The following is a 113409-nucleotide window of genomic DNA, read 5'->3' as shown; positions in this document are numbered from 1 at the left end:
GCGTTGGAAATCCACGTCCTCGACCACCACGGCGGGCAGTTCGGTCAGCAGCGCGTGCAGGAAGCGCCGCAGCTGCGGGTAGTTGCCGCGCACGGGCAGCAGGATCTGGTAACGGGCCAGTTGGGTCTTGGGGTCGATGCCCAGCGCATATTCGCCGCGGGCCAGGTTGATCTTTTCCTTGCTGGCCATCGCGTAGATGCGGTCGATGACCGTGGTCGCATCCAGTTGGGTCGGTAGGGCCTTGTGGAACTCGTCCAGTTGCTGGGAGGGCACGACCGGCAAGGTGGCCGTACCATTGGCGACCTTCTCCAGAAACTCGTTGGCCTTGTGGCTGTTCTGGCGCAGGGTGTCCAGGGACTGCCAGTCCGGCAGCAGGCCGAACACCCCGTAACCCAGCACCAGCGCCAGCAGCGCCGCGCCTCCCAGGCCAGGCCACCCGGCCCGTTGAACGTGTTCGCGCAGAATCAGGCTAGGGACGGACATCGCTCACCTCCCAGGTGGCCAGCAGGTTGAACAGGATCGGTTTCTGCGGCGAGTTGGCGACGATCTCGTGGTTGACCAGCGACACGTCACGCAGCTCGGGGCTGTCTTGCAGTTGCCGGTGGAAGGTCAGCATGGCCTCCAGATCCCGCGCCTCGGCGGTGATCCGCACCTGGCCCTTGCGCGCATCGGGGGTCAGGGTGAGCAAGGCGATGTCCTTGCCGCGCAGGGTTTCCAGCGCGGCGAACAGACGCTCCCAGGGGCGGCGCAACTGGGCCGACACCTGCTTCATCTCCAACAGGCGCAGTTCCTGCTCACGCTGCTGGGCCGGTGTCAGGCTGCTGACCGTGCCGCCGGTGTGCACTTGCAGCTTGCGCTGGGCGTGGCCGAGCAGGTTCTGTTCGTCCTGAATGTCTTGCCCGACGATGTGGGCGCCGGTGGCCACCGTCACGCCGAGCACCAGACCCAGTACCAGCACGCACCAGCCAAGCCGGCTGCCGCTGCGTTGCGGTTGGAATTCCAGATTGAGATCGCGCATGTCAGTTCACCGCCGCTGCCATGATGTGCAACGGGTCCTGGATGTCGCTCTCGCCTGACGGCAATTCCAGGGTCTGTACGCCGAGAATCTGTGGCGCGTCGTGATGACGGGCCGGGGCGTGGACGAACAGGTCCACCGGCTTGTCGCCGTTGAGCCCGTGCAGCTCGCTCTCCCGGGCGATCATCGAGCCCAGGGCGGCGTCGCTGTCGGCAATGCGCAGCGAGCGCACCGCCGACCAGCGCCCTTCCCTGGCCAGCAGCAAGGTGCTGCGGCCGGGCTCTGCGACCACGAACAGGAAATCGCGATTGCCGAAACTCTTCTGGAAGCGGTTGAAGGCGCTCATCAGGTACGGCTGGACCGACACCAGGCGCAGGCTGCGGGCCTTGACCATCTCCCGCAGCTGGGTCAGCAAGGCCTGTGGCAGGCCCACCGCGATACGCGGCATCCCGGCACTTTCTGGCGACAGGCTCAGGGCCCAGGGCTCGGCGGACTTGCCGAAGGTGTCCTCGAAGACGGCGCTGGCGTAGGCCTGGAGTTCATCCGGGGTGTGGATGTGTTCACTCCAGGGAATCAAGCCGAAACGGCTGTAGTGGCTGGACAGCAGAACGGTCAGCCGCGCGCGGCCCTTGACGTGTTCGCCCAGCAGGCGTTGCAGGGTGTCGAGGGCCAGTGTCGGGGTGCCCTGGCGATCGGCGATGAACCCGGCGCTGCCCAGCCATTTGCGGCCAAGGGCGTCGCAGCGGGAAAGACCGACGCCATTGGCGCCGATCACGGCCACGTAGTGATCACGAAATGAAAGTGACACGATTGATCTCCTCCAGCGTGGTCCGGCCATCGCGCACCAGTTCCAGAGCCGAGCCGCGCAAGAGGCGCAGGCCACGGCTGCAGGCGTAATGCTTGATCTGGGAAATGGGGCTGCGCTCGACGATCATCTGGCGAATCTCGTCGTCCAGGTGGAGCAGTTCGGCAATCGCGGTACGGCCGCGATACCCGGTGCCACGGCAGCGACCGCAACCGGCGCCGTGAACGAAGTGGTAGTGGGCGCTGTTCTCGGCGGTCAGCCCCGAGGCGCGCAGTTCGTCCTCGCCGGGAGTGACCGGCACCGCGCAACCGCTGCACACCAGGCGGATCAGGCGCTGGGCCAGCACGGCGTTGAGTGCCGACACGAAGCTGTAGGGGTCGACTTCCATCTGGGTGAAGCGGCCGATCACGTCGAACACGTTGTTGGCGTGGATGGTGGTGAACACCAGGTGGCCGGTGAGCGCCGACTGCACGGCGATCTGCGCGGTGTCGGGGTCACGGATCTCGCCGACCATGATCTTGTCCGGGTCATGGCGCAGGATCGACCGCAGGCCGCGTGCGAAGGTCAGGCCCTTCTTCTCGTTGACCGGGATCTGCAAGACGCCGGGCAACTGATACTCCACCGGGTCTTCGATGGTGATGATCTTGTCCACGCCGTGGTTGATCTCGGTGATCATCGCGTACAGCGTGGTGGTCTTGCCCGAGCCGGTAGGCCCGGTCACCAGCACCATGCCGTAGGGTTCGGCGGCCAGGCGGCGCAGGCTGATGAGGGTGGCGTCTTCAAAACCCAGCGCTTCCAGGCGCACGCCGCTGACGCGGTCGGCCAGGTCCTGTTTGTCCAGTACCCGCAGCACGGCGTCTTCGCCAAAGATGCTGGGCATGATCGAAATCCGGAAGTCGATCTGCCGGCCATTGATGCCGATCTTGAAGCGGCCGTCCTGGGGCACCCGTTTTTCGCCGATGTCCAGTTCGGCCATCACCTTGATCCGCGAGATCACCTGGTCGGCGAACTCGGCGCCCTGCACCTTGCTGATGTTGTTCAGCACGCCGTCGATGCGGTACTTGATGACCAGCCCGCTGCCGGTCACGCCCAGGTGGATGTCACTGGCGTGCATCTTCAGCGCGTCGTAGAGGGTGGAGTTGACCAGCTTGACCACGGCACTGGCGTCTTCGCTGATGCTGGTCAGGGACAGGGTTTCCAGGGCGGCGAACTCGTGCTGTTCGTCGCCGTGGGTATCCAGCGCGGCGACCGCGTGGAAGCCCTCTTCCTGGCGGGCCAGGTAGGCGGCCAGGTCCGCAGCGTGGCACAGGTACAGCGCAGCGCCCTGAAGACATTCGTCGATCCAGGCCAGGCGGCCATCATCGAAGGGGTCGGCGAACACGCCGATCAGCATGTCCTCGTGGCGCAGCATGACGAATTCGCGTTTCAGCGCCTGGGCCAGGCTGACCTGTTCGAATTCCGGGGTGCACTTGAACAGGCTCGACGCATCCAGCACGGGATAGTGCAAGGTGGCGCCCAGGGCGCGGGTGAAGGCGGCAGGTTCAAGTTCAGAAAGGCTTTCGAGCGCCTCGATCGGGCGTTCGCTTGCAGCGGCGGCGCGTTCCCTGGCGGCGGCCAGGAGGCTGCCGGGAAAACGGGTGGGTAACACGACTGGCAAAGCCAGCGGCGGTCTCTCGACTACGAGCGTAAGACTTTCCATCGAATGCACTCCCGGACCCCAAAAAAGGAACCACACATTCGACGCGCCTGACCTTCCCTGGCCGGTTTGCCGTTCCCGGAGGATCTATGTCCCCCGGACCCGGCTAGAGTTTGCCCTCCCCGTCAACGACCGCCTTGTCGCTGTCAGGCGACGGGGTCTGTCTGTTGCCACGACGATCCGAGTGAACCCAGGTACCGTCGTACAACTGCAACGGGAAAGTCTCTGCCGGGCTGTGCCGCCGCTCGATGAACCCGGCCGCCTGAGGCGCCTTGTTCGCCGACCGTCGCTCAGTACCCAACAAGTCACAGACAGCTCGGGCGAGTTCCGCCAGCGGAAACGGCTTGAACAGAATGTGGCTGACACCCAGATCGGTGGCTCGACCGCAGACTTCGCTGGTCGGATGTCCCGTGATCAGAATGAAAAAGCAGTCCTTCTGTTTGCGTACCGCATCGAGTACCTGAAACCCTTCCATATCGGGTAAGCGAAAATCGAGGACAACCACGTCCGGCCCGAAACCTTCTGCAAGGTCGATGGCACCAGCGCCATCGTTCGCGACCCGTACATCCAGGCTCTTGGCCTCCAGATACGACTGGAGGTTCTGCGCCAGGATCTGTTCGTCCTCTACAACCATCACTTTGTTTAACAAGGTGGACTCCTGAATTCGGGACAGGTCCTGTGGCCCGGTCTGGGGAATGCCGCCTTGTAGTGGTACAAGAGCACTGTTCATGCCAGACCCTCCTCTGCAAAATGGAATCGCCCATGCCATTGATTTTCATCGACAAAAAACAAAGCGCACAGGCACAACCGCAACCCCACTACCGGGGGCATCAACCAGCGCTTACCGGATTTGCCCCCACTTTCGGGGAAAACCCGGGTCATCGCTCTGCCACCCGTTCTATCTTGCTCGCCGCTCGCAGCCGTTGCAGCGCCGACCGGGTCGCCTCGCCCTGCCGTTGCTGCTCCAGGGCATGGCGCGCCATGGCCAGGCCCTGAGTATCGCTGATCACGCTATCTTCGACTGTGTTCTCAACTTTTATCAAATGCCAGCCATAAATGGTGCGCACCGGCTCGCTGACCGCTCCTGTCTTGAGACCGAACGCTGCGTCTGCAAATTCCGCCACCATGCTTTCACGAGAAAAATAGCCCAGATCTCCGTCGTCGGCTGCCCGGGTGTCCTGGGAGTACTGCCGGGCCAGTTGGGCGAAGTCCTCACCCTTGAGAATCCGCGCCCGCAGTTGCAGCGCCTGGCGATGGACGTCCTCGGCCTTTTCGACATCGGCGTTGGGTTCGACCAGCAGCAGGATGTGCCGGGCATGGATGCGCGGCGACGCCTGGCGATAGAAGGCCTGCACATCGGCCTGGGGCACCGCGGCCATCTGGCTCAGATCGGCGAGCATGCGCTGGCTGGTCAGTTCGCGGCGCAGGTATTCCTTGAAGGTGACGCTGTTGAAGCCTGCGTCTTCCAGGCGCCGATTGAAGATTTCATCGGAGGTGAATTCATTGCGCAGGGCCGTGTAGTTGTCCTGAACGCTCTGGTCGTCAACGTGAATGCCGCGCTTGCTGGCTTCCTGCCACAGCAGTTCCTTGTCGATCAGGTCGTCCAGCGCCGCACTGCGCAGGCGGTTGTAGGCGATCGGGTTGCGGATCGAACCGACCATGCGCCCCTGGGCCTGCAAGTAATCGACGAAGTAATGCTCAAGCTGCATCTGTCCGATCTCCACGCCGTTGACCCGCGCCACGGCCATTTCCCCAAATGTGGGGTCTGCCACGGCCTCGGTGCGTCCCACCGTCAGCAGCAGACTGGGTAACACCAACGCCAACATCATTAACAACAGCTTGAGCTTCATGGCGAAATCTCACTTCAATTGGCAGCGTTGACCCTGACATAGGGGCTTATCAGTTCGAATCGCTGCTGCTGCAAATCAACGGTCACCACGTGGGCACCCGACATGCCCAACCGTTGCCCCGGCCCGAACCCCAACAGTGGAGTCAATCCGGTCTTCACATCGTGCAACCCCTCCAGCGCCTTGATCAGCGGCTCGCGGGCGGGATTGCGACCGATCTGTCGCAATGCCTCGGCCACCAGCAGCACTGAGCACCAGGCGTCCACCTGCAACACCGCGTACTGGCCCTTGAGGCCACTGCGCTCGCGCACCGAAGCCAGCGCGGCCTTGCCTTCGGCGGTCCAGTCACTGGGCACGAACGGGTACGCCAGGAACAGCCGACGGGAAAACACCCCGGGCAAGTTCCAGACATCCCCCGGCGCTTGCGCGGAGGTCGCGAACAGGTACGGCGCCTGCCCGGCTTCCTGCAACGCTTCGGCCATGGCGCGCAGATCATCGGGGCGGCCGAGGAAGAACACGCCCTGGGCAGGATCGCTCGTCACGTCCCCCGCCAGCCCGCCACCCGCCACGTAGACCCGCAGATTGACGTCGCTCCAGCCCTGTTCATTGAGGTGCTGCTTGAGCCCTTCGGCCTGGGTGCGCTCCAGAGGGCTGTCTTCGTAGACCACCATGACTTTCTGGCGGGCCAGGTTCAGATGGCTGGCGGCGTAGTCGGCCAGCGCCTGCAACTGCCCGCTCATGCCCGGCAGCGGCTCGAAAATCATCGGACTGTCCTGTTGCAGTCCCAGCAAGGACACCGAGCCCACCAGCGGTAGATGGGCCTGTTCCAGCAACCCGGCCAGGCGGCTGTCCAGCGCCGGAGCCAGCGGTGAGATCAGGGCGAACACGCCTTTTTCGCCGCTCAGGCGCTTGAGGGCGAGTTCGGCGCTGGCGGCATCGGGGCCTGGGTCGACGATTTCCAGTTCCAGCCGGCGGCCGTGTATGCCGCCTGCGTCGTTGATCGCGGTGAGCGCGCCGATCAACACCGCCGCCACGGTGTCGCCCAGCGGCGCCAGCGCCCCTTCGGACGGCAGCAAGGTGCCCAGGCGCAGGGCCTTGGGTTGCACGCCGGGGTCTGCGTCGTCTTCCAGGCGTTTGAGATAGGCCAGCAGATTGGATTGATCCTGGCTGGACATGACGAAGCGCGGCATGGCCGGGTCCAGGCCCTGGCCTGCGGGATCGATGCCTTCGATGATTGCGTGGGAGAAGCCGCTTTCGCTGTACGGCGGTCGGCTGCGCCCTGCCCTGACCTGCTGCGCATAGGGTGCACTGAGCCTGCGCCAGGTGATGTCCGGCGGACGTACACCGCCTTCCGGTCGCCCGCGCCCGTCGCTGCCATGGCAACCGGCGCAGGGCACGGTGGCTGCCGGGATCGGGGTGCCCGACAGGCCGATCCGCGCCGACACTTCTGCCCCGCTCGCCGACACACCCTCGCGGTACAGGCGCTTTCCTGCGGCCTCGGACGGGCTCAGCTCCAGGGCATGGGCTGTTCCGGTCAGGCACCACAGCAGGCTGAACAGCGCCAGCGAGGTCTTCATGGTCTGCTCCTCAACGCCCGGCCACGGGCAGGTTCAGAAACTGCAAGCGTTGCGCGATGGCATCGACCGGTGCATCAGGGCGGATCTTCGCCCAGCGTTTGGTCGCCACATCGCCAACGATCAACTGAGTCGAATGCTGCTCGGGGGTTGGAATGATGTGCCCCAGCCTGCCGAGCACCAGGTCCATCTGCTCCTGGGTGCCGGTCAGGAATCGCCAGTTGGGGCCGTCCACCCCGTGTTTGGCCGCGAAGGCCTTGAGCACCTGGGGCGTGTCACGTTTCGGGTCGCTGGTCAGGGTGATGAAATACACCTTGCTCGCCAGCGGCTCGCCCATGGCCTGGCGCACGTCCTTGAGCTTGCGCGTGATCAATGGGCAGGCCTCGTCGCAGTGAGTGAACACCACGTTGAGCAGGACCAGCCTGTCCTTGAGTTCGTCGCTGTAGAAACGCACGGTGTTGCCATCCTGATCCTGTAGCGGCGTGTCGGTGAAATAGGTCAGCGCGTCATGGGTGCCGCTGGACGGCGGCGCGACCTGCACCGGTGTAGCCTTGGCCAGCGTCGGCTCCACATGGCCATCGTGGGCCCAGGCCAGCGGCATCGCCACAGACAAGACCAATGCCCAGCCCCACCGCCAATTCTGAAAACACCCCATTCCCTGTGGGAGCGAGCTTGCTCGCGAAGACGGTGCAACATTCAACCCATCGGTATCTGACACGACGCCGTCGCGAGCAAGCTCACTCCTACAGGGTTGGTGGTGTGGTTGAGGCATTGCGGCACGGGCGCAAAGAACCTGTAGGAGTGAGCTTGCTCGCGATGGCGGCGCAACATTCAACCCATCGGTGTCTGACACGACGCCTTCGCGGGCAAGCGCGCTCCTACGGGGGTGGCGGTGTGGGTGGGAGCGGGTCATGGCTGATCCCCCATCACATAGGTCCCGTGGCGCACGGGCTTGGACACGCGGTCGGCGCGCAATTGTTCGACCCGCTCGACCAGCAGCGCCGGGTCGGCAAAGCCGTAATAGCGGGTCCAGTGGCTGCTGCGGCCATCGCCGACCATGATCAGCGGCGGATGGTTGGCAGGGTCCGCAGTCCAGGTGCCCAGGCCCTTGAGGGTTTCGTTGACCGCCTGCGGGGTGCCGGTCAGCCAGGCCCAGCCGGGGCCGTTCTGGAAGCGGTTGGCGTAACTGAGCAGGCGCGCCGGGGTGTCGCGCAGCGGATCGACGGTAATCGACACGATCTGCACTTCATTGCCTACCTTGGCACCCAGTTGCTTCTGCACCTTGGCCATGATCGACGACACCACCGGGCACACCGTGGTGCACGTGGTGTAGACAAAGCCCATCACCACGATCTTGTCGCTGACCAGATCGCGCTTGAGGTTCACCGGCTCACCGTTCTGGTTGGTCAGCGACACATCGGCAAAGCGCACGACCGCGTTTTCCTGGGTGACCTGCTTGTGCTGCTGCGCATGGTCGGCGCCGCCATGGGCGTACACCTGGGAGGAGCATGGAGCGATCAACAAGGCCAACAGCGAAAAACTCAACAGTGTTTTCATGGCGTCATCCTGTCGGAAACAGATGGGCTTTGGTTATTCAGGTGCACCGGCGACTGATCCACCGGCATCACCCGCAGACTGGCGTAGGACTGCTCGCTGGCCTTGATGCCCAGCGACTCGGAGCGCACGTGCAGGTAATAGGCGCCAGTTTCGGAGAGGTCAGCCTTGGCCTCGTAGATACCGTCGCCGATCTCGGTGGCAAGCACCTCCCGAGGCCGTGAGCTTGGGGCCAGGAAGTAGCGCAGGTAGACGTCCTTGGCACCGGTCATGGGTTGGTCGCCACGGCCATGAACCAGGCGAATGCGGATCGGCACCAGTTGCCCGACGGGCTCGAAGCGCCGCTCCAGCAGGAACGCCACTCGAGGCACGGCCAGGCGTTTTTCCAATGCCGGATTGACTTCCACTTGGGCGGTGAAGCAGTGGATCAGCTGCGGCTGGTTGAGCATGAACGCCACGTCGAAATTCCCGGCGCTGGGCAGGCGCACCCGCGAGCTGTAGACCCCAGGCTCGACCTCGCGCAGGCTGCGGTCGATGACCCGCACGGCGCGGGCGGCATTACCCCGGTTGAGATAGCCGGACATCGGCGCGTTCATGCCTTCGGCGTAGAAATAGGTGGTGTTGTCCACCGGGTTGACCACGAACACCGCGTCGTTGTCCCGCGCCTGGGTCAGGCCCGTGGCCAGCGGCAGATCCCCGGCAAGCCTGGGCGCCGAAGGGCCGGCTTCGAAAGACTGCAGGATCGGCTGGCGGTCCTTGCCCAGGCTTGCGAGGTTGATCATGGTTACCCGTGGCGAGGCCAGGCCGCGGATGTAGGCGTATTTCTGGGTCAGGGTCAGTTGGAACGGCTCGGGCGAGACTTCCAGGTTATGGATGACGGTGTCGCTGGCCGCGTCGATCACCACGGCGTGGTTGTTGAAGGTGTTGAGCACGAAGCCGTAGCGCCCGTCGCCACTGAAATCCATCGGGCCCAGCCCCTGCTGCGCCGTGATCACCTTGCGCACTTCCAGGCTGTTGGCATCGATCACGGTGACCGTGCCTTGTTGCCCGTCGGCCACATAGACCGCATCCGACAACGGCGAATAGGCCACGGAGAGCGGGTGCGTACCGGTTTTCAGGGTTTTCGCAAGGCTCAGGCTGGCGATGTCGATCACACTGACGGTGCCTGCGTCGCGGCTGCTGACGAAGGCGTAGCGTGAATCCTTGCTGAAGGCGATCTCGTGATGCCCCAGGCCGGTCTGCAGGAAGCTCACGACTTTCATCGTCTGGGTGTCGATCACCGTCACGCCGCTGGCCGCTTCGCTCGGTGCGTTGTTGCCGACCCACAGATAGCGTTCGTCCGGCTGCAGGGCCACGCGCAGCGGATGGGTGCCGGCAGGAATGCTGAGCAGTACCTGGAATTTCTCGGCGTCGATGATCGCCACTTCATCGGCGCCTGGCATCGACACGAACACCCGTTTGTCGTCGTTGGTCGAGGTCCAGTCCATGCCCGGTTGTTTCAGGGCAATGCGGCTCATGGTGCTGGTGATGCCGCCCACCGACACCGTCGGGTCGATCACCGTGGCGCTGGCGTCCTTGTTCAGCACCATCAGGAAGTAGCTGTTGAGGTCCAGCAGTGGCCGGGCGCCGATGGTGCTTTTCAGGTACAGGCCCACCCGCGACTTGCATTGCTGGTCATGATTGGCGCCCGCGTCGCTGGCAACGCTGGGGTCCAGCCAGGCGCCGGGGGCGATGCCTGGCAGTGGCTGGCCGGTGGCGGTGTCGGTCACGCTGAAGCGCACGTCGGCGAACATGCCTTCGGTCAGCGGACCGTTGTTCAGCGGTCGCGCTTCGAACTTGACGGTCACCCCGTTTCTGCTCACTTCCCGCTGGTTGGCGACCACGGGCATGCTGGGCGGTGTATCACCGGTACTGGCCGTCACGTCGGCACTCTTGGGGGTGTCACCCGAATGCCCCATCAACGACAGCGTCACCGCCAGCGCGCCTCCTGCAAAAGCCCCTCTGATCCATCCGTTCACGCTGCACCCCCTTGAGGAACGGTGCGCCATCGCGCAGGTTCCGATGAGTTGTGTCGGGCAGGCCCTGATTCTTGTTGTTGGGCCTGCCGCTACATCCGGTCGCTTCGTTCAGCCATCGCGCCTAGGGCGCTGCGGCAGGTTCTGGATCATTGGTCACACGCAGGATGCCCCACAGTCCCGAGACGTTGCCGAAGCCGGCGTAGTCGCGGAACAGGTAGTCACCCGGTACGGCGTTGGCGCCCCCGGCACTGGGGAACATCAGGCTGAAATGCGCCGCTGGCAGCAGGCTTTCCTGGGCGCCGATGTACATCGACATCGGGTTGTAGGCGAAGCGCACCGAACCCACACCCGACGGCCCCATGGGGTAGCCACCGGCATCGGATTTCTCGGGCTGGAACGGGTGCATCGGCCAGACGTGCCCGTCGAGCTGGAAGGTGGTTCCGCGGCTGCCACCACCCGGCACGGTCAGGTGGGTACGGAACGGTTGCCCCGGTTTGGCATATAGCACCGGCGTCTGCGGATCGCCACCCACCAGGGCGTTGCTGTAGGCCATGTGCGCGTTGGGCACATCGGCAAAGCCCTGGCCGTCGGCGTGCCCGAACGGTGCGTCCGGCGCCTTGCCGAAGCGATACCACAAAGGCTCTGAGCGGTAGTTCATGGCCATGCCGGAGTTGTCCTGCGGGTCGGCCGGCACGCCATTGCCTTCGGCGGCCAGGTTCTCCACGGGACGTCCGTTGGCCCAGCGCATGTTCAGCGACTTCTGCATCACCAGCATGAAGTCCCGATAGGCGGTCTGCCCGGTCACGGTGACCGTGGCGTTGGCCCGCGACCTGCTGTCTTCGGTCCAGGTCGCGCCCAGCGGCATGACGGTCATGGCACCGGCCAGGCCTTTCTGCGGCTGCTTGATCATGTCCGCCGAGGTCAGGTTGAAGCCGCCGAACTCGATGGGCGTGGTGTTGATGTTGTCCACCGCCCGGCCCAGTTGCGAGACCGGCTTGCCTTCACGCTCCAGGTGGCCCGCGTAGTACTGATAGGCACGGGTCGGCCAGGCGCCTGAGCTACCGGCACGCGGGGCAACGGTCTGCACCGGGTTCAGGCCCACGTTCCAGCCGTCGGATTTGCTGATGTCATAGGCCAGCAACTGAGTGTGCATGCCCACGTGGCTGGATGGCCGGATCAGGTTGTTGTTGAAGGTGGTCGAGCCCTGGGCACCGTTGCGGTCGCGCTTGACGGTGCCGGCCATCACGGCGTAGTTCGGCAGGTCAGGCATGGCCGCAGGCAGGCGGTTTTCCAGGGTCACGTTGATGCAGTCGCCGGACGCGGCGCGCAGCATCAGTGGCTCGATCGGCACCCCGGCCTTGAGTTTGCCTGTGATCGGATCAAGATCCGCCTTGCGCACGTACAGGATTGCGGTCGGGTCATGCAGCGGCCCGGATTGCCCGCCCAGGGTCAGGGTCAGGCCGGTTTCCTCGTCCACCACGGTGGCCTGAGGAATGGTCACCGCACGCTTGTTGTACACCAGCGTGCCGCCCGCCGGATTGAGCGGCGCACCCACGTGCTGGCCCTGCCCTGTAGCATCACCGATGGTCAGGTTAAGCGGGTTGCCGAGAATGTCGTTGGCCAGGGCCACCACCACCTCGAAGTTGCGCTGCACCGTTGGCCGCGTGCCCACGCCATTGATATTGGCGGTGTAGCGCGGACAGATGCCGTCGAAGGCCACGGTGTTGCGCGCAATCACCGGTTTGGGGTTGTTGGGCAGCGCGAACAGATCATTCCGTTGCGAGCCATAGTTGCGCATGATCCCCCAGATACCGTTCCAGTAGCCTTCAAGCGACGCGTCCATTGAGTACAGGTAGTCGCCGGTGTCACTGGCCGCACTGGAGAGGGTGGTGATCGGCGCGTTGAAGCCCATCTGCTCGGAGATGCCCACCATCTGCGAGGACTTCCACCCCGAGTTGGAGCTGTTGCCGAAGCCGGTGCCCGATTGCAGCCACTTCACGCCGTGCAGGGTCACGTTGTGTTCTTCCTCATGGCCGCCGGCATGCAGGCGCAGACGCACGTTGTCGCCGGTGTAGGTACGCAGCATCGGGGTGAAGGGGTCGCCCGGCATGTCGCCGCCACGGTTGATGTGCGGCGGGAACTGGGTCACGCCGCCGGTGGGCCCGGTGGCCGAGGTGATCGCGCTCGGTGCCAGGTTCAGCGCCGGGATGGCACGGTCGGTACGGGTTTGCAGCGCATAGGCCAGGTCGCCCGCAAGCCCTGCGGCCTGCATTCCCGGCTTGCCGTCGGGCGCGGTGCGGTTCGGGTCATAGACGCGAAGGCCGACCGGCTCATGGCGGTAGTTGACGACGAAGATGCCCGGGTCATCCACCGAGATCGCTTGCGGACAAGGCCGCAGCGGGCAGCCTTCCAGCTCGCCACTGCCGGCTTCGAGCACCGAATCGAGCAGGTTCGACGCCGCCTTGCGCCCCGGCGGATTGATGGCGTAGCGGAAGCTGTTGGCACTGGCCGGATAGGCGCGGCCGTTCGGCACGCCGTTGGGCCCGGCGCCGACATAGACGCCTGCCTCGTAGGCATGCACGAAGTCGCTGTACTCCATGAAGAACTCACGGTAGCTGTCGTTCTTGCCGTCGCCGTCCAGGTCACCGGTGTTGATGACCGCCTGCCATGAAGTCGGGCCGCCGTCCTGCCGTGCGCCGCTGTACAGCTGCTCGCCGGTTTCGGAGTGGAACCAGGTGGAACCGGCCGGCTCAGCCAGCACGGTGGCGTACAGGCCCAACTGCTGGTGGGTCGATGGGCCCAGGTGATCGTGGGTAAAGATGGTGCCCAGGCCACGGTCCACGCCACGGGTGTTGATGACCGGGTCGGCGAACCAGCGCTGCATGGCCGTGCGCGCGCCCATCCAGTCGGCGCGGCCGAACTGGCCGAAGTACGGGTGGGACTTGGCTTTCGGACACGCCTGAGTGCCGTCGCGAGGGTCGGCCTCCGAGCACTGGTTGAACAGGCGAATGGCGTGAATGCGCTCCACCACCGTGGCGGGCGAAAGCAGGCCGTCTTCGTAGTTCCAGCCGTTGGCCGAACCGTCGGCAGCGGTCAGGTCCCATTTTGGCAGGTGGATGTGCTGGCCGATGACGTCGGTCGGCGTGCGCACCTGGTAGTCGTCCAGCTCGTAGACGTTGGGAATCAGGTTGGTCTGCTGATACATCACGCAGTCAAAGGTGTTCATGCGCATGACCAGCGGCTCTGGCGGGCGCTGCTTGTTGACCACCGGCCACACGTCTTCCCACAGCGCCAGGATGCGCGCCTGGGGGAAGTGATAGCCGACCTTGTTATAGACCGCATCGAACTGCAGGTTGGCGGCCTTGTAGACCCGTGGCTTGTCGGCGGTGTACTGCGAGGAGCCGGTGAACGACATGCTGTTCAGCGTCTCGCCGCTGTTGAACATCCCCGCGCCGGCCATGGTAGTGAGGCGCTTGCCCTGGTCGTCCATGCACGGCTCATAGAATGGCGCACCGGCCACCGGCAACGCGCCGTTGGTGCGGAAGGCCTTGGCCACGAACTGCCTGCCAGGAAGCAGCGCGAAGCTTGGGTGATCGGCCTTGGCATGGAAGCGCATGGCCGCCTGTTCGACGTCGGTGCCCTCCTCCGGCATGAATACGGCCTTGGCCTTATGCACGATCTTGGACAGGTCGGTGGACGTGGTCACCACCTCGGCCTCGCCGCCTGCTGCGACGCCGTCCAGCGCATGGCGCGGCAGACCGCCGTCCCAGCCACCGGATTGCAGCGGGTCGAGATTGGCCCACAGCGCATTGCCGCTGTTGCGCAAGGCCGTGGCCTTGGCCGCATCGAGCATGTCCAGAGGCGGCGTCGGCGGACGCTGGCCGACGGTGCTCTCCATACCACCGATCCAGAACGGATAGCCGGGGTTCTTCAGCGAACCGTCCGCGTTGCGGTTGCCTTCGCTGCGGTCCACCAGCACCACCGAGCCTATGACTTTCTGCCCGCCCTCATGCCCGGCGTCGTCATCGTCATCGTCGTCATCATTGGCTGCCACCAGCTCGCCCAGCTTGGGCACCACGGCAACCTTGCCAGGCATCGGCGCCATGGCCTTGCCCGGCAGCGGCACGATGGCCGGAATTGGTGTGCCCGCAACGATTTCACCGTCCGGCAAAGCGCGGGCACCCGCCGCCGGTTTACCGCTGCGCAAGGCAAACGGAGTGGTGTGGAACCCGTCGTTGCTGGCCTGAGACACCTCAAGCCGGGTCCCTTCCTCGAATACGTCATGCACCCGCCACATGGTCCACATGCCCTGGGCGAAGTGCGGATAGAAGTGGCAGTGATAGATGGCATCGCCCGACACCCGGTTGCGGTTGCCCGAACCGCCGTTGGCGATTTCATAGGTATAGCCGACACCCGGCCCGATGCCCTGGGCGTCCATGTAGTCGGAGTTGTCGTCATTGGGGTTGAACAGCCACTGGTGTCCATGCAGATGGAAGATGTGCTGTTCCTTGCCGTTATGGGTGTTGCGGATCTTGACCAGGTCACCGATGTAGCTGTGGTTGACGTTGGAGGGCTCCGATGGATACAGCGCCATGCTGGCCTTGATTCCGGTGGCGTCCCTGGGCGGCACCTGGCCCGGCAGGATCTGCTCCAGACCGACGTTGGCCGGCACGTCCACCAGCATGCCGATATCGCCCACGGTGTGGGAGCTGAGGAAGAACTCTTCATAGGCGCAGGACAGGCAGTCGTGCATCGGCCCCACGCCCAGCCGGTTGGCGATCACTTCGGCACCGATACCGCCCGAGCCGTAGTTGATCATGAAGGCGTCGCGGGTCGGCTCCAGCATGTGGCCAAAGACCGGGTCGGCGAAGTAACCGGGGAAGGCCTGGGTGACCGCCGATTCGTCGTTGAACACGGCGGCGAAATCGCGGAACGGCTCCAGCCGGTTGGGATAGGCCGGGTTGCGTTTGCCGATGCTTTCCAGCGGATAGGTCGAGGGCGGGAAGCTGCCGTCGGTGTTCGGGCCCATCACCATGGCATCGGTTTCGCTGTTGACGATCTCGTTGCCGTTGATCATGTTGATGATCGGCTTGCCTGCCTTGCCCTCGGTGATCCACGGCTGGCGCTGCGGGTAGCGCGCCTCGTAATCGACGATGGGCTGGCCGGTGGGTGCGCGGCCGACGCTCGCCAGGCGCATCTCTTCCTCATTGAGCACGTTGCGATAGGACCGCGCGCCCTTGGGCAGCACCACGACCTGGGCAAACAGCCCGTTGGCCATGTTGCCGGAGGTGCCTTCGCCGCCGAAGGTCGCTGCCTGGCTATTGGCGTTGAACGCCCCTTCGCGCTCGGCATACAGGGTGTAGGAACGGGTGCCGCCCGACGCGACCAGGAAGTTGCCGTTGCGCCCGACGTTGGAAGACATGTCGGCGATGCTGTTGACCGCCTGCATGCCGTTGACCGAGAAGCCCACGAAACGCTCGGACACCTGGTCGTTGACCACGAATTCGGCCGGCATCCCGCTGCCCGCATGGAGCGCTTCGTTCTCATCCTCACCCTCGGCCCCTTCCGGCTCTTCGGGGTCGAAGCCATCGCTGTTGGGGTTGGCCTGGGGGGCCAGCAGGTTTTGCAGGGTGATGGTCAGGCAATCTCCCGCCGCTACGCGCAATACCATCGGCCGCGGACGCTTGTCCGGCCGCAACGTCACCTTGCCCGGCACCGCGACGCCACCCTGGGTCAGCAGCACGTTGTTCTCGTCCACCACGTCGCCGCGCAGGGCGTAGATCATGCCGTTGGCATTCTGCGCACCGAGGCGGTTGTACATCAGGGGCTGATCCAGGGCCACGACATTGGCCACCAGATTGCGCTCGCAGCGCACGGCTGCCTCGACGGTGTCCTCGACGGCAAACAGCGCGCCGGCAGACAGGATGAAGTTGAGCAAGCGGGATGAGTTGAGCCGGTTCATCGTGACGGGTCCTCCGTAACGGATCGGGTACAAAACTGCACTTGGAGAGCTCTGAGCAACGACCGTGCCACAACTGCGAGCCAATGAAATCAAGCACTTGACTGCGTATTTCGTTCAATTTCTGGGGAATGACCAGGGTTCAACAGACCCATTCCCCGGAAGTGGGGGCAACCCCCAGCGCCTTTGATTCTTCCCTCATGGCCGCCCGATCCTGTGGGAGCGGGCTTGCCCGCGAAGGCTGCATTCCCGTCGAAACACATGTACCGGATGTACCGACCTCTTCGCGGGCGAGCCCGCTCCCACAGGATCTGGTGCTGCATGGACCGCGTATGCATCCCGGTTCAATTCGCCAGCGCCGTGCCGGCATCGCCCAGCAACCGGTGGTAATCACGCAATACACTGGGCACGTAGCGCTGGGTTTCGGCGAACGGCGGGATGACGTTGCCGCGTTTGCTCACCGCCGCAGGGCCTGCGTTGTAGGCCGCCACGGCCAGGGACACGTCGTTGCCGAACATCACCATCAGCTGCTTGAGGTATTTGGCGCCGCCCTGGATGTTCGAGCCCGGGTCCCAGACGTTGGTCACGCCCATCTCCCGCGCCGTGTCCGGCATCAACTGCATCAGCCCGGCAGCGCCCTTCACCGAGACTGCCGAGGGGTTGTAGCCGGACTCCATGCGAATCACCGCGTGGAGCAACGCCTCAGGCAAATCGTTGCTGGCCGCCGCCTGGGAAACCTCCTGGGCATAGGGCCGCTGGCTGGCCGTCATGCTCTTTTCATCGCTGCCGTCGGCGGCGGCCACGTCATTGGCAATCGGCGCCTGGATGCCCTGGCCGGCATACACAGGCTCGTGAAAGACCCGCTGCACGTCACGGCCGGGACGTTTGACGTTGGAAATGATGAACCCGCCATTGGGGCTCTTGGAGATGTACACGTCGGCCTGGGCGGGTGCCACTACCAACAACGGCGCTATCAACAACGGCGTGCACATCGTCAGCATCACGCCTCTGAACCTACGCTCAAGATCCATCGTGCCTCCCGGGGCACGTTCGCTAAAACTGGGGGTTATTCCCCACTCGCGGTGCCACGGCAGGGCTGAACGCAAAGGCTGTGCCGAACTGCCATCACCCGGCAAATGCCCGGTCCAGCAGGCCCGCGAAAAAAGCTCAAGGCCGGGGCTGTCAGCGCGCACGGCAATTGCATGACCCTCACAGACAACCCAGTCTGCGGAGGTTTCCATGGGGAATTTCACCCGTTGTGCGCAGTACCAAAGCCCACTGTCCAAAGGTCATCGCCAGGCCGGCTTCACCCTCCTCGAATTGCTCGTGGTGCTGGTGGTGCTCGGACTGCTGGCCGGCATCGTGGCCCCCAAATACTTCAGTCAGCTGGGTCGCTCCCAAACCAAAGTGGCGAGAGCACAAATCGAAGGGCTGTCCAAGGCCCTGGACCTATATCGGCTGGAAGTCGGCCACTACCCTTCTTCCGAACAGGGCTTGCAGGCGCTGGTCGCCGCGCCGCCCGAGGAAACCCGCTGGACCGGGCCTTACCTGCAAAAAGCCGTGCCCCAGGATCCGTGGGGCCGCAACTACATCTACCGCTACCCCGGCGAAAACAGCGAATACGACCTGCTGTCGATGGGCAAGGACGGGCAGCCCGGTGGCGAGGGCGAAGACGCTGAAGTCACCAACTGGCAGTGACGACCATGAAATATCTGATCAAGGCCGTGGGTAAGCGCGGCGAAGTCTTGTCTCTGGCGATGGATGCGGACAGCTCTGTCGATGCGCAGGGTCTGGTGGAAGCTCAGGGGATGCGCGTGCTCAATGTACGCGCCGAATCGCGCTGGGTGATCCGCGGCATTCGCAAACCGGAATCCTTCAATCTGGTGCTGTTCAGCCAGGAACTGACCACCCTGCTCAACGCAGGCCTGCCGTTGATCGACGCGCTGGAAAGCCTGGCGGAAAAAGAAACCGCTCCCGGAGCACGCAAGACCCTTGGCGGGCTGGTTCGGCTGCTCTATGAAGGCAAATCCTTCTCCCAGGCGCTGACCCAGTTTCCGGCGGTGTTCCCCACCTTATATGTGGCGCTGGTGCAATCGAGCGAGAAGACCGGCGCAGTCGGCGAAGCCCTGGGGCGCTACGTGGCCTACCGCAAGCGTATGGACGAAGTGCGCCAGCGCATCGTCAGCGCCTCGGTCTACCCGATGCTGCTGTTGATCGTCGGCGGCGCGGTGGTGCTGTTCCTGATGGGGTACGTGGTGCCGCGCTTCAGCCTGGTGTTCGAGGGGCTGGGCTCGAACCTGCCGTGGCTGTCGCGCATCCTGATGGAAACGGGGATGTTCCTGCATGCCCACCAGATGGACTTCGCCATCGGCATGGCGGCATTCGTGCTGGGTTCGGTAATGCTGGTGCGCCAGCGCAGGTTTCGCCTGGCCTTCAACCGCACGATAGAAAAGGTGCCCACCGTGCATCAGCGGGTGTTCATGTACGAGCTGGCGCGCTTCTATCGTTCACTGGGGATTCTGCTGCAAGGCGGGATTCCTATCCTCACGGCCATGGGCATGGTGCGCAACCTTTTGGGCAGCGCGTCGCAGATGCGGCTCGATCAGGCCAGCGAACGCATTCGCGAAGGCCAGGCGCTGTCGGTGGCACTGGAGGCGAACAGCCTCTCGACGCCGGTCTCGCTGCGCATGCTGCGCGCCGGTGAACAGTCGGGCAACCTGGGCCAGATGATGGAACGCACCGCCGACTTCTACGACGAGGAAATCAGCCGCTGGATCGAATGGTTCGTGCGCCTGTTCGAGCCGTTGTTGATGACCTTCATCGGGTTGCTGATCGGGATGATCGTGATCCTGATGTACATCCCGATCTTCGAACTGGCGTCGAGTATTCATTGAGGCTTGGCGGTGGGTACTCGCGAGATTTGTGATCCGCCCCCTATCCCGTAGCAGCACGGCTTGCCGGCGGGGGCGCCCTCAAGCCTGCTGTAATGCCGGTGAATGAATCACTGATGAGCCCGCCGCACCCGCACGGGAACGGATTTATACGACGGCGTGCCGCTGTCCTTGTCCAGGTAATCCAGCGGCACCAGGCTGTTCGCCTCGGGGTAATACGCGCCGATGGTGCCCTGGGCGATCTTGAACTCGATCGCGGTGATCCTTTCGTAGCGCAACGGCGTACCGTCGGACACCGTTTCGATGTCCACCAGATCCCCGTGTTCAAGCCCTCTGGCGTCAAGGTCCGCCTGGCTCATGAACAGCACATCGCGACGCCCGAACACGCCGCGATAGCGGTCATCCAGGCCGTAGATCGTGGTGTTGTACTGGTCATGGCTGCGCAGCGTGACCAGGCGCAGGACATCGTCGCCCTCCACCACCAGATCCTCGTGCAACCCCTCGAAGACATAAAACTCGGCCTTGCCCGAGGGCGTGTTCCAGGTGCGATCAACCGCCGGCAGCGGCATGCGGAAACCGCCGGGTACCCGAATGCGGGCGTTGAAATCCTCGAAGCCCGGTATCGTCTTCTCGATCAGATCGCGAATCCTGTCGTAATCGGCCACCAGCTCAAACCAGGGCACCGAGCTGCCAGGCAGGGTCGCGTGGGCGATGCCAGCGACGATGGCAGGCTCCGAGCGCAGAAACTCCGACGCCGGTTTGAGCTTGCCCGCCGACGCGTGAATCATCGACATCGAGTCCTCCACCGTCACCGATTGCGGCCCACCTTGCTGCACGTCCAGCTCGGTGCGGCCCAGACACGGAAGAATGAAGGTTTCCTTCGATACCAACAGGTGCGAGCGGTTGAGCTTGGTGCCGATGTGCACCCCAAGGTCCAGCGAGGCCATGGCCGGGAAACACTGAGCGGGGTCCGGCATCGCCACCGCGAAATTGCCGCCCAGACAGATCAGCGCCCTGGCCGTGCCATCGATCATCGCCTGGGCCGTCTGCACCGCGTCATGGCCATGACCGGCCGGGGGCTTGAAGCCCAGCACCTGTTCAAGTTTGCCGAGAAAGGCGGCAGACGGTTTTTCAGTAATGCCCACCGTGCGGTTGCCCTGCACGTTGGAGTGGCCGCGCAGCGGGCAGATACCCGCGCCCGGTTTGCCGATGTTGCCGCGCAGCATCAACAGGTCGCAGATCAGGCGAACGTTGGCCGTGCCCTCGTTGTGCTGGGTGATGCCCATGCCGTAGGCCAGGATCGTCGCGTTGGATTTGGCATAGGCGGCGGCGACCATCTCCAGATCGGCCTGATGCAGCCCGCTGGCCTTCTCGATATCAGGCCACGCCGTCGCCTCAAGGTCAGCCGCCATGGCCTCGAAACCATTGGTGTGCTCGGCGATGAAGGCATGATCCAGCACCTGACCGACGTTCTTTTCCAGCTCCAGCAGTGCCTTCATGATGCCCTTGATTGCCGCCGCGTCACCGCCGCCCTTGACCATGAAGTAGGACGAGGCGATGGGCGTCGAGCCGAAGGTGGCCATCTCGATCATGTCCTGGGGGTCGGCAAAGCGTTCCAGCGCCCGCTCGCGCAGCGGGTTGAAGACCATGATCGGCACCTTGCGCCGGGCCGCCTCGTGCAGCGTGCCCATCATGCGCGGGTGGTTGGTGCCGGGGTTGTGCCCCATCGAGATGATCAGTTCGCACTTGTCGAAGTCTTCCAGGGACACCGTGCCCTTGCCGATTCCGATCGAACGCGGCAGGCCGACGCTGGTGGCTTCGTGGCACATGTTGGAACAGTCGGGAAAGTTATTGGTCCCGTAGGCGCGAACGAACAATTGATATAAATAAGCCGCTTCATTGGAGGCGCGCCCGGAGGTGTAAAACTCCACGTCATCGGGTTTTAACGAACGCAGTATTTCGCCAATTCGGGCAAAGGCTGCGTCCCATTCAATGGCTTTGAAAGTATCTGAAGTACGGTCATACGCCAGGGGGTGGGTCAGCCTGCCCAGATCCTCAAGTTCATAGTCCGAACGCTTCAACAGATCCGCCACCGGGTACGCCGCGAAGTACTCCGGCGTCACCCGTTTATGAGTGGCTTCCCAGGTCACCGCCTTGGCGCCGTTCTCACAGAACTGAAAGGTCGACTTGTGTTCGCTGTCAGGCCAGGCGCAACCGGGGCAATCGAAGCCGTCCGGCTGGTTGGTGCGCAGCAGGGTGACCGGCGCCTTGAACGCATCCATCTGCTCTCGCACCGCTGTGGCCGTGGCCTTCAGGGCACCCCACCCACCTGCGGGGCCGTCGTAGTCGCGTATTCCGGGGACTTTGCGTTTGGTCGCCATAATGGTTCCTCACCGGGTCGAGGTGCACCTTGATGCAGAGGTTTTACGCTAGCAGTGCGCCCTTCCCTGTCAAGACAACCGCCGCCGGGCGGCTATTACAAAATGACTGTTCGCGCCATTTTCTGAGGCCATAAAAAAACGCGCCACGACGAATCGTGGCGCGTTTCTTTTTAGGCCGGTTCAAGCCATCAACAGCACTTGGGTCCTGCCTTGCCGCCGTACCGGGCGTCCTGGCGTTCGCGGAAGAACACCTCGTAGGACATCACCGGCTGGTCGGGGTGAGTCTTTTGCATGTGCTCGACGTAGTTGTCGTAGTCAGGCATGCCCACCATCAGGCGGGCGGCCTGCCCGAGGTATTTGCCGAGGCGACTCAGGTCATTAAACATCAGTTGGCTTCCGGCATGGCCTGGAATGGTGATTCCTTGTCACTGCGCTCTTTCTTGACCCATGCCGCGCGGCCGACTTTCACCGCGTAGAACAGGATGCTCAGGACCACGAACAGGAACAGGCCGGTCAACGCCGCGTTGGTGTACGCGTTGAAGATCACGTGCTGCATCTGCTCGACGGTCTTGGCCGGGGCCAGGATCTGGCCGGCGTCGGCGGCGGTGCTGTACTTCTTCGCCAGGGCCAGGAAACCGACGGCCGGGCTTGGGTCGAACAGCTTGATGAAGCCTGCGGTCACGGTGCAGATCAGCAGCCAGGAAGCCGGCAGGATGGTGACCCAGACGTACTGCTGGCGCTTCATCTTGATCAGCACAACGGTGGCCAGCATCAGCGCGATACCCGCCAGCATCTGGTTGGAGATACCGAACAGCGGCCACAGCGTGTTGATGCCGCCCAGCGGATCGATCACGCCTTGATACAGCAGGTAACCCCACAGCGCCACGCAGCCGCCGGTGCCAATCACGTTGGCGGTCCAGGATTCGGTGCGTTTGAGGGCCGGCACGAAGCTGCCCAGCAGGTCTTGCAGCATGAAACGACCGGCACGGGTACCGGCGTCAACGGCCGTCAGGATGAACAGCGCTTCGAACAGGATCGCGAAGTGGTACCAGAACGCCATGGTGTTCTGGCCTGGCAGCACCTGGTGCAGGATCTGCGCGATACCGACCGCCAGGGTCGGTGCACCACCGGCGCGGGCCAGGATGGTGTTCTCGCCGATGTCTTTGGCGGTAGCGACCAGGGTGTCAGGGCTGATGGTGAAACCCCAACTGGTGATGGTCTGCGCCACGGCAACCACGTCGCCGCCGACCACAGCCGCCGGGCTGTTCATGGCGAAGTAGACACCCGGATCGATGACCGAAGCCGCAACCATGGCCATGATTGCAACGAAGGATTCCATCAGCATGCCGCCGTAACCGATGTAACGAGCGTTCTTCTCGTTATCCAGCAGTTTCGGGGTGGTGCCCGACGCGATCAGCGAGTGGAAACCCGACACCGCGCCGCAGGCGATGGTGATGAACAGGAACGGGAACAGTGCGCCTTTCCACACGGGACCGGTGCCATCGGTGAACTGGGTCAGGGCCGGCATTTTCAGCTCGGGTGCCAGAATCAGGATGCCGATCGCCAGGGCGACGATGGTGCCGATTTTCAGGAAGGTCGACAGGTAGTCGCGTGGTGCCAGCAGCAGCCAGACCGGCAGCATCGCAGCCACGAAGCCGTAACCGACCAGCATCCAGGTGATCTGCACGCCTGTGAAGGTGAACACGTGGGCCCACTCAGGGCTCGCGGCAACCTGGCCACCGGCCCAGATCGACAGCAGCAACAGCACGACGCCGATGATGGAGATTTCACCGATGCGGCCCGGACGCACATAGCGCATGTACACGCCCATGAACATCGCAATCGGGATAGTCGCCAGCACCGTGAACATGCCCCATGGGCTTTCGGCCAGGGCCTTGACCACGATCAACGCCAGCACCGCGAGGATGATGATCATGATCAGGAAGCAGCCGAACAAGGCGATGGTGCCCGGTACGCGGCCCATTTCCTCGCGAACCATGTCGCCCAGGGAACGGCCGTTACGGCGGGTCGACAGGAACAGGATCATGAAGTCCTGTACCGCACCGGCCAGTACCACACCGGCGATAAGCCAGAGGGTGCCGGGCAGGTAGCCCATCTGCGCAGCCAGCACGGGACCGACCAGAGGGCCGGCGCCGGCAATGGCGGCGAAGTGGTGGCCGAACAGGATGTGTTTGTTGGTAGGAACGTAGTCCAGGCCGTCATTGTTGATCACCGCAGGGGTGGCCCGGGTCGGGTCCAGCTGCATGACGTGATTGGCGATGAACAGGCTGTAGTAGCGGTACGCAACCAGATAGATCGCGACGGCAGCGACGACGATCCAGAGTGCGTTGATGGCCTCACCGCGGCGCAGCGCGACGACACCCAAGGCGCATGCCCCGAGGGCAGCGACGGCGAACCAACCCAGATGTTTGGTCAGTCGGGTCATTGTGGGTCTCCTGCCCAAGCTCATGGCTTGTGGCGTAATTGTTATTGTGTGATCCGGGGTAACGGAGCGTCGCCACTATCCACGCGTCTGTCAGCAAGAGAAATTCGCATTACTACGTTGCCGACTGCGTAGTACTACGTAGACCGGCATTCCTTCCCCGTAGGAGCGCGCTTGCCCGCGACGGCGTCGGTTCAGACACTCAGGTTGCCAGGTCTGACGCCATCGCGGGCAAGCGCGCTCCTACGGGTGATCGCGTCGATGGTTCCGACAGATGCAGCCAATCCGCTTAACGTGTCTAATACTCCCCACAACAACACCCCGCCCCGCCGGACACCTGCCGCCATGCAACTCAAACACAAGATCGTCGCTTTGGGCATCCTGCCGCTGATCCTCGCGGTTTCGGTCATCTGCGCGCTGGTCATCGTGCAGAACCAGCGCCTGGGCGAACAGCAGGCGCAGTTGATCGAAGACAGCATCCTGGCCAGCAAACGTGCCGAGCTTAAAAACTACGTAGAGATGGCGATGAGCGCATTGGCGCCGACCTACGACAGCGGGCGCGATGACGAGCAGACCAAGCGCCAGGTGCTCGATGAGCTGTCGCGGTTGAGCTTTGGCATCGACGGTTACTTCTTCGTCTATGACCAGAACGGCCGCAGCCTGATGCACCCGCGCCAGGCCGCACTGGTGGGCAAGGATCTGTGGAACATGACCGATCCCCAAGGCCTGCTGGTGATACGCGCACTGCTGCAGAGTGCCGAGTCCGGCGACGGTTTCCAGCATTACGCCTGGGAAAAACCGTCCACCGGGCAAGTCACCGACAAGCTGGCCCACGTGGTCATGCTCAAGCGCTGGGGCTGGATGCTCGGCACCGGCATCTACCTGGAAGACGTCGAACGCGCCACCCAGCAGGCGCGCCAGGAAGTGGCCCGCGGCATCTACGCGACCATGCTCGACATCGGCGCCGTGGCGCTGATCGCGGTGCTGCTGGTGTTCGTCTGCGGCGTCACCCTCAACGCCAGCGAACACCGCCTGGCCGACCGCAAGCTGCAGATGCTCAACCAGCGCATCATGAACTTGCAGGAGGAAGAGCGCTCCCGGCTGTCCCGCGAATTGCACGACGGCATCAGCCAAGTGCTGGTGTCGATCAAGTTCCAGTTCGAACTGGCCGGCCTGCAACTGGAAGGCAACGATCAGCGCGGGCTCGACACCCTGCGCCAGGGCACCGAGCGCCTGGGCGAGGCCATCGGCGAAATCCGCACCATTTCCCACGACCTGCGCCCTTCCCTGCTCGACACCCTGGGCCTGGCCGCCGCCGTCACGCAACTGGTGACCGAGTTCGAACAACAGACCGGCCTCGCCATCCACTACACCCACAACCTGGGCCAGTTGAAACTGGCCGAGGGCGCACCGGTGGCCTTGTTCCGTATACTTCAGGAAGCGCTGACCAACATCGAGCGCCATGCCCACGCACAGAACGTCTACATCGACCTGCAAGGCAACAAGAAGCAGGTGCAACTGACGGTGCGCGACGACGGCATCGGCTTTCGGGTGGACGTCGCCCATCTGCCGGAAGTCCAGGGCGGGATTGGCCTGCGCAATATTCGCGAGCGCGTCGAGCATTTCCACGGCCAGCTCAACCTTTATTCGGCACCGGGCCACAGCGAACTGACGGTGACCATGCCCGTCAACGTTGCCGCATGACGGCCCTTCATCAGACAGGAAAACCGCCCCGATCATGAGCGCCAGCCAGACCATCCGCATTGCCCTGGTCGACGACCATTCACTGGTTCGCGACGGCGTGCGCGCCCTGCTCTCGACACGCCCGCTGTTCGAAGTGGTGGGCGAAGCGGAAAACGCCCGCGAGGCGCTGACCCTGTGCGAAGAGGTCAAGCCCGACATCCTGCTGGTGGACATCGGCCTGCAGGACATGAACGGCCTGGAACTGACGCAACTGATCCGCCAGCGCTGCCCGGCGATCAAGATTCTGATCCTGAGCATGTACGACAATCAGGAGTACGTCGCCACCTCCATCCGCGCAGGCGCCAGCGGCTACGTGCTGAAAAACGCACCCTCGCGGGAGATCGTCGCCGCCATCGAGGCCATCGCCACCGGCGGGACCTTCTACAGCGCCGAGGTGACGCTCAAGCTGGTGTCGAAAAAGCCCGAGGAAAACGAACTGACCCCACGCGAGGTGCAGGTGCTGGTGGGCCTGGCCAAGGGGCTGGACAACAAGACCATCGCCCGGGACCTGGCCATCAGCGTCCGGACCGTGGAAACCCACCGCTTGAGCATCCGCCGTAAACTCAACATCGACAAGCCGGCGGGGCTGGTGAAATACGCGATGGAGCATGGGTTGTTGGTGCCGTGAGCTTCACTGCATATCCATTGTAGGAGCGCTTGCCCGCGATTGCGGCGGGTCAGGCGCCTCTGCATTGCCAGATACGACGCGTCGCGGGCAAGCGCGCTCCTACAGGCTACTCATGAGGCATCGGGCAAGCCGCGCTCTGCCGTCTCCTGATCCACCGGCAAGGCAAAGCGGAACGTCGCGCCCTGCCCCGGTACGTCGACCAGCTCGATCCTGATCCCGTGCAATTGCAAGATCTGATGCACGATGCGCAAGCCCAGTCCGCCGTCACGCCGCGCTCCGCCGATGTTGAACGGGCGCAGGAACAACCCCTCGCGCAACTCGGCGGCAATCCCCGGGCCGCTGTCGCTGACCGTCACTTCCACGTATTTGCCCTGGGGCTGCAAGGCAATCCTGATCTCGCCGCCGGTTGGCGTGTGGCGCAAGGCGTTGTCGAACAGGTTGGTCAGCACCCGCTCGATCAATCCCAGATCGGCATGCACCCCTGGCACGGTCGGCGGGAAGTTCGGGGTCAGGGTGACCGCCTTGGCCTCGGCGCCCAGTTCGAACTTCTGGAAGATGTCCTGCACCAGGTCGGTCAGCGAGAAACGCTCGACCACCGGCACCACGAAGCCGTGTTCCAGACGCACCAGCTCCAGCAACGACTGCGCCAGCCCGCCGACCTTGCGGCTCTGGTCCAGCGCAATGCCCAGGTAACGCCGGCGCTCCTCGGGGCTCAGGCTGGCGTCCTTGACCGACAGCACCTCCAGATAACCGTGCAGCGAGGCCAGCGGCGTGCGCAGGTCATGGGAAATATTCGCCACCAGCTCGCGGCGGTCCTGGCTCTGCCGGGTCAGGGTCTGCCACTGCTCGCTCAGGCGGTTCTGCATCTGCCTGAAGGTCGCGTCGAGCACGGCAATTTCATCATCGCCATGGCGCGGATGCCCTGACGCCTCGGCGGGCAGCAGCACCGGCGCGGCATTGATATCGAAGTGGCTGACCGAATCCGTCAGACGCCGCAGTGGTCGGGTGATCCAGCCAAACGCGGCCAGACCCGCGAACAGGCAGAGCAAGGCGATCAGGCCGATGGACCACAGCGCCGTGTTCAACGCCTCACTGGTCGCGCCGCGCTCGGCGAAGCGGTCGTGGGCCTCGCCCAGCAGCACCACGTAAAGGAACCCGGCAGGCTTGCCCATGACCATCAAGGGCGCTGCGCTGAACACCTTGCGCGCGTCCATGCTGCGCGGGTCGTCGCCCAGGATCGGCAGCGGCTTGCCCGCCAGCAGTTCGCGCACCGGCGCCAGGTCCACGCGATCACGCAGCACCCGGTCCTTGGGCGCGGCATCGCCGACGATGCGCCCGTCGCCGTCGAGCAGGTACACCTCGACGCTGGGGTTAACCAGCATCAACTGGCTGAACAGTTCACGCACGGCGTCGGGTTTGAGGCCGTTGGCGTCCATCAACTGGGTATCGCGGGCGATGTGCTGGGCCAGATCCCGGGACAGGCCCTGAACCACTTCCAGCTCATGCATCTTGTTCGAACGCACCTGCAACCACACCGAGGTGCCGCAGCAGATCAGCAGCAACAGCGCGAACACCAGGGACAGGCGCTGGGTCAGGGTCATTTTCACGAGGCGTCCCCCGGATCGACGAACTTGTAGCCGCGCCCCCACACCGTGAGGATGCGCAGCGGCTGGGCCGGGTCCGCCTCGATCTTGGCCCGCAGGCGATTGATATGGGTGTTGACCGTGTGCTCGTAGCCCTCGTGGTTGTAGCCCCACACCGAATTGAGCAGGTCCAGCCGGGAAAACACCTTGCCTGGCTGGCGGACGAAGAAATACAGCAGATCGAACTCCCGGGGCGTCAGGTCCAGCGCCCGGCCTTCCAGCGAGGCTTCACGGGTCAGCGGATCGATGAACAGCCCGGCGCTGGACAGGCTGCCCGCCTCCATCTTGAGGTTGCGGGCCATGGCATCGACCCTGCGCAGCAGCGCCTTGACCCGCGCCACCAGTTCCATCATAGAGAAAGGCTTGGCCAGGTAATCGTCGGCACCCAGCTCAAGGCCCAGGATGCGGTGCATTTCGCTGGAGCGGGCGCTGGTGATGATGATCGGCGTGTAGCGCGTCATGGCCCGGGCACGGCGGCAGATCTCCAGGCCGTCGACGCCGGGCAGCATCAGGTCCAGGATCAGCGCATCCCAGCCGCCCTGCTCCAGCAGGCGCAGGCCCTTTTCGCCGTCGGCGCTGTGCACCACTTCGAAGTGTTCGTCCCGCAGATGCAGGCAAATCAGGTCGGCGATATGGCTATCGTCCTCGACCACCAGAATGCGTTTGGGCTGATCCATGAAAGGCAAACCTTGCGGGCGCTTGAATGCGCAATGGGGCCATTGTGCCGATTTTGGCGGCGGGCAGTTATCACGAATTGTTTAACTCTCGGTGAGGATTTTGGGAACAGCCCCCGCGCAGGATGGCCCCATCGCACCCTCGACCTGTCCCGACCACGGCAGGCAGCCGGTGCCAAGGAGACCATCATGCTTTCAAGACGACAGTTCATGGTACTGAGCAGCAGCGCAGGCGTCGCAGCCATCGCCCTGGGCGTGCTGCCCAAGTTCGCCGACGGCGAAAGCCTCACCCCGGCCGATTCCCCGGTGGGCACCTTCGAGGTCAGCCACAGCGACGCCGAATGGCACGCCCTGCTCACTGACGAGCAGTTCCAGGTGCTGCGCCGCGAAGCCACCGAACGCCCCTACAGCAGCCCGTTGAACGACGAACACCGCAACGGCACCTTCGCCTGCGCCGGTTGCCAGTTGCCGCTGTTCGCGTCGAGCACCAAGTTCGACAGCCACACCGGCTGGCCGAGCTTCTGGCAACCGCTGGACAACGCCACGGCGATCCGCACCGACACCTCGTTCGGCGTGCTGCGCAAGGAAGTCCACTGCCGCCGCTGCGGCGGGCATCTGGGCCATGTGTTCACCGACGGGCCGAAACCCACCGGCTTGCGCTATTGCATGAACGGGTTGGCGATGACGTTTGCCCCGCAGACATAACCGCGCCCGGTCGGGCCATGCGACGACACTCTGTCAATCAGACTCAACTTTGAACGGACCAAAACCATGCTACTGATCATCCTTGCCTACCTCGGCGGCGTGCTGACCATCGTCAGCCCCTGCATCCTGCCGGTGCTGCCTTTCGTCTTCGCCCGCACCGGTCAACCCTTCGTGCGCAGTGGCCTGCCGTTGCTGGTGGGCATGGCCGTGACCTTCGCCCTGGTGGCGACTCTGGCAGCCGTCGGCGGAGGCTGGGTGGTCCAGCTCAACCAGTATGGCCGTGGCCTGGCGCTGATCTTCGTGGCGCTGTTCGGCCTGACCCTGCTGCTGCCCAGGCTGGCCGAGCGCCTGACCCGTCCGTTGGTGGCTGCCGGCAGTCGCCTGTCGGAAAACGCAGGCGTGGATGCCAGGCCGAGCCCCTGGGCGTCCTTCCTGATCGGCGTGGCCACGGGCCTGTTGTGGGCGCCGTGCGCCGGGCCGATCCTGGGCCTGGTACTGACCGGCGCCGCCCTGCAAGGCGCCAGCGTCGGCACTACCCTGCTGTTGCTGGCCTATGCAGCGGGCGCTGCGACGTCGTTGGCCCTGGCCCTGCTGCTGGGCGGCAAGGTGTTCAGCGCGATGAAGCGTTCGCTGGGCGCCGGTGAGTGGATTCGTCGCGGCCTGGGCGCGGCCATGCTGGCGGGCGTCGCAGCCATTGCCCTGGGCCTGGACACCGGCCTTCTCACCCGCATTTCCACGGCCTCCACTGGCAGCCTGGAACAATCGCTGGTGGGGCGTCTCACAGGAAATTCCAAAGACAGCAACCTGATGCAAGGCGGCGCGATGATGGCCCAGAACATTCCTGGCCGTGACGACGCCGGCGCCAGCATGCAAGCCTCGGGCGCCATGATGGCGGCGAAGAACACCAGCGCCAGCCTGCCGGTCGAAGGCCAGTTGCCCTCGCTCAATGGCGCCGTGCAATGGCTGAACTCCGCGCCGCTGACCGCCGAACAGCTCAAGGGCAAGGTGGTGCTGGTCGATTTCTGGACCTACTCCTGCATCAACTGCCTGCGCAGCCTGCCTTACGTCAAGGCCTGGGCCGACAAGTACCGCGACCAGGGGCTGGTGGTGATCGGCGTGCATGCACCCGAATTTGCCTTCGAGCGCGATGTGAAAAACGTGACCAAGGCCATGACCGACCTGGGCATCAACTACCCGGTCGCTGTCGACAACGACTACAAGATCTGGCGTGCCTTCGACAACCAGTACTGGCCCGCCCACTACTTCGCCGACGCCCAGGGTCGTATCCGTTACCACCACTTCGGTGAAGGCGCCTACGATGAATCCGAGCGTGTCATCCAGGAGCTGCTGCGCGAGGCCGGCAACGGCCAGATCACCAGCGACCTGATCCACGCCAGCGGCAAGGGCGTGCAACAGGCAGCGCAGATGAGCGAGGTGAAATCCCCGGAAACCTACCTGGGCTTCGACCGCGCCGAGAACTTCGTCTCCCCGGGCGGCGCCAAGGGTGACCGCGCGGCCAGCTACAGCACGCCACATAGCCTTGCGCTGAACAACTGGGGCCTGGACGGCCAGTGGAACATCGGCGCCGAGCGCGCAAGCCTGACGGCGGCCAACGGCAAGATCGTCTACCGCTTCCATGCCCGCGACCTGCACCTGGTGCTGGGGCCTGGCAGCGACGGCAAGCCGGTGCGTTTCACCGTCAAGATCGACGGCAAGGCACCGGGCGACGCCCATGGCACCGACGTCGCACCCGATGGCAGCGGCACCGTCACCGAGCAGCGCCTGTATCAGTTGGTGCGCCAGCCCGGCGATGTCGCCGACCACACCTTCAGCATCGAATTCAGCGATCCGGGCGTGTCGGCCTACGCCTTCACCTTCGGTTGATCCAGCCCGTTTCAGGAGTAGCAGAGATGAAAGACATCAATCCCGTGACCTCGACCTTCGCCCACTGGAAACGCGCCGGCCTGCGTCTGTTCGCCGGGGCCGTGTTGCTGCAGACCGCCGCCTGTTCGTTTGCCGGTGAAGATGCGGTGAGCATCGCGCCGCCGCAGAAAGACGAAGTCGTCAGCACCGCCGGCAGCGAAACCGCGGTGTTGGCCGGTGGCTGTTTCTGGGGTGTGCAAGGGGTATTCCAGCATGTGCAGGGCGTGACGAAAGTGGTTTCCGGGTACGCCGGGGGCAAGGCCGACACCGCGCATTATGAACGTGTCAGCGATGGCGACACCGGGCATGCCGAGTCGGTGGAGATCACCTTCGATCCGTCGAAAGTGAGCTACGGCAAACTCTTGCAGATCTTCTTCTCGGTCGCCCACAACCCCACCGAACTCAACCGCCAGGGCCCGGACAGCGGCACTCAGTACCGTTCGGCGATCTTCCCCGAAAGCCCCGAGCAACAAGCGGTGGCCCAGGCCTACATCGCCCAGCTGGACGCTGCCAAATCCTTCAACGCGCCCATCGTGACCAAGATCGAGAAGTACAACGGTTTCTACCCGGCCGAGGACTACCACCAGAACTTCCTCACCACCCACCCGACGTATCCGTACATCGTCATCAACGACCTGCCCAAGGTCGGGCAACTCAAGCAGTTGTTTGCCGATCGGTACAGCGAACAGGCGGTGTTGTTCAAGACAGGGCAGTGATGACCCTCGGTGCGGGCCGTGGGCCCAATCCAGACGCGAACCTGTAGGAGTGAGCTTGCTCGCGATAGCGGTGGGCCAGCCATGACGATGCTGCCTGACACTCTGCCATCGCGAGCAAGCTCACTCCTACAGGTCATGTGCTCGTCAACGCAGAGCCACCACAAACCAAAGTATGCCCCGCCAACACCTGTGTATCGCCTCCCGGTACCAAGGTACAAGTGACGCGCTGCGCCGGCAGTAATACCTTGGAGCCATTCCTGTCATGCAGGCCAGACCTCTCTCAAAGCCGTGGGACGCACACCCTACCGGACAGGCCGTCGAAGCACACGTCGAGGAGATTCGCCATGTTTGCCGATGTCGATCCAAAGCCAGGACTCAACGCCGAGTTTGCCGCCGATGCCCACGGGCTGTACACCACCCTGCACGGCCAGGAGCGTGAGCTGTTTCTCCAGTTGCTGGACGCCCATCGCGAAACCGCCGAACAGGCCGGTGGCTTTGCCCGGGAAGTGCGCTGGCGCCTGCGCAGCCTGAACTATCAGGCGATCAAGGAGCTGTTCAAGGATCTGGATCAGTCGACCCGGGAATTCGTGACTTTCCTCGAAAGCCGCATGCAGATGCTCAACGGCACAGTGACCCAGGCCCGGTTGACCGCCGCGCCGCTGGCCGACGCCGAACAGGCCCCCGGCTTTCGTGAGTGCTTCAAGGAGATTCATCAGTTGGCGCAACACCTGACCACCCTCACCGCAAAGGCCCAGGGCTTCATGGACCGGGCCGTGGATGCAGGGGATTACGCCACCGCCAACCTGGTCAGCGAGCTGCTGTACCGCACCAATCAACTGGTGTGCAAGATCAAGCTGGACATCCCTTCCGGCGCCTCGTTCACCAGCGAGTGTCGCCAGCCGCCGCGCCCCAACACCTGGTTCTCGACCATGGAGGTGTGGGCCCACAGCCCGGGCATTGCGGCGTTTACCACGGCCCAGAGTTACCGCTTCTGATTCAAATCGCGTGCTGTTCTCTCCTCCTTTAGCGCCCGGACAGGGCGCTTTTTTTATGAACGACTACGCTGCCTGAGTTTCGAAGCGCTCTGCGTGGCGGGTTCGGGCTTGAACGCGCCACAGGCAACAAGGAAAAAGACGCACACGCGTCCAATAAAAAGACAGTTGATCGAGCAAGACTAGCCGTCCCAAACCGGAGCCTGATAATGAATAAACTCACCACCGTGGCGGGTGCACCCGTCGTTGACAACCAGAACTCGCAATCGGCCGGCCCCCGCGGCCCACTGATGCTGCAAGACGTCTGGCTGCTGGAGAAACTGGCCCACTTCGACCGTGAAGTGATCCCGGAGCGTCGCATGCACGCCAAGGGTTCGGGCGCGTTCGGCACCTTTACCGTGACCCACGACATCAGCCGCTACACCAAGGCCCGGTTGTTCTCGCAGATCGGCAAGCAGACCGACATTTTCATCCGCTTCTCGACCGTGGCCGGTGAGCGCGGCGCCGCCGATGCCGAGCGTGACATTCGCGGTTTTGCCGTGAAGTTCTACACCGAGCAAGGCAACTGGGACCTGGTGGGCAACAATACCCCGGTGTTCTTCCTGCGCGACCCGCTGAAATTCCCCGACCTGAACCACGCGGTCAAACGCGATCCGCGCACCAACCTGCGCAGCGCCGAAAACAACTGGGATTTCTGGACCTCGCTGCCTGAAGCCCTGCACCAGGTGACCGTGGTCATGAGCGACCGTGGCATCCCGGCCTCGTACCGTCACATGCACGGTTTCGGCAGCCACACCTTCAGTTTTATCAGCCCGCAGAACGAGCGCTTCTGGGTCAAGTTCACCCTCAAGACCCAACAAGGCATCAAGAACCTGACCGACGCCGAAGCCGCTGCCGCCGTGGCTGGCGACCGTGAAACCCATCAGCGCGACCTGTTCGATGCCATCGAAACCGGTGACTTCCCGCAGTGGAAACTGTTCGTGCAAGTGATGCCCGAACAGGAAGCCAACAGCTACAAGGTCCACCCCTTCGACCTGACCAAGGTCTGGCCGCACGCCGACTACCCGCTGATCGAAGTCGGCACCCTGGAGTTGAACCGCAACCCGGACAACTACTTCCACGACGTCGAGCAGGCCGCGTTCAACCCGGCCAACGTGGTGCCCGGCATCAGCTTCTCGCCGGACAAGATGCTGCAAGGCCGGCTGTTCTCCTACGGCGACGCCCAGCGCTATCGCCTGGGGGTCAACCACCACCAGATCCCGGTCAACACGCCCAAGTGCCCGGTCAACAGCTACCACCGCGACGGCCAGATGCGTGTCAACAGCAACGCTGGCGGCACCATCGGCTACGAGCCCAACACCAAGGGCGCGTGGGTCGAGCAGCCGGACTTCTCCGAACCGCCCCTTGAGCTGTACGGCGCCGCCGCGAACTGGGACTTCCGCAAGGACGACGATGACTACTATTCCCAGCCGCGCGCCCTGTTCCGCCTGATGACGGCCGAGCAGCAACAGGTGCTGTTCGACAACACCGCGCGGGCCATCAGCGGTGCTTCGGCAGCGGTCCAGCAGCGCCACATCGACAACTGCACCCGTGCCGACCCGGCCTATGGCGCCGGTGTCGCTGCGGCCATCGAGCGCCTGCGCTGACCGGCCTCTACGCTGAGCGATAAACAGCGTTGACACAAAGGGGTGTTCAGGCCACGGTACTGACACCCCTTTTTCCTGCCCGCGATTCAACGCCCGGTGCCTGCCATGAACGAACTCCAGCAACTGAACGAAACCCACGGCCTGCTGCTGGTGTTCGTCAATGTGCTACTGGAGCAGATCGGCCTGCCAGTGCCGGCCTACCCGACGCTGATCGTCACCGGCGCCCTGGCGATGCAGAGCAAACCACTGCTGGGCGCGGGCGTGCTGGTGGCGATGCTCGCCTGCCTGATCGCCGACGCACTCTGGTACTGGGCGGGAAAGCGCTATGGCGGCGTCCTGCTGAAGACCATCTGCAAGATTTCCCTCTCCCAGGACACCTGCATCCGCCAGGGCCTGACGGTGTATGACCGGGTCGGGCCGCGTGCGATGCTGCTGTCCAAGTTCCTGCCCGGTGCCGGTGCGCTGGTGACCACGGTGGCCGGCATGAACGCCACACCGTTTGGGGTGTTCATGCGTTATTCGCTGGCGGGCTCGTTCATCTGGGCAGGCTCTGCGCTGTTGTTGGGGATGCTGTTTACCGACGCGCTGATCCCGATGCTGGACTGGCTCAGCGGCTACCTGCCGCTGGCCATTGGCGGTGCCGTCGCCGCGTTGCTGCTGTTCATTGCCTGGAAGTACTGGAAGCGCCGCCGCTTGCTGGCCCGCACCTCCCAAGTGCCGCGCATCACCGTGCCGCAGTTGCTGGCCCTGCAAGACACCGACCATGCGCCGGTGGTTATCGACGTGCGGCCCAAATTCCACAGTGCAATCGTCGAGGGCATTCCTGGCGCGGTGTCGATCAGCCTCGAAGAACCGCTGCAGCCCTGGGTCGAGCAACTGGGCGACGTCGACATGGTGTTCTACTGCGCCTGCCCCAACGAGCTGTCGGCGGCATTGCTGGCGCAAAAGCTGAGCGCCCACGGGCTGACGCGGGGCAAGGCGCTGGTCGGCGGGCTCGATGCCTGGCGTGACGCGCAGCCTGACCATGACGCACCAGGGCAGACTGCGACGGCCTGAGCCGCTCACGCGATATCGATCACCACCTTGCCCTTGGCACTTGCACTGTTGACACGCTGGTAGGCTTCATCGGCCGTTGCCTGCGTGAAGCGCTGATCGTCCAGCAGTACCCGCAGTTCTCCGGCTTCGGCCATGCGGGTGGCCTGGGCCATGATCTCGCCGTGGTGCTTGCGACCCTTGCCGGTGAGCAGCGGCAGCAGCGTGAACACGCCTGAATAAGTGGCGGCCCGGAACGACAGCGGCGCCAGTTTGTGCTCGCCCCAGCCCAGGCAACTGACCACATGGCCGGTGTAGGTACGAGCAGCGGCGAAGGAATCGTCCAGGGTCGCGCCGCCGACTGTGTCGTAAATGACGTCGAAGCCTTCGCCGGCGGTGTGCCGGGCCATGTATTGCTCGACGCTGCTGGCGCGGTAGTCGATGGCCGTGGCGCCAAAGCTTTCGATGGTCGCCAGGCTGTGGGCGGAACCGGTGGCGAAGACTTCGGCTCCGAGCGCTCTGGCGATCTGCACCGCCACATGCCCGACCCCACCGGCGCCGCCATGCACCAGCACCGTCTGACCGCTGCGCACATTGGCGCGGTCCACCAGCCCTTCCCACGCCGTGATGAACACCAGCGGCAAGGCAGCCGCTTCACGCATGCTCAGGTTGCGCGGCTTGCGGGCCAGCAGGTCGGCGTCCACGGCGATGTACTGCGCCAGCGCGCCCTGATTGCCACCAATGCCGCCGCCCATGCCGTACACCTCGTCGCCGACCGCAAAAGCGCTGACACCTGCACCGAGCTTTGCCACCACGCCGGCCAGGTCCATGCCCAGCACGGCGGGCAAGGGTTGCCGGGCATGGCCGCCCTTGCCTGCGTGAATCTTGGTGTCCAGCGGGTTGACCGCGCTGGCCATGACTTGCACCAGCACCTGGCCAGGACCGGGCTCGGGCATTTCCAGAATCTGCAGTTCAAATGGGGCGTTGTGTCCGACGGCGACGACGGCTTGCATGGTGCTCATGGCGGTTTTCCTGATTCAGCGGCCTCGATGTGAGGCGATGAACAGAGTTTGCCCTCAGCGTTTGATGCCGATAAGACCACAAATGCCTATAGTCCTTATTCCAGAATCTGACTAAATGAGCACGTGATGGACACTCTCGAAGCCATGGCCATATTCGTGCGGGTGGTCGAGCGCGGCAGTTTTTCGGCCGTCGCAAGAGAGCTGGGCACGACCCAGCCGACCGTCAGCAAACAGATCAACGCACTGGAAAAGCGCCTGGGCGGGCGACTGATTGCCCGCAGCACCCGTCAGTTGTCGCTGACCGATGAGGGCACGCGCTATTACAAGCAATGTCGCGACATCCTCGCAGCGGTGGACAACGCAGAGCACAGTTTCCAGACGGGTCGGGAGGCCGTGGCGGGGCCGTTGCGCATCGCCTCCTCGGTGAGCTTTGGCCGCTTGCAGATCGCCCCCAGGTTGCAGGGGTTTCTTGAGCGCTATCCCGAAGTCACGGTGGACTTGCTGCTCAGCGACCAGAACGTCGATCTGGTGAGCGAAGGCATGGACGTGGCGATCCGCATTGGCGAGCTGAAGGACAGCAGCCTGATCGCCCGGCAGATCGGCCTGACCCGGCGGTTATTGGTCGCGGCGCCCGGTTATCTTGAGCGTCATGGAACGCCACAGGCGGCTGAGGAGCTAAGCCTGCACAACTGCATCCTGTTCAACCTGCTGGCCGATTTCGACACCTGGGTGTTCGATGCGGGGCAGTATCACGTGCAGGTAAAAGGCAATGTGCGCAGCAACAACAGCGAGGCAATCCGGCAGATGGTGCTCAGCGGGTTGGGGATTTCGTTGTCGCCGACCTGGCTGTATCGCCGGGACATTGCCCAGGGCCGGGTGGTGCAAGTGCTGCCAACCCTGACACCCTCAGCCTTGCCCATCCACGCCCTCCTCCCGGCCAACCGCAGGCAGTCGGCGCGGGTGCGGGCGTTCGTGGACTACCTGGCCGAGGGGTTCAACTCTGACCCCGATCTCTCGAATTGAGCACCAACCTCTCGAATTAAACACCGACCTGTAGGAGCGCGCTTGCCCGCGACGGCGGTGTGTCAGTCCCCAGATTCGAGACTGAAACACCGCCGTCGCGGGCAAGCGCGTTCCTACAGGATTGGACCGATGGGTATCAATGCAAAACGCTCTGCAAGAACTGCCGCGTGCGTGGATGTTCTGGTGCCGAGAACACCTGCGCTGGCGGGCCCATTTCGACGATCTTGCCGCCATCGAAAAACACCACGCGATCCGCCACCTCCCGGGCAAACCCCATTTCATGGGTCACCACGATCATGGTCATACCCTCTGCGGCCAGGCCCTTCATCACGCTGAGTACCTCACCCACTGTCTCCGGGTCCAGGGCAGAGGTTGGCTCATCGAACAGCAACAGGCGCGGTTTCATCGCCAGCGCACGAACAATCGCCACCCGCTGTTGCTGCCCGCCGGACAACTCGCCCGGATAGCCATCGGCCTTGTGCTTCAAACCCACGCGATCAAGCAAAGCCAGCGCGCTGGCCCGGGCGTCGGTCTTGCTCACGCCCTTGACCTTGACCGGCGCCAGGATCATGTTGGCCATCACCGTCATGTGCGGAAACAGCGTGTAATCCTGGAACACCATGCCGATGTCTTCACGCAGCCGGGCCATGGCCTTGCGGTCGTCGGCGCGAACCGAGTCGCCGCCATCGACCACCACGCTGCCTGCCGACGGTTCTTCCAGGCTATTGAGACAGCGAATGAAGGTCGACTTGCCCGAACCACTGGGCCCGATAATCACCACCACCTCGCCCTGCGCCACGTCCAGATCGACCCCCTTGACCACCTCCACCGAGCCGAAATGCTTGTGCAGCCCGCGCACTGTCAGCATCGGTTTCATAGGCCGGCCTGCGCGCGGGTAGCCGCCTGAAGCTTGTCCTGGGCCGCCAGCAGCCGATCACGACGGGCCTGATTGGCCTGGCGCTCCTGGTGCAGACGCGCATTGGCGCGCGCCAGGCTGGGCAGCAACGAGGACAACGCCGGCCCGCCAGCCGAGTTGCGCGACTGCACGTTGGCAGTCGGGTCCAGGCACTCGCGCACCTTGTCGGCAGGCAGATTCAGGGCGTGGCCCAGCTGCTCGCGGGCACACAGGTCAACCATTGCGGTATCGATGCGATGGGCTGGCAAGCCTGCGTCCATCGCCATGCGTACCGCAGCGCCGACGATATGATGCGCTTCGCGGAATGACAGATCGGCTTCGCGCACGATCAGGTCGGCAAGACCCGTGGCCGTGGAGAAGTCTTCCCCTGCCCGGCGGCTTGCCAGTTCGGCGTTCGGAGTTGCGGTACGCAGCACCAATTCCAGCAGTTTCAGGCAACGCAGGCTTTCTTCGGCGGCCTCCCAGAACCCCCGCGTGCCCTCGCGGTTGGCGTCCCCGGTGTGGGAGAAATTGCTGCCCTTGACCGTCACGCTCGCGGCCATCAACAGGCCCACGATATGCCCGGTGCGGCCCTTGAGATACTCGAGCACCGTCGGGTTTTTCTTCTGCGGCATGATGCTCGACGTCGCCGCGACACTGTCCGGGAAGTCGATCAGGCTGAATTCGTGGGTGCTCCAGACAAAATAGTCCTGCGCCACCCGGCTCCAGAACACCGACAGCAAGCTTAAGTGCGACAGACTTTCCAGAATGAAATCACGGGAGCCCACGGCATCCAGTGCGTTGTCGAGAAAACCGTCGAAGCCCAGCAGTTCTGCGGTGCGTGCCCGGTCGATGTCGAACGGCGTCCCGGCGAAGGCAGCGGCCCCCAGCGGGCTCTGGTTCATCGATTCGAGGGTCTGGCTCAGCCGTTTACAGTCACGCTCAAGCGCCTGTTCCACCGCCGACAGGTAATAACCGTAGGTGATCGGCTGCGCCGGTTGCAGGTGGGTGTAACCGGGCATCACCACCTCGGCGAACACCTCGGCGTTGTTCAGCGCAGTCTGGCGGGCCTGGATCAGCGCATCGATCAGGGCCATGAGCACTTCACGGCAGCGCATGCGGTCCAGGGTGGCGAGGATGTCATTACGGCTGCGCCCGGTATGCAGGCGGCCGCCGACATCGGTGCCGATCTGCTCGATCAGGTGCGCTTCATAGTTGAAATAAGCATCCTCCCGGGACGGGTCCAGCGTGACCACCGCCGGCCCCGCCGCTTCCATGTCCAGCACCCCTTTGGCCAGGGCAGTGGCATGTTCTCCGCGAATCAGGCCTTGCTCGGCGAGCATCACGATGTGCGCCTTGTTGACGTTGCCCAGGTTGAGAAAACCATCGGCGAAGCCTTCCAGACGAGGCCGGTAGATGAACTCGTTGACCTCGGGGGCAGTGGTTTCTTTCAAACGACGACTGACTTTGGATTCTTGCATGTTCAAACCCCTTCACGAGTAACGCGCATCGCCGGACGACCCAGGCGACGCTCGAGATAACGGCTGAGCCAGCTCAGCAGCGAACAGATAACGAAATACACCACCAGCACCAGGCCATAGACCGCGAACGCGGGGCTCACCCCCGTCATCACGGTGGAGCGCTCGACGATGATCTGGCCAACTTTGAGAAACTCGCCCACTCCAACCAGCGCTCCCAGCGAGGTGGCCTGCACCAGCATGGTCAGCAAGCCCGTGTAGGCTGGCAGGATCGCCTTCATCGATTGCGGGGCAATCACGTGCAGATAGATCTGCCAGGGGCGCAGGCCCAGGGTCCATGCGCTCTTCCACTGGTGGCGGTTCACCGACTCAAGCCCACCGCGCACGATCTCGATGCCGTTGGCACTTCCCCACAACGTGAGCCCTGTAACCACTGCGGCAAAGGGGCTCAGATCAAGGCCGAACATCGGCGCGCCGAAGAAGATGAAGAACACGTTGACGATCAGCGGAATCGAACGAAACAGCTCCACGTAGCCATGAATCGTCCACCACAGCAGGCGATTCCTGAGGGTCGCCAGCACGCCGAACACCGTCGAGATGATCGTGGTGAACAGCAGGATCACCAGCGCCAGGCGTACGGTCATCCACAGTCCCTTGAGCACGAAACCCCAGTTTTCGATCAGAAAATTCATACTGGCCTCAGTGCCTGAAAGGACGTTGCAGGTGGGCCGACAGGCGTCCGGTCGCAAGCGACAGGATCGCCACCAGAATCAGGTACATCACGCAGATCGCGCTGAACATCTCGATGGCCCGAAAGTCGGTGGCGATCCGGTCGACCGCCACGAACGTCAACTCCGCAAGACCAATGGCTTGCAGGTACGAGGAGTTTTTCAGCAGCGAGATCGCCGTGTTGAGCACCGCTGGCAAGCTGGTGCGAAAGGCAATCGGCAAGGCCACCAGATAGAAGTACTGGTGCGGTTTGAGGCTCAACGCCATGCTCGCTTCGCGCATCTTGTTCTCCACCGTCGCCAGACCACCGCGCATGTTCTCCACCTGATAGGCGCCGGCCCACAGCGACAGACACAGCACACCGGACCAGAACAGCGATAACTCAAGGCCGACGGCCGGAAGGCCATAGAAAATGAAGAACAGTTGCACCAGGATCGGCGTGTTGCGGATCAGCTCCACGTACAGCACCACGGCCTGGGCCAGAAACGGAATCCGGAAGGCCCGCACCGCGCCACCGAAAACGCCGATCAGCAGCGAGCAACCGATGGCCAGCAGCGACACTCGTAGCGTCATCAGCACGCCGTCGAGCAAGGCTGGCCACTGGGCCAACAGATAATTGAGATCAAAATCCATGACGGCGCCCGATCAGAGTTTTTCAGCAGGCTTGGCCTGCTCGAATACGCTCAGGTAGTAGCTCTGGATGTTCTGCGGCACGTACTGACGCACCCAACCGCCGAACAGCTTCTCTTCGTGCATCTTCGCCACCGCAGCGCTCAGGTAGTCGCGCAATGGTTCATCGTTCTTGCGCACGCCGATGGCGGCGTCGGAAATCTGGAACGGCTCGTTGATAAGGCGGGCGTCGCCGTCGTTGGCAGCCACTACCACAAGGGTTGCAGCATCGTGGGTGTAGGCGTCGGCCCGACCCTGGCGAAAGGTCTGCAGGGCATCGGCGGCGCTGTTCATGCGCAACGTCTTGACCTCGGGCATGTGATCTTCGAACCACTTGGCCTGCACCGAGCCTTTGAGGGTGGCCAGGGTCTTGCCGTTGAGGTCCTTGATGGACCTGATCGGGCTGTCCTTCTTCACCACCACGTCGCTCGCCCCCCAGCGATAAGGCGTGGTGAAGTCGATCACCCGCTGCCGTTCAGGGGTCACGCCCAGGGTCGCGATGAGAAAGTCGACCTTGCGTCCGATCAGCTGTGGCACGCGGTTTTCGGCGGTGACGCAGGTGAAGCTTACCTTGTCCCTGGAGCCCAGCGCCCACAGCGCGATCTGTTTGGACATTTCGACTTCGACGCCCGCGTAGTCGCCGCTGCTGTCCTGGAAGCCATAGGGAGGCTGGTCGCAGCGCACACCGGCGCGCAATTGCCCGGCCTCCTTGATTTCGTCGGGTACCGGCGGCAGATCGGCCGCATGAACCTGCGCCATCCCTGCCAGGGAAACAGATGAGAAAGCCAGAGCACGAACGAGGAACTTTAACGAAAACGACATAATGCCTCCTGGTAGACGATCAGCGAGGTGCCCCGCAACGCGGCGCCACGCAAAGATTTCAAGGGCAGACTTCAAGGAAGAGCTCAGCGGGGTTTGCCACGCCATGCCGGGTAGACACAGATGCCGGGCCACCGTGTTCGTCTGCGCGAACTGTCGATGTCGAAAACAGTTATAAAGCCTCTGGCTCATGCCAACAAATGACAATACATTGGTCACCCATACCGAATTGATATGGCCTGCCATGAACTTCAAACAAGTCGAAGCTTTCCGCGCCGTGATGTTGAGCGGCTCGATGACCGCAGCAGCCGAGTCGCTGCACACCTCGCAACCCAACGTCAGCCGGTTGATCGCTCAGCTTGAACGCGGCAGCGGCTTCAAATTGTTCGAGCGCGTGGGTGGGCGGCTGTTGCCTACGGATGAAGGTGCGGCGCTGTTCGCCGACGTTGAGCGTGCGTTCATCGGTTTGCAGAGCCTGGAACGGTCGGCGCAGAACATTCGCCGTGGCGGGACGGGTCAACTGCGCATCGCTGCAGTGCCGTCGCTGTCACTGACGGTCTTGCCCAGGGTCATCCAGCGCTTTCGCCAGGAAAACCCCGAAGCCGCGATTTCGATCCACACCAGCGACTCGCCGATGGTCGCTCACTGGGCAGCTTCGCAGTTCTGCCATGTGGGGCTGGCGTCCTATGTGGGCGAGGACATGCCGGGGGTGAGCACCCAGAAGATCTGCGATGTACCGGGGGTATGTGTGTTTCCGAAGGGGCATCGGCTGAGCGAACTGTCGTCGATCAAGCCGGAGGATCTACACGGCGAGGAGTTCATTTCCCTGTCGCTCAACGACGGTTCGCGTACACGGGTCGACCGGGTGTTCGCCGAAGATCGGGAATACCGCAAACTGAATGTCGAAACGCCCTACGCCGCGACCGTTTGCTCGCTGGTGGCGCTGGGGCTGGGGGTGAGTATCGTCAGCCCCATGGTGGCGCGGGAATACCTGCACATGGGGATCGAGACCCGTCCATTCCTGCCGCAGATCCGCTTCTCGACCTATCTGATGCTGCCCGAAGACAGGCCGCAAAGCTTGCTGAGCCAGCGGTTCAGCGTGCTGATCCAGGAAATGCTCGGCGAGGCGAGCAAGGGGTGGCAGTTGTAGAAACCGCGATACGACCTTGAGACCGCCTACGCCGGCGAGCCGGACTGCTACGGAATCAAATCCCTTCCAGCGCCAGGTCCATCGCGAAGTAGGTGAAGATCAGGTCCGCGCCTGCGCGTTTGATCGCGCCCAGGCTCTCGCGGACCACGCGGCCTTCGTCGATGGCACCGGCCTGGGCACCGAATTTGATCATCGCGTATTCGCCGCTGACCTGGTATGCCGCCAGCGGCAGGTTCGAGGCTTCACGGATGTCGCGGATGATGTCCAGGTAAGCCCCTGCCGGCTTGACCATCAGCGCGTCGGCGCCTTCGGCCTCGTCCAGCAGCGACTCGCGCAGGGCTTCGCGGCGGTTCATCGGGTTCATCTGATAGCTTTTGCGGTCGCCCTTGAGCGCCGAACCACCGGCTTCACGAAACGGCCCGTACAGCGAGGACGCGAATTTGGTCGAATAGGCCATGATCGGCGTCTGATGAAAGCCCGCCGCGTCCAGCGCCGCACGAATGGCGCGAACCTGGCCGTCCATCGCCGCCGATGGCGCGATCACGTCGGCACCGGCACGGGCCGCCATGACGGCCTGCTTGCCGAGGTTCTCGATGGTGGCGTCGTTATCGACGTGGGCACCGTGCATCACACCGCAGTGGCCGTGGTCGGTGTATTCGCAGAAGCAAGTGTCCGACATCACGATCATCTCCGGCACCGCGTCCTTGATGGTCCGCGACATGCGCGAGACCAGGCCGTTCTCCTGCCAGGTGTCGCTGCCGCTGGCGTCCAGATGGTGCGACACACCAAAGGTCATCACCGACTTGATCCCGGCGCGGGCATAGCGCTCGATTTCCTCGGCCAGTTTCTTCTCCGGGATGCGGCGCACGCCAGGCATGCTGGTGATCGGCACGAAGTCATCGATTTCTTCTTCGACGAAGATCGGCAGCACCAGATCGTTCAGGGTGAATTCGGTTTCCTGGAACAACGCGCGGAAGTTGGCATTGCTGCGCAGGCGACGTGGACGAGCGGCGGGAAACAGACTGGACATGGCAGTTCCTGAAAAAAGTGTACGAAAACGACCGCAGCACCTGAAGGTGCGCAGGTTCAATGGCGCGAAGCTTATGCCTGCCCCGGCCCCGATTCAAATGGCAGGTGAATAAAGTCCCTTACCAAAGCTGCAACAGTGCATCAGACAAACTCTTGCAACCCCAGCGAACGAAGCATGCGGCGCCGGGTCATTAGCCAAGAGCGGCAGCCGACCCGGCAACGCGCCCCACTGGCAGAGACCGACCTTGAACAGCCCGTCCGACGTGCGCAACAACCGTTCACTGGACGGTCTGAACTTCTTCCTGGCCGATGTTCGCGACGGGCTCGGGCCCTACCTTGCGATCTACCTGCTGGCCGTTCACAAATGGGACCCTGCCAGCATTGGCCTGGTCATGACCCTGGCAGGTATAGCCGCTCTGGTCACCCAGACGCCAGCGGGTGCGCTGATTGACCGCACCCGCAGCAAGCGCCTGGTGGTGATCGTCGCTGCGCTGCTGGTGACGGCCGGTTGCCTGGTCCTGCCGTTCATCCACAGTTTCACCTGGGTGCTGGTTACCCAGGCATTGAGCGCCATCGCAGGGTCTGTTTTCGCCCCGGCCATCGCGGCGATTTCCCTGGGGATCACCGGTCACAAGGCATTCACCCGCCGCACCGGGCGCAACGAGACGTGGAACCATGCCGGCAACGCCTGCGCAGCATTGCTGGCTGGGGGATTTTCCTGGCTGTTCGGGCCGATTGCGGTGTTTTACCTGATGGCCTTCATGGCGCTGGCGAGCATCGTTGCCGTGGCCCTGGTGGACGCCAGCGCCATCGATCACGACGTGGCCCGGGGCTTCAACCCGGACCATGAACAGTCCCACGAGCAGCCTTCCGGGCTGGCCCTGCTGCTCAGCCATCGACCGCTGCTGACCTTCGCCATCTGCTGCGGTCTGTTCCATCTGGCCAACGCCGCCATGCTGCCACTGGTCAGCCAGAAGCTGTCGCAGATCGACGTGCACCTGGCGACCCCGCTTACCTCCGCGTGCATCGTCGCCGCGCAACTGGTGATGGTGCCGGTGGCATGGCTGGTGGGCGCCAAAGCCGACGACTGGGGGCGAAAGCCGCTGCTGCTGGCAGGCTTCATCATCCTGCCGCTGCGCGGGGTGTTGTACGTGCTGTCGGACAACCCCTACTGGCTGGTGGGCGTGCAGTTGCTCGACGGCATCGGCGCCGGCGCCTTTGGCGCGCTATTGCCGCTGGTGGTCAAGGACCTGACCCAGGGCACCGGCCGTTTCAATGTCAGCCTAGGGGCGATTTCAACGGTCTTCGGGCTGGGCGCTGCGCTGAGTAACGGGCTCGCAGGCTGGGTGGTCGAAGCCGCTGGTTACAGCGCCGCCTTCCTGACCCTGGCCGCCATTGCTGCGGCGGCTTTCCTGCTGCTGTGGCTGGCCGTGCCCGAGACCCTGAGTGCGGACAATGTGCCCGAGCAGCAGCGCCGTGAGCAGGCTGACGACACCGATGGACAAGGCCAGCCCGAGCACGGCCCGATCCCCTGAGTGGTCACGCACGGCGGCAAAACACCAGGGCGCGAAGGCGGCCAGAATGAACCCCGGCGCGACCAGCCGCCCTTGCAGTCGCGCATACTGGCGGTGGTCGAACAATTCGAACGGCAGGCTGGCGCGCAGTAAGGTGGCCAGGCCATTCAGCGCGCCGTAACCGAACACGAACAGGCAGGCCAGCGCTGTTCGACCCTGAGCCACGAGGCCCAGCGCAAAGCACAGCGGCAGCCCGATGCCCACCCACAGATTGAGCGACAGCGCTGGCGTCCTGCGGCCGAACAGGCTTTGGGTCAGGCGGGCGCAGGTCTGGCCGATGCCCCACAACGCAACCAGACCGACGGGCACGCCCATGCCGCCGAGCAACGCGGGTAACTGCGCCGCCAGTCCGGCAGACAATACCCCAGTGAGCGTCACGCCCAGGCCGTACAAGCATTGCCGTGACCATGGTGCGGATATGCCGCCCTCCTCGACCTGCCCCTGGGGCTTGATCGCTGCCGCATGCGGACGGGTGGGCAGCGCGCCGACCAGCGCCAGGCTGACCAGCATGAACCCGACGTACACCCACAATCCGCCCTGCCAGCCCCAGCGTTCCTGCAACTCATGCCCCAGAGGCCAGAACACCGCCGAGGCGAGGCCGCCCAGCAGCGTGATCCGCACCATGGCCGGGCGCGCACGTTCGCCGTCCAGGCCCGCCATGGCGGCGAACAATGCGTCGTACAACGACAGCCGCATCCCGACGCCCAGCAATGCCCAAAGCCCATAGAAACCCGCCAGCGACAGGGGCGCACAGGCCAGTGCGGCACAGCTTGAGGCGTTGATCAGCGTGCCGGCACGCAGTATCCGCCGCCCGCCAAACCGCTCGATCAGCCCGCCGCTCAAGGGCGAGACCAGCCCCATCACCACCATCGCTACCGACAGGCCGGCAGATACCTGCTGGCCGCTGAACCCCAGGTCCCTCGCCATTGCCTCACCGAATGCGCCAAGCAGATAAAACGAAGTGCCCCAGTTGATGAGTTGCGCGATGCCCAGCCGCCAGACCACCCACGCCCTGAGCGCGGGTTTATCCGCAGGGTACACAGCTGTCGCCTTCGCCCAGGGTGCGCTGCATCAGCACCGTGTCCAGCCAGCGGCCATGCTTGAAACCGACCGACTCGAATACCCCGACCACCCGAAAGCCCAGGCGCTGGTGAAGGCGGATCGATGCGGTGTTTTCGCTGTTGCCGATCACCGCCACCATTTGCCGCCGGCCGTCGTCGATGCAACGCTGGACGATCAACTCCAGCAGCGCCTGGCCGATACCCAGCCCCGCCATGCCGTCGCGCACGTAGACGGAATCCTCGACCGTGAAACGATATGCAGGACGCGGCCGATACAATGTCGCGTAGCCGTAACCGACGACTTCACCTTCGCGTTCGGCGACCACGTAAGGCAGGCCCTGGCCGACCACATCCGCCCGGCGTTGCAGCATCTGCGCGAGGGTGGGCGGCTCCAGTTCGAAGCTCGCGGTGCCGTGGATCACGTGATGGGCGTAGATCTCACGTACCGTGGGCATGTCGTCTTCACGGGCGTCGCGCAGGATGAGGTCGTGGGGCATGGAGAGGTCTTCCAGTACAAGAAACAGGTTGTGAGGCAATGATGAGGCGCGCCTTACTCAAAACAAAGCTATGATTCATCATCGTCAGCATAAGTAAATCTTTGCCATGCAACGGCTCAACCTTACCCATCTGCACAGCTTCGCCATGGTTATCCGCCACGGCAGCTTTTCTGCCGCCGCCGAGCGCCTGAACCTGACTCAACCCGCCGTCAGCCTGCACATCCGCCAGTTGGAGGAGCGTCTGAACCTGCGCCTGATCGAGCGCGTGGCCAAACGCATCAAGCCCACCTCTGCGGGCAGCACGTTGCTGACGCACATTGGCCGCATCGATGCGGTGGTCGAAGACGCGTTGCTTGACCTGTCCAGCCATGCTCAGGGTGTCGCCGGTCAGGTCGCCATCGGCACCGGTGCCACGGCCTGCATTCATCTGCTGCCACCGATCCTGCAGCAACTGCGGCGCCAGTTTCCGGCGCTCGACGTGCGCGTCAGCACCGGCAATACCGATGGCATCCTGCGTGCGGTGGAGGAAAACCGCCTGGACCTGGCGCTGGTCACCCTCCCCGCATCGGGCCGCAGCCTGTCGATCACGCCGCTGCTGGATGATGAGTTCGTCGCCATATTCAGCGCCGAGCACCACGCGGTGCCTGACGTCATCACGCCTCAAGCGCTGATCGAACTGCCGCTGGTGGTATTCGAGGCTGGCAGCAGCACGCGGCTGCTGATCGATGAGTGGTATCTGCATGCCGGTTTACGGATCAAACCGGTGATGGAGCTGGGCAGCATCGAGGCCATCAAGGAAATGGTCGGCGCAGGCCTGGGCTACAGCATCGTGCCGCGCATGTCGGTGGCCGGGGAACATCATCGCCGGGGGCTGCGTGTCATGCCGCTGCAGCCGCCGCTGCGGCGCACGCTGGGAGTCGTCTTGCGCCAGGACAAACCGCTGGGCAAGGCACTGCGTCAGGTTCTCGAAGCCTTGCAGACGCTCAAGGGCTGATTGGGTTTAGAATGCCGCCCCTTCTTCACAGCCGACCTGCCGCCACCCGATGAATGCCGACGCCCTGAACACCCTCAATCAGCACCTGCTGACTGCCCTCGCCACCGCCCCCGCTGAAACCCGTCGCCTGTTTCACGGCCGTGGCCGCCGCTGGCCGGGGCTGGAACAACTGACCGTAGACTGGATGCAGGGCGTGGTGCTGGTGTCGCTGTTCAAGGAACCGGCAGCCGATGAGCTGGCGGCCTTGAAGCGGTTGCTCGATGAGCTGTGCCAGTCGCCGCAGTGGATCGGCAGCCAGGCCCATACCTTGTTGCTGCAACATCGCTACCTGCCCGACAGCCTCACCGAAGCGCTGCGGGGCGAGATGTCGGACGAATGGGCGCTGACCGAAGGCGGCCTGCGGTACTGGGTGGATTTCGGCCGCAAGCAGAACACCGGGCTGTTTTTGGACATGCGCTATGGCCGCGACTGGGTGCGAGCCAATGCCTCTGGCAAGCGCATCCTCAACCTGTTCGCCTATACCTGCGGTTTCTCCGTGGCGGCGGTCGAAGGCGGCGCGGATTTCGTGGTCAACCTGGACATGTCCCGCGCGGCCTTGAGTCGCGGCCGGGACAACCACCGCCTGAACGGCCATGACCTGGGCAAGGTGAGTTTTCTCGGCCATGAGCTGTTCAAGTCATGGGGCAAGGTCAAGAGCGGCGGGCCGTACGATCTGGTGATCATCGACCCGCCGTCGTTTCAGAAAGGCAGTTTTTTGCTGACCAAGGATTACCAGCGTGTACTGAGAAAGCTGCCGGAGTTGCTGACCGCAGACGGTTGCGTGCTCGCCTGCATGAACGATCCGGCATTGGGTGCCGATTTTCTGATTGAAAGCATGGGGCGTGAGGCGCCGGGGTTGCGCTTTGAACAACGCCTGGAGAACCCTCCTGAGTTTGCCGATGCCGAACCCGGCGGCGGCCTCAAGGCCCTGGTTTTCCGCCAGGCACCAAACCTGTAGGAGCGCGCTTGCCCGCGAACGCGCCAGACCTGGCACCGAGGTTGTCTGACCTGACGCTGTCGCGGGCAAGCGCGCTCCTACAGGGTTTACGCGGACCGTAGCAGCACGGCTTGCCGGCGGGGGCGGCCTCAGGATCGATCCCGCCGGCAAGCCGTGCTGCTACGTGATGATCCCCTCCGTAAACTCAGGCGCTGAGCCGGGAGATTACGTCGTTCAACCCCACTGACAGTTCGTGCAGGTCTTGGCTTGCAGTCTGCGTGCGCTGCACGTTGTTCTGGTTGGTGGTGGCGATCGCGGTGATTTCCGTCAGGTTGCGCGAGATGTCTTCGGCCACCGAGGTCTGTTCCTCGGCTGCGGTGGCGATCTGGCGGTTCATGTCACGGATGGCTTCGACCGCCGTGGTGATGCGTTGCAGGGACGAGCCCGCCAGGGTCACTTGCTCCACGCTTTCCTGGCTGCGTGCCTGGCCGTTTTCGATGGCCTGAGCGGCATCGATGGCGCCGGTCTGCACCGAGTTGATGATCTGATTGATCTCCGCCGTGGACGCCGCGGTGCGCTGGGCCAAGGTGCGTACTTCGTCGGCCACGACAGCAAAGCCACGCCCGGCATCACCGGCACGGGCCGCTTCGATGGCCGCGTTGAGGGCCAGCAGGTTGGTCTGCTCGGCAATCCCGTGAATCACTTCCAGCACTTTGCCGATACGGCCGCTGTCACTTTCCAGACGGCGAATGACCTCAGCAGTGTTGCTGATTTCAGTGCGCATGCGGGTGATCGAGGTGATGGTCGCGCTCATCACCTTGCCGCCGTCCTGGGAGCTGCGGTCCGCTTCATCGGCGGCATTGGCCGCCTGGGCTGCATGGCGGGCGACTTCCTGGGCGGTGGCCGACATCTCGGTCATGGCGGTGGCCACCTGGTCGGTACGCTCGAACTGCTCGTGGGTGCCCTGGGCCATCAACGCCGCGATGGCCTTGAGCTCGCCGCCGGCGCTGTCCAGATCAGTGGTGCTGCGCTTGAGACGCGTGAAGGTGTCGGCGAGGAAATCACGCAACACGTTGGCGGCGACAGCCAGACGCCCCAGTTCATCCTGACGCGTGACGTTGACCCGATCACTGAAGCGGCCCTGGCTCAATTGCGCGACGTATTCGATCAGCATGCTGATGGGGCCGACGATATTGCGGTTGACCATCCACAGGGTCAGCCAGCCCACCAGCAAGGCTGAAGCCAGCATCACCAGCGTACCGATGAGGATGGTCTGGTCGGCGGTGCTGCTGATGACCGCAGACTGCTGATCGCTCTGCTTGCGCAGGTTGGTCACCAGCTCGCTCATCTGCTCGCTGGCCGCGCGATCGACGCCCTTGACCGCCTGGTCCCCCGCCACCGGATCGCCGCTGGCAGCGACGAACGCATCGCGGCCTTTGCGGTAGGCCACGCCCAACGCGCGGTGTTCCTCGCGCAGTTTGTCTACCTGGGATCGGGTCGCCGAATCCAGGCCTTTCATGGCGCTCAGGCTGCCCAGCGCATCCTGCACCAGACGCTCCTGATCCTCGAACTGGCCCCAGAACTTGTCGCGGTCAGCCGCCTGCTTGCCGCGCAGCAAGACGTTCTTCCACTCCTGGACCTGAATCTTGAATTGAAGGTTGGCCTGATCGACCAGTTGCGACGCACGCAGCGGACCTTCCAGCAACCCGCGATAAGCCTGCACGTTGCTGGACAGGAACTGGAAGCACGCCAGCGCGATCAGCAGCACCAGCACCAGGCTGCCGCTGAGCAGCGCCAGAATCTGCAATTTGAGGGATTTGGACATACGGGGAATCTCGTCAGGGAGGACAGCCTCGGGAATGGCCCGAAGGTTTGCATGCGTGTCACTTCCCTGTGCCTGGGTCTGACATCACGTCAAACCACAGGGCTTACGCACAAGCATCGGCTCTGGGACGGGGTTCTTGAGTGTGTATCGAACAGATCCGACAGGTGGTCGCAACCCTGTAGGAGCGCGCTTGCCCGCGACCGCGTCAGACCTGCCACCGATGTTGTCTGACTTGACGCTGTCGCGGGCAAGCGCGCTCCTACGGGATCAATCGCTCCACGCCACCTGACACTCTTTCAGATAATCGATGAACGCCCGCAAGCGCAGCGGCACGTGCCGGTTGCTGGGATAGAGCAAGGTGAACGGCCGTGAGCGCCCGGCATTGGCCTTGAGCACTTCAACCAACGTGCCATCGCGCAGCTCTTTCTCCACCACGAACCGATAGGCCTGAAACAAGCCTGCCCCGCTTTTGGCGAGAGTCACGCCTCCCAGCACGTCGTCGGAACAGCAATAACCGCCTTCGGCCAGGATGTCCCGCAGTTGGCCGTTCTCCTGAAACAGCCAGGGGATGCGTCGGCCATTGCTCGGCAGCTCATACTGGATGCAGTCATGGTCGGCCAGATCGTCCAGCGTCTGCGGGGTGCCTGCGCGTTTCAGGTAATCGGGCGTGGCCACCAGCACCAGCGCGCCATCTTCCAGTTTGCGAGCGATCAGCGTCGAGTCCGGCTGGGTGCGCACGCGGATCGCCATGTCGTAGCCCTCGGCCACGAAGTCGATGTTGCGATTGCTCAGGTTGATATCGACCGTCACCTCGGGGTAACGGCGCCGAAATTCAGGCAACAGCGGGAGGATGCGGTGATGGCCGTAGGTGGTGGGGATGCTCATGCGCAGCGTCCCGGAGGGCTTGAGCTGCTGGCCCGAGACCTGACGCTCGGCCTCGATCAGTTGCGCGAGGGCCTGGTTGCACTGCTCGAAGTACAGCCGGCCACTGTCGGTCAGGCGAATGCTGCGGGTGGTGCGCACGAACATCCGCACGCCCAGACGCTCTTCCAGCCGGGAGATCGAGCGGCTGACCGCCGCAGGCGTGACGCCAGCAGCCAGGGCGGCCGCGGTAAAGCTCCCCGCCTCGGCGGCCAGGCAGAACAGCTCGATGCTGCCCAGTTGAATGTCATCGAAGTGGCGTTTCACGATTAGTTACACCAGGTATCAATTGGTCAGAATACAGGTGATCGTGCCCACGGGCATCACCGCTACTCCCTTTGACCGAACACCTGCGAAGGCCGGCGCAGCACGGGGTCGAAGGGATTGATCTTCGGGCTGATGCCGCTGGCTTCGCGCTTGAGCATGTCCACCACGGTGGGCATGCGTTCGGCGTTGAGGCGGTCGCTGATGGTCGCCACGCTGAGTGCGGCCACGGCCCGGCCTTCGCGGTCGAGGATCGGCACCGCAAGACCCGCCATGCCCTCCAGCACGCCGGTGTTGCGCGCGGCGTAGCCCAGGCGGCGCACGTTATCGATCTCCGAGCGCAGCATCACCTCGTCATAGAGGTGAAAGTCCCGCAGCCGCGGCAGGTTGTAACGGATCACGGTTTCGCGCTCTTCCTCGGGCAGGAACGCCAGAATCGCCAGGCTGCCCTGCCCCACGCCCAAGGCCACGCGGCCCCCGATGTCACCGGTGAAGGTTCGTATCGGATACGGGCCTTCACTGCGGTCCAGGCACACCGCATCGAAACCGCTGCGCGCCAGCAGGAACAGCGAATCCCCCAGTGACGCCGACAGCCGCAACAGGCTGGGTCGCACCACGTCCCGCAGGTTGCCGGTCTGCCCGGCCTTGGCCGCCAGGGCGAAGAATTCAAGGCTCAAGCGATAACGCTTGCTGCGGGCGTCCTGCTCGACCATGCCCTCGTCCACCAGGCTGCGCAGCAGGCGATGGGTCGTGGGTTGTGACAGGCCAACCTGCTGCGCCAGTTGCGTGACCCGCTCACCACCCTCCGGGCAATCGCCCAGACAACGTAAAACCGCGAAGAGCCGAGACACCGCACCGACGCCCGTTTCTTTTTCGGCGTTATTCCGTTCAATGGAATCCATATTGCTCTTTTACCTTTATCAATCCACTGAACGCATAAACTTGAAAATACTACTCGCTCAATGAAATTCATCGTTGAGCCCATCCTATTCCCAGGCATAGGATCAGTCCACAGGGCGATTTGAATAACAGCGGTAGCCGACCCCGATCGAGCGCCAGCGTCCATGCAACAGCACGCACGTTTTTCTTTTCGCATCTGCCCACACAAAACGCACGCCCCAGGTGTGCACGACAAAAAAGGTGGAAGCAGTCATGGCTTTTCTACAACTCCAGGCACTGTGCAAGCGCTATGGCGCGGTCGATGCGGTGGTCGCCACTGATCTGTCGGTGGCCAAAGGCGAGTTCGTTTCCCTGCTCGGCCCCTCCGGCTGCGGCAAGACCACCACCCTGCAAATGATCGCCGGCTTCGTCGATGTCAGCGCAGGAAGCATCCTGCTCGACGGACGTGACATCACCCACGCCAAGCCCGCCAGCCGTGGCCTGGGCGTGGTGTTCCAGTCCTACGCGCTGTTTCCCCACATGACGGTCCGCGACAACGTCGCCTTTGGCCTGAAGATGCGCAAGGTTGCGGGCGCCGATATCCAGCGCCGGGTGTCGCGGGTGCTGGAACTGGTGCGCCTGGACAAGCACGCCGAGCGCTACCCTCGCGAACTGTCCGGCGGCCAGCGTCAGCGCGTGGCCCTGGCCCGGGCGCTGGTGATCGAGCCTCCGGTCTTGCTGCTCGACGAGCCGCTGTCGAACCTGGACGCCAACCTGCGCGAAGAGATGCAATTCGAGATTCGCCGCATCCAGCGCGAAGTCGGTATCACCACCCTGATGGTCACCCACGACCAGGCCGAAGCGCTGTCGATCAGCGACCGCGTGGTGGTGATGCAGGCCGGGCGCATCACCCAGATCGACGAACCGTACAAACTCTACGAACATCCCCGCACCCGGTTCATTTCCGGCTTTGTCGGCAAGGCCAACCTGCTGCGTGGCGACCGCGATCACAGCGGCGCGGCCCAGGTACGCGAAGCCCATGGCGACGGTGAACTGACCCTGAGCCTGCGCCCGGAGAAGATCGATCTGGTGGACGCCGACAAAGGCCGCCTGCAAGGCCGGATCGTCACCCGCTATTTCCTCGGCAGCCAGTGGCTGTATCGCGTGGAAACCTCGATTGGCGAACTGACCGTGGTACGCCGCAACAACGGTGACGCGCCGTTCAACGAAGGCATGGTGGTGGGGCTGGACTGGTCCGCCGAGCTGCTGCGGGTGCTGACCGCCGATGAGGTGCCGGCATGAGTGGCGCAGGCGTGTTGCGCGACACGGGTCGCGGCTATCTGTTATCAACCCCGGCCCTGGCCCTGTTCGTCGGCCTGCTGGTGCTGCCGTTGCTGCTGACCCTAGTGCTGTCGTTCAACGTGTTCGATTACGAGGTCGGGGTCAAGGGCGACGCCTGGACCTTGGCGCAATACCTGAATCTGGTCACCGACTCCTACTTCTACGAGATCTTTTTCCGCACCTTCTGGATCAGCGCGCTGGTCACCCTGCTGTGCGTGGTGATCGGCGTGCCCGAGGCCTACATCCTCAGCCGCATGGGTGCGCCGTGGCGGTCGATTTTCCTGATTCTGATCCTCACCCCGCTGCTGATTTCGGTGGTGGTACGGGCCTTTGGCTGGAGTCTGTTGCTGGGCGCCGACGGCCTGGTCAACCAGGCGATCCAGGCGCTCGGCGGGCGGCCGCTGAAACTGCTGTACACCCCGTTCGCGGTGATCCTGGCGCTGGTCCACGTGATGCTGCCGTTCATGATCATCCCCGTGTGGACCTCGCTGCAGAAGCTCGACAGGTCCGCCGAACAGGCGGCGCTGTCACTGGGCGCGACCCAGGCCAAGGTGATGCGTCTGGTGGTGCTGCCGCAAGTGATGCCCGGCGTGCTGTCCGGCACGCTGATTGTGTTCGGCCTGTCGGCCAGCTCCTTCGCCATTCCGGGGCTGCTGGGCGGCCGGCGCTTGAAGATGGTCGCCACGGTGGTCTACGACCAGTACCTCTCGGAACTGAACTGGCCCATGGGCGCGACCATCGCGGTGGCCCTGCTGCTGGTCAACCTGTTGGTGATGCTGTCGTGGAACCGGCTGGTGGAAAGCCGCTACAAAAAATCCCTGGGGGAATGACCGATGTCCAAGAACGGCCCTCTGGCCCTGTCCTTTCACGCCCTGGTGGTGGTCTTCATGCTGGCGCCGCTGGTGGTGGTCTGCCTGGTGGCCTTCACCCCGGAAAACACCCTGAGCCTGCCGTGGGACGGTTTTTCCCTGCGCTGGTTCGAAGCGGTGTTCGAGCGCGCCGACTTCATTCAGGCCTTCTATAACAGCCTGATCCTGGCGGTGGTGGCGGCAACCCTGGCGACCCTGATTGCGGTGCCTGCAGCGTTGGCGATCACCCGTTACCAGTTTCCCGGCCGCGACTTTCTCAACGGCCTGTTTCTGTCGCCGATCATCATCCCGCACCTGGTGCTGGGGGTGGCGATGCTGCGCCTGTTCGCGCTGATGGGGGTCAACGGCAGTTTCGTCTGGCTGATGTTCGCCCACGTGGTGGTCATCACTCCCTACGTGCTGCGCCTGGTGATCGCCGCCGCCATCGGTGTCGACCGCAGTGCCGAACAGGCCGCCGAGTCCCTGGGTGCGAGCCGCTTCACGCTGTTCCGGCAAATCACCCTGCCAATGATTCTGCCCGGTGTGGCCGGGGGCTGGCTGCTGGCGTTCATCAACAGCTTCGACGAAGTGACCCTGTCGATCTTCGTCACCTCGCCTTCGACCCAGACCCTGCCGGTGCGCATGTACGTCTACGCCACCGAATCCATCGACCCGATGATGGCGGCGGTGTCTGCGCTGGTCATCGCCCTCACCGCCGCCACCATGATCGTTCTCGATCGGGTCTACGGCCTGGACCGCGTGCTGGTGGGCAAACACTGATGAATACCCTCGTATTGCGTTTTTGCCTGACAGAGAGAGCGCCATGGCATTGCTGAAACGACTGGCAGAAACCGACCGCGACGTCCTGCCGTTTACCCTCGACGGCCAGCCGGCCACCGGCCTTCTCGGCGACACGCTGCTGACCGCCGTACTGACCGCCGGCGAGCATCTGCGCGGCAGCGATTTCAGCGCCAGCCCACGGGCCGGATTCTGCCTGATGGGCGCCTGCCAGGACTGCTGGGTCAAGCTTGGCGACGGTCGCCGGGTGCGCGCCTGTTCGACCCTGCTTGAGGCAGACCACTGCGTTATTCGCGAGCCGGGGCGCAGCCTATGAAAACCAGCGATATCGTGATCGTGGGCGCCGGGCCTGCCGGCATCCGGGCAGCGCAGACGCTGGTCGCCTATGGCCTGCAACCTTGCCTGATCGATGAGGGGCTGCGCGGTGGCGGGCAGATCTATCGCCGCCAGCCGGCGAACTTCAAACGCCCCGCCAAAGCCTTGTATGGCTTCGAAGCGGCCAAGGCGCAGGCGGTGCATTCAACCCTCGATCGCCTGCAAACCGACATCGACTACCGGCCGCAAACCCTGGTGTGGAACGCCGAGGAGCGCACCCTCGACACCCTGACCTTCAACGACGGTCCCAACGGCGTTTCGGCTCAGGTCCCGTACAAACAACTGATCGTCGCCACCGGCGCCACCGACCGCATATTGCCGGTGCCAGGCTGGACGCTACCCGGTGTCTACAGCCTGGGGGCGGCGCAGATCGCTCTCAAATTCCAGGGCTGTGCCATTGGCGAGCGGGTGGTCTTTGCCGGGAGCGGGCCGCTGCTGTATCTGGTGGCCTATCAATACGCCAAGGCCGGCGCCAAGGTCGTGGCCGTGCTCGACAGCTCGCCCCTGTCGGCCCAGGCCCACGCCTTTCCCGCGCTGCTCGGCCAACCCCTGACACTGGCCAAGGGCATCTACTACCGCACCTGGCTCACCACGCGGGGCATCCCGGTGCATCAGGGCGTGCAGCTACACAGTATCGAGGGCGAGCAGCGCGTCACCGGCGTGAACTGGCAGCGCGGCGCGGACATCGTTGAACTCGATTGCGACGCCGTGGGCTTTGCCCATGCACTGCGCAGCGAAACTCAACTGGCTGACCTGCTGGGCTGCGAATTCGTCTGGAGCGGGCTCAACCGCGCATGGCTACCCCAACGCGATGCCAGCGGGCGCAGCAGCGTCGAGGGGGTTTATCTGGCCGGTGACGGCGCGGGCATCATGGGCGCCGATGCCGCCGAGATGGCTGGCGAACTGGCGGCGCTGACGCTTCTGGCCGACAGCGGGCATCAGATCGATCAGGCCCGCAGCGCCGGGTTGCAACGCAAACTTGGAGCCATCGAGCGTTTCCGTCACGGGCTGGAAACCGCCTTCCCGTTCCCCGAGGAGTGGGCAACAAAAGCCCCTGATGAGCTGACCGTGTGTCGCTGCGAGGAAGTCAGCGCCGGCGACATCCGCCACACCGTCGAGCAGGGTCACTGGGAGATCAACCGGGTCAAGGCCATGTGCCGGGTCGGCATGGGCCGCTGTCAGGGGCGCATGTGCGGACTGGCCGCGACCGAGATCGTCGCCCAGGCCTCGGGCCGGGATATTGCCAGCGTCGGGCGTTTGCGTGGACAGGCGCCGATCAAGCCGCTGCCCTTCGGCGTGGAGGTGGAGCAATGAGCCTGCCGATCGAGGTGGATGCGGTGGTCATCGGCGGCGGCATCGTCGGCAGCTCGGCGGCGTTGTTTCTCGCCCGGGCCGGCCAGCGCATCGCGTTGCTGGAACGGGATTTCTTCGGCTCGCACTCCAGTGGCGTCAACTATGGCGGCGTGCGCCGTCAGGGGCGGCCATTGTCCCAGTTACCGCTTTCCCAGCGGGCCCACGGGATCTGGGCCAATCTGCAGGCGCTTATCGGCATCGACGGCGAATACCTGCGCTCCGGGCATTTGAAGCTGGCCCGCAGCGACAAGGACATGGCCGCGCTGGTGAGTTACGAGCAGGCCTCTCGAGGCTTCGGGCTGGATTTGCAATTGCTCGATCACAGCCAGTTGCGGGCGCGGTTTGCCTGGGCCGGTGACGTGGCGGTGGGTGCCTCCCTGTGCGCCGACGACGGCCACGCCAACCCGCGCATCGTCTCCCCGGCCTTCGCTCACGCAGCGCGGCGCGCCGGGGCTCAGGTGTTCGAACAGGCCAATGTCATCGACGTCAGTCATGACGGCAACGCCTTTAACGTGAGGACCGCCGACGGCCAGGCGTTTCGTGCGCCATGGCTGCTCAACTGCGCAGGCGCCTGGGCAGCGGCGCTGGCCGAACAGTTCGGCGAGCCGGTGCCGATGCGCGCAGGGCATCCGGCGATGCTGGTGACCGAGCCGCTGCCGATGTTCATGGACGTCAGCACCGGGGTTGAGGGCGGCGGCATCTATGCCCGCCAGGTCGCCCGAGGCAACTGCGTGCTGGGTGGCGGTCAGGGCTTTCCCCTGGACCCGACCAAGGCCCGTCCGGGTCAGGCAGCGATTCTGGAGATCCTGCGCAATGCCGTGGAGCTCTACCCGCCACTGGCCGGTGCCCAAGCCATTCGCACCTGGAGCGGCACCGAAGGCTACCTGCCCGACCGCGAGCCGGTGCTAGGCGCCAGCACAACCCAAACGGGCCTGCTTCACGGTTTCGGCTTCGCCGGTTCCGGCTTTCAGATCGGCCCCGCTGCCGGAGAGGCACTGGCGCAGATCGTCTGCAAGGGCGCGCCGGACATCGACCTGGCAGCGTTTTCAATCACGCGTTTCGTAACTGCTGCACCACCCGTCACCGCCGTGTCTGCCGTGGACACGAGCAACGTCATCCCATTGCTCAGAGGAAGGTCGTCGTCATGAACACCCTGCACACTGTGAAACGTTTCGCCCTGGCCTGCGCGTCCTGCCTGCCCGCAGCAGTGGTCACGCTGCCCGCCCACGCCGAGCCGACCCTCTACCTGGGGATGAACGGCGGCACCATGGAGCGCCTGTATGCCGATCAGGTGCTGCCGGCCTTCGAGAAGGCCAACAACGTCAAGGTGGTGATCGTGCCGGGCACCTCGTCTGACATCCTGGCCAAGGTCCAGGCCAGCAAGGACAACCCGCAGATGCATGTCATGTTCCTCGACGACGGCATCATGTACCGGGCGATCTCCATGGGCCTGTGCGGCAAGCTGCAACCGAGCGCGACCCTGGCCGACATTCCGGCCAAGGGCAAGATCAAGGATGAGGCGGTGGCCGTGAGCCTGGGCGTGACCGGTCTTGCGTACAACACCAAAATGTTCCAGGAAAACGGCTGGAGCGCGCCGACCTCCTGGGCTGACATGGCGGACAAGCGCTACAAGGACAAACTGGTGTTTCAGTCGCTGGCCTCCTCCACGTTCGGCCTGCACGGTTTCCTGATGTTCAACCGCCTGCAGGGCGGGGACGAAACCAACGTTGAACCGGGTTTCAAGGCCTGGCCGAAAACCGTGGGGCCTAACGTGCTGGAGTACATTGCAAGCTCGGCGAAGATTTCCGAGATGGTGCAGACCGGCGAAGCGGCGCTGTTCCCGCTCACGCCGACCCAGGTCACCGCGCTCAAGCTCAAGGGCGTGCCGGTGGAGTACGCGCCGCCCAAGGAAGGCGCCGTGGTGTTGAACGTGGCTGAATGCACCATTGCCAATAACGATCAGCCTGAACTGGCGCAGAAACTGGCCGAATTTCTGCTGACACCCCAAGCCCAGGCGCCAGCCCTGGAGCTGGGTGACCAGATCCCGTCCAACCCGAAAACCCCGACCAGCGACCGCACCCGGGGCCAGGTCGAGGCGATGAACAAATACCTGGAGACGGCGGTAACCATCGACTGGGACCAGGTGAACCAGATCCGGCCGGAGTGGAATGCGCGCTGGAGCCGCAGCATCGAGCGCTAGTCCCGGCGCAACCCCATCCGTAGCAATCCGGCTTGCCGGCGTCGGCGCCCTTAGCATCGCTCCCGCCGGCAAGCCGTGCTGCTACGAGGGCATTGGGTGTTCCCGGGATTCAGGCCCGACTACAAATCCGTAGCAGCACGGCTTGCCGGCGGGGACTTACTCAAGTGCGCCGACGTCGCCAAACCGGACAGCTACGGGTGGGTTCAGGCCGCTTTGGCCTTGCCGCGCATATCAGACACGCAGCGTTTGAGCAGATCGCGGATCGGCTCGCGCACGCTGCGCTTGTTCAATTTCTTGGTGCTCAACCACCGGCAATCGTCGATTTCATTAAGTGGACGCGGTTTCTTGGGGTGAGTGCGTTGCGCCTCGAACAGGTAGTGCACCACGTTGTCCTGCTTGTACTCAGAGACATAAACCAACCGGCTGAAGTGCAACCCCGTCTCTTCGGCCATTTCCCGCTTGGCCGCCTGCAGCGGCGTTTCACCACGTTCCACCCGCCCGCCTGGCAGATTCCATTTCGAGCGCCGCTTGCGCACGAAGAGGATCTCCCCGTCGCGGCGATAAATCACCGTGGCCCGCTGTTTCAAACCTTTGTATTTCGCTGTACTCGCTTCCATGGCACCCATTGTTCGTCCCATCTGGCCGTGACATTACATCGTGAGGAAACGCGCAGAGTCCTGACGACGCTCGCATCACCATGCGCCCCAAAAGTGTCGGTCTTATGACACCTCGACGGGATAGACACCCAGAGCCAGGCCGTCGTTCAGCACAAACACCCGCCAATTGCGTTGAACTAAGCGCGTCCCAGAGCGATCCCTGTTAACGCGCACCGTTGACGCGAACCCGATGGAACCGTGCATCCAGGGCTGCCTGCCAGCCCCTGAGCGACGAACGATAAGGAGCCGACGTGACCGATACCCCCTACCCTCTGTACCGCAGCACGCCCGGGCCGCTGCATGGCATGCTGCTGGGCGGCACCGTGGCGTTGTTCCTGGGCGCCTTGCTCAGTGACATCGCCTACTTCAAGACCTTCCTGATCCAGTGGAGCAACTTCGCCTCCTGGCTGATTGCCGGCGGCATGCTGTTGTGCGGGCTGACGTTGCTGTTTGCCCTGGTCAACCTGATCCGCGCCAGGCCAAGGTCCGGCCGGCCGACGGTGTATTTCCTGCTGCTGCTGGTCACCTGGGCGCTGGGCTGGATCAACGCATTCGAACACGCCAAGGACGCCTGGGCGGTGATGCCCAACGGGCTGATCCTGTCTGTCGTCGTGACCCTGCTGGCCTGTGTATCGGCCTGGACCGGCTTCACCAACCTTCGTGCAGGAGACGCCCGATGAGACCAACCTACGCACTGAGCGCACTGGCCATGGCGCTGCTGTTGAGCGCCTGCGGAGGCGAGAAGGATACGCCTCAGACCCACGGCCCCGACCCGCAGATGCCCCAGGCCGAACGCGGGCTGCTGCCCAGCATGAAGATCGCCGAACCGGTTGCCTGGGGCGACCAGAAACCGAGCGTGCCCGAGGGCTACAGCATTTCGGCCATTGCGAGCGATCTGCTGGTGCCGCGGCAAACGCTGGTCCTGCCCAATGGCGATATTCTGGTCGCCGAAGGCAAAGGCGGCACCGAGGCGCCCAAGCTCAAGCCCAAGGATGTGATCGCCAGCGTGATCAAGGCCCAAGGTAATACCAAGGTCAAGGGCGGTAACCGCCTGACGCTGCTGCGCGATGCCGACGGGGACGGCAAATACGAACTCAAGACCGTGTTCGCCGAAAACCTCAACGCACCGTACGGATTGGCGTTCGCCAACGGCAAGATCTACGTGGCCAACCAGGATGCGCTGGTCAGCTTCGATTACGCCGACGGCCAGACCAAGGCCAGCGGCGCGCCGACCACCCTCACCGAGCTACCCTCGAAGATCAACCACCACTGGACCAAGTCACTGGCGGTGAGCCCCGACGGCAGCCAGCTGTATGTGGGTATCGGCTCCAACAGCAACGTCACCGAACGCGGCATGGAGGTCGAACTGGACCGCGCGCAGATCTGGCAGATCGATGCAAGAAGCGGCGCCCACAAACCCTACGCCACCGGTGTTCGCAACCCCACGGCGCTGAAGATACAGCCCGGGACCGGCACCCTGTGGGCCGTGGCCAACGAGCGGGATGAACTGGGGCCGGATCTGGTGCCCGATTACCTGACCTCGGTGCGTGAAGGCGGTTTCTACGGCTGGCCCTACAGCTACTGGGGCCAGCATGTCGACACCCGTGCCCAGCCGCAGGATCCGGCCAAGGTCGCCTCGGCGATCAAGCCCGATTACAGCCTGGGCTCACACGTCGCGGCGCTCGGCCTGGATTTCTCGATCCCGGCCATGGGCGACAAGTTCGCGGACGGGGTGTTCGTCGGCGAGCACGGCAGTTGGAACCGCGACAACCCGGTGGGCTACAAAGTGGTATTCGTGCCCTTCAGCAACGGCCACGCCAGTGGTGAGCCGGTGGACTTCGCGACCGGCTTTCGCGGCACCGACGGCAAGACGCGAGGCCGCCCGGTGGGCGTCACGGTCGACCCCAAGGGCGCGCTCATCATCGCGGACGACCTTTCCAACACCGTCTGGCGCGTGACGCGCAACAAGTGAGGTGCAACCGGGCGGTAGGTGCATGCACCGCCCGGTTGAAGGTTTAGCATTGGTTATCGTTCATCAACTTTCGCACACCGAGGCCGAATGAGTTTCATTCTTTGCATGACGGTACTCGGTGTCCTGCTGATGCTGCTGGCGCTGACGTCCTCTTACCTGCGCTGGCTGCCGGTCACAACCTCTGCGGTGTGCCTGGCTTTTGGCGCTGTCATCGGGCCCTGGGGCATTGATCTTGTACAACTCGACATTCACGAAGCTCGCCACTGGCTGGAACGACTCACGGAAGTCGCGGTGCTGTTTTCGCTGTTCAATACCGGGATCAAGCTGCGCCTGCCGCTGAACCGCAAGGCCTGGCACTCGGCGTATCTGTTGGCGGTGCCGGTCATGCTGGCCAGCATTGTCGGCGTGGCGCTGGTCGCCCATTACCTGCTCGATGTGCCGTGGGCCATCGCCCTGCTGCTGGGGGCGATGCTGTCGCCCACCGATCCGGTGCTGGCGGGCATGGTGCAGGTCAACCATGCCCAGGATTTCGACCGGGTCCGTTTTGGCCTGTCCGGCGAGGCCGGGCTCAATGACGGCACGGCCTTTCCGTTCGTGATCTTCGCCTTGCTCTGCGTCAGCCACGGCGCCGGGGATTTCTCCTGGGTCCAGGGCTGGCTGCTGAAGAACATCCTCTGGGGTGTGCCGGTCGGGCTGTTGATCGGCTATGGCCTGGGCCGGGGCGTGGGACACCTGATGATCTACCTGCGCATCCGCAATGCCGACAGCACCACTTCGCCCAACGACTTTCTGGCCCTTGCGCTGATCGCCATGGCCTATGTCGTCGCCCAGGGTCTGGGGGCCTTCGGTTTTCTCTCGGTGTTCGCTGCGGGCCTGGGGCTGCGCCATGCCGAAGTCCGCACCACCGGCTCCGACGTTCCCGCCGAACAGGTGGCCCGGCCCGTGCTGGGTCACATGGACAGCGAACCCCAGGCCGGCACGGTCACCCGCCATGACGAACTGAGCCAGTCGCAACTGGCCGCCGGGGTGATGATGGGCGACATGCTGGCGTTCGGCAGCCTGGTGGAACGTGCCATGGAAGTGTTGCTGATTACCCTGCTCGGTGCGGTGGTGGCGTCCTACTGGGACTGGCATGCAGTGGTGCTCGGCCTCGCACTGTTCTGTGTGATCCGCCCACTGAGTGTCTGGCTGATCATCCGGGGCAGCCTGCTGACACGGCCGCAAAAGGCGCTGGTGGGCTGGTTCGGTATCCGCGGCATCGGCACTCTGTTCTACTTGTGTTACGCGTTGGCACACGGCTTGCCGGAGGAAAGCGTCAAAACCACCGTCAGCCTGACGTTATCGGTGGTTGCACTGAGCATCCTGTTGCATGGCATCAGCATTCAGCCGCTGCTGGAGCGCTATGAACGGAGCATGACCAAAGCCCCGCCCTAGACGCCTGCCGGGCAGGCGATAGACAGCGTCGATCAGCCCATCAGAACTAGCGATTTGCACAAGCTGCAAATGCTGCGATGATCGTCAATAGCCCCCCAGCCACGCAGCACTCTCGAGAACACCATGTCGGATCGAGTCCTCATAGACGGCTATTCACGCAAAGTCGATTACGTTCGCCTCTCGGTGACTGATCGCTGCGATTTTCGCTGCGTGTACTGCATGGCCGAGGACATGACCTTCCTGCCCCGCCAGCAGGTGCTGTCGCTGGAAGAGATCCAGCAGATCGCCGAGCGCTTCGTGGCACTGGGCACCAAGAAGATTCGCCTGACCGGCGGCGAGCCCCTGGTGCGCGCGGGGATCGTCGGCCTGTGCAAGAACATCGCCGCCCTGCCCGGCCTGCGCGAACTGTGCATGACCACCAACGGCTCGCAGCTGGAAAAACTTGCGGCGCCCCTGTTCGACGCCGGTCTCAAGCGCCTGAACATCAGCCTGGACAGCCTTGATCCCGTGCGTTTCAAGGAATTGACCCGCACCGGTGACCTGAGCAAGGTCATTGCCGGTATCGATGCGGCCAATGCTGCCGGGTTCACCCACACCAAGCTCAATTGCGTGGTGATGCAGGGCCGTAACGACCATGAGATCAACGACCTGGTGGCCTTCGCCATCGATCGCGGCCTGGACATCACCTTCATCGAAGAAATGCCGCTGGGCGTCATCAGCGAACACAGCCGCGCCGAGTCGTTCTTCTCCAGCGATCAGGTGCGCGAGAGGATTGCCGAACGCTACACGCTCATCAATTCGACCGAATCGACCCAGGGCCCGTCGCGCTACTGGCGCCTGGCCGAAGCCCCGGACATCCGCATCGGCTTCATCTCGCCCCACAGCCACAACTTCTGCGCCACCTGCAACCGCGTCCGCGTGACCGTCGAAGGACGGCTGCTGCTGTGCCTGGGCAACGAACACTCCGCCGACCTCAAAGCCGTCCTGCGCGCCAACCCCGGCCAACCGCAGAAGCTTGAAAACGCAATCATCCAGGCCATGAAGCTGAAACCGTACAAGCACAACTTCGAGATCAACGACGACGTGCAGGTGGTGCGGTTCATGAACATGACCGGCGGCTGACGCCGTCCCCAGCCTCACCCATGCCCCGTAGCAGCCGGGCTTGCCCGCGGGAGCGATTTTGAAATCGCCGACGCCGGCAAGCCCCACTGCTACGGGTCATCAATTCCGACACTACCCCAACAACTGACTCACCACTGCCCGCAACTTGCCCGGTTTCACCGGTTTGTTGAGCAGCGGCGCGTTGAGTTTCTGCAATGAGCGGCGGCACAGGTCGGTGCGGTCGGCGGTGATCATCACGCAGGGTATCTCGCAGGCGAAATGCTTGCGGATATGGGCCACCACGTCGCAGCCCAACACCCCGTGATCCAGATGAAAGTCGAACAGGATCAGCTCCGGTGCACGGCCCTGCAGGACGCTGTAGCACGATGCCTTGTCCGTGGCGGTCAGGACCTCGCAGCCCCACTGCCCCAGTAACGCCGCCATGCTTTCCAGGATGCTGGTTTCATTGTCGAGCACCAGCAAGCGCCGCCCCGGCAAGGGGTTGCCTGCGCCTGGCAACTGCTGCACCGCGACGCTGATCGGCGCTGGCATCTCTTCGGAAAGTGGCACGTCGATGGCGAACACCGAGCCCACGCCAGGTTGCGAGCGAACCAGAATCGGACTGCCAAGAATCCGCCCGATGCGTTCGACGATTGCCAGCCCCAGCCCGACGCCCTTGCGATCGGCAGCACGTCCGACGTCCAGCTGGTTGAATTCCAGGAAGATCGACCCCAGCCGATCCGCGGCAATCCCCCTGCCGGTGTCCCAGACCTCGATCCGCAACCGGTCCCCGCGCTTGCGCGCCGCCAGCAGGATGCTGCCGTGGTCGGTGTAGCGACAAGCGTTGCTGAGAAAGTTGCGCAGGATGCGCGTCAGCAGGCGCAGGTCGGTGCGTACCGCGAACTGGCCGATGCGAGCGCGCAGCGTCAAACCGGCGGCCGAGGCCACGGACTCGAACTCCGACACCAGCGGCGCCAGTACCTCGTCCAGCCGGTACAGGTCGATATCAGGCTGAACCGCGGCGCGGTCCAGCTTGGAGATGTCAAGCAGGTCGGTGAGCAGATCCTCCGCGCCCTCCAGTGCCTGATGCGTACGCTCCACCAGCAGATGCTCGGCGCCGGGCAGGGTTCGCTCGCGCAATGTGGCGATCAACAGCCGCGCGGCATTCAACGGCTGCAACAGGTCATGGCTGGCGGCCGCGAGGTATTTGTCCTTGCTGCGGTTGGCTGCTTCGGCGGCATCCCGGGCCTCGCGCAGGTCGCGTTCGATGCGCTCGCGCCGGGCGATCTGTTTCTGCAGCTTGCGGTTGGTTTCCAGCAGCTCATCGGTGCGCGCCGCGACGCGCAGTTCAAGCTGGTCGTTGAGCTCCTGCAAGCGCTGCTGGGCCTGTTTGCGCTCGGTGATGTCGGCGACGAAGCCTTCGAACAGGCCGTCTTCGTCGGGCTTGAGCAACAGGTTCATCAACACCTCGACGTAGGTGCCGTCCTTGCGCCGCAGGCGGGTTTCGTAGCCTTGCAGGCTGCGCTCGCGCTGCAAAACATGGGCGATGGCGTTCAGCTCGACCTGGGCCCCGATGAACAGCGTGCCGGCGAGGTCATGCAGGAACAGCAGCATTTCCTGCTCGTCGCGGTAGCCGAGCATGCGCGCCAGTGCCGGGTTGGCCGCGCGCAAGCCTTCGTGCAGGCTGGCCTGGAAGATGCCGTGCACGGCGTGATCGAACAGCCATTTATACCGGTTGCGCTCGGTTTCAAGCTCACCCAGGCGCAGGGTCAGCTCCGGGTAATGGCTTTTGCGCGTCGAATGGTTGCCCAGCCCGAGCAACGCATTGAGCGCACCCTGGCCGTCAGAGGGCTTCGCCATACACCACTTCGACGTCCCGCAGGCTGGAAACGCGGGGGTTGGTCAGGATGCACGGATCGTCCATGGCATGGCGCGACAGAAACGGAATGTCGCTGGTACGCACGCCTTGCAGGCCCAGGGTTTCATGGAATCCGACCTGGTGCTTCAGGGTAATCAGATGTTCCACCAGGCGCTTGCTGATGGCGGCGTGGCTCAGCCCCCGGCAATCGATGCCCAGGGTTTCGGCGATCACCTTGAAGCGATCCGGCGCCGAGTTGTAGTTGAACGCCACCACGTGCTCGACCAGCACCGCATTGCACAAGCCATGGGGCAGGTCGAGAAAGCCGCCCAGGCTGTGGGACATGGCGTGCACCGCGCCGAGGATCGCGTTGGAGAACGCAAGCCCGGCCTGCATGCTGCCCAGCATGACCTTCTCGCGCAGGGCGATGTCGGCCGGGGTGGCGATCATCTGCACCAGATTGCCGTTGATCAGGCGCATCGCTTCCAGCGCGTGGGGGTCGGTCAGCGGGCCGTGGCCGGTGGACACGAAGGCTTCGATGGCATGCACCAGCGCATCGATGCCGGTACAGGCCGACAGGAACGGGTCCATGCTCAGGGTGGTTTCAGGATCGATCAGCGACACATCGGGCACCACCGCCTTGCTGACGATGGAAAACTTCATGCGTTCCTGCTGATCGGAAATGATCACGAACTGCGAGACATCCGCCGAGGTGCCTGCGGTGGTCGGGATCAGGATCAGCGGCGGGCTGGGCACGCGAATGGTGTCCACGCCTTCGAACTCCAGGATATTGCGGCCGTGGGCCACGGCGATGCCGATGCCCTTGCCGCAATCCATGGGGCTGCCACCGCCCACGGCGACGATCACGTCGCAATGGTGCTCGCGGTACAGCTCGGCGCCGAGCATGACCTCCTCGACCCGGGGGTTGGGCGATACGCCGCTGTAGATCACGTAGTCGATGCTCTGGGCCTGGAGGCTGGCTTCGACGTCAGCGACCCAGCCGGCGGCGATCACGCCGGGGTCGCTGACCAGAAGGACCTTGCGCGCGCCGAAAGTCTTGGCGTAGTTGCCGACGCTGTGCCGGCTGCCCGCACCAAAGATGATTTCCGGGGACACGAATTTGCGAAGCTGGTTGAGGCTCTGGCTCATATCAGGCGCATTCTTGTTGTTATCAGCGAATGAGCGCCAGCCTAGAGCATCTGCGGGGTAATGCAATAGGACCAATGACTGACGGTGTCGGCTCATGGCAGAGGTCCTGGGGCGAGGGGAAAACCCGGCCAACACGGCGATTGACCGGGAATGCCGATCAGCGGCTGGCGAAGTACATGGTCACTTCAAAACCAATGCGCAAATCGGTGAACGCAGGTTTTCTCCACATGGGCCTTTCCTCTTGATGGACCGGGTTGATCCGGCAGGTTCATTAGCGCATGGCAGCGCATTTGGGCGAATAGTACTTTGGCACTGATTGGGGTAGGGATTGGTAGCGGCCTGGATCCACCGCCAGACCGGTAGGAGCGCGCTTGCCCGCGACCGCGCCAGCTCAGCGACTCTTTTGCAACTGATAGATCGCAGTCGCGGGCAAGCGCGCTCCTACAAGGGATCCGGGTGTCCCGAAGCTCACCCCCGAAACCGTAGCAGTCCGGCTTGCCGGCGTCGGCGTCTTCAGAATCGCTCCCGCGGGCAAGCCCGGCTGCTACGGGGGGTGGGTGTTACCGAGATGGGGGGTCAACCGCGTACCGTAGCAGCACGGCTTGCCGGCGGGGGCGTCCTCGAGAACGATCCGGCGGGCAAGCCGTGCTGCTACGGGGCTTTATTAGCGTTAGCGTTTGGTCACCAACTCCTTGGGCAACTTGAACGTCCAGAGCATGCCGCCCTGGTTGAAGTCCTTGACCCGCTTGGCCACCTCGCCGCCCCACAACGGCACCGCGCCGCCCCAGCCGGAGAGCACCGAGACGTACTGCTCGCCGTCCATCTCCCAGGTCACGGGTGAGCCCAGCACGCCGGAGCCGGTCTGGAATTCCCAGACTTTCTCCCCGGTCTTGGCGTTGAACGCCTGCAGGAAGCCCTCAGGCGTACCGGTGAACACCAGGTTGCCCTTGGTCGCGAGCACCCCGCCCCACAGCGGCGCGTAGTTCTTGTGGCGCCAGACTTCCTTGCCGGTCTTCGGATCGATGGCGCGCAGCACGCCGATGTAGTCCTCGTTCAGCGGCTTGATGGTGAAGCCCGCCCCCAGGAACGCCGCGCCTTTCTTGTAGGCGATGCCTTCGTTCCAGATGTCCATGCCCCACTCGTTGCCCGGCACGTAGAACAGCCCGGTGTCAGGGCTGTAGGCCATCGGCATCCAGTTCTTCGCCCCCAGGAACGCCGGCGCCACGAATGCCGCCGTGCCCTTGGCCTCACCGTCCGGCGCACCCGGACGGCTTTCGTCGATGTAGATGGGCCGGCCGTCCTTGTCCAGGCCCTTGGCCCAGGTGATCTTGTCGGCGAACGGGAAGCCCCGGATGAACTTGCCGTCCTTGCGGTTGAGCACATAGAAAAAGCCGTTGCGGTCGGCGGTGGCGGCGGCCTGCACGGTCTTGCCGTTTTCCTGATAGTCGAAGGAGATCAGCTCGTTGACGCCGTCGAAGTCCCAGCCATCGTGGGGCGTGCTCTGGAAGTGCCATTTGATGGTGCCGTCATCGGGATTGAGCGACAGCCTTGAAGAGGAATACAGGTTGTCCCCCGGGCGCATGTGCGAGTTCCAGGGCGAAGGGTTGCCGGTGCCGATCAGGATCTGGTTGTTGCTGGGGTCGTAGTAACCACCCAGCCACGGCGCAGCACCGCCGGTCTTCCACAGATCGCCCGGCCAGGTCTTGTTCGCCTCGCCGCCCGAGATGCCGTTTTCCACGGCCTGGCCGTCCTTGTAGACGTAGCCCATGTTGCCCTCGACCGTGGGCCGGGACCACAGCAGCGTACCGTTTTTCGGATCGTAGGCCTCGACCTTGCCCACCACGCCGAACTCGCCACCGGCCACGCCGGTAATCAGCTTGCCGTTGACGATCATCGGCGCCGCACTGATCGAATAGCCGGCCTTGTGATCCGCCACCTGCTTGCTCCAGACCACCTTGCCGGTGTCTTTGTTCAGCGCCACGAGCTTGGCGTCCAGCGTGCCGAAATACACAAGGTCGCCGTACAACGCCACGCCGCGGTTGATCACGTCACAGCAGGGACGGATGTCGTCGGGCAGCCGCGCATCGTATTGCCAGAGTTTCTTGCCGGTGCGCGCATCCACAGCGAACACCCGCGAGTAGGAGCCGGTGAGGTACATGACCCCGTCCTTGACCAGCGGTTGAGCCTGCTGGCCGCGCTGTTTTTCCCCGCCGAAGGAGAACGCCCAGACCGGCCGCAGTTCCTTGACGTTCTGCGTGTTGATGATGTCCAGCGGGCTGAAGCGCTGGCCCTGGACGCCCAGGCCGTTGGTGACGATCTGCTCGGGGTTCTTGGGGTCCTGGAGAATCTCTTCATCGGTCACGGCAGCCATCACGCTGCCAGACGACAGGATGGCGCTGACCAACAGGCCCAGAGCGAAGGAATGGCGACGTGCGGGTTGGATCATGACGGCTGCCTCTGCGGATTATTGTTCTGGTCTTCCCTTCGGGAATTTCCCGATCAGGTGGATTGTTCGCCTGCAGGTACAGCCCAACAATTGCCCGCAGTGTGGAGGTTTCTAGTTCTTTGGTAGGGGCAATGGCGATACGCGGGCCTTATCGCCCGTCCACCCGTGCCATGCGCACCCGCTCGTAGGCCGGGTACAGATGGCTGACGCTGCGGATCAACTCGTAACGGGTCAGGCTGATGCTGCCAAAACGGTCGGGGATGGGGCTGGCGATCAGCTCGGTCATGTCCTGCCCTTGTACGGCGCCTTCACGCAGCAGAGCGTCCAGCCAGGTCAGGTAGTCGCGGGTCTGTTCGAAGGGGTTTGCGTCAGTGGCGAGCGGACCGTGCCCCGCCACCAAAAGCTTCCAGGGCAAGGCCTGCAGCCGCTCAAGATCGGCCAGCCACACCTGCAATCCCGGGCTGTCCGGCGTAGTGAGCGCACGTTGATAGAACAGCAGGTCACCGGCGAACAGCACGCCGGTCCGCTCATCGAGAATCGCTAGGTCGGAACCGGTATGCCCGGCCAGTGCCAGCAACCGCAGCGGATGCCCGCCAATCTCCAGTACGCCCTTTTGCAGCACCTGGGTCGGCAGGACGGTTTCAGTCCCGCGCATCCAGTCACCGACCATGCGATACAGGTTTTCGGCCAGCGCATCGCCGTGGGCGCGCATCTGCGCGGTGGTCCCGGCCAGGGCGCCGATGGGCACGTCGGCAAAGGCCTGGTTGCCCAGCACATGGTCAGGATGATGATGGGTCAGCAGCACCTGGATCACCGGCTTGCCGGTGACTGTCGCAATCGCCTTGCGCAGCGCTTCGCCGTAACGGTGGGAAGGTCCGGTGTCGATCACCACCACGCCGCTGTCGGTGATGATGAACCCGGTATTGACGATGTTGCCGCCGTTGCTTCTGGCGAAATTCTCGGTGCTGCCCTCCAGCAGGTAGGTGCCCTCGGCGATCTGCCGGGGTTGCAGGCGGTAGTCCATGTCGGCGAAGGCCGTGAGCGCCAGCAGCAGGAGCCAGAGCATCAACAGCCCCGCAAGCATCAGGCGCCTCAAGGGATCACCGCACTGAACGGATTGCCGCTGATGTCCCGCAGAGACAGGCGCGTCTCGCCCGCCCCTTGAATATCCAGGCTCAGGGTCGGGTTCTCGCTGACCGCCGGGAACAATTGCAGCCTGGCGAGCAGCGTGCCGCTGGCATCGGTCAGTTGCGCCTGATCCAGATAGAACTCGGGAATGCCGCTGACCATGCCGTTGTCCATCGGGTGCGACACCTGCACCCGCAGACGGCTGTAATCGCCTCGGGGAAACCGCGCCCCGAGCACTTCGCCCAGGTGCTCTTCCCAACCCGGCTGGGTGCGCACCACGCTGGGCGCCGTGCAACCGCCGCCCGCGGCTTCGATGGTGGTCGAGCCGATGTGCCAGACGCCGTCGCGGGTCAGCGCAGCGGCACGCAGGGGTGTCGCCTGTTCGATGCGAATGCGGATCGACAGCCACGGCAGCACTCGATCCAGCGGCTCGAAATCGACAATCTGCGGCAAAGGGTTAAGCTCCGCCCACGCCAGGATTCGCACCACCTGGCCTTGATAAGCCCGAGCGTCGATCTCGATCGGCACTTGGCGAGCGTCCTCGGCAAACGGCGGCGCCCGCACCAGGATCTTATCGTCGAAGACATAGGGCTGACCGTCGAGGAATTTCTGCTGGAAGAAACTCCACATCACCGACGGCACTGGATCCTTGCCGGGGTCAATGGCGCAGGCATCGAAGCACACCAGCAGCACCAGCCAGGCCGTCATCCCGCAGCGCTTCACTGGTACATCTCCGGCACTTCATAGCGCATGCCATAGGCGGCATAAATGCGCTGCACGGTGCCCTCGCGAATCAGCGTCTCCAGCGCCTCCTCCACCGCATAGGCCAACTGGCGGTTGCTCTCATGCACCGCCATGCCGATGTCCCAGGTCTGGCGTCCCATGTTCGGGTAGGCATTTTCCGCCTGTTGCCAATGGGCATCGGCGGCCTGGTGCAGTTGCCAGTCGACCTCTCCGCGCATGGCCATCACCGCATCGACCTTGCCCTCGTGCATGGCCGCGAATGCGTCCTGCACGGAGGGAAAGTGATGGGTGCTGTGGGTGAACTGGCCGTTGAAAATCGTCGTCAGGTAGAACGACGGCACGCTGTCGGTTTCCACCCCTACCGGGTGCTCGTTGAACACCGCGACACTGGGCACGGACGCAAGCCGCTGGGTGTCGAACGCCACCTGCCAGCGCTCGGTCTGGTAGGGCGCGAACATCGCCACATGATCGTTCTCCAGCTCGCCGACGTCGTTGCGCTTCTGGGTGTAATCCTTGTCGTAAGGCACGCGCATCATCATGTCCGCCAGTTGCTGGCCGCGCAGCTGGCTGCCGCGCCAGATCAGATCACGCAGGTCGCCGTCGAGGTTCTCGCCCGGCGGCGCCCACATCAGCTCCAGCCGCACCCCCAAGGCCTTGGCCAGCGCCTGGGCCAGCTCCACGTCCACGCCACGGTCCTGACCGTCCACCTGAAAGCTGTAGGGGGCAAAGTTCTGGTACACCGCGACCTTGATGACCCCGGCGGCCATGATGCTGTCGTAGTTGCGAACCTGGGCGCTGGCAGGCTGAAACATCAGGCCCAGCAGGCAGCACAGCACAGCCAACCACCTTGTGAACGCACCCATGGCGATCAGTCCTCGGTGTGCACGCTGTCCAGGTAGGTCCGCACCGCCCACAAGGCTTCCTGACTCAGGTAATCGGCCATTTTCGGCATGTACACCCGGCCGTCCCGCACGGCGCCGTTGCGCACCCGCTCGACGAACCACTCGTCACCGCTGGCGCCGACGTCCAGATGCCGCAGGTCCGGGGCGATGCCGCCGGAAATCGCATCCAGGCCATGACACGCCGCGCAGTTCTGGGTGTAGGCGGACTTGCCGATTTCCAGCGCCTTGTCGTGGTCTTTCGAGTCGCGGTAGGGGTTCTCTGCCCGCCAGTCCTGCCCCAGTTGTTCGAGCCCGTCGGTGGCCACGGCATGGGGGACGACGTCGCCGTGGGCCTGGACGAGATTACTCAGCAGCAGCCCGCCAATGACCACGGCCCCCAACAGCAACCTGCGTTTGCTGGAACGGGAAGCGACATCAGGCAGGTTCACGGAAATTGTTGTCATTGTTATGTCCTCAAGGTGCACGCAAAAGCCATGCGTCCATCTTAAGAACCGCTGCCACCGCACCGAATGCTGCTTTGGTGGCCGCGCCCTACTACCTTGGTACTGGCAGACCCGTACCATCTGCATATTTGCCGCCGAGGCGAGCGTTCCTATGCTGGCACCACCTGCATGGAGTGCCTTATGCGCCTGTCCCTGTCCCTTTGGCTGCCGTACCCTCGCCTGCTGTGCCTGGCGCTTGCCGCCCTGTCGTTCTCGGCCATGGCCGATGACCAGCCGCTTGCGGTGCGCATCGGCTACCTTTCGTACATTCCCGACACCGGCCCGATCCTTTCCAACGTCACCCCTGAACCCAAGGACGCCGGGCTGCGCGGCGCTGAGCTGGCAATTGTCGACAGCAACAGCACCGGGCGTTTTCTCAAGCACAGCTACAGCCTGACCAGCGCCAGCGCCGACAGCCCCGATGCGCTGCTTGAGCAGGCCCGCGCGCAACACGATCAGGGCCTGCGCCTGTTCGTGGTCAACGCCCCGGCAGATACCCTGCGCCAGCTCAGCGCCGCACTGCCGGACAGCCTGCTGTTCAACGCAGGCAGCGCCGACGACAGCCTGCGCAGCACCAACTGCCTGCACAACGTGCTGCACACCTTGCCGAGCCGGGCGATGCTGGCCGACGCGCTGGCGCAGTTCCTCACGGTGCGGCGCTGGCAGCGCTGGCTGTTGATCGTCGGCCAGACACCCGATGACCAGGCCTACGCCGCCGCCCTGCGCCGCGCCGCCAAGCGCTTCGGACACAAGATCGTCGCCGAGAAAACCTGGAGTTTCGACAACGACCAGCGCCGCAGCGCCCAGGCCGACATGCCGCTGTTCACCCAGACCGCCGAATACGACGTGGTGCTGGTGGCCGACGAGCGCGGCGACTTTGGCGAATACGTGCCCTACCAGACCTGGTACCCGCGCCCGGTGGCCGGCACCCAGGGCCTGACGCCCACCGGCTGGCACCGCACCGTTGAAACCTACGGCGCCGCACAATTGCAGAAGCGCTTCGAGGCACTCGCCGGGCGCTGGATGAACGACCGCGACTTCGCCGCCTGGATGGCCGTGCGCAGCGTCGCCAGCGCCGTCACCCGGCTGCGCGGCACCGATCCCATGCAGATTCGTGAACTGGAATTGAGCGAAACCCTGCCGCTGGACGGTTTCAAGGGCAGCAAGCTCAGCTACCGGCCCTGGAACGGCGAGCTGCGCCAGCCGATTCCAGTGGTTCAGCCCCAGGCCCTGGTCACCACTTCACCTCAGGAAGGCTTTCTGCACCCCGGCACCGAACTCGACAGCCTGGGCTACGACAAGCCGGAGGTCAGCTGCACCTATTGACCCGCGCACGCCCCCGACAATACCCATAACAAGGACTCCAACATGCGCCGTACCCTACTCTCCGCTGCCCTGCTGCTTGCCGCCGCGCCTGCGCTTGCCGCCACTGCGTTCGTCTCCAACGAAAAGGACAACAGCCTGAGCCTGATCGACATGGACACGCTGCAAGTGACCAAGACCCTGCCGGTGGGCATGCGTCCGCGCGGCCTGTTGCTGTCCCACGACAGCAAGCTGCTGTACATCTGCGCCAGCGACTCGGACCGGGTGCAGGTGATGGACGTGGCGACCCTGAAGATCATCAAGGAACTGCCCTCCGGTAAAGACCCCGAACAATTCGCCCTGCACCCCAATGACCGCTGGCTGTACGTCTCCAACGAGGACGATTCGCTGGTCACGGTGATCGACACCCAGACCTCCAAGGTGCTGGCCCAGGTCGACGTCGGCGTGGAGCCCGAGGGCATGGCGGTCAGCCCCGACGGCAAGTGGGCGATCAACACCAGTGAAACCACCAACATGCTGCACTGGATCGACACCTCGACCCAGAAGCTGGTGGACAACACCCTGGTGGATCAGCGCCCGCGCTTCGTCGAGTTCACCAAGGACGGCAGCCAGCTGTGGGCCTCGGCTGAAATCGGCGGGACCCTGACCGTACTCGACGTCGCCAGCCGCAAGATCCTCAAGACCCTGAAATTCGAGATAAAAGGCGTGCACCCCGACAAGGTGCAACCGGTGGGCATCCGCATCACCGATGACGGCAAATACGGCTTCGTTGCCCTGGGCCCGGCCAACCACGTGGCAGTGATCGACGTGAAGACCCTGGAAGTGATCGACTACCTGCTGGTGGGCCGGCGCGTCTGGCAACTGGCGTTCACCCCGGACCAGACCCGTTTGCTGGCCACCAACGGGGTAAGCGGTGATGTTTCGGTGATCGATGTTGCCAGCCGCAAGGTGCTCAAGTCAGTCAAGGTCGGGCGCTACCCGTGGGGCGTGGCGGTGGCGCCATGAGCGCGCTGCAGGTCAGCGAGCTGAGCTTTGCCTACGGCGAACGCGAGGCACTGCGCGGGGTGTCATTCAGCCTCGCGCCGGGTCGGTTTGCCGCGCTGCTAGGCCCCAACGGCGCGGGCAAATCCACGCTGATCGCGCTGCTCACGCGCCTCTACGATCTGCAGAAAGGCGAGGTGCGCATGGGTGAGCATTCGTTGCGTCAGTCGCCCCGACCTGCCCTGCGCCAGATGGGTGTGGTGTTCCAGCAGAGCACCCTGGACCTTGACCTGAGCGTGGAGCAGAACCTGCGTTATCACGCGGCGTTGCACGGGCTGGCGCGGCGTGAGGTGAGCGAACGGGTCGCGCTGGAACTGGATCGCCAGGGGCTGACCGAGCGCCGACGCGAGCGGGTGCGCGCCCTCAACGGAGGCCATCGGCGGCGGGTGGAAATCGCCCGCGCCCTGCTGCACCAGCCGCGCCTGTTGTTGCTGGACGAGGCCAGCGTCGGCCTCGACCCTGCCAGCCGCCTGGCGCTCAACGCCCATGTGCGCAGCCTGTGCCACGACCAGGGGATCAGCGTGCTGTGGACCACTCACCTGCTCGACGAAGTGCATCCCGACGACGATCTGCTGATCCTGCATCAGGGCCGTCTTGTAGCCAGCGGTCAGGCAGGCGATGTCAGCGCCGAACACGGTGGCGGGCTGGACGCAGCCTTCAGGCAACTCACCACCAGCGGAGCCTCCCGATGAACGCCTACTGGCAGTGCCTGAGCGGCATCGTGTTGCGCGAATGGCTGCGGTTCGTGATGCAGCGCACGCGGTTTCTCAGCGCCTTGGTCCGCCCGTTGCTGTGGCTGCTGGTGTTCGCAGCGGGATTTCGTGCGGCGCTGGGCATTGCGATCATCGAGCCCTATGACACCTACATCCCCTACGAGGTGTACATCATTCCGGGGCTGGCGTGCATGATCCTGCTGTTCAACGGCATGCAGGGCTCGCTGTCGATGGTCTATGACCGCGAGATGGGCAGCATGCGCGTGCTGCTCACCAGCCCCTTGCCGCGCACCTTCCTCTTGCTGTGCAAGCTGCTGGCAACCTCGCTGATTTCGCTGTTGCAGGTGTACGCCTTTCTCGGCGTGGCCTGGGTCTATGGCGTGCAACCGCCCGCCGGGGGCCTGCTCCTGGCCCTGCCTGCACTGCTGCTGGTGGCGCTGATGTTGAGTGCCCTGGGGTTGCTGCTGTCCAACGCCATTCGCCAACTGGAAAACTTCGCCGGGGTGATGAATTTCGTGATCTTCCCGTTGTTCTTCATGTCGTCGGCGCTGTACCCGCTGTGGAAAATGCGCGAGGCCAGCGAGTGGCTGTACTGGCTGTGCGCGGTCAACCCGTTCAGCCATGCGGTGGAGCTGGTGCGATTTGCCATGTATGAACGCTTCAACCCCCTGGCCCTCGCCGTCTGCGCGATCCTCACGGCAGTCTTCGCCAGCCTCGCGGTGCTGACCTTCAACCCCCAGCATGCAGCGGTGCGCAAAGCGTCATGACGTTTCCCCGGTTTCACTCGCGCCTTACAACCTGTGGGAGTGGGCTTGCCCACGAAGACGACGGACCAGACGCCACACCTCCAGCTCAGCAACATCGCTTTCGCGGGCAAGCCCGCTCCCACAGAATTGGGGGATCGGGAGCGCAAAATTACGACTTTAGTACTGGTTTTCCACGCTATTGGTCGCATTCACAAAGCATCGGGACTGGCTTGTAATGCAGGCACAAGAAAAAGGAAAACCTGCCATGCCCCGTGCGCTGTTGTCTGCCTGTCTGCTGATCCTTCTGGGTACGAACGCCTTGTGCCAGGCCCAGGACGCCGCGCTGTTCAACGCTGACGGCTATCGCATTTCCCTCTACCGCAGCCCCACCCCGCACCAGATCCCCGGCGCGCAGCTCATCGACACCGAACAGCTGCAAACCCTGCTCAGGCAATCCGACAAGCCCCTGCTGATCGACGTCTACCGCCGCCAATGGCTGCAAGGCCGTTTCATCGAAGACGAACCCCACGCCAACCTGCCGGGCAGCCACTGGCTGGCCAATACCGGGGATGGCGAGTTATCGCCGGTTTGGATGGAATATTTCACCCTCAACCTGCGCAGGTTGAGCGACGGTCGGCAGGACCGGCCGCTTGTGTTCTACTGCCGCTCAGACTGCTGGCTGAGCTGGAACGCGATCAAGCGGGCAAGCGGTCTGGGCTACAGTCATCTGTATTGGTACCGCGATGGCCTGGACGCCTGGCTGGCCGCCGGGCTTGCAGTCGAACCGGCTCAACCCGAACCCTTGCGCTGAAGCGTTGCGACAATAATAAAGGTGGAAAACCATGTACAAGATCCTGATCGCCGATGACCACCCGCTGTTTCGCGAGGCCATTGCCAACGTCATCAGCGACGGCTTTCCCGGCAGCGAAGTGATGGAAACCCAAGACCTGGACAGCGCCCTGGCCCTGACCCGCGACCACGACGACCTGGACCTGATCCTGCTGGACCTTAACATGCCGGGCATGCACGGGCTCAATGGCCTGATCAACCTGCGCAACGAGGCGCCGACGATTCCGGTGGTGATCGTGTCGGCCGAGCAGGACAAACAGGTGGTGCTGCAAGCCATTACCTACGGCGCGGTGGGCTTCATCACCAAATCCTCGCCACGCAAGCAGATGACCGATGCCATCGAGCAGATCCTCGACGGCAACGTCTACCTGCCATCGGACATCATCCGCAGCCAGAAACCCGCTTCCCGCCGCAGCACCAGCGAAGCGCCGCACTTCCCGCCCGAACTGCTGCAGGCCTTGACCCGCAAACAGCTGCTGGTGCTGGAACGCATGACCAAGGGCGACTCCAACAAGCAGATCGCCTTCAGCCTGGCGATCGCCGAAACCACGGTCAAAGCCCATGTCTCGGCGATCCTGCGCAAGCTCAACGTGCACAACCGGGTGCAGGCGATTCTGAGCGCCGGGGATATCGATTTCGCAGCCTACCTGCGGCGTTAGGCTGCGTGAGGCGAGGCCTGCACGGCGCTTGCCGACACCGCCGCGGCGTCTTGCAGAATCAGATCCGCGCCCTTCTCCGCCACCATCAGCACCGCCGCATGGGTGTTGCCGGAGGTCACGTTGGGGAAGATCGACGCATCGACGATGCGCAGCCCATCGATGCCATGCACTTTCAGGCGCTTGTCCACCACCGAGGTCTGCTCGTCGGCACCCATGGCGCATGAGCCGCACAGGTGATAGATCGAACCTGAGTTGTGGCGGAAGTATTCCAGCATCTGCTCGTCGGTTTCGACCACAGGCCCCGGCAGCACTTCGTCCACCGTAATATCCTTGAGCGCAGGCGCCGACATGATCTTGCGCATCAGGCGACTGCCCTGGATCACCTCGTCGATGTCCTTCTGGGTGCTCAGGTAATTGGGGTCGATCAACGCCGCATCACGGGGGTTGTTCGAAGCGATTTCGATGTGCCCGCGACTGGTGGGACGGCACGGATTGAAGCACAGCAGGAAACCGGAATACGGCTCGGGCTTGAGGCTGGCCTTGTTGTTCTTCGGAATCTGGTAGGACAGCGGGTTGAAATACAGCTGCAGGTTCGGGTGGCTCTGATCGTCGTTGCCACGGAAGAAGCCACCGGCCTGATTGACGCTCATCGCCAGCGCGCCCTTGCGGGTGATCAGGTACTTGAGGCCCAGCAGCGCCTGGCCGAACAGCGAGCTGAGCTGATCGTTCAGGGTCGGGATATTGGCCTTGTAGTAGTAGCTGACGCACAGGTGATCCTGCAGGTTCTGCCCCACCGCCGGCAGGTGCTTGACCGGCTTGATGCCATGCTTGGCCAGCAGCGTTTTATCCGCGACGCCGGACAGTTGCAGAATCTTCGGCGTGTCGACGGCGCCTGCGCAGAGAATCACTTCCTTGCGCGCGGCAAAGGTGCGCTTGACCCCGTTCTGGCTGATCTCGACACCCACTGCCCGCTTGCCTTCGTCATCGAACAGCACCTGATCGACCAGGGCGTAATGCTCAAGCGTCAGGTTCTTGCGGCTCAGCGCCGGGTGCAGGTGAGCGAAGCTGCTGGAGCAGCGTTCGCCATTGCGGGTGTTGACGTCGTACAGCCCCGCGCCTTCGAATTTCGGGCCGTTGAAGTCATCGCTGCGCGAGTAACCCAGTTGCTCGCAACCTTCGAGGAACACGTCGCAGATCGGGTGCGTCTGGCCCTTCATCGGGGTGATGCTGATCGGGCCGCTGGCGCCGTGGTACTCGGTGTCGCCCAGCGGGTGGTTTTCCAGCTTGCGGAAGTACGGCAGCACGTCCTTGAAGCCCCAACCGTCGTTGCCGTTGGCGGCCCAGTCGTCGAAGTCATGGGCCTGGCCGCGCACGTAGATCATCGCGTTGATCGAGCCGGAACCACCCTGCACCTTGCCGCGCGGGGCGTAGATGGCGCGATTGCCCAGCTGCTTCTGTGGCTGGCTGTAGTACATCCAGTTGAAGGTGGGGTTGTAATACATTTTGGCGAAGCCCACCGGGATCTTGAACCACAGCGAGCTGTCCTTGCCGCCCGCTTCGAGCAGCAGCACGGTGTATTGGCCCGATGCCGAGAGCCGGTTGGCCAGAACGCAACCTGCGGCGCCAGCGCCAGCGATGATGTAGTCGTATGTCATGCACGGTTACCGATAAAAAAAGCGTGAGCCTGCGAACTTCCTGCCAGTAGGAGCGCGCTTGCCCGCGAAGGCGTCGTATCAGGCACATTGAGTTGCCAGACAGATTGCTGTCGCGGGCAAGCGCGCTCCTACAGGTGTCAGCCCTTGGCCGGTGAAAAATCCTTCACATCTGCCGGGGTCGCAGCCATCTGCAGATGCAAGCGCGACCCGGTATACGGCGTGTGTGCGCGCACAACGTCCATGTTCAGCTCGACACCCAGGCCAGGCTCGCTGGACGGAATGATGTAGCCGTCTTCCCACTGCAGCGGTTTGGTCAGGACTTCGGCATGGAAACCACCCCAGGTCTCGATGCTTTCCTGGATCAGGAAGTTGGGCGTGCAGGCTGCCAGCTGGAAACTGGCCGCAGCGCCAATCGGGCCGTTGTACAGGTGCGGGGCGATCTGCGCGTAGTGTGCCTCGGCCATGCTGGCGATCTTCTTGCCTTCGAGCAGGCCGCCACAGCGGGCCACGTTCATTTGAAGGATCGACGCACCGCCGGCCTGCAGCAACTTGTGGAACTCGTACTTGGTGGTCAGGCGCTCGCCGGTTGCAATCGGGATGCTGGTCTTGCTCGCCACTTGCGCCATGGCTTCTTCCTGCCCTGGTGGCACCGGTTCTTCGAACCACAGCGGGTCGTATTTCTCCAGGCGCTTGGCGAGGCGAATCGCCGAGGACGGCACCATCTGCCCGTGGGTGCCGAACAGCAGGTCGCACTTGTTGCCCACCGCTTCGCGGATCTTGCGGCAGAAGGTTTCGCAACGCTCCAGCACTTCCAGCGAGATCTGGTGGCCGGAGTACGCCGTGTAGGGGCCTGCCGGGTCGAACTTCACTGCGGTGAAGCCCTTGTTCATGTTTTCGATGGCGCACTCGGCGGCCAGGTCCGGGTCGTCGTAGTCGTACTCGCCCTGGCTATTGACCGGGTACAGGTAGGTGTAGGAACGCAGGCGCTCATGCACCTTGCCGCCCAGCAGTTCATAGACCGGCTTGTTCGCCGCCTTGCCGATAATGTCCCAGCAGGCCATTTCCAGGCCGCTGACCACGCCCATCATGGTCAGGTCCGGGCGCTGGGTGAAGCCGCTCGAATAGGCCTGGCGGAAGAAGCGCTCGATGTGATGCGGGTCGTGGTTGAGCAGGTGGCGCTCGAACACGTCCTCGATGATCGGCAGCATGGCCTTGGGGCCGAAGGTGGCGGCGTAGATCTCACCGACGCCTTCAATGCCGCAGTCGGTCTTGAGTTTGACGAAGATCCAGTACATGCCACCGATGTGCGGGGGTGGAACGGCGACGATATGGGTTTCCAGGGCGATGACTTTCATCTCGGGCACCTTAGACGTTGGAAAGCTTGGATAGGGAAGAGCGACGGATCCGCGCCCGCAGCGTCAGCGCTGCCAGGGTGCCGATCAGGCCGACGAAAGCGATGTAGCTGAAATACAGCTGGTAACCGGCGGCTCCCGGGTAGTGCTCGGTGAGGTAGCCGTTGATCAGCGGAATGAAGGTGTCAGGCAGGTAACCGACCACCGAGACGATGCCGATGGCCAGGCCCGTGATACGCAGCGGAATGTTGCAGGTGTCGAGAATCGCCCAGTACAGGCCGCGAATGGCGTAGGTCATGAGGCCAATGAAAATCACCGTCACTACCAAAAGGCCCAGATTGTTGAAGGCCGGGAACACCACAAGGCCCGCCATCGCCAGGGTGGCCAGGGCCAGCGCGACGATCAGCACCGAGATATTCGAATACTTGTCGCCCAGCCAGCCGCCGCCGATGCCGCCCACCGGGCGCATCCACAGTTTGATGGTGGTGATGGTGCCGGCCATGACTGCGGTCATGCCGCTGCCTTGCAGGTAGTCTGAGAAGCTGTAGGTGGCCCAGAAGATGTGGTAACCGCAGAACACGATGGCCGTGACCAGCCACAATTCAGGGATCTTCACCAGAGTGGCGAGATCCTTGAACAGGTTGTGCTTTTCATCGGTGGCCGAGGCTTCGGCGGCGACTGATTTCGGGTCCTTGACCAGCACCAGCAGGCAACCCAGGCCGATGCAGATGAACGAATAGAGGTACACGACATGGCGGAAACCTTCGGCTGCCGTCTGTCCGCCGGTGCCGATAGCATAGGCGAACAGGCCGAGCGCGACGGTCGCCAGCAAGGCTTCCACCAGACCGCGACCGCCATCGAGAATGCCGAAGAAACGACCCTGCTCGGAATGCTGCGCGATCATCTTCACCCGCTTGAGCACCGAGGCCCAGAAGGTCAGGCCGGTGGTCAGGCCCCAGCAGCCGAAGATAATCATCAGGCCCGTCATCGACGGCACGGTGGAGTACCACAGGCCCAGGGCGCCGGTGGCCACCAGCGAGAAGAAAATCAGGAAACGCGGCGCGATGCGGTCAGCCAGCCAGCCGCTTGGCAGGTAGCTGATGAGGAAAATCGTGCCCAGCATCGAGTACAGGTAACCCAGCTCGCTGTGGTTGATCTGGAACACTTCGAGCATGGTGGTCTGGTAGACCTGGCGCAGGTAGAGGATCGGATAGATCGCTCCGGCGGCCAGCACCAGCAGCATCAGTTGCAGGTAACGGGTGGCTTTGTCGCTCTTGGCGACAGAGGCGGCAGGATTCTGAACAGCGGCCGCGACAGAAGCAGGCTTGGACATTTGAAGAACCTCAGCACCCCTCGGCGTACGAGGGGCAATTTTAGTTTTTGTTATGGGGTGCTGCGGCAAGCTTCAAGCGGCAAGCTACAAGTTAAAGCAGTCTGTGGTGTGCTTTTGCCTTGTACTTTGCAGGTTGTCACTTACCGCTGCTTAAACGCGATGCGCTTTTTCTTGCAGCTTGAAGCTTGAGGCTTGCCGCTAGTAATTCAGTACGACGAGGCGGGTCTGGGTGAATTCGAGCATGCCGTGCTTGCCGTCATCGCCCCCCAGACCCGAGCGTTTCCAGCCGGCGTGAAAGCCCTGGTACGGATCGGCGGGCGTGCGGTTGACGTACAGCTCGCCGGCTTCGATGGCATTGCCGACTTTCATCGCCGTGCGGTAGTTCTCGGTATAGAGCACCGACGACAGGCCGAACTGATGATCGTTGGCAAACGCCAGCGCCTGGTCGATGTCGCGGTACTTGAGCACCGGCAGCACCGGGCCAAAGATTTCTTCCTGGACGATTTCCATGTCCTGGCGGCAGTTGCTCAGCAGCGTCGGCGGATAGAAATGGCCCTTGCCGACCGGTAGCACGCCGCCCGCCTCCAGCACCGCGCCTTCGCCGATGGCACGCTCGACCATGGCGTGAATGTTCTGTTGCGCGCTGGCACTGACCAGCGGGCCCATGCGCGAGGCATCCTCGGCGCGGTCACCGTAGGCGACGGCAGAAATTTTGGCCTTGAGCAGCGCGAGGAATTGGTCGTGCACGCTTTCATGAACGTAGACACGCTCCACCGCTGTGCACAACTGGCCGCAGTGGGTGGTCTTGGAGGCGATGATGTCGCTGGCAGCCTTTTCCAGATCAGCGTCCGGCTCGATGATCGCCGGGGTCTTGCCGCCCAGTTCCAGCGACGGCTTGGCGATGTTTTCCTTGCAGTAGTCGAGCACGATGCGCCCGGCCTTGACGCTGCCGGTCAGGGTAATCATGCCCACGGCCTTGTGTGTACAAAGGCTGGCCGCAGTGGCGTGGTCCATGGCCAGGATGTTGATGACGCCGGCCGGGATCCCCGACTGCTCGACGGCCCTGGCGATTTCAAAGGCCGAGGTCGGTGTGTTGTTGCTCGGGCGCACCACCACGGTGTTGCCTGCGATCAGCGCCGGGGCGATCTTGCGCAACAGGGTGTAGACCGGGTAATTGAACGGAATCAGCGCCGCCACCACGCCGATGGGCTGGCGTTGCAGGAGCAGGTTCTCGTTGGGGGTGTCGCTGGGAATGATCTCGCCTTCGATTCGGCGTGCCCATTCGGCGTGGTAGCGGGTGATCTGCGCGGCATAGCGCGCTTCGTTACTGGCGTCGGCGACGCTCTTGCCGGATTCGGCGGCCAGCGCTGCACCAATGCTATCTGCGCAGGCGTCCAGGGCATCGGCCAGGGCACGCAGGTGTTCACCGCGCTCGATGCTGGTCAGGCCGCCCCAGGTTTTCTGCGCAGCGGCAGCGGCATCCACCGCAGCCAGTGCCTGCCCGGAGGTGGCCGCCGGGACGTGACCGACCAGCGCTTCGGTGGCCGGGTTGTACACGGCGATCTGCGCGCTGTCGGCAGGCTCGACAAACTGGCCGTTGATGAAATTTCGTTCGAGTCGCATGTGGGGCGTCCACCGTTGTTTTTATCCGAATGACGATCAGTCTTGTCATCCGCAACGGCGGCCACAAACGATTTATTGCACCAACAAACATTCATAAAACGCAGGTTACTGCCCGACACCCTCCCCGTTCGGTCACGGAATCGATGTAAGGGCCGCCGTAGACGGTTCGAGCTGGCGCTGGCTGAGCCAGATTTCTTCCTGCAGCCACTGCCCGAACGCCTGCAATTGCGGCAGATCCTGCTCGGGGCGGGTCACCAGCCAGTACGACTGGTGGCCTTCGACATGCACGTTGAGCACCTGAGTCAGCTCACCGGCGGCCAGTTCCGGCACCACCATGTGCCAGTCGGCGATGGTGATGCCCAGTCCCTCGGTGGCGGCACGGATCGCCAGGTCCAGCAGGTCGAACTCATAGCCACCCTGGGTATCGACCCCGTGGATGCGCGCGGCATCGAGCCAGTGTTTCCAGGTCAGGTAGCGCTGGTCCTCGCTGGCCAGTACGTGGAGCAAGGTCATGCGGTTGAAATCCACACCCTCCTCGCTGGATTCGCGAGCGAGTAATGACGGCGCGCAGACCGCCACATGCCGCTCCTGAAACAGCAGCGAGCTGTCCAGCCCGTCCCACTCGCCATTGCCGAAACGAATGGCGCAGTCGAGCACGCTGGTTTCCGCCAGGCTGTCCTGCAAGCGGGTGCTGATGCTCAGTTCCAGCTCCGGGTGCTGCTCGCGCAAGCGGCCCAGGCGCGGCATCAGCCAGCGGCTGGTGAAGGTGGGCGGCGCGTTGATGCGCAGGCGATTGGAGTGGGATTTCTGTTGCAGGCTGCGCACGGTCATCTCGATCTTGTCGAAGGACTGGTGCAGGGCTCGCAACAGCACGCGGCCGGCGCTGGTCAGGTCCAGATGATGGTGTCGGCGCTCCAGCAGGGTTTCGCCCAACTGCTCTTCCAGTTGGCGAACCTGCCGGCTGACCGCGCTCTGGGTCACGTTCAACAGCTCGGCGGCGCGGGTAAAACTGCCGGTGCTGCCGGCCACTTCAAAAGCCTTCAGGGCGTTGAGGCCGGGCATTTTGCGCTTCATGTGTCGCTCTCGGTCGGGGCAGAAAACGCGGCGAATATCCCATGGACCCACCCGGTACTGCCAGAGCCCTGCACCACTTTCCGCCCAGTAACATGCATTTGATGAAGGTTTGCCCGGACAATTTATCGTTTGTCGATTGCAGGCAGGATCACAAGACTGCGCGCCATCTAATAAAAACAAGCGAGAGCGTTCCATGCCTTCCTGCACTTCCCTGCGGCTGTCTGCGTCGTGCTTCACCCTTCTGTGTGTCTGCTGTTCTCCGGCGATGGCCGTGCAGGTCACCGACCACCTGGACCTTGGCGGCGCCATTCGTGCGCGCTGGGATTACGACCCGGATCGCGACATCCAGAAATTCAACTTCGACACGGTCTTCCTCACCGCCAAATACACCTCCGACAGCTGGATCGGTGCGGCCAAGTACCGTTTCTATGGTCACTCCTATCCGTACAAATACACCAAGCACGTGGGCGATGTGTCGTTCCCGGAATACGCCTGGGTAGGCTACAAGTTCAACCCCGAGCAACAGATTCAGGTGGGGCTCAATCAGGTGCCGTTCGGCTTGCAGCCGTATTTTGGCAGCACGTTTTTCGAGACCCTCGGCAACGTGGTGGGCCTGGAAGACGTCGAGGAAATGGGCGCCAAGTACATCCAGCAGCACGGCGACTGGAACATTCAGGCCGGCTACTACGTACGTCCCGCGTGGCAAGGCAAGGGCACCAGCCATGGCCGCACTTACTCCAGCGTCGTTTCCCAGGCAGACAGCTATGTGGCCGATGGCAGCGACAACCAGGAACGCAATACCGTCGTGCTGCGGGTGGCCAAGGCGCTGGATGTCGGGCCCTGGACCTCTGAAGTCGGCGTGTCGGGTCTGACCTCGACACTGGAAAACAACGACACCGATCGCGACGGCCGACGCAACGCGGTGGCCGTGCACTACATCGGCAAGAACGGCCCGTGGGGCGTGCAATTGCAGGCGGCGCGCCAGCAGATGTCGCCGCGCAACCCCGGTACTGACCAAGTGGTGACCTTTGGCGGCTACGACGGCACCTACAACGTCGCCAGCCGCGCCAACCTGTACGTCGCCGACCTGAGCTACGACGTGAGTGGCAAGTACCTGTTCGACCAGATCAGTGGGGTCAAGCTGTACGCCAACTACAGCGCCTATCAGAAGTCCGCTTCAGGTTATGAAGACTCCCAGCGGGTCATCCTCGGCAGCTCGTTCTCGGTGAGCAAACTGTGGGTCGCCACCGAATGGCTGATCGGCAAGAACGATCCCTACATCGGCGGCAGCGACTACGCCCAGAGCCTGGGCGCCGGCGGCAGCAACCAGTGGGAAAACCAGGTGTACGTGAACGTGGGGTATTACTTCTAAACCCCATCTCCGGCAAGCGGAGCCGCTACGGGGTTTGCGGTGTGATTCTGGCCAAAGGCCGTAGGAGCGCGCTTGCCCGCGACCGCGGTGGGTCATTCGGCATCGTGGTGGCTGACCTGACGCTGTCGCGGGCAAGCCCGGCTGCTACGGGTTTCCAGGGTGCCCACAACAATGAGCACGCCGCGAAACTGTGGGAGCGCGCTTGCCCGCGAAGGCGGTGGGTCATTCGCCATCGTGGTGTCTGGTCTGACGCTGTCGCGGGCAAGCGCGCTCCTACGGGGGACCGAGGTTGACGTGGAATCGGCGTTCACACAAAGCCCGTAGCAGCACGGCTTGCCGGCGGGGGCGGTCTCGAAATCGCCCCCGCGGGCAAGCCCGGCTGCTACGGGTTTCCAGGGTGCCCACAACAATGAGCACGCCGCCAAACTGTGGGAGCGGGCTTGCCCGCGAAGGCGGTGGGTCATTCGGCATCGTGGTGTCTGGTCTGACGCTGTCGCGGGCAAGCGCGCTCCTACGGGGGTGTTGGATTCGGCTACTTCACCGACATCCCCTGGGTCAGGTTCTGCTGCAGATACGCCAGGAAACGCCGCTGGAACAGCATGGTGTGTTCGTGGGCGGCCTGTTCGGCCTTGTCGGCGTCGCGGGCGGTGATGGCGTCGATGATTTCGTCGTGATCGCGGCCCAGTTGCGTCGAACTGCTGACAGAACTCACGATGTAGTCGAAATGCAGGTGCAGCAGCCGCTGACCCTCTCCCAGCAATTTCTCGTAATAGCTGATGAAATAAGGGTTCTTGCCCGCGTCGGCGATGGCCATGTGAAAGGCCTTGTTGATCTCCGACATCGCCTGGAAATCCCCCGAGGTCACCGCCTCCAGATACGCCGCATCGGCTGCGCGAATGCGCACCAGGTCTTCCTCGGTCCGGTGCAGCGCCGCCAGCCGCGTCACGGCGCGCTGGATCAGGTCCAAAGCCGATACGTAATTGGGAAATTCCTCGATCTCGAACGGCGTCACCAGCGTGGTGCGGTTGGGCAGGATGGTCACCAGCCCTTCACTGATCAGACGCGCCAGCGCATCGCGCACCGGCGAGCGCGACAGGCCGAACTGGGCAGCCAGCGACACCTCGTCCAGCGGCACGCCAGGCTTGAGTTTCAGGGTCAGGATCTGCTTGCGCAGCTCCTCGTAGATATAGCGCCCGCCATGGCGCTTGGCACTGGGTTCAGCGGTGTCTTTGCTCATCAGGTCTTGTTCTCGGCAATGCGGCCGGGCAATGGACCGGCGCGCAACTCTACACCAGCGCAGGCCAGGTTAAAAACCATCGCCCCAAGTATCACTCAGCATAAAACCGGCCGCCAACGGATCATCCGGGTCGACACCGATCTGGTGCAGTCCGTAGACCCACGCCCGGCCCGTCACCCGAGGCAGCACCGCGGCGCGTCCCCCCACTTCGGTCAAGCCCAGCAGCTCGACCTTGAACTCGCCGCCAATGGTCGAGCGCGACGTCAGCCGGTCTCCCGGCACCGCCTTGCCCCGGGCCGCGAGCGTCGCGAGGTTGGCCGAACTGCCGGTGCCGCAGGGCGAGCGATCCACCCTGCCCGGCGGCAAGGTGGTGCAGGTTTGCCAGGTGCTGTCGTCCACGCGATTGCGAAACATCACGTAGGCCACTTCATTGATCGACGGCAGTGTCGGATGGCTCACCGAGACCTGTTGGTTGATCAGGCCGCGCAGCTGCACACCGTGGGTCGCCAGGGCCCGCGCATTTTCAGGGGCGATGGTCAGGCCGATCTGCTCGACATCGATCAGCGCGTAGTAAACCCCGCCGAAGGCGATGTCTGCCTTGATCGGGCCAAACGCCTCGGTCTCGATCACGGCATCCAGTTGCTCGACGAACGCCGGCACCATGTCCAGCGACACACGCTTGCAGCGCCCGTCTTCACAGTCGGCCGTGGCCGTCACCAGCCCCGCCGGGGTGTCCAGCACCACCGTGGTCCGGGGTTCCTGCATCGGCACAATCCCCAGTTCCAGCAATGCGGTGACCACACAGATGCAGTTGCTGCCGGACATCGGGTGCGCCTTGTCGGCCTGCAGCACGATGAACCCGGCCTGGGCTTCGGGGCGGGTCGGCGGCAGCAGCAGGTTGACCGACATCTGCAGGCAGCCGCGCGGTTCCAGCACCACCAGCCGGCGCAGGCTGTCGTCGACCTCGTTGATGTAGTTCATCTTGTCGAGCATGGTCTTGCCGGGGATATCCAGCACGCCCCCGGTTATCACCTTGCCGATCTCGCCTTCGCAGTGAACATCGGCCATCTGCAGGGTTTTCTTCCAGCGCATGAACGGCTCCTATTTGATGTACCAGCCCCAAGGCTGCTGGCTGTCATAACGGGTAATCTGCTTGGTTTCCAGGTAGTTGTTCAAGCCCCACTCACCCAGCTCGCGACCGATGCCGCTCTGCTTGTAACCGCCCCAGGGCGCTTCGGTGAATGTCGGTTGCGAGCAATTGATCCAGACGATCCCGGCCCGCAGCTTGCGCGCCACCCGCTCGGCCCGAGGCAGGTCGGCCGACATCACCGCTGCAGCCAGGCCGAAGCGCGAATCGTTGGCACTGCGCACAGCCTCGGCCTCATCGGTGAATGGCCGCACGCACACCACGGGGCCGAAGATCTCCTCGTTCCAGATCCAGCTGTCCTGCGGCACGTCGGCAAAAATCGCCGGGGTGAGGAAAAAGCCCTTGTCGCACCCGGCCGGACGCGTGCCGCCATAGAGCAGCGTGGCGCCCTCTTCCTGCCCGCGGGCGATGGCCGCCAGCACCTTGTCATACTGGCCACGATTGACCAGCGGGCCGAGCAACACGCCCTCTTCCAGGCCCTGGCCGATTTTCAGGCTGCGGGTCTGCTCCACCAGCCGCTGCAGCAACGGCTCGTACAGATCACGCTGCACCAGCACCCGGGACGTCGCCGAGCAGACCTCGCCCTGGTTCCAGAAAATGCCGAACATGATCCACTCGACCGCTGCCTCGATGTCGCTGTCATCGAAGATGATGAACGGTGACTTGCCGCCCAGCTCCAGGCTGATGTTTTTGATGTCACGGGCCGCTGCCTGCATGATCCGCGAACCGGTGGGCACGCTGCCGGTAAAGGCCAGCTTGTCGATGCCCGGATGTTCGCTCAGCGGCGCACCGGCATCAGGACCCAGGCCCGGCACGACGTTCAGGACACCGGCCGGCAACCCGGCCTGATGGGCGATGTCGGCCAGCTCCAGCGCGGTCAGCGGGGTCATTTCCGACGGCTTGAGCACCATTGAGCACCCCGCTGCCAGTGCAGGCGCGACTTTCCAGGCGGCCATCAGCATCGGGAAGTTCCAGGGAATGATGGCCCCGGCCACGCCCACCGGCTCCTTGCGCGCCACCGAGCTGAAACGCTCATCGGCCAGCGCGACGGTTTGTTCGCGCTGATCGTCCAGCCCCTGGGCAAGGTCTGCGTAGAAATCGAAGCAACCGGCGGTGTCGCCGATGTCCCACAGCGCTTCGGGCAAAGGCTTGCCGTTGTCGCGCACCTCAAGTTCCGCTAGCGCCTGTTGACGCTCGCGAATGCCCTCGGCGATGCGCCGCAGCACGGCGGCACGTTCTGCGCCGCTCATCTGCGGCCAGGGACCTTCGTCGAACGCACGACGGGCAGCTTTCACCGCCAGGTCGATATCTTCGCAAGTGGCGGCGGCTACCTGGGTGATCACCGTTTCACTGGCAGGATCGACCGTCTCGAAAAGGCCGCCCTTGACCGGGCTGACCCATTGTCCATCGATGTACAACTGCGCATAGGATTTCATCAACAGCTCCGTCAAAAGCGGGTGGCGCTAAAGGGTTTGAGGTCCTGGGCAGGCTGGCGGCCCGCCACCAGTTCAGCGATCAGGCGCCCGGTGGTCGCGCCCAGGGTCAGGCCCAACTGGCCGTGACCAAAGGCCAGGAACACGTTGCCCAGGCGCTGGCTGCGGTCGATCACAGGCTTGGTGTCCGGCAAAAATGGCCGGTAGCCGACACCGTATTCGATGTCGTCGAGCTTGAGGTCCGGCAGGATCCTGCGGGCCTTTTCCAGAATGATTTCGGCGCGCTTGAAATTGGGCTGCGCATCGGCAGCGGCGAACTCGATGGTCCCGCCGATCTGCAAGCCACGGGTCATAGGGGCGAAACAGAAACCGCCATCGGCGTAGATCACCGAATGGCGCACATCGACGCCGGCGTCCGGCAGCAGCACCTGATACCCGGCGATTCCCGCCAGCGGGACCTTGCTGCCCACTTGCTGGAAGAAGCGACTGGACCCGGTGCCTGCAGCGATCACCACATGGTCGGCCCGATGCCGCTCGCCGTTGGCCAGGGTGACGCCAGTGGCGCGGTCGGCGCTTTCATCCAGTTGGCGAACCTGGGCGCGAATCCGCACCCCGCCCTGCTTTTCGAAACTGTCCGTCAGTGCCGCGATAAAACCTTTGGTGTCGCTGACAGCGCGCCAGTCCGGGAACAGCAAACCGTGGCTGAATTTTCCCGCCAGCGCCGGCTCCAGGTCGGCGATGGCCGCCGCGTCCAGCACCTCTGACTGAAAACCCAGCGAGCGACGCAGGTCCATGTGTCCGGCTTCGCCCTGCAGGCCACTGGCCGAGTCGAAGACTTCGATGATCGGCCGCTCACCCATCAGGGTCTTGTCCGGGCAGGCCTCGAGCAGCGGTGCGTAATCGGTGTAAACGTGGCGGGTCAGGGTTGCCATCTCATTGGAGATGTCGACGATCCGCGAATGCCGCGCACAGGCGACGAAGCGCAGGAACCACGGCAGTATCCCCGGCAACGCACTGGGGCGCAGGGCCAGCGGGCCTTTCTGGTCCAGCAGCCAGGCCGGGATCTTTTTCAGGATGCCGGGCTTGGACAGCGGGATCACTTCGCTGACCGCCATCTGCCCGCAGCTCCACTTGGCCGTGCTGTCGCCCGGCGCTTCGGGGTCGATCAGGGTGACCCGATACCCTTCGCGCTGCAGGTACAACGCGCAGCACACGCCGACGATGCCGCCGCCCACGACAACAGCGGTTTCGCGCGTGGCTGGATCTGCACCCGGCAGCGGCGTGGAAGATTGCATGGGCATCATAGAAAAGCTCTCTGTCATGACAGGATTGAGATCAAGGGCGCGCGCACCGACACCCGGGGTATCGGTGCGGGCAAGGTATCAGCCCAACAGCTTTTCGAACTCCTTGCGGAATTCGGTTTTCTCGTCGTCGGTCAGCGGCAGCAGCGGCATGCGCGCCACCCCGACCTTGAAGCCGGCCAGCTCACAGCCGTACTTGACCTTCTGGATGAACTTGCCGCTTTCCAGGTTGTTCATCAATGGGAACATCGAACGCACGATCTGTTGCGCACCGGCAAGATCGCCGGAGGTGTATTTGTTGTAGAACGAGACGATCTGCGGCGCGAGGAAGTTGGCCGGCGCGCAGATCCAGCTGGTCGCGCCCCACAGGAAGAAGTCCAGCGCCTGATCGTCCGAGCCACAGGACAGCTGGATCTTGCCCTTGTACTTGTCGCCGATCTCGATGGCCCGCAGCAGGTTGCCGGCGCTTTCCTTGATGGCGATCACCCGGTCGTGGTCCTGGAGGGCGTCGAGCACGCTGTAGCCGACTTCGACGTTGGTGCGGATCGGGTAGTTGTAGAGCACCACGTTGACGTCCGGCACGGCATCGAGGATCGCCTGGTAGTGACCGGTCAATTCTTCCTGGGTCGGGATCGCATAGTAAGGCGGCGCCACCAGCACGTTGCGATAGCCACTGTCGCGGGCCTGGCGCACCTGCTCGATCACCTCGCGGGTGCAGGAACCGTTGGCCCCGGCGATCAGCATCGCGCGGTTGCCTGCCACCTCGCGCACGGTGGCCATGACCTGACGACGCTCGTCGTTGGTCAGGGCGTAGGATTCGCCGGTAGAGCCCAGCGGCACGAGGCCGGTGACGCCTTGCTTGAGCTGGAACTCCACCAGCGAGCCCAGGGTGTCGTAATCCACCGCGCCGTTTTTGTCGAACGGGGTAACCAGGGCGGGCATGATGCCTTTGAGTTGTTGCATGGGTCGTCTCTCCACTTGGTGCATTCAGGGGTTGTAAGGACTAGGCTCAGTAGGCGTAGCGTCTGAGCATTCGCGACTCGACCACGCCGACCAGCCGGGTCAGCGGGAACGCGACGAGGAAATAGATGACCGCCACCGCGGTGAGGAACTCGACCGGGCGCGCCGTGCTGTTGGAAATGTTCTGGCCGACGAACATCAGGTCAGCGATGCCCACCGAGGAGATCAGCGCGCTCTCCTTGAACAGGCTGACCACGTTGGAAAGCAGCGGCGGAACCGCACGCAGCAGGGCCTGGGGGAAGATCACGTACAGCACCTTGTTCCAGCGCGCCACGCCGAGCGCGACGCAGGCGTCATGCTGCTCGGAGGGAATCGACTTGAGCGCGCCGCGAAAGGTCTCGCTGGTGATCGCGGTCATGTACAGGGTCAGGGCCAGCGCCACCGACACGAACGGAGGTACCGAAATACCGAACACCACCGGCAGGCAGAAGAAGATCCAGAACAGCTGGATCAGCAAGGGTGTTCCGCGAAACAGCTCCACGTAGAGGCCGGTCGGCACGCTGACGAAGCGGTTTTTCGACAGGCGCAGCAGGCTCAGGAAGAACCCGCCCAGGCTGCCCAGGATCGCGCAGCTGACGGTGAACGCCAGGGTCAGCGCCAGCCCCTTGGCCAGCACCTGCCAGTAAGAAAACACCACCATGAAATCGATCTGCATGAGCTTCTCCTCAACGCGCCAGGGCGCTGTCCTGACGACGCTCCAGCCACTGCACGAACTGCGCGATCGGCAGCGACAGGGCGAGGTAGATCAGGGCAATCAACGAATAGGTTTCCAGCGGGCGATAGGCCTCGGTGGCGATGCTCTTGCCGACGTACATCAGGTCCGCGACGGCGACGATGGCCACCAGCGCACTCTGTTGCAGGATCGAAATGCCGTTGGTCATCAGCACCGGCAGCGCGGTGCGCAGGGACTGCGGCAGAATCACGTACAGCGTGCGCTGCCAAGGCCTGAGCCCCAGGGCGACGCAGGCGTCCAGATGCTCGCGAGGCACCGCCTGCACCCCGGCGCGATAGGCTTCGGCGTTGAAGGCCGTGAGGTTCAGGCCCAGCGCCAGCACGCCCATGGTGATCGGGCCGATGAACACGTCGAACAGCATCGGCACGCAGTAGAAGAACCAGACGATCTGCAGCAGCGCCGGGGTGCAGCGAAAGAACTCGATAAAGAGCTGCGCCGGCCAGCGGATGAAAAACCAGCGGCTCAGGGTCAGCAGGCACAGGCCGAAGCCCAGCACCACACCCAGCACATTGGAGATCAGCGCCAGCTCCAGGGTGACCTTCAGGCCATCCCAGAGCACGCCCCAGTTGCCGGTCAGGAAGTGAAAATCGAACTGATAGTTCATGGTCGCGCCCTCAATCCAGATGCAGCACTTTTTGCAGGAACTCGCGGGTGCGAGGCTCTCTGGGGGAGGTGAAGATCTGCTCGGGCGGGCCCTGCTCGACCACTCTGCCGTTGGCGCAAAACACTACGCGGGTGGCGATGTGTCGGGCGAAGTGCATGTCGTGGGTGACGATGATCATCGCCATCTTTTCTTCGGCCAGTTGCAGCATGACGTTCTGCACCTCGATGACCATTTCCGGGTCCAGCGCCGAGGTGACTTCATCGAACAGCATCAGCTTGGGTTCGAGCATCAGCGCGCGGGCGATGGCCACCCGTTGCTTCTGCCCGCCCGACAACTGGCTGGGCCAGGCGTTGAGCTTGCTTTCAAGGCCCAGGCGGGCAAGAAACAACCGGGCTTTTTCAGTGGCCTGGGCCCGGGACAGGCCATGGACCTTCATTGGCGCGAGGATCAGGTTGCCGAGCACCGAGAGATGCGGGAACAGCGTGTAATGCTGGAACACCATGCCGACCTGGGTCTGCAGGCGCGCGTCCAGCGGCTTGCCGGATTTCTTCGCCTGGCCGTCGATGTACGGCTTGCCCTGAAAACTGATGGTGCCGCCCTGAATGCTCTCCAGCCCCATCATCACCCGCAGCAACGAACTCTTGCCGCTGCCGCTCGGGCCGATGATGACCAGACGGTCGTCGGCGCGCATGTCCAGACTCAGACGGTCCATGACCACCAACCCTTCGCCATAGGATTTGTACACGTCGCGAAGCTGGATAAAGTCGCCGCCTGGCTTGTTGTCGACGAGCGAAACCGGTGGCGTGCTGGCCACGAGATGAGGAACTGTCATATCGGGTTCTCCAGGAAAACGCCGCAAGTTGGCTGTTTTCGGGAATCGGTAAAGTTGCAAAGTGTGAGTTTCAGTACCCGCGGGCAACACTTCACCGCGAGCACTGAACACGTCATGCTCTTGTTGTTTCGATAAAACCAATGACTTGCCTGATAGCGGGTTAAATCAGGCGACCGCTTGTGCGCCCGTTATTTCAACCAGAGAGCCGCACATGAACTGCGCTTCGTCGCTGGCCAGAAACGCCACCAGTGCCGCCACCTCTTCAGGTTTGCCGATGCGCCCGAAGGGCACCATCCGGTCCAGGTCGGCGATGGTGCGACCTGAACGCCTGACCCCGGCTTCGAGCATCGGCGTGTGCACCTCGCCCGGGCAGACGGCATTGACCCGCACCTTGTCCGGCGCGTAATCCCGGGCCAGGTTCTGGGTAAAGGACGCCACTGCCGCCTTGGTCACGTTGTAGGCGATGTGGTTTGGCGCCGGGTACAGCCCCCACTGCGAGGCAGTGTTGACGATGGCCCCGCCACCGGCGGCGATCATGTGCGGCAACACCGCGCGGCACAGATGAAACATCGCATCCAGGTTCACCGCGAAGCTGGCGTGCCAGTCATCTTCGGTCAGCGACAGCAAGTTGCCACGGCGATTGATGCCGGCATTATTGGCCAAGACATCGATACGCCCATATTGCTCAAAAACTTGCCGGACCAGATCACGGCAGGCATCACCTGAAGCAATATCCGCCGCAATGGCCACTGCACTTCCGTGCTTGCCGGTTATATCGTTGACAACCGCCTGGGCCGCATCCTTATTCATGTCGGTGACCACCACCGTGGCGCCTTCATCTGCAAAGCGCTGGCATATAGCCGAACCAATTCCGCCACCGCCACCGGTCACAATCACAACTTTGTCTGCAAAGCGTTTCATGTACGAAGTTCCTGTCAGCGTATATAACTGGCGCCGTTGACATCCAGCGTCGCGCCATTGAGAGAGCGTTGGGAGTTGCGCAGAACAAACGCCACCAGCTCCGCCACTTCCGAGGGTTGAGCCATGTCGCCAATCGGGATGTCGGCAACCGCTGCCGCCTTGCCGAACTGGGCGACGAACTGGTCAGCCATTTCGGTTTTCACCCACCCCGGCGCGATGGCCACTGCCACCACACCCTGGGGCCCGAAGCTTGCAGCCAGGGACTTGGTCAGGTTGATCAGCGCCGCCTTGGTCGCGCCGTAAGGCAGTGCCTGGGCTGAATAACCGCGCTGCCCTGCCCGGCTGGCCATGTTGACGATCTTGCCGCCGCCGTTTTCCCGGAAGTGCTTCACGGCCTGACGGCACAGATCCACTGCCGAGAAGAAGTTGACCTGAAACTCGCGGTTCCAGGCAGCGCGCCAGGTGTCCACGTCGGCATCGATTGAAACCTCGGTACGAATGCCGGCGTTATTGACCAGGCCATGAATGCGCCCGGACAGACTCAGCGCCTGATCCCACAGGCCATCGGCGCCACCTTCGGCGGACAGATCGGCCTGGACGATGACCCCGTCACCGCCCACTCGCGCCAGCAACTGCTCGGCTGCCTGCCGGTCACGGCTGTAGTGAATGATCGGTCGCGCACCCTCGGTGGCCAGTCGCTCGACAATCGCGCTGCCGATGGCGCCGGACGCGCCAGTGACCAGAATGGTCTGCCCGGCCAGTGGTTGTGCCAGATCGGTCATGGGGCTCTCCCTGAATTGCGCTGAATGAATGTGCCCAGGGTTACTGCGCAGGCTTGGCGTTGGCCAGCACCGATGCCTTGTCCACCAGCGCGTCGATTTCGCCGGTGTCGCGACGTTGGGAGAGATAGATGTTGAGCGCCTGCAGATCGGCCGGGGATGCATCACGGCGCAAACCGAAGGCTACGCCCTGCTTGGCCAGCGCAGGTTTTGGCAGGACCTCTTTGCTCCAGCCCGGGTTGGCCACGGCAAACAGGTGGTTGGTGTCGCTGGCATCGACCAGCACATCGGCGCGCTTGGACATCACCGCCAGTCGGGTTTCGTCCATGCCGGCCAGGCGCATGATCTTGCCTTGTTTGATGACCGCTGAAATGGCCTTGTCCTGGGCGGTGCCGGACATCACGGCGAAGGTCACGTCAGGTTTGTCGTAGTCGGCGAGGCTGTTTTGCGCGTTGGCGAACTTGGGGTTGTCCTTGTTGATGAGCAAGGACACCTGGTAGTCGGTGGCAGGCACCGAAAAGCTCACGGCCATCGCGCGTTCAGGGGTCTGGTTCAGGGCCATGGCCAGGTCCCATTTGTCGCTTTGCAGCCCGGCCACCAGGTTGTCCCAGTTGGTGTCGACGAACTCGACCTTGACCTTCAGCACACGCTCGCCGAAGTCACGGCACAGGTCGACGAAGTAGCCGCTGTATTCACCGGATTTGGCATCGCGCATGACGTAAGGCGCAGCGACTGCGGCGCCACAACGCAAGACACCGTTTTTCTGCACACCCTGCCAGAGCGAATCGGCGGCCTGCGCCGGAGCCTGGCTGAGCAGCGCACCGGTGGCGGCGGCACAGAGGAGCATGTTGCGGACGGAACGAGAGAAGGAACGAAGCATTTTTTGACCTCACCGATGTATTTGTTTTTGGGCAGAAAGGTACAAGTGCAGCTCATGTACGAGCATGTGCGCCGTCATGTGTGCAGCGCTGTATGCAGATTAGTTTTGAACGAACGAAGCTGTCAACGGGCGGTTGAAATAATTTTTTATGGGGGTGGTATAGCGGTGATCTCACCGTAGTAGCACGGCTTGCCGGCGATTGCGTCCGCAAGATCGCTCCCGCGGGCAAGCCCGGCTGCTACGAGGTTTGCGTCGTGAGTGTCATCTGATTCTGGCCGAAGGCCGTAGGAGCGCGCTTGCTCGCGACCGCGGTGGGTCATTCGACATCAAGGGGTCTGGCCGGGCGCTGTCGCGGGCAAGCGCGCTCCTACGAGGGATCCCCGTAGGGATTTAACTGCGGCCTATGCCGGTGAACGGCTCATCCACGATCAACATCGGGTCAAGGCTGCGGATGCGTTGTTCGATGTGATAGGCCCCCGCTTCGGCGTAGCGCAGGAAGTGCCGGCTGCACAGCGTACAAGCCCAGACGCCGCAGCGGTTGTAGGGGAAGAACTGCGGGGCGATGGGTGCATTGGCCGACCAGTAATGGGTGCCGTTGGGGTGATACTCGTCCAGCGTCAGGTCTTCTTCCTCGGCCGCGACCAGTGATGCGACCTGTTGCAATTGCGATTCCTTGAGTGAAACCGGCAGCCCTTCCCATCCGGCCAGGGATTTGCTGATGCAAGTCCAAGGTTCGGAAATGGCGGCAGAACGCTGGGCCAGTTCCAGCAGTCGGGGCATGGCAAGCGGAGTGAACATGGGCGGCAGACTCTTGGTGAGATAGGTCTTTGAGCGTGCCGCCATTGTGCCGCGCCGCGCCCTGTCCTGCCTACGGCAAAATCGCTCTATCGCGATGGTTTCAGCGCACAACTCGACGAGTCAGATGGCCACCCGAGATCGGGTACGAGACGTACAGCCCCGAGTCCACCTGTGCCCGCGATGTCTGGGCCAGGTCCCGAACTTTCTGCGCGGCACGCAGCAGCGCATCCTGCGCCAGTCTGCCCTGCTCCACCGCCTCCACGATGGCGGCGGCCAGCTCATCCAGTCCCGCTTCGCTGGAAACGAGCAACAAGTGAGCACCCGCGCGCAATGAAGCCACGGCAGTCTCGGCCAGGCTGTTGCCACGCAGGATCGAAACGGCGTCCAGGTCATCGGAGATGATAAGCCCATCAAAGCCCAGCTCATCGCGCAGCAGGCTAATGACCTTCTGTGAGGTCGATGCCGACTGCTGTTCATCCAGCGCCGGGAACACCGCAGGGCCGGGCATGATCGCCTGCACGCCGGTGACGATTACTTGTCTGAAGACCTGCAGGCCATCTTTAAGATCGGTCAATGAACCGTGCACCGTTGCTTCATTGACTGCTGGATCATGCTCGGTTTGATGGTGCCCGGGGAAGTGTTTGGCCGTGGCAATCACCCCCGCCCTCTGCACGCCACGAATGAATGCGCAGGCGATGCGCGACACTTCGTGCGGGTCGCTTCCCAGGTTGCGATTGTGCAGCCAGGGGTTGGCCCCGGTGACAACATCGACGATGGGCGCGAGGAACAGATTCACCCCCATGACTCGCGCCGCACTGGCCATTTCGTAGCTTCGGGCTTCGATCTCATCGCCGGTCAATTCCTTGAGCGCAGCGGCCGATGGCATGCCCGGCACCAGCCGGTGCAAACGCTGGATACCGCCCAGTTCCTGGTCTACGGCCACCAGCACCGGCACACCCGCCAATGCCGCAGCCTGTTCGGCAATGTGGCTGAAATGGGTGTGGGTCTCCGAGCGGCGACGTTCGAAACTCATGTTGCGTGCCAGGTACTCGTCACGGGTTTCGCCCAGCAGGATCGACACCCCGCCGCGTTCGAGATAGCGGCGCACGGCGTCCGTCAGTTCCAGCCCGGAGAATGCAGGCAGCAGCACCGAATAGGCGGCCCGTTGCAGGTCGATTGGCATGACGTCACCTCATTTTTCCTGAAGAGCGATGATGCTCGATATCGCTCACTATAAAGATTAAACGAGCATTGTCAAATTACTTCGCGCACATCGAGCACAAACGATCACCATCCGGCACATGTCCTTGCGGCGGTTTCAGAAATGCCCCCGCCGGCAAGCCGTGCTGCTACGGGGGCGCAGTCGCATCAAAGATCGCGTGAACAACACAAATCCCCGTAGCAGCCGGGCTTGCCCGCGGGAGCGATTTCAAGAACACCGAAGCGAGTAAAGCCGTGCCACCCAGGGAACTGGTGCAGGTATGAAGATCCTGAGAACAGCAAAAATCCCGTAGCAGTCCGGCTTGCCGGCGATCGCGATCTCAAGGGCGCCGTCGCCGGCAAGCCGGACTGCTACGGGATTGGGGAGGCATGCACGGCGTGAAGACCACAAAGTCCCGACGCCGGCAAGCCGTGCTGCTACGGCATTACGTGCCCTTCGTGCATCTCATGCATGTTGTGCCCGGCATGGGGATCATCCCCGGCCATATGCATGTGCTCTTGCGGCTGTTGGCGGTCGGTCTCCTCTTGCAGGTAGGCGATCACCTGGCCGATGTCGTTGTCTTCCATGCGCAGGTTGGGCATGGCCACCCTGTTGTAGGCTTCATACAACTTGACCGCCACAGGATCCTTCTCGGCGAGCATCACATCGGGCTCCTTGAGCCAGCGCCCCAGCCACTCGCCGTCGCGCTGACGGGTCACCCCAAGCAGGTCGGGCCCTACCCCACGAATACCGGTGGTCTGCTCACCTTCGTTGCCCAAGGTGTGGCAGGCACTGCAGCGGGTGCGGAAGATCTGTTCGCCCAGGCTTGGCGGCCTTACTTCAGGCGCGTCGGCGTAACTGTTCTGATTGGCGTCGGCCACCTTCCAGTTCTGCAGGCTTTTGCCCAGGTGGTCGGCGAGGATGTAGGGGTTCTCGAACGGCGAGGCCTTCATCCAGCGCCCGGTCGCCTGGTTGCCGACAATCAGGCTCAGGTTGTGATCTGTGGTGCGACCGTTGTCGACACCCTCGATGAACAGCCCAAGCTTGCGCCGCAACTCGACGATGTCGTCCTTGTTGCCGGTCAGGAACTGCCAGCCCGGCGCCACCTTGAACTTGGCCGCGTACTGCTTGAGCACGGCCGGGGTGTCGGTTTCCGGGTCGATGCTGATCGAGTAGAAGAACACGTCACGCCCCACATGATCCCCCAGCAGCTTCTGCACCTGACGCAGGCGTGCAGTCTCCAGCGGGCAGGAGTCGGAGCAGGAGGTGAAGATGAAATTGATCACCACCACCTTGCCCTTGATCAGGTCGTCGAAGAACCGCATCGGCTGTTCGTCCTGGTTGATCAGCACCGTGTTGGGGAAGAAGTCCTTGCCCCAGGGCGTGTCCGGCTGAACATCGCCGGCAACGCCCTGGACGCTGCCCCAGACCATGGCGATCATCGATACGGTCACAGCAATGGCCGCCTTGCGAAGCATCTGGAACATGACTTCAACCTCCCCGATCCCCCGGATCGCTATTTGCCTTTGCCCGAGCCGGACGAACCGGAACCACCGCCCGAACCCGAGCCGGAACCACCGGAGCCACCACCCGAGCCACCGCCAGAGGAAGAACCGCCGCCGGAGCTGGTGCCACCACTGGCAGTTGCCAGTTTCACCGAAGGACCGTTGCCGTCGCCGGTGTAGGCGGTAGGCAGCGCCGCAGAGCTGACGTAGCCCACGCCATCCCAGGTCGGCATCGGGTTGGGCATCAGCTGGAATTGCCCTGGATGCTCGATGTCCCAACGCAGCAGCATGGAGTTGTCCTCGTGCTGGGTGTTGTGGCAGTGCTCCATGTAGGTCCCGGCGAATTCGCGGAAATGGATCGCCATTTCTACGTTGTCGCCACTGTCGGTGCCGATGCGATAGACGTCTTTGCGCGCCCATTTTTCCCACTCAGGTGGAGCCTTGCCGCCGCGACTGAGGATGATCCCTTCCTCGAAGTGCACGTGCACCGGGTGGGTCCAGCCGTTGCCGCCGTTCTGGATTTTCCAGATTTCCAGCGTGCCGGTGCCTTGGTACCCCGCCGAGGTCGGCCCGTTGGCCAGGTGAGTGGAGGCAGACAACCGCCGAGGGTCCATGTTGAAGCCCAGGCCGCCGTCGGTCTTGATGGTCCATGGGGTGGAGTCCGTCCCGTCGGAGCGGCCGAAGATAAAGGTGCGGTGACGCGCATTGGCCAACAGCGCCTGATCCGCCGCGTTGTCGCGGTGAATCGTCAGCGGGATCATCACCTTGCCTTCTGCCTTGCCGGGCTTGGCCGGTTCGTACGCCACCGGATCCATGCTCAGGTCCTGGCCGGTATAAGGCTTGACGTTGATCTGCATGAACATGCCGACCACCGGATCGCCCTTGTCCCATTGCGGCCCCTTGCTGCCCTGTTTGATCACCGCCTGATACTTGCCGGACAACACGTCGCCCAGCGGCACTTCGCCTTTCGGACCTTTGCCGGTCTCATGTTCGAGGACGTTGACCATGTAGATCTTGTCCCCGGCCTTGATCCCGTTCTTGCCAAAGTTGACGATGATGTCGTAGCGCTCGGCGATGCCTTGGGTTGGCAGGATGCCGAAGTTGTTTTTCAGGTCACCGTCGCCGTCCAGGTCCATGGTGCCGTCGAACGGAACGGCGTGTTCCATGATGTTGCCGTCGTTGGCGATCATGTGGAACGGCACCCGGGCGTAGGACACACCGGAGCCTTGCGGCCCTGGGAATTCACCGCCGTTGCCCTTGATTTCGCGCACCATGGCGATCTTCACGTAGCGCGACACCGAACCGTTGAGGATGCGGAAGCGATAGCTGCGGGCGCGCACATCCAGGTACGGTTTGTAGCCCCAGTTCACCACCATCTCATCGCCGAGGAAGCCATCGGTGTTGAACGGGTTGAACCACAGCTGGCCGTTCTGATCCCAGGCCTTGTCCGCCACGGTCAGGTTGACGTCGTAGTCGCGGTTACCCCAGGCCAGGTACGAGCCGCTGGGGAAACGCAGATTGACGCCGTCGTCGATGGCTTCGTTACCGCGGTCCAGGGCACTGTAGTAGTTCATCATCGCCGCGTTGCCCTTGTAGACGTTCTGGGCGGTGAAATCCATCATGTGGTCGTGGAACCAGTGGGTACTCATGGTCTCGCGCCAGTCGCCACGGATCTTGATGGTGCCGTGGTCGCAGGTCTTGAGGCCTGGCGAGTCATCGTTGACCCACAGGGTTTCGCCCGGCGCACAGGGGAATGCCGCACGCGGATCCTTGGCGTTGGTGTTGATGGTGTCGTAGCCGGCCAGTTGCATCGGCCAGCGATAGTCGTAGTACTGCCCCGGGAAGAAGAACGCGTTGGCATAGCCGTCGCTCTCGGCCGGGTTGTGGCCGTTGTGTTCGTGGGTGGAGATGGTGTGCAGACCGAAGCCCTTGTTGGCGGACGGGTCGATCGGCAGGCCGTTGTAATGACGCATCAGCACCGGCTGTCCGTAGCGCACCATGAGCAGCTTGGGCGGCAGGGTGCCGTCGAAGGTCCAGACCGAGTTGTGCTCCTGCACCGGCATCAAGGGGTGAATGCGCACGCCGATCCCGCTGGCGGTGCCGCCATGGTTGGTGCTGCCGTCCGGGTAGTAGTTCAGCCCGCCTGGCCCCCACTCCCCGCCTTTGTAATCATGCAGCTGCAAGTGATCGCGGAACCCGCTGTTGCTGTGGGCACCGGTCTGCACGGTCTTGTAGGCGATCTGCGGGTAGAACTCGTTCCAGCGCTGGTGGGACCAGCCTTTTCCTGGTGGACGCCCTTCAGCCGGTGCATCCACGCGACGGTTCAGGAAGTCCTGAATCTGCGCCTGCCAGGGGTTGCGGTCCAGCGAGTTGGCGTACTGCGTCGGATACGGCGTCAGGCCGGGTGCCGCGAGAAACGCAGCCAGGGCTTCAGGCGACGGGCCGCTGCGGGCGACGCTGGTCGGGTCCTGAGCAGGCCCCGGGCCCAGGGTGGGCGGCGGGAACGGAACTTGCGAGGTCTGGGTTGGATCGAGCTTGGTCGGCCCGAACTCTTCGAACAACAGCACTGGCTGAGTGAATGGCTGAGCCCCGAACAACGGGCTGGGTTTGCCATTGGTGGGGTAGTTGAAGCTGGTCTGCGCCGAAGGCGGCAGCACGTTTTCAACCCGGGTCGAGGCGCGCGTGCCCTCTATGCCATTGGGCAGGTCCAGCGCGCCTTCGTTGGCTTCAGGCAGCGTCAGCAGGTTGTTCAACGCAGCGGCTGGATCCGCAGGCGGATCGGTGTAGGCCGATGGGTCGGTGACTGGAGGTTGATCTTCGTTGTCGATCGGCCCGGCATGGACCGCCGTCAACCCCATACTCAGGGCGATCAATACCGCGGAAGATCCGCGCAAAAGCTGAAGCCCGTTGATGGAGGGGAACTTTAAACGCGTGGGTTGCTTCATGGTGGCTCACCTTCAACTCATGCACAGGGCATTTGTGTTTCATCCAACGGCTGCGGTCAGACGCCGTGGCGTCCGCAGGTATTGGGTGAAGGGGCAAAAGCCTTGCCAGAGTCAGAAAGTGCGCGTTGTGACATTAAAACGATGGCCAGCGGAGTCAGGAAACTCGCGGGTTCCAGTGAAAAATATCGTAACAATTTGATGCAACAACTTGGCACGGTAAATGTCAGGACCGGGGATTGGTCCCCGCTGCCGGTGGGGAAATTCACGAGGTATTGGGGGTAATACCGAAGGGTTGCAGCCCGGTACGAAGCCGCTTCCTGCGGCTTCACCCGGTTCTTCAGAGCATGTCAGACACGGCTTTCGTCAGCGGCCTGAGCCTGTACGCCGCGACGGCCACCGTGGTCGTCGCCACGGTCATGATTGCCACGGTCACGGCCATGGTCGTCGCCTGCGCGAGCCTGGTCGGCGCTGTGGTCATCACCTGGCTGGGCATGGCCGCGACGGCCGCCATGATCGTCACCACGGTCATGATTGCCACGGTCACGGCCATGGTCGTCGCCTGCACGAGCCTGGTCGGCGCTGTGGTCATCACCTGGCTGGGCATGGCCGCGACGGCCGCCATGATCGTCGCCACGGTCATGATTGCCACGGTCACGGCCATGGTCATCGCCTGCGCGAGCCTGGTCATTGCCGCGATCGTCCCCTATCTGGGTGTGATCGGCTGCGTGGTTGCCACGGTCGTCGCCCACGTTGTGGTTGGCTTCGTGGTTCGCCTCATGATTGGCTTCGTGGTTGGCCTCATGATTGGCTTCGTGGTTGGCCTCGTGATTCGCCTCATGGTTGGCTTCGTGGTTGGCCTCATGATTTGCATCGTGGTTGGCTGCATGATTGCCATGGTCATCGCCGCGATCATGATTGGCGCCATCGTGGTTGCCTTGGTCGTTACCGGCATGGCCACCTGCGTTGCCACCGTTTCCGCCACCGGCGCCACCGCCGTTGCCGCCGCCATTGCCACCACCCGAGCCGCCGCCTGATCCGCCGCCTGATCCGCCACCACCGCCTCCAGAACCGTTGCCACCGCCGCCTCCGCCGTGGCCACCACCACCGCCTCCATTACCACCGCCGCCGCCTCCATTGCCTCCACCACCGCCGCCGTTACCACCACCACCGCCGCCTCCACCGCCACCGCCGCCTCCACCGCCGTCTTTGGCGTAGGCGCTGCTGGAGTGAGAGATCGAGTCAGGAATCAGCACGGTGGATGCCGACAGCACCCCACCAATGGCAAGAGCAAGGATCGCTTGTTTGAATTGCATAAATACCTCCACCTTCTTGTTCTGGTTATCGAACCGCAAACAAAGCCGGTGCAAATCGAAGACCATTGCCCCCAGGGCAATCGAAACCTCAGCACATCTCGCTTGGGCACAGAAAACAGCCTGTGGCCTCAAAATGCCACGTAGCTACATGTACCGTGAGACCCGGCGCCTGGATCATCCAGTGCCGGACGGTGTTCGTGAGGTGAACACGCGGGCGTTGAGAAATATTCGTTTTTCCGTACGAACGGTCATGGGTGATATTTTCGAATGCGCTCTTTTCATTTCCCGAATTGATGGTCAACATACGCGCCAACTAATAGTGGGCGCGCCCATCATTAACGCAAATGATTTTGTTTCTTAACTTCAAACAATATTAAATCGAGACAAAACAAGCACTTTGCCGGGCATCTGGAAACTGCCAGGTAATGGCACGTTGATAGCGCGGCAGCTCATCGCCTAATAAGTGTTTCAACTTCTGTTTTCAGGATGAAATAGATGCGTCTCTTACTGCTGACAAGTGTGCTGGCCCTTTCCCTGGCCGGCTGTGGTTCCACCCCGAACAATCCGTCCGTGAACATGGAAACTCCCAAGCCCGCCGCTGACTACGCGCAGTGCGTCTTCGAGAAGTGGCAGAAGATCAAGCCCGACACCACGCTGACCGAGACCAAGGGTCATTACAAGTTGCTGGTGTCCGGCAAAGTGGCCCAGGACGATATCCTCGAAGTGTTCAAGGGCAACCCCAATACTCGCGCCTTCCTCTATCAGCGCGCGCCACTGGCCTCGGCGTTCGGCAAGAGTGCTCTGGAGAAAGCCGCCCGCGACTGCCTGTAGGTCGCGGCCAAGGCCCGGTGATGCAATCGGGGTGAACTTCGTTTTTCCGATTTCCTCAGAGAACCATATCGCCCGACCTGTCGGGCGCTGTTCAACTCAAGAGGAATCACCATCATGAGCACGACCCTCACCGGCAAGAAAGTCCTGATCATCACCGCCAACACCGGCATCGAACGCGATGAGCTGCTCAAGCCGCTGCAAGCCTTGCAAGGCATGGGCGCGACGGTGACCCACGCGACCATCAAGGGCGGTGACGCGCAGACCTTCCTGCACGACACCGAGAAAGACACCAGCGTCACCTCCGATACGCGCCTCGCCGGATTGTCCGCCGCCGAGTTCGACGCGCTGGTCATTCCTGGCGGCACAGTCAACGCCGACACCCTGCGCCAGGACGCCGATGCCCAGCGCCTGGTCAAGGAATTCGCCGACGCCGGCAAGACGGTCGCCGCGATCTGCCACGGCCCCTGGCTGTTGATCGACGCAGGCGTGGTCGGCGGCAAGACGCTGACGTCCTACCCTAGCGTGCGCATCGACTTGCTCAACGCCAAGGCTGCCGACTGGGTCGACACCCAAGTCAAGGCGTGCCCGGCCAACGGCTGGACGCTGATTACCTCGCGCACGCCTGACGACCTGCCGGCCTTCAACGAAGCCATCGGCAAAGCCCTGCTCGCCGCCTGATTCGTTGTCAGACGCCGACGCCGCATGCCGCGGCGTCGGCTTGAACGAAAATACTTGCAACCAATTTTTTCGCGGCCCGTCGACATCACAAAGGCCTGCGCGATTCTCGCGAGCGCCAGTCAGAGGCTCGCCCATGATTGCGATCATCGTCCCCGCCCACAACGAAGAAGAATTCCTGGATGACTGCATCCGTTCATTGATCGCAGCGTCCCGCCACGACGGGCTCGAAGGCGAAGCGGTAGAAATCCTGGTCATGCTCGACGACTGCTCCGACAATTCGGCCATGATTGCGCAGGCGCATGGCGTGTTGACCGTCGCCTGCAGCCATCGCAACGTCGGCATGACCCGCGCCGCCGGCGCCCAGCGCATGCTCGAACGCGGTGCCCGCTGGCTGGCATTCACCGACGCCGACACCGTGGTGCCTCACGGCTGGCTGACGCAGCAGGTCGCCCTGAGCGCCGATGCCGTGTGCGGCGTGGTCCAGGTCACCGACTGGTCGGAACACCCGCCTCATGTGCAGATTCATTACGACGCCCATTACCGGTTCGTCGAAGACCACCGGCACATCCACGGCGCCAACCTGGGGGTGTCCTCGACGGCCTATGTGCGGGCTGGCGGTTTCCGCGCCTTGCCTGCCCACGAGGACGTGCACCTGGTGCAAGACCTCGAACGCAGCGGCGCGCAGATCGTCTGGACCGCCCGCAACAGCGTCATCACCAGCGCACGCAAGGCATGCCGCTGCCGGGAAGGTTTTGGCGATTACCTAAATTCACTGGCCAGTTCTTCGTTATTAAGCTAACCCTGAGTACGCGCAGAGATCCGGGGGCCTGTTCCGGATCGTCGACGTTGCGCCCAGGCGATCCTCATCAGAGCGGGAAAGCGAGCGATGCAACCGATAAAGAACCGGGCCAACCCCGGCGACGACACACTGGGGGGCGGCATGCCCAGCGCCAGTGTCGCGATGCCGAATACCACGCACTGGTTCAAACGCCTGCTGGCCTTTACCGGCCCGGGTTATATGGTCGCCGTGGGTTACATGGACCCCGGCAACTGGGCCACCGACATTGCCGGTGGTTCGCAATTCGGCTACCTGTTGCTGTCGGTGATTCTGCTGTCCAACCTCATGGCGATTGCGTTGCAGGCGCTCTCGGCGCGGTTGGGCATCGTCACCGGCTGGGACCTTGCCCGGGCCTGCCGCGAGCGCTACAGCCGGCCGGTGTGCATTGCCCTGTGGCTGGCCTGTGAAATCGCGATCATCGCCTGTGATCTGGCCGAGGTAATCGGGACGGCGATTGCCCTGAACCTGCTGTTCGGCATCCCGCTGGTGTGGGGCGCGGTGCTGTCGGCCATCGATGTATTCCTGATCCTGCTGCTGATGGGCAAAGGTTTTCGGGCACTGGAGGCGTTCGTCATTGCGTTGCTCTTGATTATCTTCGGCTGCTTCGCGATCCAGATGGTGCTTGCCCGCCCGGACATGGCGGAGCTGTTCGCAGGCTTCATTCCCAAGGCCGAAATCGTCACCAACCCTGCGGCGCTGTACCTGGCCATCGGCATCATTGGCGCGACGGTGATGCCCCACAACCTGTACCTGCACTCCTCCATCGTGCAGACCCGCGCCTACCCGCGCACCGATGAGGGCCGGCGCATCGGCCTGCGCTGGGCGGTGACGGACAGCACCATCGCACTGACGCTGGCGCTGTTCGTCAACGCAGCGATCCTGATCACCGCCGCCACGGTGTTTCACAAGGCGGGCAAGACCGACGTGGTGGAAATCGAGCAGGCTTATCACCTGCTCTCGCCGATGCTCGGGGTGGGGATAGCCTCGGCGCTGTTCGCCATTGCGCTGCTGGCGTCCGGGATCAACTCCACGGTAACCGCCACCCTGGCCGGGCAGATCGTGATGGAGGGGTTCCTGCGCCTCAAACTGCCGGGCTGGGTGCGACGCCTGCTGACCCGGGGTCTGGCGATCATCCCGGTGATTGTGGTGACCAGTCTTTATGGTGCGGAAGGAACGGCGAAGTTGCTGGTGTTGAGCCAGGTGATCCTGTCGATGCAATTGCCGTTCGCGATCGTGCCGCTGGTGCGGTTCGTGTCGGACCGGAAGTTGATGGGCAGTTTCGTCACAGGGCCGGTGTTGACGGGGCTGGCGTGGGGGATTGTGTTGTTGATTATCGGATTGAATCTGGTGTTGCTGGTAGGGATGGCGATGGCCTGAACCGTAGCAGTCCGGCCGGGCGGGGTTCCGCTTGCCGTCGGGGTTCCAGCGATTACCTGTGGGAGCGGGCTTGCCCGCGAAGGCGGTAGGTCATTCAACATCAAGGTGTCTGACCTGACGCTTTCGCGGGCAAGCCCGCTCCCACAGGGGATCGAGATCGATCCGCGGGCAAGTCCGGCGGCTACGGGACTGAGGGGCGATATCGGTTGCCCCCCGCTTACATCAATGCATCTTGCTGTGATCGTGGCCCATGTCCATCTGGCTCGACATGGCCTTGGCGGGGGCCGTGACCTGCACTTCTTCGCGCACGCCCTTGTCGTTCTCGATGGTCAGGGTCAATGGCACTTGATCCCCTTCCCTGATCGCGCCGGTCAACCCCATCAGCATCACGTGATACCCGTCCGGGTCCAGCGATACCGCCTTGCCCGCAGGCAACGCCACCGAATCCACCGGCCCCATGCGCATCACGTCATCAGTCATGCTCATCTGGTGAATCTGCACATCCTTGGCCACCGGCGAGCTGATGCTGAGCAGCTTGCTGTCGGTATCGGCGGTGATGCGCATGAACGCGCCCGATGTCGGCTGCCCCTGCACGGTGGTGCGCACCCAGGCATCGTCCACGCGGGTCTGCGCCATGGCCGACAGGCTCACACCAAGCAACAACGAGAAAGCCAGTACGGATTTGGAAAACAGAGCGGTCATCAGCAGACCTCCATGACAGTGGTCAGATCTTCCGCGCATTGTTTGGCGGACAGTGATGGCGACAGGCCCAGGCGCAGGTTGCCCCGGGAGTCGAAGACGAAACTGGTGGCGGTGTGGGACATGGTGTATGTCTCACCGGCCGGGACTTTCTCGTAGAACACCCCGAACTCCTTGGCCACGTGCTGCGTCTGCTCGAGGGTGCCGCGCAGGGCAACGAAGCTTGGGTCGAACTGCTTGACGTAGGCGTCGAGGATCTCTGGCGTGTCGCGCTCGGGGTCGACGGTGATGAAGATCACCTGCAGCGTCTTGCCGTCCTCGCCCATGATCTTCTTGATCTGGGCCGCGCGGGCAAGGGCCGTCGGACAGACTGCCGGGCACTGTGTGAAACCGAAGAACACCATCGGCATCAGCCCCCGATAACTGGACAGGGTCTTCACCTCGCCCTGAGTGTCGGTGAGCTTGAAGGTGCGGCCCATGATCTTGTTGGACAGATCCTTGCCGTATTTGAAATCCAGCGCGGTGGTCGAGCCATCGCAGCCCGCAAGCAGGCCCAGGCCCAGCACGCTCATGCCGGTCAGCACCTGACGGCGGGTCAATAAATCATTCATGTGACGAACTCTCTGAAGCAGCGGCCAGCGTTGGCGCCAGCCTTTACTCGCCCGGCCTGCAGCCTTCAAGGCCCCAGGGCGGGCGACGCCAAACAGTCAGCGGGTTTCGCGGCCAGCGTTCAGGGCGCCTGGGGCGAAAGACCGGGGAAGAGATGTCGCGGAGGTTTGCGCAGCAGGTAGTCCGAACGCGGCACGCGCTTGCGCAAGGTGCGCGCCAGCCAGTCCAGGCCGATGTAGAACACCAGCGCCAGGGCCAGGCTGCCGGCGAAGGCGCAATCGGTCATGGACAGTTTCATCAGTTGCGCGTGATCGCCCATCTGCGCCATGTCCATCTGCCCCGACATCCCATGGTCGGCACTGCAATCGGCCGATGGGCCGGCCTGATTGAACGCCCGCAGCATCTGTCCATGGCTGGTACTGCACACAAGCCCGGTGAACAGGATGGCGCCGTAGAGCATCCAGGCAATGAGCGATTGGTGGGTTCGGACGAGTTTCATGGGGCCGCATTCTACCTGCTTGCGCCCCCCGAGATGTAACGGGGCCGGACTTGCGGGTGCGACAAAACCGCGCATCTCTATCAGCCTGGTTTATTTGACCTGAAATCTCTCGGAACCCCGCGCCCGGGTCAGTGCCGAATGTCAGGAGCTGCTCGACAGCCAGATACCTCAGGGAGCACTTCAGGCATGGCGGACACCGCACTCACCCTCGACGCGCTGCTGGCCGATTTTGCCCGGCGTCCCAACCCGCCCATGAGCGGCGACGCGCTGGCCGAAGCCATGCGCCTGTGCATCGAGCACGGCCTGGACCAACTGCCCCTGCCCGCCAGCGGCCAGACCCTGGCGCGCTGGCAACAACTGGCAGCCGTGGGCGGCATCGATCTGGCGCTGCTCAAGCTGTACGAGGGCCACACCGATGCCCTGGCGATCCTCGCCGAGTTGGCCTTCAACCCGTTTTTCCTGCCCGGCATCTGGGGTGTCTGGGCGGCCGAGCCGCCGGATGCGCGTGTCTCTATCGTCCAGCAACAAGGCACCGAAGTGCTGCTGCGCGGCCGCAAGGCGTGGTGTTCCGGCGCCCAGCAGATCGACTACGCGCTGCTGACTGCCTGGGCTGCGGACGATCAACCGCAACTGGTCGCGGTGCGCCTGGACAGCCCCGGCGTGAGTGTCGACGGGCAGGCCTGGCAGGCAGTCGGGATGGCCAGCACCGCCAGTGTCGACGTGCACTTCGACGGCGTGGTGGGCCACAGCGTCGGCGGGCCCGGCGCCTATCTGAGCAGGCCCGGGTTCTGGCAGGGCGGCGCAGGCATCGCTGCAGCGTGGTATGGCGCGGCGGTCGCGCTGGCCAAGCCCCTGCGCGAGCAGCGTGGCAAAGGCCGCAACGACCCTCATGGGGACGCACATCTGGGCGCGGTGGATGCCGCGTTGTGCGGCGCGGCAGCGGCCCTGCGCGAATGCGCCGCGTGGATCGACGCCCATCCCCGGGATGACGCGCAACTGGCAGTGCAACGCC

Annotated in this window: 100 protein-coding genes and 1 pseudogene (2 of these 101 running past the window's edge); 40 read left to right on the top strand and 61 right to left on the bottom strand. The window is 63.5% G+C overall.

Translation table 11 applies throughout. The annotated features are described in order from the left end of the window. The 12 genes from ACIPO9_RS11475 to ACIPO9_RS11420 all read right to left on the bottom strand — a co-directional run. A protein-coding gene (locus ACIPO9_RS11475; protein WP_400780950.1) for a GspMb/PilO family protein crosses the window boundary here: on the bottom strand, positions 1 to 483 show its 5' portion. It extends 66 nt beyond the left edge of the window; the window shows 483 of its 549 coding nt (coding positions 1–483); its start codon is at positions 481 to 483; its stop codon lies beyond the left edge, outside the window. Then, the gene (locus ACIPO9_RS11470) at positions 470 to 1018 is read right to left on the bottom strand and encodes a pilus assembly protein (protein WP_400780948.1); all 549 of its coding nucleotides are present in this window, start codon (positions 1016 to 1018) and stop codon (positions 470 to 472) included. Before ACIPO9_RS11470 ends, ACIPO9_RS11475 begins: the two co-directional genes overlap by 14 nt. A gap of 1 nt (position 1019) precedes the next feature. Beyond that, on the bottom strand, positions 1020 to 1823 hold the full coding sequence (locus ACIPO9_RS11465; RefSeq protein WP_400780947.1) for a hypothetical protein: 804 nt from the start codon (positions 1821 to 1823) through the stop codon (positions 1020 to 1022). Beyond that, positions 1804 to 3519: a GspE/PulE family protein gene (locus tag ACIPO9_RS11460; protein WP_400780944.1), complete on the bottom strand. Its 1716-nt coding sequence runs from the start codon at positions 3517 to 3519 to the stop codon at positions 1804 to 1806. The genes ACIPO9_RS11465 and ACIPO9_RS11460 overlap by 20 nt, the downstream gene beginning before the upstream one ends. A gap of 103 nt (positions 3520 to 3622) precedes the next feature. Next, on the bottom strand, positions 3623 to 4165 hold the full coding sequence (locus ACIPO9_RS11455) for a response regulator (protein ID WP_274130888.1): 543 nt from the start codon (positions 4163 to 4165) through the stop codon (positions 3623 to 3625). Positions 4166 to 4394: 229 nt separating this feature from the next. Next, positions 4395 to 5366, bottom strand: a complete 972-nt coding sequence (locus ACIPO9_RS11450) for a peptidylprolyl isomerase (RefSeq protein ID WP_274130695.1) — start codon at positions 5364 to 5366, stop codon at positions 4395 to 4397. Positions 5367 to 5380: 14 nt separating this feature from the next. After that, positions 5381 to 6940: an ABC transporter substrate-binding protein gene (locus ACIPO9_RS11445; protein ID WP_400780942.1), complete on the bottom strand. Its 1560-nt coding sequence runs from the start codon at positions 6938 to 6940 to the stop codon at positions 5381 to 5383. A gap of 10 nt (positions 6941 to 6950) precedes the next feature. Continuing rightward, positions 6951 to 7592, bottom strand: coding sequence for an SCO family protein (locus ACIPO9_RS11440; protein ID WP_400780940.1), 642 nt, complete (start codon positions 7590 to 7592; stop codon positions 6951 to 6953). Between the two features lie 254 nt (positions 7593 to 7846). Continuing rightward, positions 7847 to 8494 carry an SCO family protein gene (locus ACIPO9_RS11435; protein ID WP_274130692.1) on the bottom strand — a complete coding sequence of 216 codons (648 nt, stop codon included), beginning with the start codon at positions 8492 to 8494 and terminating at the stop codon, positions 7847 to 7849. Next, positions 8491 to 10449, bottom strand: a complete 1959-nt coding sequence (locus tag ACIPO9_RS11430; RefSeq protein ID WP_400607764.1) for a cytochrome D1 domain-containing protein — start codon at positions 10447 to 10449, stop codon at positions 8491 to 8493. Before ACIPO9_RS11430 ends, ACIPO9_RS11435 begins: the two co-directional genes overlap by 4 nt. Before the next feature lie 181 nt (positions 10450 to 10630). Further along, positions 10631 to 16471: a manganese-oxidizing multicopper oxidase MnxG gene (gene mnxG, locus ACIPO9_RS11425; RefSeq protein ID WP_400780939.1), complete on the bottom strand. Its 5841-nt coding sequence runs from the start codon at positions 16469 to 16471 to the stop codon at positions 10631 to 10633. Between the two features lie 341 nt (positions 16472 to 16812). Then, a complete protein-coding gene (locus tag ACIPO9_RS11420; RefSeq protein ID WP_274130886.1) occupies positions 16813 to 17469 on the bottom strand; it encodes a lytic transglycosylase domain-containing protein in 657 nt (218 codons plus the stop codon). A gap of 238 nt (positions 17470 to 17707) precedes the next feature. On the opposite strand from ACIPO9_RS11420, the gene gspG reads away from it, so the two are divergent. Continuing rightward, on the top strand, positions 17708 to 18166 hold the full coding sequence (gspG, locus tag ACIPO9_RS11415; RefSeq protein WP_274130690.1) for a type II secretion system major pseudopilin GspG: 459 nt from the start codon (positions 17708 to 17710) through the stop codon (positions 18164 to 18166). Between the two features lie 5 nt (positions 18167 to 18171). Further along, a complete protein-coding gene (locus ACIPO9_RS11410) occupies positions 18172 to 19362 on the top strand; it encodes a type II secretion system F family protein (protein ID WP_400780937.1) in 1191 nt (396 codons plus the stop codon). Positions 19363 to 19469: 107 nt separating this feature from the next. Here the strand turns inward: ACIPO9_RS11410 and ACIPO9_RS11405 are convergent, their stop codons facing one another. From ACIPO9_RS11405 to ACIPO9_RS11395, 3 genes are all read right to left on the bottom strand, one after another. After that, complete coding sequence (locus ACIPO9_RS11405; RefSeq protein WP_400780934.1) at positions 19470 to 21740, bottom strand: FdhF/YdeP family oxidoreductase; 2271 nt, start codon at positions 21738 to 21740, stop codon at positions 19470 to 19472. 188 nt (positions 21741 to 21928) lie between these two features. Further along, on the bottom strand, positions 21929 to 22126 hold the full coding sequence (locus ACIPO9_RS11400; protein ID WP_166598714.1) for a YbdD/YjiX family protein: 198 nt from the start codon (positions 22124 to 22126) through the stop codon (positions 21929 to 21931). Then, on the bottom strand, positions 22126 to 24186 hold the full coding sequence (locus ACIPO9_RS11395; protein WP_400780931.1) for a carbon starvation CstA family protein: 2061 nt from the start codon (positions 24184 to 24186) through the stop codon (positions 22126 to 22128). The genes ACIPO9_RS11400 and ACIPO9_RS11395 overlap by 1 nt, the downstream gene beginning before the upstream one ends. 342 nt (positions 24187 to 24528) lie before the next feature. Here ACIPO9_RS11395 and ACIPO9_RS11390 point away from each other — a divergent pair, with 342 nt between their 5' ends. Then, positions 24529 to 25887 (top strand): cache domain-containing protein, encoded by a 1359-nt coding sequence (locus ACIPO9_RS11390; RefSeq protein ID WP_274130682.1) that lies wholly within the window; start codon positions 24529 to 24531, stop codon positions 25885 to 25887. A gap of 34 nt (positions 25888 to 25921) precedes the next feature. Beyond that, the gene (locus tag ACIPO9_RS11385; RefSeq protein WP_274130680.1) at positions 25922 to 26554 is read left to right on the top strand and encodes a response regulator transcription factor; all 633 of its coding nucleotides are present in this window, start codon (positions 25922 to 25924) and stop codon (positions 26552 to 26554) included. A gap of 110 nt (positions 26555 to 26664) precedes the next feature. On the opposite strand, the gene ACIPO9_RS11380 is transcribed toward ACIPO9_RS11385, so the two are convergent. Beyond that, complete coding sequence (locus ACIPO9_RS11380; protein WP_400780929.1) at positions 26665 to 28161, bottom strand: sensor histidine kinase; 1497 nt, start codon at positions 28159 to 28161, stop codon at positions 26665 to 26667. Beyond that, positions 28158 to 28874, bottom strand: coding sequence for a response regulator transcription factor (locus ACIPO9_RS11375; RefSeq protein WP_274130677.1), 717 nt, complete (start codon positions 28872 to 28874; stop codon positions 28158 to 28160). Before ACIPO9_RS11375 ends, ACIPO9_RS11380 begins: the two co-directional genes overlap by 4 nt. Positions 28875 to 29060: 186 nt before the next feature. On the opposite strand from ACIPO9_RS11375, the gene msrB reads away from it, so the two are divergent. The 6 genes from msrB (at position 29061) to ACIPO9_RS11345 (ending at position 35909) form a co-directional block, all read left to right on the top strand. Then, positions 29061 to 29576: a peptide-methionine (R)-S-oxide reductase MsrB gene (gene msrB, locus ACIPO9_RS11370; protein WP_400780926.1), complete on the top strand. Its 516-nt coding sequence runs from the start codon at positions 29061 to 29063 to the stop codon at positions 29574 to 29576. A gap of 66 nt (positions 29577 to 29642) precedes the next feature. Further along, positions 29643 to 31460 (top strand): cytochrome c biogenesis protein DipZ, encoded by a 1818-nt coding sequence (locus tag ACIPO9_RS11365; protein ID WP_400780925.1) that lies wholly within the window; start codon positions 29643 to 29645, stop codon positions 31458 to 31460. A 26-nt stretch (positions 31461 to 31486) separates the two neighbouring features. Beyond that, positions 31487 to 32215, top strand: coding sequence for a peptide-methionine (S)-S-oxide reductase MsrA (msrA, locus tag ACIPO9_RS11360; protein WP_400780923.1), 729 nt, complete (start codon positions 31487 to 31489; stop codon positions 32213 to 32215). Positions 32216 to 32559: 344 nt separating this feature from the next. Continuing rightward, a complete protein-coding gene (locus tag ACIPO9_RS11355) occupies positions 32560 to 33210 on the top strand; it encodes a ferritin-like domain-containing protein (protein ID WP_400780921.1) in 651 nt (216 codons plus the stop codon). A gap of 206 nt (positions 33211 to 33416) precedes the next feature. Beyond that, on the top strand, positions 33417 to 34853 hold the full coding sequence (locus ACIPO9_RS11350; protein WP_400780918.1) for a catalase: 1437 nt from the start codon (positions 33417 to 33419) through the stop codon (positions 34851 to 34853). 105 nt (positions 34854 to 34958) lie between these two features. Next, complete coding sequence (locus ACIPO9_RS11345; protein ID WP_400780916.1) at positions 34959 to 35909, top strand: VTT domain-containing protein; 951 nt, start codon at positions 34959 to 34961, stop codon at positions 35907 to 35909. Positions 35910 to 35914: 5 nt separating this feature from the next. Here ACIPO9_RS11345 and ACIPO9_RS11340 read toward each other — a convergent pair whose 3' ends face one another. Continuing rightward, the gene (locus ACIPO9_RS11340) at positions 35915 to 36898 is read right to left on the bottom strand and encodes a zinc-dependent alcohol dehydrogenase family protein (RefSeq protein WP_400781075.1); all 984 of its coding nucleotides are present in this window, start codon (positions 36896 to 36898) and stop codon (positions 35915 to 35917) included. Positions 36899 to 37033: 135 nt separating this feature from the next. On the opposite strand from ACIPO9_RS11340, the gene ACIPO9_RS11335 reads away from it, so the two are divergent. Next, positions 37034 to 37930, top strand: coding sequence for a LysR family transcriptional regulator (locus tag ACIPO9_RS11335; RefSeq protein WP_400780914.1), 897 nt, complete (start codon positions 37034 to 37036; stop codon positions 37928 to 37930). A gap of 136 nt (positions 37931 to 38066) precedes the next feature. Here the strand turns inward: ACIPO9_RS11335 and ACIPO9_RS11330 are convergent, their stop codons facing one another. Genes ACIPO9_RS11330 through ACIPO9_RS11310 form a run of 5 tightly spaced genes read right to left on the bottom strand, consistent with a single transcriptional unit; the run spans position 38067 to position 42523 of the window. After that, positions 38067 to 38807 carry an amino acid ABC transporter ATP-binding protein gene (locus ACIPO9_RS11330; protein ID WP_400607372.1) on the bottom strand — a complete coding sequence of 247 codons (741 nt, stop codon included), beginning with the start codon at positions 38805 to 38807 and terminating at the stop codon, positions 38067 to 38069. Further along, the gene (argH, locus tag ACIPO9_RS11325; protein ID WP_274130668.1) at positions 38804 to 40306 is read right to left on the bottom strand and encodes an argininosuccinate lyase; all 1503 of its coding nucleotides are present in this window, start codon (positions 40304 to 40306) and stop codon (positions 38804 to 38806) included. The genes ACIPO9_RS11330 and argH overlap by 4 nt, the downstream gene beginning before the upstream one ends. A 2-nt stretch (positions 40307 to 40308) precedes the next feature. After that, positions 40309 to 40995 (bottom strand): amino acid ABC transporter permease, encoded by a 687-nt coding sequence (locus tag ACIPO9_RS11320; RefSeq protein ID WP_274130667.1) that lies wholly within the window; start codon positions 40993 to 40995, stop codon positions 40309 to 40311. Between the two features lie 7 nt (positions 40996 to 41002). After that, entirely contained in the window at positions 41003 to 41665 is a 663-nt protein-coding gene (locus tag ACIPO9_RS11315; RefSeq protein WP_400780911.1) for an amino acid ABC transporter permease, read from the bottom strand. Between the two features lie 12 nt (positions 41666 to 41677). Further along, entirely contained in the window at positions 41678 to 42523 is an 846-nt protein-coding gene (locus ACIPO9_RS11310) for a transporter substrate-binding domain-containing protein (protein ID WP_400607380.1), read from the bottom strand. A gap of 241 nt (positions 42524 to 42764) precedes the next feature. On the opposite strand from ACIPO9_RS11310, the gene ACIPO9_RS11305 reads away from it, so the two are divergent. Next, positions 42765 to 43670, top strand: a complete 906-nt coding sequence (locus tag ACIPO9_RS11305; RefSeq protein WP_274130664.1) for a LysR substrate-binding domain-containing protein — start codon at positions 42765 to 42767, stop codon at positions 43668 to 43670. A 55-nt stretch (positions 43671 to 43725) separates the two neighbouring features. Here ACIPO9_RS11305 and hemB read toward each other — a convergent pair whose 3' ends face one another. Continuing rightward, a complete protein-coding gene (gene hemB, locus ACIPO9_RS11300) occupies positions 43726 to 44700 on the bottom strand; it encodes a porphobilinogen synthase (RefSeq protein WP_400607383.1) in 975 nt (324 codons plus the stop codon). A gap of 244 nt (positions 44701 to 44944) precedes the next feature. On the opposite strand from hemB, the gene ACIPO9_RS11295 reads away from it, so the two are divergent. Further along, positions 44945 to 46234 carry an MFS transporter gene (locus ACIPO9_RS11295; RefSeq protein WP_400780909.1) on the top strand — a complete coding sequence of 430 codons (1290 nt, stop codon included), beginning with the start codon at positions 44945 to 44947 and terminating at the stop codon, positions 46232 to 46234. On the opposite strand, the pseudogene ACIPO9_RS11290 reads toward ACIPO9_RS11295, so the two are convergent. After that, a pseudogene (locus ACIPO9_RS11290) lies at positions 46163 to 47314 on the bottom strand (MFS transporter); the annotation flags it as partial. The gene ACIPO9_RS11295 and the pseudogene ACIPO9_RS11290 overlap by 72 nt on opposite strands. After that, positions 47298 to 47831, bottom strand: a complete 534-nt coding sequence (locus tag ACIPO9_RS11285) for a GNAT family N-acetyltransferase (RefSeq protein WP_400780907.1) — start codon at positions 47829 to 47831, stop codon at positions 47298 to 47300. The pseudogene ACIPO9_RS11290 and the gene ACIPO9_RS11285, both read right to left, overlap by 17 nt. Before the next feature lie 106 nt (positions 47832 to 47937). Between ACIPO9_RS11285 and ACIPO9_RS11280 the strand changes: the two genes are divergently transcribed. Both ACIPO9_RS11280 and ACIPO9_RS11275 read left to right on the top strand, forming a co-directional pair. Then, a complete protein-coding gene (locus ACIPO9_RS11280; RefSeq protein ID WP_400780905.1) occupies positions 47938 to 48825 on the top strand; it encodes a LysR family transcriptional regulator in 888 nt (295 codons plus the stop codon). A 49-nt stretch (positions 48826 to 48874) separates the two neighbouring features. After that, positions 48875 to 49822, top strand: a complete 948-nt coding sequence (locus ACIPO9_RS11275; protein ID WP_400780903.1) for a class I SAM-dependent methyltransferase — start codon at positions 48875 to 48877, stop codon at positions 49820 to 49822. Positions 49823 to 50006: 184 nt separating this feature from the next. Here the strand turns inward: ACIPO9_RS11275 and ACIPO9_RS11270 are convergent, their stop codons facing one another. From ACIPO9_RS11270 to ACIPO9_RS11260, 3 genes are all read right to left on the bottom strand, one after another. Continuing rightward, a complete protein-coding gene (locus ACIPO9_RS11270) occupies positions 50007 to 51626 on the bottom strand; it encodes a methyl-accepting chemotaxis protein (RefSeq protein ID WP_400780901.1) in 1620 nt (539 codons plus the stop codon). Between the two features lie 267 nt (positions 51627 to 51893). Then, positions 51894 to 52814 (bottom strand): LysR family transcriptional regulator, encoded by a 921-nt coding sequence (locus ACIPO9_RS11265; RefSeq protein ID WP_400607398.1) that lies wholly within the window; start codon positions 52812 to 52814, stop codon positions 51894 to 51896. Positions 52815 to 52876: 62 nt separating this feature from the next. After that, a complete protein-coding gene (locus tag ACIPO9_RS11260) occupies positions 52877 to 53713 on the bottom strand; it encodes an IclR family transcriptional regulator (protein ID WP_400780899.1) in 837 nt (278 codons plus the stop codon). Between the two features lie 250 nt (positions 53714 to 53963). On the opposite strand from ACIPO9_RS11260, the gene ACIPO9_RS11255 reads away from it, so the two are divergent. The 7 genes from ACIPO9_RS11255 to ACIPO9_RS11225 are packed head-to-tail and all read left to right on the top strand — an operon-like array spanning position 53964 to position 60605. Next, the gene (locus ACIPO9_RS11255) at positions 53964 to 54992 is read left to right on the top strand and encodes an ABC transporter ATP-binding protein (protein ID WP_400607402.1); all 1029 of its coding nucleotides are present in this window, start codon (positions 53964 to 53966) and stop codon (positions 54990 to 54992) included. Continuing rightward, complete coding sequence (locus ACIPO9_RS11250; protein ID WP_400780897.1) at positions 54989 to 55861, top strand: ABC transporter permease; 873 nt, start codon at positions 54989 to 54991, stop codon at positions 55859 to 55861. The genes ACIPO9_RS11255 and ACIPO9_RS11250 overlap by 4 nt, the downstream gene beginning before the upstream one ends. A 3-nt stretch (positions 55862 to 55864) precedes the next feature. After that, entirely contained in the window at positions 55865 to 56659 is a 795-nt protein-coding gene (locus ACIPO9_RS11245) for an ABC transporter permease (RefSeq protein WP_400607407.1), read from the top strand. Between the two features lie 43 nt (positions 56660 to 56702). After that, a complete protein-coding gene (locus ACIPO9_RS11240) occupies positions 56703 to 56993 on the top strand; it encodes a (2Fe-2S)-binding protein (protein ID WP_400780894.1) in 291 nt (96 codons plus the stop codon). After that, positions 56990 to 58366, top strand: coding sequence for an FAD-dependent oxidoreductase (locus ACIPO9_RS11235; RefSeq protein ID WP_400780893.1), 1377 nt, complete (start codon positions 56990 to 56992; stop codon positions 58364 to 58366). Before ACIPO9_RS11240 ends, ACIPO9_RS11235 begins: the two co-directional genes overlap by 4 nt. Next, positions 58363 to 59553 carry an NAD(P)/FAD-dependent oxidoreductase gene (locus ACIPO9_RS11230; RefSeq protein ID WP_400780891.1) on the top strand — a complete coding sequence of 397 codons (1191 nt, stop codon included), beginning with the start codon at positions 58363 to 58365 and terminating at the stop codon, positions 59551 to 59553. Before ACIPO9_RS11235 ends, ACIPO9_RS11230 begins: the two co-directional genes overlap by 4 nt. Continuing rightward, positions 59550 to 60605, top strand: coding sequence for an ABC transporter substrate-binding protein (locus ACIPO9_RS11225; protein WP_400607415.1), 1056 nt, complete (start codon positions 59550 to 59552; stop codon positions 60603 to 60605). The genes ACIPO9_RS11230 and ACIPO9_RS11225 overlap by 4 nt, the downstream gene beginning before the upstream one ends. Positions 60606 to 60808: 203 nt before the next feature. Here ACIPO9_RS11225 and ACIPO9_RS11220 read toward each other — a convergent pair whose 3' ends face one another. Further along, complete coding sequence (locus ACIPO9_RS11220; protein ID WP_274130646.1) at positions 60809 to 61231, bottom strand: NUDIX hydrolase; 423 nt, start codon at positions 61229 to 61231, stop codon at positions 60809 to 60811. Between the two features lie 281 nt (positions 61232 to 61512). Here ACIPO9_RS11220 and ACIPO9_RS11215 point away from each other — a divergent pair, with 281 nt between their 5' ends. The 4 genes from ACIPO9_RS11215 (at position 61513) to moaA (ending at position 65789) form a co-directional block, all read left to right on the top strand. After that, positions 61513 to 61941, top strand: a complete 429-nt coding sequence (locus ACIPO9_RS11215) for a DUF2231 domain-containing protein (protein WP_274130644.1) — start codon at positions 61513 to 61515, stop codon at positions 61939 to 61941. After that, on the top strand, positions 61938 to 63233 hold the full coding sequence (locus ACIPO9_RS11210; protein ID WP_400780888.1) for a PQQ-dependent sugar dehydrogenase: 1296 nt from the start codon (positions 61938 to 61940) through the stop codon (positions 63231 to 63233). Before ACIPO9_RS11215 ends, ACIPO9_RS11210 begins: the two co-directional genes overlap by 4 nt. An 87-nt stretch (positions 63234 to 63320) precedes the next feature. Further along, entirely contained in the window at positions 63321 to 64667 is a 1347-nt protein-coding gene (locus ACIPO9_RS11205) for a cation:proton antiporter (RefSeq protein ID WP_400780885.1), read from the top strand. A gap of 123 nt (positions 64668 to 64790) precedes the next feature. Beyond that, on the top strand, positions 64791 to 65789 hold the full coding sequence (gene moaA / locus ACIPO9_RS11200; protein ID WP_400780883.1) for a GTP 3',8-cyclase MoaA: 999 nt from the start codon (positions 64791 to 64793) through the stop codon (positions 65787 to 65789). 111 nt (positions 65790 to 65900) lie between these two features. Here the strand turns inward: moaA and ACIPO9_RS11195 are convergent, their stop codons facing one another. The 8 genes from ACIPO9_RS11195 to pedF form a co-directional block, all read right to left on the bottom strand. Beyond that, complete coding sequence (locus ACIPO9_RS11195; RefSeq protein ID WP_400780881.1) at positions 65901 to 67628, bottom strand: NahK/ErcS family hybrid sensor histidine kinase/response regulator; 1728 nt, start codon at positions 67626 to 67628, stop codon at positions 65901 to 65903. Next, positions 67612 to 68775 (bottom strand): alcohol dehydrogenase-like regulatory protein ErcA, encoded by a 1164-nt coding sequence (gene ercA / locus ACIPO9_RS11190; RefSeq protein ID WP_400780879.1) that lies wholly within the window; start codon positions 68773 to 68775, stop codon positions 67612 to 67614. Before ercA ends, ACIPO9_RS11195 begins: the two co-directional genes overlap by 17 nt. Before the next feature lie 157 nt (positions 68776 to 68932). After that, the gene (gene pqqA / locus ACIPO9_RS11185; protein ID WP_400781073.1) at positions 68933 to 69004 is read right to left on the bottom strand and encodes a pyrroloquinoline quinone precursor peptide PqqA; all 72 of its coding nucleotides are present in this window, start codon (positions 69002 to 69004) and stop codon (positions 68933 to 68935) included. A 441-nt stretch (positions 69005 to 69445) separates the two neighbouring features. Continuing rightward, a complete protein-coding gene (locus tag ACIPO9_RS11180; RefSeq protein WP_274130633.1) occupies positions 69446 to 71221 on the bottom strand; it encodes a PQQ-dependent methanol/ethanol family dehydrogenase in 1776 nt (591 codons plus the stop codon). A 148-nt stretch (positions 71222 to 71369) separates the two neighbouring features. Further along, the gene (locus tag ACIPO9_RS11175) at positions 71370 to 72287 is read right to left on the bottom strand and encodes a quinoprotein relay system zinc metallohydrolase 1 (protein ID WP_400780877.1); all 918 of its coding nucleotides are present in this window, start codon (positions 72285 to 72287) and stop codon (positions 71370 to 71372) included. A 26-nt stretch (positions 72288 to 72313) separates the two neighbouring features. Next, on the bottom strand, positions 72314 to 73057 hold the full coding sequence (locus tag ACIPO9_RS11170) for a quinoprotein dehydrogenase-associated SoxYZ-like carrier (protein ID WP_400780875.1): 744 nt from the start codon (positions 73055 to 73057) through the stop codon (positions 72314 to 72316). A gap of 11 nt (positions 73058 to 73068) precedes the next feature. Further along, positions 73069 to 73956, bottom strand: coding sequence for a substrate-binding periplasmic protein (locus tag ACIPO9_RS11165; RefSeq protein ID WP_400780873.1), 888 nt, complete (start codon positions 73954 to 73956; stop codon positions 73069 to 73071). Positions 73957 to 73961: 5 nt separating this feature from the next. Continuing rightward, the gene (gene pedF, locus ACIPO9_RS11160) at positions 73962 to 74438 is read right to left on the bottom strand and encodes a cytochrome c-550 PedF (RefSeq protein ID WP_274130628.1); all 477 of its coding nucleotides are present in this window, start codon (positions 74436 to 74438) and stop codon (positions 73962 to 73964) included. Between the two features lie 180 nt (positions 74439 to 74618). On the opposite strand from pedF, the gene ACIPO9_RS11155 reads away from it, so the two are divergent. From ACIPO9_RS11155 to ACIPO9_RS11130, 6 genes are all read left to right on the top strand, one after another. Continuing rightward, entirely contained in the window at positions 74619 to 75803 is a 1185-nt protein-coding gene (locus ACIPO9_RS11155) for an ABC transporter substrate-binding protein (protein WP_400780871.1), read from the top strand. A gap of 42 nt (positions 75804 to 75845) precedes the next feature. After that, positions 75846 to 76805 (top strand): YVTN family beta-propeller repeat protein, encoded by a 960-nt coding sequence (locus ACIPO9_RS11150; RefSeq protein WP_400780870.1) that lies wholly within the window; start codon positions 75846 to 75848, stop codon positions 76803 to 76805. Continuing rightward, positions 76802 to 77533 carry an ABC transporter ATP-binding protein gene (locus tag ACIPO9_RS11145; protein ID WP_400780867.1) on the top strand — a complete coding sequence of 244 codons (732 nt, stop codon included), beginning with the start codon at positions 76802 to 76804 and terminating at the stop codon, positions 77531 to 77533. Before ACIPO9_RS11150 ends, ACIPO9_RS11145 begins: the two co-directional genes overlap by 4 nt. Continuing rightward, positions 77530 to 78321, top strand: coding sequence for an ABC transporter permease (locus ACIPO9_RS11140; protein ID WP_400780866.1), 792 nt, complete (start codon positions 77530 to 77532; stop codon positions 78319 to 78321). Before ACIPO9_RS11145 ends, ACIPO9_RS11140 begins: the two co-directional genes overlap by 4 nt. Before the next feature lie 244 nt (positions 78322 to 78565). Next, a complete protein-coding gene (locus ACIPO9_RS11135) occupies positions 78566 to 79111 on the top strand; it encodes a PQQ-dependent catabolism-associated CXXCW motif protein (RefSeq protein ID WP_400780863.1) in 546 nt (181 codons plus the stop codon). A 31-nt stretch (positions 79112 to 79142) separates the two neighbouring features. Next, positions 79143 to 79808 carry a response regulator gene (locus ACIPO9_RS11130; RefSeq protein ID WP_400780860.1) on the top strand — a complete coding sequence of 222 codons (666 nt, stop codon included), beginning with the start codon at positions 79143 to 79145 and terminating at the stop codon, positions 79806 to 79808. Here the strand turns inward: ACIPO9_RS11130 and ACIPO9_RS11125 are convergent. The 5 genes from ACIPO9_RS11125 to ACIPO9_RS11105 all read right to left on the bottom strand — a co-directional run bounded on the left by ACIPO9_RS11125 (position 79805) and on the right by ACIPO9_RS11105 (position 86845). Next, entirely contained in the window at positions 79805 to 81463 is a 1659-nt protein-coding gene (locus ACIPO9_RS11125; RefSeq protein ID WP_400780858.1) for a GMC family oxidoreductase, read from the bottom strand. The genes ACIPO9_RS11130 and ACIPO9_RS11125 overlap by 4 nt on opposite strands. A 137-nt stretch (positions 81464 to 81600) precedes the next feature. Beyond that, entirely contained in the window at positions 81601 to 82818 is a 1218-nt protein-coding gene (locus ACIPO9_RS11120; RefSeq protein ID WP_400780855.1) for a mandelate racemase/muconate lactonizing enzyme family protein, read from the bottom strand. A gap of 10 nt (positions 82819 to 82828) precedes the next feature. Beyond that, positions 82829 to 84148, bottom strand: coding sequence for a nitrate/nitrite transporter (locus ACIPO9_RS11115; protein WP_400780852.1), 1320 nt, complete (start codon positions 84146 to 84148; stop codon positions 82829 to 82831). Between the two features lie 198 nt (positions 84149 to 84346). Beyond that, the gene (aldA, locus tag ACIPO9_RS11110) at positions 84347 to 85771 is read right to left on the bottom strand and encodes an aldehyde dehydrogenase (RefSeq protein ID WP_400780850.1); all 1425 of its coding nucleotides are present in this window, start codon (positions 85769 to 85771) and stop codon (positions 84347 to 84349) included. A gap of 132 nt (positions 85772 to 85903) precedes the next feature. Next, complete coding sequence (locus ACIPO9_RS11105; protein ID WP_274130614.1) at positions 85904 to 86845, bottom strand: LysR substrate-binding domain-containing protein; 942 nt, start codon at positions 86843 to 86845, stop codon at positions 85904 to 85906. A 265-nt stretch (positions 86846 to 87110) separates the two neighbouring features. Between ACIPO9_RS11105 and ACIPO9_RS11100 the strand changes: the two genes are divergently transcribed. Beyond that, positions 87111 to 88217, top strand: coding sequence for a hypothetical protein (locus ACIPO9_RS11100; protein ID WP_400607775.1), 1107 nt, complete (start codon positions 87111 to 87113; stop codon positions 88215 to 88217). A 532-nt stretch (positions 88218 to 88749) separates the two neighbouring features. Here ACIPO9_RS11100 and ACIPO9_RS11095 read toward each other — a convergent pair. The 15 genes from ACIPO9_RS11095 to ACIPO9_RS11025 form a co-directional block, all read right to left on the bottom strand. Further along, positions 88750 to 89454 carry a GntR family transcriptional regulator gene (locus tag ACIPO9_RS11095; RefSeq protein WP_274133907.1) on the bottom strand — a complete coding sequence of 235 codons (705 nt, stop codon included), beginning with the start codon at positions 89452 to 89454 and terminating at the stop codon, positions 88750 to 88752. Between the two features lie 69 nt (positions 89455 to 89523). Continuing rightward, on the bottom strand, positions 89524 to 90546 hold the full coding sequence (locus ACIPO9_RS11090) for a proline racemase family protein (RefSeq protein ID WP_400780847.1): 1023 nt from the start codon (positions 90544 to 90546) through the stop codon (positions 89524 to 89526). Positions 90547 to 90555: 9 nt separating this feature from the next. After that, complete coding sequence (locus ACIPO9_RS11085) at positions 90556 to 92037, bottom strand: aldehyde dehydrogenase family protein (protein ID WP_400780844.1); 1482 nt, start codon at positions 92035 to 92037, stop codon at positions 90556 to 90558. A gap of 11 nt (positions 92038 to 92048) precedes the next feature. Further along, positions 92049 to 93338 carry an NAD(P)/FAD-dependent oxidoreductase gene (locus ACIPO9_RS11080; RefSeq protein WP_400780842.1) on the bottom strand — a complete coding sequence of 430 codons (1290 nt, stop codon included), beginning with the start codon at positions 93336 to 93338 and terminating at the stop codon, positions 92049 to 92051. A 78-nt stretch (positions 93339 to 93416) separates the two neighbouring features. After that, the gene (gene dapA / locus ACIPO9_RS11075) at positions 93417 to 94298 is read right to left on the bottom strand and encodes a 4-hydroxy-tetrahydrodipicolinate synthase (protein WP_400780840.1); all 882 of its coding nucleotides are present in this window, start codon (positions 94296 to 94298) and stop codon (positions 93417 to 93419) included. A 46-nt stretch (positions 94299 to 94344) separates the two neighbouring features. Then, positions 94345 to 95010, bottom strand: coding sequence for an amino acid ABC transporter permease (locus ACIPO9_RS11070; protein WP_274133912.1), 666 nt, complete (start codon positions 95008 to 95010; stop codon positions 94345 to 94347). Between the two features lie 10 nt (positions 95011 to 95020). After that, complete coding sequence (locus ACIPO9_RS11065) at positions 95021 to 95692, bottom strand: amino acid ABC transporter permease (RefSeq protein WP_400780838.1); 672 nt, start codon at positions 95690 to 95692, stop codon at positions 95021 to 95023. A gap of 10 nt (positions 95693 to 95702) precedes the next feature. Further along, entirely contained in the window at positions 95703 to 96524 is an 822-nt protein-coding gene (locus ACIPO9_RS11060) for an amino acid ABC transporter ATP-binding protein (RefSeq protein WP_274133914.1), read from the bottom strand. A gap of 165 nt (positions 96525 to 96689) precedes the next feature. Then, positions 96690 to 97445: an SDR family NAD(P)-dependent oxidoreductase gene (locus tag ACIPO9_RS11055; protein WP_400780835.1), complete on the bottom strand. Its 756-nt coding sequence runs from the start codon at positions 97443 to 97445 to the stop codon at positions 96690 to 96692. Positions 97446 to 97459: 14 nt separating this feature from the next. Continuing rightward, positions 97460 to 98227 carry an SDR family NAD(P)-dependent oxidoreductase gene (locus ACIPO9_RS11050; protein WP_400780833.1) on the bottom strand — a complete coding sequence of 256 codons (768 nt, stop codon included), beginning with the start codon at positions 98225 to 98227 and terminating at the stop codon, positions 97460 to 97462. 40 nt (positions 98228 to 98267) lie between these two features. Beyond that, complete coding sequence (locus ACIPO9_RS11045; protein WP_400607479.1) at positions 98268 to 99104, bottom strand: transporter substrate-binding domain-containing protein; 837 nt, start codon at positions 99102 to 99104, stop codon at positions 98268 to 98270. Between the two features lie 390 nt (positions 99105 to 99494). Then, the gene (locus ACIPO9_RS11040; RefSeq protein WP_400780830.1) at positions 99495 to 99902 is read right to left on the bottom strand and encodes a hypothetical protein; all 408 of its coding nucleotides are present in this window, start codon (positions 99900 to 99902) and stop codon (positions 99495 to 99497) included. Positions 99903 to 100002: 100 nt separating this feature from the next. Next, on the bottom strand, positions 100003 to 101085 hold the full coding sequence (locus ACIPO9_RS11035) for a glycoside hydrolase family 3 N-terminal domain-containing protein (RefSeq protein WP_400780827.1): 1083 nt from the start codon (positions 101083 to 101085) through the stop codon (positions 100003 to 100005). 455 nt (positions 101086 to 101540) lie between these two features. Beyond that, positions 101541 to 102590, bottom strand: coding sequence for an SCO family protein (locus tag ACIPO9_RS11030; RefSeq protein WP_400780824.1), 1050 nt, complete (start codon positions 102588 to 102590; stop codon positions 101541 to 101543). A 29-nt stretch (positions 102591 to 102619) separates the two neighbouring features. After that, the gene (locus ACIPO9_RS11025; protein ID WP_400781071.1) at positions 102620 to 105466 is read right to left on the bottom strand and encodes a multicopper oxidase domain-containing protein; all 2847 of its coding nucleotides are present in this window, start codon (positions 105464 to 105466) and stop codon (positions 102620 to 102622) included. A 431-nt stretch (positions 105467 to 105897) separates the two neighbouring features. Here ACIPO9_RS11025 and ACIPO9_RS11020 point away from each other — a divergent pair, with 431 nt between their 5' ends. From ACIPO9_RS11020 to ACIPO9_RS10995, 6 genes are all read left to right on the top strand, one after another. Beyond that, a complete protein-coding gene (locus tag ACIPO9_RS11020; protein ID WP_400780823.1) occupies positions 105898 to 106587 on the top strand; it encodes a hypothetical protein in 690 nt (229 codons plus the stop codon). A 57-nt stretch (positions 106588 to 106644) separates the two neighbouring features. Then, positions 106645 to 107010: a hypothetical protein gene (locus tag ACIPO9_RS11015; RefSeq protein ID WP_400780821.1), complete on the top strand. Its 366-nt coding sequence runs from the start codon at positions 106645 to 106647 to the stop codon at positions 107008 to 107010. A 351-nt stretch (positions 107011 to 107361) separates the two neighbouring features. Continuing rightward, a complete protein-coding gene (locus ACIPO9_RS11010) occupies positions 107362 to 107697 on the top strand; it encodes a hypothetical protein (RefSeq protein ID WP_274133921.1) in 336 nt (111 codons plus the stop codon). 114 nt (positions 107698 to 107811) lie between these two features. Further along, the gene (locus tag ACIPO9_RS11005) at positions 107812 to 108375 is read left to right on the top strand and encodes a type 1 glutamine amidotransferase domain-containing protein (RefSeq protein ID WP_274133922.1); all 564 of its coding nucleotides are present in this window, start codon (positions 107812 to 107814) and stop codon (positions 108373 to 108375) included. A gap of 133 nt (positions 108376 to 108508) precedes the next feature. Beyond that, positions 108509 to 109174 (top strand): glycosyltransferase family 2 protein, encoded by a 666-nt coding sequence (locus ACIPO9_RS11000; protein WP_274133923.1) that lies wholly within the window; start codon positions 108509 to 108511, stop codon positions 109172 to 109174. A 141-nt stretch (positions 109175 to 109315) separates the two neighbouring features. Next, on the top strand, positions 109316 to 110590 hold the full coding sequence (locus ACIPO9_RS10995; RefSeq protein WP_400781068.1) for an Nramp family divalent metal transporter: 1275 nt from the start codon (positions 109316 to 109318) through the stop codon (positions 110588 to 110590). A 222-nt stretch (positions 110591 to 110812) separates the two neighbouring features. On the opposite strand, the gene ACIPO9_RS10990 is transcribed toward ACIPO9_RS10995, so the two are convergent. The 3 genes from ACIPO9_RS10990 to ACIPO9_RS10980 form a co-directional block, all read right to left on the bottom strand. After that, positions 110813 to 111292, bottom strand: a complete 480-nt coding sequence (locus tag ACIPO9_RS10990) for a copper chaperone PCu(A)C (protein WP_400780819.1) — start codon at positions 111290 to 111292, stop codon at positions 110813 to 110815. Further along, a complete protein-coding gene (locus tag ACIPO9_RS10985; protein ID WP_274133925.1) occupies positions 111292 to 111900 on the bottom strand; it encodes an SCO family protein in 609 nt (202 codons plus the stop codon). Before ACIPO9_RS10985 ends, ACIPO9_RS10990 begins: the two co-directional genes overlap by 1 nt. Before the next feature lie 119 nt (positions 111901 to 112019). Beyond that, entirely contained in the window at positions 112020 to 112397 is a 378-nt protein-coding gene (locus ACIPO9_RS10980) for a DUF2946 family protein (RefSeq protein ID WP_400780817.1), read from the bottom strand. Between the two features lie 186 nt (positions 112398 to 112583). Here ACIPO9_RS10980 and ACIPO9_RS10975 point away from each other — a divergent pair, with 186 nt between their 5' ends. Beyond that, a protein-coding gene (locus ACIPO9_RS10975) for an acyl-CoA dehydrogenase family protein (RefSeq protein WP_400780815.1) crosses the window boundary here: on the top strand, positions 112584 to 113409 show its 5' portion. Its footprint extends 206 nt past the window's final position; only the first 826 of its 1032 coding nucleotides appear in the window; it begins with the start codon at positions 112584 to 112586; its stop codon lies beyond the right edge, outside the window.

The organism is Pseudomonas sp. NPDC090203 (assembly GCF_044746765.1).
GTDB lineage: Bacteria > Pseudomonadota > Gammaproteobacteria > Pseudomonadales > Pseudomonadaceae > Aquipseudomonas > Aquipseudomonas putida_AD.
This window is presented reverse-complemented; position numbering and strand designations above follow the sequence as displayed.

Bases quoted from the DNA above. Each gene is read 5' to 3' on its own strand.
- ACIPO9_RS11460 (WP_400780944.1), bottom strand. From the start codon at position 3,519: ATGGAAAGTCTTACGCTCGTAGTCGAGAGACCGCCGCTGGCTTTGCCA.
- ACIPO9_RS11305 (WP_274130664.1), top strand. From the start codon at position 42,765: ATGAACTTCAAACAAGTCGAAGCTTTCCGCGCCGTGATGTTGAGCGGC.
- ACIPO9_RS11070 (WP_274133912.1), bottom strand. From the start codon at position 95,010: ATGCAGATCGATTTCATGGTGGTGTTTTCTTACTGGCAGGTGCTGGCC.
- ACIPO9_RS11120 (WP_400780855.1), bottom strand. From the start codon at position 82,818: ATGAAAGTCATCGCCCTGGAAACCCATATCGTCGCCGTTCCACCCCCG.
- ACIPO9_RS11350 (WP_400780918.1), top strand. From the start codon at position 33,417: ATGAATAAACTCACCACCGTGGCGGGTGCACCCGTCGTTGACAACCAG.
- mnxG (WP_400780939.1), bottom strand. From the start codon at position 16,471: ATGAACCGGCTCAACTCATCCCGCTTGCTCAACTTCATCCTGTCTGCC.
- ACIPO9_RS11080 (WP_400780842.1), bottom strand. From the start codon at position 93,338: ATGATGCCCATGCAATCTTCCACGCCGCTGCCGGGTGCAGATCCAGCC.
- ACIPO9_RS11410 (WP_400780937.1), top strand. From the start codon at position 18,172: ATGAAATATCTGATCAAGGCCGTGGGTAAGCGCGGCGAAGTCTTGTCT.
- ACIPO9_RS11195 (WP_400780881.1), bottom strand. From the start codon at position 67,628: ATGGCGAAGCCCTCTGACGGCCAGGGTGCGCTCAATGCGTTGCTCGGG.
- ACIPO9_RS11235 (WP_400780893.1), top strand. From the start codon at position 56,990: ATGAAAACCAGCGATATCGTGATCGTGGGCGCCGGGCCTGCCGGCATC.
- ACIPO9_RS11180 (WP_274130633.1), bottom strand. From the start codon at position 71,221: ATGATCCAACCCGCACGTCGCCATTCCTTCGCTCTGGGCCTGTTGGTC.
- ACIPO9_RS11320 (WP_274130667.1), bottom strand. From the start codon at position 40,995: ATGAATTTTCTGATCGAAAACTGGGGTTTCGTGCTCAAGGGACTGTGG.
- ACIPO9_RS11385 (WP_274130680.1), top strand. From the start codon at position 25,922: ATGAGCGCCAGCCAGACCATCCGCATTGCCCTGGTCGACGACCATTCA.
- ercA (WP_400780879.1), bottom strand. From the start codon at position 68,775: ATGAGCCAGAGCCTCAACCAGCTTCGCAAATTCGTGTCCCCGGAAATC.
- ACIPO9_RS11040 (WP_400780830.1), bottom strand. From the start codon at position 99,902: ATGTTCACTCCGCTTGCCATGCCCCGACTGCTGGAACTGGCCCAGCGT.
- ACIPO9_RS10980 (WP_400780817.1), bottom strand. From the start codon at position 112,397: ATGAAACTCGTCCGAACCCACCAATCGCTCATTGCCTGGATGCTCTAC.
- ACIPO9_RS11240 (WP_400780894.1), top strand. From the start codon at position 56,703: ATGGCATTGCTGAAACGACTGGCAGAAACCGACCGCGACGTCCTGCCG.
- ACIPO9_RS11390 (WP_274130682.1), top strand. From the start codon at position 24,529: ATGCAACTCAAACACAAGATCGTCGCTTTGGGCATCCTGCCGCTGATC.
- ACIPO9_RS11330 (WP_400607372.1), bottom strand. From the start codon at position 38,807: ATGAAACCGATGCTGACAGTGCGCGGGCTGCACAAGCATTTCGGCTCG.
- ACIPO9_RS11395 (WP_400780931.1), bottom strand. From the start codon at position 24,186: ATGACCCGACTGACCAAACATCTGGGTTGGTTCGCCGTCGCTGCCCTC.
- ACIPO9_RS11030 (WP_400780824.1), bottom strand. From the start codon at position 102,590: ATGTTCCAGATGCTTCGCAAGGCGGCCATTGCTGTGACCGTATCGATG.
- ACIPO9_RS11225 (WP_400607415.1), top strand. From the start codon at position 59,550: ATGAACACCCTGCACACTGTGAAACGTTTCGCCCTGGCCTGCGCGTCC.
- ACIPO9_RS11430 (WP_400607764.1), bottom strand. From the start codon at position 10,449: ATGGGGCATTCGGGTGACACCCCCAAGAGTGCCGACGTGACGGCCAGT.
- ACIPO9_RS11140 (WP_400780866.1), top strand. From the start codon at position 77,530: ATGAACGCCTACTGGCAGTGCCTGAGCGGCATCGTGTTGCGCGAATGG.
- dapA (WP_400780840.1), bottom strand. From the start codon at position 94,298: ATGCAACAACTCAAAGGCATCATGCCCGCCCTGGTTACCCCGTTCGAC.
- ACIPO9_RS11085 (WP_400780844.1), bottom strand. From the start codon at position 92,037: ATGAAATCCTATGCGCAGTTGTACATCGATGGACAATGGGTCAGCCCG.
- msrB (WP_400780926.1), top strand. From the start codon at position 29,061: ATGCTTTCAAGACGACAGTTCATGGTACTGAGCAGCAGCGCAGGCGTC.
- ACIPO9_RS11090 (WP_400780847.1), bottom strand. From the start codon at position 90,546: ATGCGCTGGAAGAAAACCCTGCAGATGGCCGATGTTCACTGCGAAGGC.
- ACIPO9_RS11135 (WP_400780863.1), top strand. From the start codon at position 78,566: ATGCCCCGTGCGCTGTTGTCTGCCTGTCTGCTGATCCTTCTGGGTACG.
- ACIPO9_RS11280 (WP_400780905.1), top strand. From the start codon at position 47,938: ATGCAACGGCTCAACCTTACCCATCTGCACAGCTTCGCCATGGTTATC.
- ACIPO9_RS11095 (WP_274133907.1), bottom strand. From the start codon at position 89,454: ATGAGCAAAGACACCGCTGAACCCAGTGCCAAGCGCCATGGCGGGCGC.
- ACIPO9_RS11470 (WP_400780948.1), bottom strand. From the start codon at position 1,018: ATGCGCGATCTCAATCTGGAATTCCAACCGCAACGCAGCGGCAGCCGG.
- ACIPO9_RS11130 (WP_400780860.1), top strand. From the start codon at position 79,143: ATGTACAAGATCCTGATCGCCGATGACCACCCGCTGTTTCGCGAGGCC.
- gspG (WP_274130690.1), top strand. From the start codon at position 17,708: ATGGGGAATTTCACCCGTTGTGCGCAGTACCAAAGCCCACTGTCCAAA.
- ACIPO9_RS11175 (WP_400780877.1), bottom strand. From the start codon at position 72,287: ATGCTCTGGCTCCTGCTGCTGGCGCTCACGGCCTTCGCCGACATGGAC.
- ACIPO9_RS11375 (WP_274130677.1), bottom strand. From the start codon at position 28,874: ATGGATCAGCCCAAACGCATTCTGGTGGTCGAGGACGATAGCCATATC.
- ACIPO9_RS11165 (WP_400780873.1), bottom strand. From the start codon at position 73,956: ATGGGTGCGTTCACAAGGTGGTTGGCTGTGCTGTGCTGCCTGCTGGGC.
- ACIPO9_RS11060 (WP_274133914.1), bottom strand. From the start codon at position 96,524: ATGACAGTTCCTCATCTCGTGGCCAGCACGCCACCGGTTTCGCTCGTC.
- ACIPO9_RS11260 (WP_400780899.1), bottom strand. From the start codon at position 53,713: ATGGATTCCATTGAACGGAATAACGCCGAAAAAGAAACGGGCGTCGGT.
- ACIPO9_RS11345 (WP_400780916.1), top strand. From the start codon at position 34,959: ATGAACGAACTCCAGCAACTGAACGAAACCCACGGCCTGCTGCTGGTG.
- msrA (WP_400780923.1), top strand. From the start codon at position 31,487: ATGAAAGACATCAATCCCGTGACCTCGACCTTCGCCCACTGGAAACGC.
- hemB (WP_400607383.1), bottom strand. From the start codon at position 44,700: ATGTCCAGTCTGTTTCCCGCCGCTCGTCCACGTCGCCTGCGCAGCAAT.
- ACIPO9_RS11450 (WP_274130695.1), bottom strand. From the start codon at position 5,366: ATGAAGCTCAAGCTGTTGTTAATGATGTTGGCGTTGGTGTTACCCAGT.
- ACIPO9_RS11435 (WP_274130692.1), bottom strand. From the start codon at position 8,494: ATGAAAACACTGTTGAGTTTTTCGCTGTTGGCCTTGTTGATCGCTCCA.
- ACIPO9_RS10990 (WP_400780819.1), bottom strand. From the start codon at position 111,292: ATGACCGCTCTGTTTTCCAAATCCGTACTGGCTTTCTCGTTGTTGCTT.
- ACIPO9_RS11420 (WP_274130886.1), bottom strand. From the start codon at position 17,469: ATGCTGACGATGTGCACGCCGTTGTTGATAGCGCCGTTGTTGGTAGTG.
- ACIPO9_RS11230 (WP_400780891.1), top strand. From the start codon at position 58,363: ATGAGCCTGCCGATCGAGGTGGATGCGGTGGTCATCGGCGGCGGCATC.
- pedF (WP_274130628.1), bottom strand. From the start codon at position 74,438: ATGACAACAATTTCCGTGAACCTGCCTGATGTCGCTTCCCGTTCCAGC.
- ACIPO9_RS11025 (WP_400781071.1), bottom strand. From the start codon at position 105,466: ATGGGGTTGACGGCGGTCCATGCCGGGCCGATCGACAACGAAGATCAA.
- ACIPO9_RS11100 (WP_400607775.1), top strand. From the start codon at position 87,111: ATGGCCGTGCAGGTCACCGACCACCTGGACCTTGGCGGCGCCATTCGT.
- ACIPO9_RS11285 (WP_400780907.1), bottom strand. From the start codon at position 47,831: ATGCCCCACGACCTCATCCTGCGCGACGCCCGTGAAGACGACATGCCC.
- ACIPO9_RS11000 (WP_274133923.1), top strand. From the start codon at position 108,509: ATGATTGCGATCATCGTCCCCGCCCACAACGAAGAAGAATTCCTGGAT.
- ACIPO9_RS11045 (WP_400607479.1), bottom strand. From the start codon at position 99,104: ATGCTTCGTTCCTTCTCTCGTTCCGTCCGCAACATGCTCCTCTGTGCC.
- ACIPO9_RS11250 (WP_400780897.1), top strand. From the start codon at position 54,989: ATGAGTGGCGCAGGCGTGTTGCGCGACACGGGTCGCGGCTATCTGTTA.
- ACIPO9_RS11270 (WP_400780901.1), bottom strand. From the start codon at position 51,626: ATGTCCAAATCCCTCAAATTGCAGATTCTGGCGCTGCTCAGCGGCAGC.
- ACIPO9_RS11255 (WP_400607402.1), top strand. From the start codon at position 53,964: ATGGCTTTTCTACAACTCCAGGCACTGTGCAAGCGCTATGGCGCGGTC.
- ACIPO9_RS11340 (WP_400781075.1), bottom strand. From the start codon at position 36,898: ATGCAAGCCGTCGTCGCCGTCGGACACAACGCCCCATTTGAACTGCAG.
- ACIPO9_RS11310 (WP_400607380.1), bottom strand. From the start codon at position 42,523: ATGTCGTTTTCGTTAAAGTTCCTCGTTCGTGCTCTGGCTTTCTCATCT.
- ACIPO9_RS11220 (WP_274130646.1), bottom strand. From the start codon at position 61,231: ATGGGTGCCATGGAAGCGAGTACAGCGAAATACAAAGGTTTGAAACAG.
- ACIPO9_RS11275 (WP_400780903.1), top strand. From the start codon at position 48,875: ATGAATGCCGACGCCCTGAACACCCTCAATCAGCACCTGCTGACTGCC.
- ACIPO9_RS11065 (WP_400780838.1), bottom strand. From the start codon at position 95,692: ATGAACTATCAGTTCGATTTTCACTTCCTGACCGGCAACTGGGGCGTG.
- moaA (WP_400780883.1), top strand. From the start codon at position 64,791: ATGTCGGATCGAGTCCTCATAGACGGCTATTCACGCAAAGTCGATTAC.
- ACIPO9_RS11105 (WP_274130614.1), bottom strand. From the start codon at position 86,845: ATGAAGCGCAAAATGCCCGGCCTCAACGCCCTGAAGGCTTTTGAAGTG.
- aldA (WP_400780850.1), bottom strand. From the start codon at position 85,771: ATGCGACTCGAACGAAATTTCATCAACGGCCAGTTTGTCGAGCCTGCC.
- ACIPO9_RS11055 (WP_400780835.1), bottom strand. From the start codon at position 97,445: ATGAAACGCTTTGCAGACAAAGTTGTGATTGTGACCGGTGGCGGTGGC.
- ACIPO9_RS11400 (WP_166598714.1), bottom strand. From the start codon at position 22,126: ATGTTTAATGACCTGAGTCGCCTCGGCAAATACCTCGGGCAGGCCGCC.
- ACIPO9_RS11315 (WP_400780911.1), bottom strand. From the start codon at position 41,665: ATGGATTTTGATCTCAATTATCTGTTGGCCCAGTGGCCAGCCTTGCTC.
- ACIPO9_RS11440 (WP_400780940.1), bottom strand. From the start codon at position 7,592: ATGGGGTGTTTTCAGAATTGGCGGTGGGGCTGGGCATTGGTCTTGTCT.
- ACIPO9_RS11145 (WP_400780867.1), top strand. From the start codon at position 76,802: ATGAGCGCGCTGCAGGTCAGCGAGCTGAGCTTTGCCTACGGCGAACGC.
- ACIPO9_RS11245 (WP_400607407.1), top strand. From the start codon at position 55,865: ATGTCCAAGAACGGCCCTCTGGCCCTGTCCTTTCACGCCCTGGTGGTG.
- ACIPO9_RS11155 (WP_400780871.1), top strand. From the start codon at position 74,619: ATGCGCCTGTCCCTGTCCCTTTGGCTGCCGTACCCTCGCCTGCTGTGC.
- ACIPO9_RS10985 (WP_274133925.1), bottom strand. From the start codon at position 111,900: ATGAATGATTTATTGACCCGCCGTCAGGTGCTGACCGGCATGAGCGTG.
- ACIPO9_RS11335 (WP_400780914.1), top strand. From the start codon at position 37,034: ATGGACACTCTCGAAGCCATGGCCATATTCGTGCGGGTGGTCGAGCGC.
- ACIPO9_RS11445 (WP_400780942.1), bottom strand. From the start codon at position 6,940: ATGAAGACCTCGCTGGCGCTGTTCAGCCTGCTGTGGTGCCTGACCGGA.
- ACIPO9_RS11355 (WP_400780921.1), top strand. From the start codon at position 32,560: ATGTTTGCCGATGTCGATCCAAAGCCAGGACTCAACGCCGAGTTTGCC.
- ACIPO9_RS11170 (WP_400780875.1), bottom strand. From the start codon at position 73,057: ATGACGGCCTGGCTGGTGCTGCTGGTGTGCTTCGATGCCTGCGCCATT.
- ACIPO9_RS11050 (WP_400780833.1), bottom strand. From the start codon at position 98,227: ATGACCGATCTGGCACAACCACTGGCCGGGCAGACCATTCTGGTCACT.
- ACIPO9_RS11205 (WP_400780885.1), top strand. From the start codon at position 63,321: ATGAGTTTCATTCTTTGCATGACGGTACTCGGTGTCCTGCTGATGCTG.
- ACIPO9_RS11115 (WP_400780852.1), bottom strand. From the start codon at position 84,148: ATGTCCAAGCCTGCTTCTGTCGCGGCCGCTGTTCAGAATCCTGCCGCC.
- ACIPO9_RS10995 (WP_400781068.1), top strand. From the start codon at position 109,316: ATGCCCAGCGCCAGTGTCGCGATGCCGAATACCACGCACTGGTTCAAA.
- ACIPO9_RS11405 (WP_400780934.1), bottom strand. From the start codon at position 21,740: ATGGCGACCAAACGCAAAGTCCCCGGAATACGCGACTACGACGGCCCC.
- ACIPO9_RS11020 (WP_400780823.1), top strand. From the start codon at position 105,898: ATGTCAGACACGGCTTTCGTCAGCGGCCTGAGCCTGTACGCCGCGACG.
- ACIPO9_RS11005 (WP_274133922.1), top strand. From the start codon at position 107,812: ATGAGCACGACCCTCACCGGCAAGAAAGTCCTGATCATCACCGCCAAC.
- ACIPO9_RS11210 (WP_400780888.1), top strand. From the start codon at position 61,938: ATGAGACCAACCTACGCACTGAGCGCACTGGCCATGGCGCTGCTGTTG.
- ACIPO9_RS11150 (WP_400780870.1), top strand. From the start codon at position 75,846: ATGCGCCGTACCCTACTCTCCGCTGCCCTGCTGCTTGCCGCCGCGCCT.
- ACIPO9_RS11365 (WP_400780925.1), top strand. From the start codon at position 29,643: ATGCTACTGATCATCCTTGCCTACCTCGGCGGCGTGCTGACCATCGTC.
- ACIPO9_RS11035 (WP_400780827.1), bottom strand. From the start codon at position 101,085: ATGCCAATCGACCTGCAACGGGCCGCCTATTCGGTGCTGCTGCCTGCA.
- argH (WP_274130668.1), bottom strand. From the start codon at position 40,306: ATGCAAGAATCCAAAGTCAGTCGTCGTTTGAAAGAAACCACTGCCCCC.
- ACIPO9_RS11125 (WP_400780858.1), bottom strand. From the start codon at position 81,463: ATGACATACGACTACATCATCGCTGGCGCTGGCGCCGCAGGTTGCGTT.
- ACIPO9_RS11010 (WP_274133921.1), top strand. From the start codon at position 107,362: ATGCGTCTCTTACTGCTGACAAGTGTGCTGGCCCTTTCCCTGGCCGGC.